This is a genomic window from Ruegeria sp. YTSC325 (assembly GCF_059609525.1).
Genome location: NZ_JBXWLY010000003.1, coordinates 226,899 through 340,242 on the forward strand (window position 1 = coordinate 226,899; position 113,344 = coordinate 340,242).

Below are 113,344 nucleotides of genomic sequence, written 5' to 3' on the forward strand. Positions count from 1 at the left end.
CGGTGATTGCGATAGTTCAGCTGAAACCGATGCTGGGGGCCGCGGCGATCACGCGGGTTGGCGATTTCGACACCTGCCTCGCGCAACTTGTCCAAATAGGCTGTCGGCAAACTGTAGCTGCCAACCGAGTCCGTCATAAAGCGAACACTGACGCCTCTTTCCGCTGCAGCGATCAACTTGGCTTGCAAACGCTGCCCCAAAGCGTCGTCGCGAACGATATAGAACTGTATAAGAACGTAGCTGCGCGCTGCGTCAATGGCCTCGAAGATCGCATCGAATGTGGCCTGTCCGTCGACCAGCAACTGTGCACCGTTGCCGCGCGACACAGGCAGATGGGCCAAAGCCTCGAACGGCTTTGGGTTTATGTTCATTGTTTTGGGGTCGGGTTTAGAAAAATCAGCGAAGGTCTTGATCCCCTCGACCACGCTTTCGCTTTGCTTGCGCGCGATGCGGTAGCCCCGAAACCGGTGATGGCCCAGAAACAAATACAGCGGGACACCAAAAACAGGGGCCGAGATCAGGAAAACCACCCAACCGACGGCCCCTTGTGGTGTTCTTGCAGTTTGGGCCGCGCGTAAAGCAAAGATGGCCGCCGTCACGTAAAGGCAAAAGACGGCGACAGAAACAAGCAGTGTCCACATCGTGTTAGCGGCCCTTCTTCAATCTAGTCGGAGCCAGTGTAGACGCGTTTCCAATCCTCGGCCATATCTACGATCACCCAACCCATATCCGGCCCCTTGTCCAACCCGTCCACCAGTTTCCCGATTGGACTTTCACGGTCATAGGCCCATTCACGCGCCGCGTCTGTATGATGGATCAACACTCCTAACCTTGGTCCGTCTCCGGCAGTTGTCCATTCAAGCATTGCGAAATCTCCGTCGGAGTTGCCCGCGGCAAAGATCGGCCGCCGCCCGATAGTGCGTTCGATGTTGATGGGCTTGCCTTCCTTGTCGTCGATGAAGGCGATGCCCGGCGATTTGACGATAGCCGGTTTGCCATCCAACGTTTCGTAGGTCGAAGCAGAATAGGTACCCAACACCTGTTCCGGCGGAATGCCATAAGCTTCTTCGGCGAAGACACGCATGAAATGCAACCCACCTCCGGACACGATATAAGTTCGAAATCCTTCATCTCTGAGGTAGCGAAGAAGCTCCACCATCGGTTGATAGGTCATCGCATCATAGTTTAGGCCGGTTTCAGGATGTTGTGCGGTGTTTAGCCATTCCTCGACCGCCACCTGGAATGCGTCGACGCTTGTGCCAGAATGCGACGCGTTGATCACTTCGATCAGCGCGTCATGCCCACCTTCCGCGATGGCTTGCACATCGTGTTTGGCGGCGGCTTCCAGAACAGGGCTGCTCAGAATGGTCGGATCTGCTTCAGCCATTTCTGACAGACGGTCCATTGCAAAAATGAGCTGAAAATAGACAGGCTGTTCCGCCCAAAGGGTGCCGTCATTGTCAAAAACGGCAATTCGGTCGGCCGGTGTTACATAGTCCATCCCCTGGGGGTCAGTGACAGAGCGTACAAAATCGATAATGCGGGCCTTGGAGTCGGCATCCTGCCAACTGGGCAGCGGATCAGCATAAGCAAAAACCGCTGAAACCGAGAGAAGCCCAGAGAGAAGAACGGCTTTCATGATCAATTCCTTATGTCTGAAAATCGCAAGGGGCCGTTGTTGTTGAAACGGCCCCCTGAAGTATTGCTGTCGACATTAGTTGTTTGTCGGAGTGGCCAATTTCTCCATCACCTGATCCAGATTGAAGCTGGCAGCTTTCTGGCGTGGAGGGAACTCTTGGAATGTTGCCAAGAAGTTACCAACATATTGCTGGGCAGGTACCAAGAAGTACGCTCGATCCAGCAGCCAGTCGTAATAGGTGTTGGACGTCCGATAGGCGCGTTCATATGGGTCGCGACGCAGGTTGATGATCAGAGGGATACGAAGCTCTGTCCACGGTTCGATCCATGCGCGCAGGGTTGCCCATGCTTTCTGCTCAAGGAAGATCAGCTTCCAATCATCAAAACGCAGTGCCGTAAGGTCGCCATCATCCGAGAAATAGAAGATTTCACGACGTGGGCTTTCAGCCGCCTCACCAGTCAACAACGGTAAGATGTTGTATCCATCCAGATGCACTTTGTAGTCACGGCCCATAGCAGCCGAGCTATATCCGGCTTTCAGCTTTTCTTTGATATCTGCGTCACCGGCGACCGCCAGATAGGTTGGCAACCAATCCATATGATGCACGATTTCGTTTGTGACGGAACCGGCTTCGATTTTGCCAGGCCACCGCACCATCGACGGCACGCGCCAGCCACCTTCCCAGTTCGTGTTCTTTTCACCCCAGAATGGCGTTGCGGCCGCGTCTGGCCACGTGTTCATATGTGGGCCGTTGTCGGTCGAGTAATGCACGATCGTGTTGTCGGCGATGCCAAGCTCATCCAGTAAATCCAGCAATTGGCCGACATGCATGTCATGCTCGATCATACCAGCAGTGTACTCGTCTGCCACACCGCCAAAGATCTCGTTCGCCTGGGCGCGCATTTCGTCTTTGACATGGGTTCGAAAGTGCATGCGAGTACCATTCCACCAAACATAGAAGGGTTGACCCTGTTCGTTCGCGCGCTTGATGAAATCAATCGCCGCAGCGACCGTTTCTTCGTCAACCGTCTCCATACGCTTTTTAGTTAGCGGGCCGGTGTCTTCGATTGTTCCATCGGCTTTGGACTTAATGACGCCTCGGGGACCGTAGGCTTCGCGGAACGTGCGACCGTCAGCAAGAACAGCATCACCGGGGTAGTCTTCATTTTCCGGTTCTTCTTCGGCGTTCAAATGATACAAGTTTCCGAAAAACTCATCAAAACCGTGGTTTGTGGGAAGATGTTCGTCCTTATCACCAAGGTGGTTTTTTCCGAACTGCCCGGTTACATAGCCGTGGTCCTTCAAAAGTCCGGCTATGGTGGGGTCTTCGACCTGCATACCCAGATCAGCACCCGGCAAGCCAACTTTTGACAATCCAGTCCGGAATACCGACTGACCCATAATGTAGGACGAGCGGCCGGCCGTACAGGATTGTTCGCCGTAATAGTCGGTGAAGATCATGCCTTCCTTGGCTACACGGTCAATATTCGGAGTTTGATACCCCATCAGTCCCATGGTGTAGGCTGAGATGTTGGACTGGCCAATGTCATCGCCCCAGATCACCAGAATATTGGGCTTTTGGTCCTGCGCCCAAGCTGGCAGCGCCAAGGCCACGGCGAAAGTCGCCACAGCAATCCGGCGAAGCCCAATTCGCCAATTCTTGGTCGTCAAACGTGGTGGTGACATGGTTTTCTCCCGATCTATATGGGTCAGAAAGACCCAAAGAGTCTTGTTGAAAAAAAAGGTTCAACATAAGGAAATTGAACCGTTTTAGAAAATTTGCTCGACCTTTTGGCAGAGTAGCTCGTGAAGGAATCGAACTCTTTTACTGTATGGTAAAAGGTGGACTTTAAATTTATCATATGATCACATTGGAAATTACTAATGTTTGATAAAGTTAATAATATGAACCTCTTGCGGGAAGCCACTTGGTTTGCCGAGCGCTCGCAATGTTTCCAGGAAGATTTATTGAGCTGCGGGATGGTGCGGGCGTTTGAAACTGGTGAAACGCTTTACCATCACGGTGATCCGGTCAATGGGCTGTACGCAGTGTTGGATGGTGGGGTTTTGTTGGCCGTTCCTGCGGATGATGGACAGGACTTAGTCTTTCACCGCCAAGGCGTTGGTTTCTGGTTTGGTGATCTGGCAATGTTCGCGAACTCATTCAGATTGATGAGTGTCGTGACAACTTGCGAGACCACAGTACTGTTTTTTCCAAGTGCGCGGATCAATAGCCTTGTACAGAAACATCCGGACTACATCCGAGATTTCTACGCATTGACCCACTACAATATGCGGACTGCTTTGAGGGTTATTGCCAACCTTCTTGTAACCGGGGCCGAGAAAAGGGTGGCTCTTCGTTTGCTTCATCTGGACGAGGGAACGTCCAAATCCGATGGCTGGATCATAGTATCTCAGGAAGAATTGGCAGAGATGGTGGCTGTTTCCCGTCCTACGCTACACAGAAGCCTTCACCGATTAGAGGATTTGGATTTAATTGAAATCGGTTACGGCCGCATCCTGATAAAAGACAGGGCGGCCCTGTTTGCAAATTGCCAAACCTGAACTCAAGGATTTAGCGGCGGAAGTGCCGTCGGTTTACGCTGTGTGCTCTTTGACAACGAGCCGATAGCCGCGATGGCACCTGACCAATCCGGCTCAGCACCCGATTTCGTCGCAGCGTATCTTGTTGCGGATATCGCAGCCAAGTGGCGTTCCATGACACTGGTATCGACCGTTTCCACCGTGCGCGACTTCCATAAATCCAATGCTGAATAGGCTTTTGACAGGTCCTGTTCATTTAGCGCAGTTCTTAGTTGCGCTAACGCGAACTCCGGCGACGCATTGTAGATTTGTGCTTGCACCTTGCGCCTGCGTCGATACCAAGGAACCATCAAACGAAATACGGCAGCCAAGACTAACGTAAAAAATATAACGTAGGGAGTGACCTGCAGAAGGTTCCGTATGTCAAATTGCTGCTTGGCTGGCCCCGTCAATTGCAGGTCTATTGCTGGTACCTCGGCTGTTTCAACGCTGTCGGATTCAAGGTTATACCAACGCAAGGTTACAGGCGGCAGCGTCGTTTTTCCTGCTGCTTGGGCAAGATAAACCACCTCGTCAACGCGCTGGCCCGAAAGGATCCCACGGTCCTCGGATTCCGAAAACCGCGGGTCTTTCGGGTAAGCCTTCAGCAGCGGATCGTCCGTATCCACCAAAAGCGGGGGTATTAGTATTGAGCTGGTTCCATAAATATTTGCCGTTAACTTGCGCGTAATGGCGTCTCCCGCATGTAGTTCGGAAGGCCCTTCAATGTCTTGGTTTAGTTCAAAGCCGTTGGCGATGATCAGCGGGTCCAACCCTTGTGCGCCTTCAGGCACTTCGACTGACAAAGAGATTTTCGGAAGCGTTACGGTGCTCTGCACGGGCTTATTCGTGTCAGGATCCGCAAAAGTGACTTCGACATCTTGCTCGCCAAAATCCAATTGGCCGGGTGTCAAAGGGTAAAGTCGATAACTGCGCTGGACCCCGGACCAAGTTTTACCATCAACTGTGTCACTTACTGGGCCCGAGGCGCGCTCGGGCAAACGAACCAGTAGATTTTCTTGTTCAAGGGACGGAAACACCGGTGGGGACGGCATGAAGGTTGGAACAAGAACTTTCACACGAACCAGGGCGGGTTGGCCGACGATAACACTTTCTTCTGGAACTTCGACAGACACGCGTGGTTCACTGGAGCTTTCCGATTGTGGTAGCGCGACTGATGGAGCGACCAAACATATGAGAAGAACCAAGTATCTCATTGTTCTTGAGCCTGATTGTCCAGAAGGAAGCGGTTGCGCAAGAAATCCTGCATGTCAGTGTCAATCGCACTGATCCATTGATCCGCTGGCAACGGAGCGGACCCGTCTATAGGCGCCTGGGCGGTCGTATCTTGGCCGCGTCCATCCTCATTATCGAAAACGGTGTCGTCCGCTCCGATACCTGATTCTTCTCCGGTGTCGGACTGCTCTCTGGTGGTTTCAACATAAGCAAGAATAGCCTGTGAAACTTCAAGGTTGTGTTGTGCCTCAGGCCAGCCTGGTCGCCTCTCCAGAGCAGTTTCGAACGCGGAAATTGCAGGCCGGTATTCTCGGTTTCGAATTCTTGCCAAGCCTTCTGCAAATGCGGCCTCTGGGGTGTTTAACTGGGTCAAAACGGTGATCGCCTCGGGGTATTTTCCCGCTTTCAACAGTGCATAACCTTGGTGGTACGGGTCTTCGAATAGGTCAGCAGCCTTTGCAAACTCTTTGTTATTCAACGCGATTTGCCCCTGTTGATCCGGTGTCCGGAACCAATCTCGCCAACCTTCGGCCTGGGCTGGACCTGACGGAGAAGCTAAAAAGCAAACCAGCAATACCCATTGTATTACCCAACCGCGCCTGAACCACAGCAAACACATCAAGGCCGCGGGCCAAGCAAAAATCCACCCCTGATCGCGCCATTTCACAAGGTCGTTGTCGTCCAGCGCGCTGGTATAGGAAGATTTGATAAGCTTTTGTAATTGCCTGATGTCTTGATCATCGTTTGAGAATTGAACAACTTGTGCACTTTCAAAATTGTCCAATTGAACGATTGTGTCACCCTCAGGAAGCATGGTCAGAAACAAAAGCTGAGTTTCGGTTGTTTTCATGTTTTGCAGCTGGGATGGTGCGATATCATCCAAGACAAAAAGGATGGCTCCTGCCGTCGTGTTGCCTTGCAGTATGTCTTCGCCAATTGCCAAAGCGTCAGTGGCTGAATCCCCGTCTTTGGGCATGACTGCCGGTTCCAAACCTTCAAGCAAGGGGCGTAGGATATTGGCGTCCTCAGTCAAAGGGGCTACGCGGTGCGGTGACCCGGCATAAGCCACGAGCGCGGTCTGAGCACCGGCGCGAGCGTTGATAAGATCGGTGATTTTGAACTTTGCGCGCTCTAATCTGGAGGGCGTTAAGTCAGAATTCTCCATACTTTCCGATACCTTCAGCGTAATTACTAAAAGAGCGGTATCAGCAATCAATGGGTTTTCCATTCGAGACCAGGTCGGGCCTGCCGCAGCCAATACAATAAACGCGCTCGCTATCATCGCGATGTCAGCTGGGTAAACTCCGCGGGTTTCTGCAGCGCCAACCCGCAACGCTTCTGCAAGGTGCGGGGCGATACTTTCCGAGAAATCCTGTTTCTGTGATTTCTTGGGGCGGGTTATCCCCCAAAGAAAGAGGACTGGGATAAGAAAAAACAGCCAATACGCTCGAATAAAATGAAATTCCGCCAGTGCCTCAATCATTGGGGCCACCTGCGGTGCTGAAAAACGCTGAGATAGGTTGAGATCGCAAGTATCACAATCACCGCGGCCAACAGCGGGTATTGACCGAGGTTTTCCCTTGGGCGGAAACTTTGCGTTTCTACGATCCTTGGGTTTTGCGCATCGATCTGCCGGTAGACATCGGTCAGGGCTTCTTCATCATCTGCAAAAAAGTACTGGCCACCCGTGCGTTCCGCGATATCCTGCAATGCCTGAAGATCGACACGGTCTTCTCCGGTCGCGCTCGGATCGCCGACGCCAATCGTGTACACGGCAACCCCTTTCTCGGCCGCAATGGCGGCTGCATTGATCGGGGTCATCCTGCTGGATGTGTCGGCTCCGTCGCTTAGGACGATCATCATACGCTGATCAACGTCGCTGGATTCGAACGTACGAATGCCCAAGCCAATAGCGTCACCAAGTGCGGTGTTGGGGCCTGCCATTCCAACCGCGGTCTGATCAAGAAAGCCGTTTAAACTTTTGGTATCCTGCGTAAATGGGGCTTGTATGAATGCTCTGGTGCCGAAGACTATCAAAGCCATTCGATCACTTTCACGTTCGGATATGAAAGTGCGCATGACATCTTTCACAGCCTCTAACCGTTGTTTCGGCGCACCGTCGGTTGACGTGAAGTCTCGCTGATCCATTGATCCTGAAATATCGAGCGCCAGAACAACGTCGCGCGCGGATTTTTCGAGTGTTATCGGGTCAGCCAGTCTTTCAGGTCGCGCAAGCGCTAGTACCAGAAGAAACCAGATTAGTATGATTGTAAGCTTGGGTAGTCTGGCGCGATTGCGTATCGACGAACCGGACCGCGGCTCTATGCCACTCGCTTTAGCCACGCGGCGGAAAAAGGGTATTCGGATCGAAGCCGCTTTTTCGCGATATGGCGGAGCGAACCAATAAACGACCGCAGGTACCGGTAAAAGAAGGAAGGCCCAAGGCGCAGCGAAGGAGATCATCAGGACACTCCTTCAACACGATGTGTTTTTATCCATTTTTTCGCAATTTCAGCGACTTCTGGATCATTCCTCGTCGCTTTGTAGGGCGCTTCGGTAAGAACATGTCCTAGGGCATCAGGAAAGACCGCAGCCGAAGATCGGTTCAGGAAATCAATCCACTCTCGACCATAGAGACCTGCAACCAGCGAGCGCGGATATACCGCCAGTGCCGTTCGGCGCAAAACGTCGGCAATTTGGGCTACATCGCCTTGAGCGTCGTCAATATTTGCTAGAGCCAATCGGCGGTATGCATTCAACTTGCGGCGTCGACGTATCAGTAGCGCCGCGCAAAGAACTGCAAAGATTAGTAAAACCGCCAAAATTAGCCACCCCACGGTTTGCGGTGTCATCGCGATCACCTGTGGCTCTGGCGCGGGTTTCAGCATGTCCAGCAGTTCGACAAGGGACTTGCCTTCGACGTCGGCACTCATCTCGGACCTCCGCCATGACCGAACAGTTTCAGAAGTTGTCCCAGCGCTGGTTCAGCAGTTGTCAACGGAACGATGGGGAACCCATATCTTAGGGACCATTTGGACAACTGGGCCAGCCGATCTTCCATAGCCTCTCGGATTCGCTTTGCCAGATCGGGGGTCGAGCCATCGATTTCGATCTGCTGTTCTCCATCCGAGACGGTCAGCCTTGCCTCGGTCGGAACTGTATGTGCGCTGGGATCAGAAATGTTAAACAGGATCAGGTCGTTTGCGTGTGACAGTCTGCGAAACAGGCTCTCCGAGTTCTGGTCCACACCGTCGAAATCAGAAAATACGCAGACTAGCGCATTGGTATGAGCGATACGCGCTGCCTGCTTCAAAACTTCGTTCAACGTAACGGACGTTTCGAACCGCAAATCTGCATTCAGATTGCAGTTCATGGCTCCGACAGAAGTTAGAAATCGCATAAGCGCCGCCGCACGTCTTTGAGGGCGGTGTTCTGCTAGACCAGTGTCACCGAAAACAATACCTCCTACGCGGTCGCCCTGCGCCAATACTCGATGCGCTGCGATTGCTGCTGCCTCTGCGGCCACAACAGATTTCATGAATTCCTTGGTTCCGAAGAACATCGAAACCCTTTGATCAACCAACAACAGGACAGGGCGGTCACGCTCTTCGGTGTAAACGCGGACGTGGGGGGCACTTGTTCTGGCTGTGACTTTCCAATCAATGGTTCGAATATCGTCGCCGGGCAGGTAGTTGCGCAGTTCTTCGAAATTAAGACCACGTCCGCGCAATCGCGAGGAATGCCGCCCGTTAAGGATCGAACGGGCTGGTTGTTTTGGCAGCAAGCTAAGCCCGGTAGACCTGCCACCAAGTTGCAGCAAGTGCTGCGCAGTCACATGGATGCGGGGATCAGAGGGATATGTGGCATTTCGGGCCACGGCGCCAGCTTAGGGCAGGGCCACAAGGCGAAGAATTTCTGCGACAACATCGTCAGCCGTTTTCGCCTCGCCTTCGGCTTCGAAACTAAGTGTAATGCGGTGTCTGAAAACGTCATGCGCGATGGCCCGGATATCAGCTGGGTCCACATAGTCGCGCCCGTTCATCCAGGCTTGCGCACGCCCGCATTTGTCAAGTGCCAGCGAAGCGCGCGGGCTTGCACCTATCTCGATCAAGTTGGCCAAGTCCTCGCTGAACTTGTCGGGTGTTCGTGTCGCTTGCACCAGATCGGCCATATACCTGTCCATTGCGTCTGACACATGTATTTGTGCAATTTCCGCCCTTGCGGTGAACACAGCGTCTTGAGGGATCGGCGCAGGAGCTTCGGTTCGGGATGAAGAAGCGGTGGCGTTGTCTTCACCGCGCACAAGCCGAATGACCTCGACCTCGTCTTCGACGGGTGGATAAGTGATCTGTACGTGCATCAGGAAGCGGTCCATCTGCGCTTCGGGCAGGGGGTAGGTCCCTTCTTGCTCGATGGGGTTCTGGGTTGCCATCACTATGAATAACGGGTCCATCGTGTGGGTCGTACCCGATACCGTGACCTGACGCTCTTCCATGGCTTCAAGCAACGCGGCCTGAACCTTTGCCGGCGCTCGGTTAATTTCGTCCGCCAGAACAATATTGGCAAAGATGGGGCCCGGCTCGAAGCGGAATGTTCCGCCGTCCGGTGTTTGTTGAAACACTTCAGTTCCGGTGACGTCAGACGGCAATAGGTCTGGAGTAAACTGAATTCGGTTGAAGTGGGCATCCAAATTACGGGCCATTGCTTTGACGGCCCGGGTTTTCGCCAAGCCTGGCAAACCTTCGATTAGCAAGTTTCCGTTCGCCAAAAGTCCAATCAACAGGCGGTCGATCACGTCGGACTGGCCGATAATCGACTGCCCCATCCGAGATTTCAGATCATTTATTTGATTGTGTGCATTCATTGCTTGTTCCAGTTGAAGCTTCATGCTGCAGGGATGCAATTGGGATAGTAACGGTTGCTCGGAATTGCGCTGTGCTAGCATCAGGTTAGCAACCCGCTACGTTTCGTTCCACTATGGAATTCTTGCCCTGATGCGAGCCAGACTAGCGGACAATTCAGAACGAACTGGTCCAAGGTGTGGCTTGTCCCGAAGCGTTTTTACCCAGTGTTTGGGCGGCTGTTTTCCCCCTCCGCGGCTCCATGTCAGGGATTTGAGGATGATCTGCGCATTTGCATCCAGAGCGTCCGGTATTTCATACCCATTTAGCGTTGCCCAAACGCCGCTCCATAGGCGGGCAACTGACCACGGGTTGTAGCCGCCGCCACCTAAAACGAGGAACCGCGGCGCCAATTTCTGCAAACTCGACACTGCCCTCCAATGCGCATTATTGGACAAGGTCAAACGCGAGAGGGGATCTTCGACCACAGCATCGGCACCGCATTGAAGAAGGATGGCTTGAGGGCGAAACGCAGCGGCGGCAGGTAGTATCAGCTCTTCCAGGATGGCAAAGAATTCGTCGTCATTCAGGCCCCGAGGGACGGGCAGGTTGAAAGCCGCTCCTCCCGCAGTGTCATCCAGTGTTCCACTGAATGGCCAGCGGCGCTCTTCGTGAATTGATATCATTCTGACCTTAGTGGAGCCGTGGAACGCAGCCTCGACTCCGTCGCAATGATGGGCGTCGATATCGACGTAGACTATCCGGCTCAATCCGTAACGGATGAGGGACTGAATCGCCAAGACAGGATCGTTGAGGTAGCAAAACCCGTTGGCTCGGTCGGATAGACCGTGATGAGTGCCGCCGGCAGGGTTAAAGACAACACCGCCATCGCGGATTAGTTCCGCGCCCAGCATCGAACCACCGGCAGCGGTGGCTGGTCGACGATACATCTCGGGGAAAACCGGGTTGGACAGGGTGCCCAGCCCGTGTTTTTGTCGGGTTTCGTCTGATACGAATTGCGACGCCTCTGCCTTTTGCAGCGCATCGATGTATGCAGGCGTATGAAACGCGTGCAGCGCCTTTGGTTTGGCGCAGGGGCTCACGCGATAATTTTCAGCCTTCAGCCAGCCCAACGCGCGACACAGATCAATAACTGTTGAAACGCGGGGAATCGCTAGCGGATGTTTCGCACCGTAGGTGGACTTCCGATAGATTTCGGCACCAATGAAAAGAGGGTGCTGCATCGCTTCAGGTTTCTGTGTTGCCCTGATCATCCCAAATCCGACCGTCCAGCGACATCAGAACCGCGATTGGGCGCAAGGCGGAAATGTGGCTGAATACGATCAGGATGCAGACCGTTAAAGGCACACTCAGGAACGCTCCTATCATGCCCCAGACTGTTGTCCAGAAAGTCAGAGCTAGGATCACGAGGAAGGTCGACATATTGAGTGACCGGCCCAGCATCGCAGGGTCCAGGAAGTTGCCGATAGCGAACTGAATCGTCCCGCAACCGAATACGATGATCAGGAAAGGGCCGATGGTTTCGAATTGAACCAATGCAATCATTGCCGGAAACACCACCGCAATAATCGACCCGATTGAAGGGATGAAGTTCAGTGCAAATGTCAACACGGCCCATGTTTCGGAATATTCTAGGCCAAGAACTCGGAACACCGAGTAACTGATCCCCGCCGTAATTAGACTGATGAAGGTTTTCACGCCCACATAGCGTTGAAGGCTGAACGAGATCGCATCCAACACCGCAGCGAACTCGGCACCGGTTTCTGGGTTCCCGGCGGCTAGCCGGATTTTCTTGCGAAAGGCCAGTCTTTCGGCCATCAAAAATGCGACGTAAAGGCTGATCAGGAAGAATTGGTTCAGCAGTGATGTGGCGCTGCCTAGCAGTACGCGCGCGACATAGGTCATGTCGATATTGATCAGATTGTCGCGTATGAAGGTTGTTACATTGTTGCCCACAAGTCCGGTGATCCGATTGACGGCTCCGTCGAACTGGCTTTCGTAGTCGCTGATCGAGCGTGCGAACTGCGTCGCCTGACTGCCCAGAATATACATGATCATGAACAACCCTGCCAAAACCACGGTAACGCCTGCAATATTGGCCAACCAGACAGGCGCGCGGGTCAGGGCGATCACACGGTCGCTAAGCGCCATGATCAGAACGTTGATCAAGAGGGCCATGGTCAACGGGATTAAAAACGCCGCCCCCGCATAAAGCGCAAGCACTGTCAGCGTCGCCACAATGGCCGCATCGCGCACGACAGCCAATTTTATACGCGGCGAGGACGCGGAGTTTTCTGGATCCAGGGTCATTTAGCTGCCTGTGACGTTGCAGGTTGGATTACCTTGATCCTGCACAGACCAGAAAATTATGCAATGCATCCAGATGTTTGGGGAAGTTAATTTGCCCATTTTGAGGTTTTGACGGTTCTGTGATCGCGTTGGGCGGGTTAGGCTTTGATCATGATTTCTCAAGTGATTCCTTCGCTGAGTCGCCCAATCCAGGCTTTGTGGCTGGCCATTGGACGGTTCGGTGGCAAAAACGGCCTTGTCATGAGTAGCCATGTCGCCATGTCGTTGATGTTGGCACTGTTCCCATTTGTTCTGTTCACAGTGGCATTGGCCGGGTCCTTGTCACAAGGTTATGTCACCGAAGAACTGATCGAATTGATCTTTGGCGCATGGCCCAAGGATGTAGCCGATCCCATCGTATCCGAACTTCGCGCAGTGCTAGAGCAGTCGGGGTCGGGCGTGATTACTTTGGGCGGCCTTTTGGCGATCTTCTTTGCCTCGAACGGGGTGGTTGCTGTCAGGGCGGCTATGAATCAGGCTTATCATGATCAAGACAGTTGGCCATTTTGGAAAACGCGGCTGCTGTGCCTTGGTCTGGTGATCATCGGTGGGGCGACAATTCTGGCCATCGCTGCAGTCGAGGTCATCTTGCCGGTTTACACCAAACTGGTTTCGGAAAAGACAGATGTAAACGTATCGCATTGGTTGTCCGTGGACCGCCTGCGCTGGACGTTTACCGTAGCCGTTCCAGCCGGAACTGTCTTTTTGGCGCATTTGATCCTGCCCACTCGGCGCCATTCCATGTCACAAATTCTGCCGGGGGTCTTGTTGACTTTGGCGCTTTGGGCCGCGGGCGGGTGGGGCTTTTCGATCTACATCAGCCAATTCGCATCCTACAGTGCCACCTATGCAGGCTTGGCCGGAGCGATGGCTGCCCTGATCTTTTTGTATCTGTGCGCGGCGATCCTGATATTGGGCGCGGAATACAATGGCGCGCTCATGGATTTGCAAGTTGGCGATGATGGGGACCAACCGTGAAAGCTCTTTGGATTATCCTTGGTCTGATGCTGCCGACCTTTGCCGCAGCCCAGGTGCCCGTCTATGTCGGTTCCGATCAATGCAAAGATTGTCACGAGGCTGAGGCCGCGGCGTGGTCGCAATCTCATCACGCCTTGGCCTGGACAGATGTGGAGGACGGTCATGTTGTTGCAGATTTCAATGGTACGCAGTTCGACCATGATGGGATGTCTGTCCATTTCTCCGATGACGGAGATCTGCGCGCCAGGGTCACGGAGAAAGACGGGGTATCAAACGATTACACGGTACACTCGGTAGTCGGTATCGAACCCCTGCAACAATATCTGTTGGAACCCCGACCGGGGCAATTGCAAAGCTTTGATGTCGTTTGGGACACTGAAGAAAACCGTTGGTTCCACTTATACCCGGATCAGGACCTGCCGCCCGATGATGGGTTGCACTGGACCGGCCCCTATAAAAACTGGAATGCGCGTTGTGCCGAGTGTCACGCCACTGGCTTTGACAAGAACTATGACGCGGGCACGCGCTCATATGCGTCTACCCAGGCGGAAATCGGGGTTGGATGTGAAGCATGCCATGGGCCAGGCTCGGCGCATATTGACTGGACGAACGGGCAGGGGGGCAGCCCCGACCTGACGGAATATGGCTTCACGATGGAATGGGGCGCGGGGCGGACTGATGCCGAGATACAGCAATGTGCCGGTTGCCATTCCCGCCGCGAGGCGCATGGGGATGGCAACCCGTTGCCGGGCACGGCGTATCACGATGCCTACAACCTGGCGGTTTTACGGCCGGGGCTCTACCACCCGGATGGCCAAATTCTGGACGAGGTCTACGTCTATGGCTCATTCCTGCAGTCGCGAATGTACGCGCAAGGGGTCGGCTGCATGGATTGCCACGAGCCACATAGCGCGATGCTTAAGGCCGAAGGAAACGGGCTGTGTACGCAATGCCATTCGGGTGCGGGGAATGACCGCTTTCCGACCCTCGCCCGCGGAGAATACGACACGTCTGCGCATCATAACCATCCCGATGGCAGCGCAGGGGCACAGTGCAAATCGTGCCACATGATTGAACGGGTTTACATGGGTGTGGATGGCCGTCGCGATCACAGTTTTCGCGTCCCGCGTCCCGATCTGGCACTGGGTCAGGATGCCTGCACCGATTGCCATACGGATCAAAACCAATCCTGGGCTGCCGCACAAATAGCCGATTGGTTTCCGGAATCGTCTCACCGTGGTCCCCATTATGGAACTGTATTCAACGCTGCAGTGACGGGGCAGGCCGAAGGACCATCGGCGCTGCTGGGTATTGCGGGTGATCAGACGCAACCGGGTATTGTCAGGGCGACAGCTGCATATCTATTGCAGAACTACGGCTCGGCGGAAGTTGCTGCACAGACTGCAGGGTTGCTGTCTGACCAAGATCCTTTGGTCCGTGCGAACGCTGTGGTGCTGCAACGTTCCGCCGAGCTCCGCGATCAGATTGAGCGGCTGGAACCTTTGTTGTCCGATCCGCTGTTGAACGTGCGTATTGCTGTCGCCAAAGAGCTTCTGACCATTCCGCAACAAGCCCTGACCGCCGGGCAACAGTCAAAGGCGGGTCAGGTGATGGCAGAATGGCAGGATGCCATTGCCAATCGGCTGGACTTTCCAGAAACCCATATGGTGCTGGGCGGGATGGCTTTGACCTTTCGGAACGCGCCAGCGGCCGAACGCGCCTTTCGCGAGGTGATACAACTGGATCCGCAGCGAGCTGAGGCATGGCCCATTCTGGTGCAACTGGTCCAACTCAACAGCGGAACTGAAGCGGCTCTGGACGTCCTAAGCCAAGGGTTGGACCGGGTACCCGATCACCCGGATCTGCTGCAACTGCAAAGGCAGTTGACCCGCTAAAACGGCACCGCTTCGCCCGGTTTCGGCCATTTTAGCGGCAAATTTCACCTGTAACAGGACGGGGCGGGTAGAAAACCCGTCGTGTTAAAAGGTGCTCCATGTCCGACAAACCGGTCCATACGTCGCAACTGCAACGGCCACTTTCCCTATCCCAACGGATCGAGGATCTGCGAACGCGCAAGCCGGAATACTTGAACCATGGTGAGGCGCTGTTGATGCAGGGGATTGCTACAGCGTCACTGCGTCAACAGGTACTGGCGGGTGATTTTATTTCGCTCGAAGATTAAGGTCAGCCACGAAAGCCTGTTGCTACAACAAATTTTTCGGAACTGTCCGACCGTGAAGCGGGCGGTTTTACGTTGGCGACCTTGTTGAACTTCTGTTTTAGCAATTTTTGCAAGTCGCCTTCTGCGCCCCCGGCAAGCACCTTGGCCACAAAGGTTCCACCTTCCTCAAGGACATCAAAGGCGAAATAGGCGGCGGCCTCGCACAACGCCATGATACGCAAATGGTCTGTCTGCTTGTGCCCAGATGAGGCTGCGGCCATGTCCGACATGACCACATCGGCCTTGCCGTCCAACCACTCTTTGACCTTGTCGTCCGCGTCGTCTTCCATGAAGTCCAAAACGTGGGCGATCGCACCTGCGACCGGTTCGACCTCTTGCAGGTCCACACCCAGAACTGTTCCGATGCGCTTACCGCTTTTCTCACCCAGCGCATTCACTCGTTTGACGGCGACCTGCAGCCAGCCGCCGGGAGCACAGCCCAAGTCAACGACACGAGCGCCGGGGACCAAAAAACGGAATTTGTCGTCCAGTTCCAATATTTTGAACGCCGCGCGCCCCCGATACCCCTCGGCCTGCGCACGCTTGACATACGGATCGTTCAACTGCCGCTCGAGCCAGCGGGTCGAGCTGAGTTTGCGTCCTCGGGCGGTTTTTACCTTAACCTTCAGATCGCGTTGTCCGCGTCCCGAGTTGCTTTTTCCAGTCGGTGTTTTGGCCATGTGTGGTCTCCTGAAGACTGGGGGCGTTTACCGGCTTGGTCTAGGGTTATCAAGTTGATCCTGTCGGTGCGTCCATCAATAGCAGATCTGGCCAAGGAGAAGAAACACCAAAGCCCAGCCAGCCCAGACAGTTTGCCCCCGTGGACAAAACGGAGGACTTCGGTACATCAGGGTGCGAAACCTCGTTCAAAAACGCCAGCGCATCCAGACCTTGGTTGTAGGGCACTGACAGCGCAATTCCCCCTATGGCCAGTGCATAATGCGGTAGGGCGTTTGCAATCTGAAAGCCGGGGCAGAACACGTCAAATCCGGCTGCTTCCAGACAACAAATCGTGGTTGCTGCGGTCGATGTGCGATAGGCTAGGGCAACGACGGTCAGCGGCATCGAAGATATGGTCCTAAAAAGGTCCGTCTTCCAACACACCGTCCGCGCTCATTTGCGCGTACAGCAGACCTTCGCGAAGTCCGCGATCGGCTACCGAAAGACGGTCGGTGGGCCAGCAGCGCAGCAACGCCTGCAAAATGGCCGAGCCCGACATGATCAAAGCCTGTCGGTCATCGCCGATCCTTGGGTCACGGCGCCGTCCCTGAGGACCAAGCTCCAGATACCCGCGTATTACCTTGTCAATCTGATCGCTGGTCATACGCAGACCGTCCACTTTGGTTCGGTCATAGCGCTTTAATCCCAGATGTGACGCGGCAACAGTTGTAACCGTTCCGCTGGTGCCAACGATCTGGAAGCCTTCTCGTGTCTGTTCGTCCTTGTAAGGGGCAAAATCTGCAAGGTTTTCCTCGAAAAACCAGCTCATAAGAGCAAAGCGGGCCGAGTCGTCTTCGACATCGTTGAACTGATCGCGCAGGGTTGCGACACCCAAGGGAACACTGATCCAGTCCACAACTTTGGCAGACGGAAAGGGGTTGTCGGCGGTTTGAAACCCGTGATGCAGTCGCATGATCGCTGCGGGCCTATCGCGGCGCAACACCGAAGAAAGGTCGATCCACACAAGCTCTGTCGAACCGCCGCCGATATCAACGACCAGCAACTGCTCGGTCTTGGTCGACACAAGTGGCGCGCATGAGATAACGGCTAGACGGGCCTCTTCTTCGGGCTTGATGATCTCAAGGGTCAGGCCGGTTTCCCGTTTGACCTGTCGGATGAAATCGCGCGAATTCTTTGCGCGGCGGCACGCTTCGGTGGCAACCAGTCGCATCCGTTTGACTTTGTTACGTTTCAGCTTCTGCTGGCAGATGCGCAATGCCTGAATGGTGCGAGCCATCGAAGACCGAGACAGCCGTCCGGTCCGTTCGAGCCCCGCGCCAAGCTGCACGGATTTCGAGAAACTGTCGACCACATGAAAGCCGCTGCCCTTGGGCTGGGCGATCAACATGCGGCAACTATTTGTACCCAGATCCAGCGCTGCGTATAGCGCATCGGGATCGGGCCTTGCCGGCGCGGGGCTTTCGACCGCTTTCGGGAACGCGCCCGCACCTTTGGGACGCTTGGGCGCCATTCGTAACGCCCTCCGATTTTCGAGTTACCCCGACCATAGGTCGCGTGTTCTGATCGCGCAAGACACTCATTATAGTGATGAGAATTTTGATATGCGTGAACGTTGAACTATTCGTTACAAACCCGCTATCCCATCGTGAGCCAAAAGGTCGTTTGAAATACGCCTTGTGTCGAAAACCGACCGACTTGTGCCCATATAGAAGTCTAGAACCGGTCCATCTGGTTAGGAGGAATCAACAGCGATGCCTGACGTCACCATCGTATACTGGCGCGATATTCCCGCCCAAGTCATCGTCGGCAAAGGCCGGCGGGGCGCAAAGCGGCAATTGGAGGAACGGTTCGAGCAAGCCATCGACCGGGCGGCCATGAAGGTGAACGCCAAGGATAGCGATGCCTACCTGGCCGAATGGCGCAAAGCCGAGCCTTTTGCGGTTGAGGGCGATCCGTCCGACATTGCCGAGGCCGAGGCAGCGCGCTTGGAAGCTGAATATGATCAGGATCGCATCAAAGCTCTGATCGCGAATGATGGTTGGGCATGAGCCCGAGATCTTTATGGGAGGCCACGATGGCTCTGTTGAACTTCAAGAAACGTGCTGCCGTCGAAAACGGCCCTGTGAACCCGACCGTCGAAGCCTTTTTGCAGGGCTACTCGATTGAAGTGATGCCCCGCACCGCCGAAAAGGTCGAAGACTTCAAAGCGCTGCTGCCCGAAGGCACCCGCGTCTACATCGCTCATATCGAGGGCACGCCCATCGAGGACATGGTCAAAACGGCCAAACGTCTGGCCGATGACGGCTATCCGGTCATGCCGCATTTTCCTGCGCGGATCATCAAGGACGCAGCCATGCTGGAAAACTGGATTTCGATGTATCAGGGCGAAGCAGGTGTTGAGCAGGCTTTGCTGCTGGCTGGCGGTGTCGAAAAACCACATGGCGATTTCGAAAGCTCAATGCAGTTGCTGGAATCTGGCCTGTTCGACAAAGCTGGTTTCAAACGCCTGCACGTGGCTGGCCACCCCGAAGGCAACAAGGACATCGACCCTGACGGCTCGACCAAAAATGTCGATGACGCGCTGCGCTGGAAACAGAAATTCAGCGAAACGACGGATGCCGAAATGGCGCTGGCCACACAGTTCGCCTTTGATGCCAAGCCGATCATTGCATGGGCGGATGGCTTAAAAGAGGCGGGCATCGACCTGCCGATCCATATCGGTATCGCGGGCCCGGCCAAGCTGCAGACTCTGATCAAATTCGCTATCGCGTGCGGCGTTGGCCCCTCGCTGAAGGTGCTGCAGAAGCGTGCCATGGACGTGTCCAAGCTGCTGTTGCCCTATGAGCCTACCGATGTTCTGACCGAGTTGGCCAACCACAAGGCGGCCAACCCCGATTTCAACATTACCAACGTACACTTCTTCCCGCTGGGTGGCATCAAGACCAACGCCACCTGGGCGATCAATAACGGTGGCGCTTCGGCAAAGCCTGCAAACTCCTAAGGAACGGATATGACCCGTACAGTCGTAGAATCAAAAACAAAAACCGCCGTTCTGGGCTTTGATGAACCGTTCTGCGTGATCGGTGAACGGATCAATCCCACCGGCCGCAAGAAACTGGCTGCGGAACTGGAAGCGGGCGATTTCTCCACTGTCGAGAAAGACGCCATCGCGCAGGTTGCAGCAGGGGCAACCGTTCTGGATATCAATGCGGGCGTCGTCTACAACTCGAACCCCAACCCGAACGAGACCGAGCCACCGCTGATGACCAAGATCGTCGAGCTGGTGCAGGGTCTGGTCGATGTGCCGCTGTGTATCGACAGCTCGGTTCCTGGTGCGCTTGAGGCGGGACTTGAGGCGGCTGAAGGCCGTCCGCTGCTGAACTCGGTCACGGGAGAGGAAGAGCGTCTGGAGCTAGTGCTGCCGCTGGTCAAGAAATACAACGTACCGGTTGTGGCGATCTCGAACGACGACACTGGGATTTCCGAAGACCCGGATGTGCGGTTTGCCGTGGCAAAAACCATTGTTGAACGGGCTGCCGATTACGGGATCCCCGCCCATGACATCGTGGTTGACCCGTTGGTCATGCCGATCGGTGCGATGGCGACCGCTGGCCAGCAGGTGTTTGCTCTGGTCCGTCGTCTGCGCGAAGAACTGGGCGTGAACACCACCTGCGGTGCGTCCAACATCTCGTTCGGTCTACCCAACCGTCATGGCATCAACAACGCGTTCCTGCCGATGGCGATGGGCGCTGGCATGACTTCGGCGATCATGAACCCGGTGGCCTTGCCGGTTGGCCCCAAGAAACTGGCTGAAAAGAAGGCCGAGGTTGAAGCCAAGGGCATAGTTCTGCCAGCGGATATGGACGATGAGACCTTCTGCCAGTTGTTCGGACTGGGCTCGACCCAACCGCGTGCGGGTAAGGAAATGGAGGCCATCCGCGCCGCCAATCTGTTGACCAACAATGACCCGCATGGCGGGGCTTGGATCAAATTCAACAAGTCGCCTGAAGAAGCCGCTGCAGCCGGTGGGGCAGGTGGCCGTCGCGGCGGTGGCCGCCGGCGCCGCGCCTGATCTGTCGGGAACGACCTTCAAGGCCGGGCCAAGTGCCCGGCCTTTTTCGTTTTGACACCGATCAAGGCTGCTTTCGGTCGTTATTGCGACACTGCCCATGATTATTACCAGATCAGGGCATTGAAATGACCATACACTTTCCTCCGAAACTGGCCGAGGCCGATCTGTCGCTGCGGTTGGGCAAGAAAGAATATTTCGAAGAGCTGGTCGATCTGCAGGCGCAGCTGGCACTGATTCAGCAGGCATTTCTGTTTCACGGGCTCAAGGGCGTGTTGGTGTTCGAAGGCTGGGACGCGGCGGGCAAGGGCGGCACGATCCGCCGTATCAGTCAGGCTTTGGACCCGCGCAGTTTCAAGGTCTGGCCCATCGGGGCACCCCGCAATTATTATCTGAACCGTCACTACCTGTTGAGGTTTTGGGAGAGGTTGCCGCCCGAGGGCGCGATCTCGGCCTTTGACCGCAGTTGGTACGGGCGGGTCTTGGTCGAGCGGTTGGAAAAGTTCACGCCGGAACACCGCTGGCGTGCCGCCTATGCCGAGATTAACGATTTCGAACGGATGCTGGTGGATGACGGAACGCGGATCGTAAAGCTGTTCTTTCACATCTCACCCGAGGAACAGATGGCGCGGTTCACTGAACGACTGCGCAATCCGATGAAACGCTGGAAACTGACCTATGAGGATTTCCGCAACCGCGAACGCTGGGCCGAGGCCGAGGTGGCGGTGGATGAGATGTTGGCGCGCACCTCAACGGAAATCGCGCCGTGGCATGTGATCCCGGCCAACAACAAGAAATACGCGCGGATCAAAGCGATGCGCGCGATTGTTGATGCGTTCTCGGACGGGATCGACCTGAACCCGCAGCATCTGGATCGGCGCACGCTGGACGCGGCCAGCGAGGCCTTGGACGTGGAACAATCGTTGATAGACAGCCTGCGTGCCCGTACGGAATAATCGCGTGTTAGTCTGCGGAATGGCGCTTGCGGTCTGGTCGCGCGGGATGTTATCCCGATCCAAGCGGCGGGTATGGTGAAAAGGTATCACACGAGCTTCCCAAGCTCTTGTTACGGGTTCGATTCCCGTTACCCGCTCCAGATCAGCCCGGCCTGCGTGCCTGAAACAGATTTATCAGGGCCGGTATTGCAACAACATCTCCAGCGACATAGGGCCTGAACTCCTCGGCCACAGCCTGCCGAATTGCAGAGACATCTTCCGGCGTTCCGTCGAAATGGGCGATCACCCGTGCGGCGGGTCCGATCCGCGTACATAGCGCTGCGCTGTCTTCAAGCGTGCCTCGAACGAGCAGGGTGAGGGGTACGGCATCGACAGTGATGTCGGTCAGGCCAGCCTCGGCCAGCAACCCGCTGACTCGATCCTGATCGTGAAATGCCAAAGGGCCGGGGGCATTGCGGTCGACCTTGGGCGGGGTGCCAAGCCGTTCGGTCGCTGCGATATGGGGCAGGCGGAACCACGGGTTGCCAGATAGCGGCCCCCAAGCGGCGAAACACATCCGACCGCCGGGTTTCAGCGCGCGCGCCATGTTGGCAAAGGCGGCTACGGTGTCCTCAAAGAACATCACCCCAAAGCGCGAGATCATGATATCGCGGTCGCCCTCCTCAAACGGATGGGTCTGCGCATCGGCGAATTGAAAGCCAATATTCGCGTGCCCGTCTGCCAGCGCGCGCTCGGCGGCGCGATCCAGAAAAGGCTGCGAGACATCGGCGGCGAGAACATGCCCATCCGGACCAACAGCCTGCGCCGCCAGAACCGTGCTGGCCCCTGTGCCGCAGCCGATATCCAGCACGCGCTGCCCCGGTTGCAGGGCGGCGCGCTCTAGCACCAGATCAAGGACCGGGGCCAGAAGCGCATCCATCTGGTCCTCATAGGTCAGCCATTTCGCACCCGAGGGGGAGTTGCCCCAGAATTCGGCCTGTTCTTCGTTTGCTATGGTCATGGTGCCTCCTTCCGGGGACTATGACCTGCGGCGACGGCGACGGCCAGATTTTTCCTCATCCCCGCCGCCAGTGTTGAACGAGGGTGAGGGCAGCGTGACCACCTGCGCCAGTTCCGGGAACGGGTCGGTCTTGTGCGGGATAGCGTTGGCGGCGACGAAATGGTCCTGAAACTTGGGCTCGATGGCGGTTTCGACCTTGGTGATCTCGCGCACAACGCGTTCGATTTCCTTGCGCGATCCGATGTTGCACAGCGCGATCCGCGCGCCGGTGCCAGCGGCGTTGCCCGCGCTTGAGACCTTGTCCAGTGGTGCGTCGGGGATCATGCCCAGCACCATCGCGTGTTTGGTCGAGATATGCGCGCCAAACGCCCCGGCCAGAACCACGCGATCCACGGCGTCGACCTTCATCTCGTCCATAAGCAGGCGCGCACCGGCATAAAGCGCCGATTTCGCCAGTTGGATGGCACGGATATCGCCTTGGGTTACGGTGATACGCGGGCCGCCTTCGGCGCTCGCATCGTGGATCAGATAGGAATGCGTGCGGCCTTCGGGGATGCAGCGCGCGGTGCCGGTTTGTTCAGCCGAGCCAATCAGGCCGCTTTCATCCAGCAGCCCGGCGATACGCATTTCGGCAACAGCCTCGATAATGCCCGAGCCACAGATGCCGGTGATCCCGGTGGTGGCGATATCAAGATCGAACCCGTCCTCATCGGACCACTTGTCCGACCCGATGATGCGGAAGCGGGGTTCCTTGGTGACGGGATTAATTTCGATGCGCTCAATCGCACCGGGGGCGGCGCGTTGGCCGGAACTGATCTGCGCGCCTTCAAACGCGGGGCCCGTGGGCGAGGAACAGGCGAGCACGCGTGTGGTGTTGCCCAGCAGAATTTCGGCATTGGTGCCCACATCGACGATCAACACGAGGTCTTCGGACTTGCCGGGTTCCTCGGAGAGCGCAACGGCGGCACAGTCGGCGCCCACATGTCCCGCAATACAGGGTAGGATATAAACCTGCGCGCGCGGGTTCATCTTAGTCAGATCCATCTCACGTGCGGGCAAGGACATGCTCTCGGATGTGGCCAACGCGAAGGGGGCCTGCCCCAGCTCGACCGGGTCCAGACCCAGCAGCAGGTGGTGCATGACCGGGTTGCAGACGAAAACCGTCTCCACGATCAGCGCGGTGTCGATCCCGGCCTCCTCGGCGATGGAGATGGTCAGATCGTTGATCGCCTCGCGCACCGCGCGGGTCATTTCCTGATCACCACCGGGGTTCATCATGGCGTAGGACACGCGGCTCATCAGGTCTTCACCAAAGCGGATTTGTGGGTTCATCAGGCCAGACGAGGCCTTGACCTCACCGGTCTCCAGATCGGTCAGGTGTGCGGCGACCGTGGTTGATCCAAGATCGATGGCCAGTCCGTACAGCCCTTGTTCATGCAGGCCGGGCCAGATTTCCACGATCCGTGCGACCTCATCCTTGTGGCCTTTGTGGACGGCTACCGTGACCTCCCATTTGCCTTTGCGCAGCACCGGTTGCAGCTTGGCCATCAGCGACAGATCGGCGGTGACGGCCTCAATGTTCCACTGCTGGCGCAGGGCGCGTTCCAGCCGCTCCAGATCTCCGGTGGGCGAGTGCATGTCGGGTTCCTCGACCACCACGAAATACAGCCGCGTCGCCGGGTCCATGGTGATGGCGCGTGCGGCAGCCGCTTTGCGGACGACCTGACGATGGACCTGAGACTCAGGCGGCACGTCGATCACGATATCGCCCTGAACCGTCGCCTGACAGCCCAGACGGCGGCCAGGCTTAAGCCCGCGTTTGTCGTCATAGCGTTGTTCGACCGCGTTCCATTCGCTCAGCGCGTCCTCAGATACGGTGACACCGTGCTTGGGAAACTCACCATAGCTGGGCGTGATCTGGCACTTCGAACAAATCCCGCGTCCGCCGCAGACCGAATCCAGATCGACACCCAACTGCCGGGCGGCGGTCAGAACCGGGGTGCCAACGGGGAAATGCCCGCGTTTGCCCGAGGGGGTAAAGACAACAAGGGGGTCGGTGGTCATGTCGGGCCTGCCTTTTGTATTCGCGCGTATGCCGGGGAAGATATGGGTTTGTGCGCAAAGGGAAAGGCCAATCAGCGGCAGGTTTTGCGCAACTTGCGTCGTTTTTCAGCGTGGCATCGGCTCGCATTGGACAACTAGTTTAGGTCAGGGGCTTTTCCTTAGCTGCAATCCATGTCATAGGGTCGCCGTCAAACGGGGTTTTGCATGGGGTTAGCAGATGCAGATTCGTGAGGCACTCACCTTTGACGACGTACTTCTGGTTCCGGGCGCATCTTCTGTGCTGCCCGCAACGGCGGATACGACCACGCGTGTGACGCGCGAGATTACCATGAACATTCCGCTGCTCAGCTCGGCGATGGACACAGTGACCGAGGCGCGAATGGCGATTGCTATGGCGCAGACCGGAGGGATCGGTGTGATCCACAAGAACCTGACGACCGAGGAACAGGCCCGCGAAGTGCGCCGGGTCAAGCGGTTCGAATCCGGTATCGTTTATAACCCCGTGACATTGCGCGCCGATCAGACGCTGGCCGACGCGCAGGCGCTAGTCGAGCGGTACAACTTCACCGGCTTCCCTGTGGTCGATCCTGATGGTCGCGTCGTGGGTATTGTGACCAACCGTGACATGCGCTTTGCGACCTCGGACGACACGCCGATCCACGCGATGATGACCACCGACAATCTGGCAATGCTTCAGGAGCCGGCTGATCTGGAAGAAGCCAAAAGTCTGATGAAGGCGCGCCGGATCGAAAAGTTGCTGGTCGTAGATGGCGCAGGCAAGCTGACCGGCCTGCTAACCCTGAAAGACACCGAACAAGCGGTGCTGAACCCCACCGCCTGCAAGGACCGTCTGGGTCGCTTGCGCGTTGCGGCGGCAACCTCGGTAGGCGATGCGGGGTTTGAGCGGTCGGAACAGCTGGTGGATTCGGGCGTCGACATCATCGTTGTGGACACCGCGCATGGCCACTCGCAAGGCGTGCTGGACGCGGTGCGGCGGGTGAAAACCCTGTCGAACGAAGTGCAGATCATCGCGGGAAATGTCGCCACGGGCGACGCGACCAAGGCGCTGATTGATGCCGGTGCAGATGCGATCAAGGTGGGGATCGGGCCGGGCTCGATCTGTACCACGCGGATGGTGGCCGGTGTGGGTGTGCCGCAGCTGACGGCGATCATGGATTGTGCCTCGGCTGCAGGAGACGTTCCGGTGATTGCCGATGGCGGCATCAAGTTCTCGGGCGATTTCGCCAAGGCGATTGCGGCGGGGGCGTCCTGCGCCATGGTCGGTTCAATGATCGCGGGCACCGATGAAAGCCCCGGTGAGGTTATTCTGTATCAGGGCCGCTCGTTCAAATCCTATCGCGGCATGGGCAGCCTGGGCGCAATGGCGCGTGGCTCGGCGGATCGCTATTTCCAGAAGGACGCCGCCAACGATAAGCTGGTGCCCGAAGGGATCGAGGGGCAGGTGCCCTATAAAGGGTCTGCCAGCGCTGTTGTGCACCAACTGGTCGGCGGTCTGCGCGCAGCCATGGGATATACCGGCTGTGCCACCGTGGAAGAGATGCGCAGGAACTGCAATTTCGTAAAGATCACTGGCGCAGGGCTGAAAGAAAGCCACGTGCATGACGTGCAGATCACTCGTGAAAGCCCGAACTATCGGGTGATGTAACCTGCTTTAAATTGCATTGCGGCGTCCCGTTCGGGCGCCGTTTTGTGTTTCTACAGACGCATGGGACGAATTTATGACCCCCGCAGCCCGCTTTCAGGCCTCTATTGAAATCCTTGACGAAATTCTCAGGGATGTTCCGGTCGAAAAGGCCCTGACAGGATGGGCGCGGCGCAGCCGTTTTGCCGGCTCCAAGGACCGGGCGGCTGTTCGGGATCACGTGTTCGGAGCGTTGCGGTGCAAGCGGTCTTTCGCGGCGTTGGGCGGGGCCGAAACTGGTCGTGGCTTAATGCTTGGGGCCCTGAGGGCGGCAAAGAGTGACCCGAGCGATCTGTTCACGGGAGTTGGGCACGCCCCTTCGCCCGTTGGTGAGGACGAAACTGGGCGCGCATTCCTGTCTGACGCCGAACAATACGACATCCCCGACTGGTTGTGGCCAGTGTTTAAAGCCTCTTTGCAGGACCAGGCAATCAACGTAGCGCAGGCCTTGCAAACCCGCGCTCCGGTGCATTTGCGTGTCAACCTGATCAAATCGGATTCGGATCGCGCGATTGCTGCGTTGGCGGCAGATGGTATCACTGCCCGCGCGCATGACGCCTGCGACACGGCGTTGGAGGTTCTGGATGGCGCGCGTAAAGTCGCCCAGAGTCAGGCATTTTTGACTGGGCTGGTCGAATTGCAGGACGCAGCCAGTCAAGCCATCGTTGCCGATCTGAATTTGCAACCAGGTCAGCGCGTTTTGGACTATTGCGCGGGCGGAGGTGGAAAATCACTCGCCATTGCGGCGCATGCCGGTGTCGAAGTTTTTGCTCATGATGTTAATCCTGCGCGAATGAGAGATTTGCCTGATCGGGCCGAACGCGCAGGGGCGAAAATCACAATCCTGACGCCTGATGCGGTGCGGTCGCAAGCACCTTTCGATGTGGTGCTTGTTGATGCTCCATGTTCGGGCAGCGGTTCCTGGAGACGCGCCCCGGCAGGAAAATGGGCTTTGACCCCGGAGCGTCTAAAGGAGTTGAGCGCGCTGCAATTAAGCATTCTCGAGGCAACATCTGGTTTTGTTTCCCCGGACGGAACGTTAGCTTATGCGACCTGTTCTATGCTGAACCCGGAAAACCAAGAAGTCGTTGAAAATTTCCTCGGTTCGCATTCCGGCTGGAACATGCCCTATCAGAAATTGTGGCTCGCAGCACACGGAACAGACGGTTTCTTCACCGCACACTTGACGCGGTAGTTTAGATAAAAATAGCAAGCATAGGTAGAGTGGCCGCGATTTCGTTAAGCGGTCTTTAACCTTATTTGGGCTTACTGGCGACAGGCCCAACGAGCTGAGTTCTTAATGACTGAAGTTTCAAGTTTTTTGTCGGATCCTTCCATAAGGAAATCTCCGATTCCACTGCGACTGATGTCCGTGTTGGTATTTGGCATCGTCATCGGACTTGCACCTCTCACAAATGTTTTGCCGACCGGCTGGAAGACTGAGTTCGCCGTCGCCGGAATTTCATTGTTCACGGCAGGAGTTCTGGTCGCGCTCAAGGGTTGGTTTGCGGATTGGTCTATCCGACGTGCCATTAAAGTTATGAATACTTTCACTGAACAGGACTTGTTTCCAGGCGTCATTGCCAATGCGGACGGGCTTGTTCTTTCGTCAAACGCAGCGGCCAGAATCCAGTTACACGCTTTCCCCGGTAACCGATTGGAAAACTGCTTGATGTCAGTTTTCGCCAATCCAGCGTCAATCCTTTTACGTCTTCAGTCTCTGGCTGAGATTCACGGAAAGTCCAGCGAAGACGTGGTGACTATCGGGTCTACTATCCCGGTGACAGTATTCTCGGTCGGGCACGATCTGTATTGCTGGCGGTTTCACCTTAGGGCTGAAGGCCGTTGGGATGATGTGGCAGTTCCAGTTTTGACACTTGGGCGAAATGGAACTGTGCTGAGGGCCAATGGAATGGCCGAGCATGTATTGGGCTACAAACCGGAAAACACAGATCAAGTCTTCAATTCCGGCCAACCTGCACCGGGTGAGATCACACAGGCCAACGCCTCAAGCGCCCCGTTGAATGTCACCGTGGCCGAGCTTTCTCGTTCGGGGTCTGCGCGTGAAATGTTGGTTCTGCCTCTCCAGGTAACCACGCCACCGGCAACAGAAACACGTTTTGCGGACTTGCCGGTCCCAATCATGTGCATTGCATCGGACGGGGTCGTTCTGGATGCAAACAGATTGGCAATCAAACTGGTTGGCGACTTTCAGACAGGCGAGACGAATGTCTCGCAAATGATGCAGGGATTAGGTTACCCGATTCAGGAGTGGTTGTCGCGCGCCGCTGTCGAGGACGCCACCCCCAAATCCGAGTTTTTGCGCCTGACACGGCAAGACAAAGACGTATTCGTTCAGGTGACGCTGAACAGAGTGGTTAATGATGGTCAGGTGTGCCTGATTGCCGTTCTCAACGATGCGACCGAGCTCAAGACACTTGAGGCTCAGTTTGTGCAGGGACAAAAGATGCAGGCTGTCGGGCAGCTTGCCGGCGGTGTCGCGCATGATTTCAACAACTTGCTGACAGCAATATCCGGTCATTGTGACCTGCTATTGCTGCGGCACGATCAGAATGACCCGAACTACGGTGATCTGGTGCAGATAAACCAGAATGCGAACAGGGCGGCTGCTCTGGTCAGTCAACTGTTGGCTTTTTCGCGCAAGCAAACACTTCAGCCAGAGGTTCTGGACCTGCGCGACACAATTTCGGATCTGATTCACTTGTTGAACCGGCTGGTCGGTGAGAAAGTGCGTTTGACACTCAGCCACGATCCAGTCCTAAAGCCCGTGCGCGCCGACAAAAGACAGCTTGAACAGGTGTTCATGAACCTCGTGGTCAATGCCCGTGACGCGATGCCCGAAGGCGGGGATGTTCGGATCGAAACCGAAGTCGTTTCGCTGACGGATTCTTTGCGCCGCGACCGCGCGACAGTTCCGCCGGGCGAGTATGTGACTGTAAAAGTCGTCGACAGTGGGGTGGGTATACCGGCAGACAAGCTGCAAAAAGTCTTTGAGCCGTTCTATACCACAAAAAGAACCGGCGAAGGTACGGGTCTGGGTCTTTCGACGGTGTATGGCATAGTCAAACAGACGGGCGGGTTTATTTTCGTCGACAGCGTGCAAGGGCAGGGCACGGAATTTACGGTGTTCTTGCCGATTTCAGCCACGCCGCAGAAGATCGAGCCCAGCCAAGAAGTACAGCCCGAAGTTCTGAATGCCCGCCAGGGCGAAGGCGTCGTCCTACTGGTTGAGGATGAAGCACCGGTTCGTGCGTTTGCTACGCGGGCTCTGCGCTTGAAAGGTTACACGGTGCTCGAGACCGACTCGGGTGAAGAAGCGTTGAGACTGCTAGAAGATGAAACATTGCATGTAGATGTGTTTGTAACCGATGTCGTGATGCCCGGACTCGATGGTCCAACCTGGGTACGAACTGCGATGGAAAAGCGCGCAGATGTGCAGGTTATCTTCATGTCCGGTTACACCGAAGGCGCGTTCGGAGATTCGGAACCTGAGATCGCAAACTCGGCCTTTTTGCCGAAACCATTCTCATTGAACCAATTGACCGAAGCAGTGTTTCGGCAAATGAACTGATACGCTACTGCGCTTTTTCGTGGCACTCAAATTCCAGCGCATGACGTTTGCGGAACTTCTGTTCAGTCTTTGCACTAAGCGCCAAGTCACGGGTTGGAGAGACGTTTTCGCGCTGCAGAGCAATCTTCATGTCCAGTCGGTTTTCCAGAAAATCCAGAATCTTGTCTTGGTTTTCGTATTTGAACACATGATCCGCACCGCGGCCATTGCTGCGGGTGCGGAAAAACTGACTCTGACTGCCGACATCTGCGTATTCGGGGCGGGGTGACTTCATATAAGCCTGAATGTAGTCATCGAAGCTCATGTCGCGGGTCGAGTGCGGATGCCCAATCCGTTCGTCACGGCTACGAAACTTGTACCAACTGCCTAACCAGTCGATTGGTTCCCGAACGACGGCCATGATCTCCATGTCAGTGTCATACATTTTTCGGAAGATATTCTGAAAAAACCTGTCATATCGCCGAACTGGAGCGTGTTTCAATGCCGGAGGACCGGTCACGACAAGGTCCGCCCGGTCTTTCAGCGCTGAGTGATATGCGGTGCTGCCGGTTTTGGGAACAGCCAGAAACGCCAGGCGTTCCTCATAGAAAACAAGCATTTATGTGTCTGCCAGAACGATTGGTTATCTTTGTACAGTGGCGTAAACGACTCTTTAACACAATTGCCCAAGAGTAAATATTGTAAGTTTTAGTTGAAATGTTCTCTTTTTGATCTCATAAGGAACAAGAGGCGAACAAAGCAGTGATTGCCGCCCGTTCAAGGGTGTGACACAAGGGAAGGCGACAGGACAATGGCGGATCTTCTGACGATGAGCGACAAGAAAAACGCAGACAAGCAAAAGGCGCTCGACAGCGCGCTGGCCCAGATTGAACGGCAGTTCGGCAAGGGTTCGATCATGAAGCTGGGTGAGGACTCCAAACAGGATATCGAGGCCAGCTCGACCGGTTCGCTGGGTCTGGATATCGCGCTGGGGATCGGCGGCTTGCCGATGGGCCGGATTGTTGAGATTTACGGGCCAGAAAGCTCGGGCAAGACGACGCTGACGCTGCATTGTATTGCAGAACAGCAAAAGCGTGGCGGTGTCTGTGCGTTCGTTGACGCGGAACACGCGTTGGACCCGCAATATGCTCGTAAGCTGGGTGTCGATCTGGATGAGTTGCTAATCTCGCAGCCCGACACCGGAGAACAGGCGCTTGAGATCACCGATACGCTGGTCCGCTCGGGCGCGGTGAACATGGTTGTGGTCGACTCGGTTGCAGCGCTGACGCCGAAATCCGAGCTTGAGGGCGACATGGGCGACAGCAATGTCGGCGTGCAGGCCCGTTTGATGAGCCAGGCAATGCGCAAGCTGACCGGTTCGATCAGCCGTTCGAACTGTATGGTGATCTTCATCAACCAGATCCGGATGAAAATCGGTGTGATGTTTGGCAGCCCGGAGACGACCACTGGTGGTAATGCGCTGAAATTCTACAGCTCGGTGCGTCTGGACATTCGTCGTATTGGCGCGATCAAGGACCGCGATGAGGTTGTCGGCAACCAGACCCGTGTCAAGGTGGTCAAGAACAAGGTGGCGCCGCCGTTCAAACAGGTGGAATTCGACATCATGTATGGCGAGGGCATCAGCAAGATGGGCGAGCTGCTGGATCTGGGCGTTAAGGCCGGTGTGGTTGAGAAGTCGGGCTCTTGGTTCAGCTACGGGGACGAGCGGATCGGGCAGGGGCGTGAGAATGCCAAACAATATCTGCGCGACAACAGCCGCTCGGCGCTGGAGATTGAGGACAAAATCCGCGCTGCGCATGGGTTGGATTTCGATATGCCGCCCGGTGCCACTGAGGACGACGATATTTTAGAAGCCTGACGGCATCCCGGAATTGTGAACGCAGGGCGGTCCATTGGGGCCGCCTTGTTTCGTTTGCGCAGCCTCACCTGTGGACTATCCGCAGGGACAGCGATAAACCCGTTTTCGAACAAGATGATTGCGCGCTGAGAGAGCCTAATGCCCACGCTGAACGATATCCGATCGACCTTTCTGAACTATTTCGCCAAACAGGGGCATGAAGTTGTGGCGTCCAGCCCGCTCGTGCCGCGCAATGACCCTACCCTGATGTTCGTGAACTCGGGCATGGTGCAGTTCAAGAACCTGTTCACCGGGCTTGAGACGCGCGATTACAGCCGGGCGACCACTGCGCAGAAGTGTGTGCGCGCAGGTGGCAAACACAACGATCTGGACAATGTGGGCTATACCGCGCGCCACCATACATTCTTTGAGATGCTGGGGAATTTCTCGTTTGGGGATTACTTCAAGCATGAGGCGATCCCCTTCGCGTGGGAGCTGATCACCAAGGAATTCGGCATCGACAAGAACCGCCTGCTGACCACGGTCTATCACACCGACGATGAAGCGTTCGAAATCTGGAAGAAGGTCGGCGTGCCCGAAGACCGGATCATCCGCATCGCCACCAACGACAATTTCTGGCAGATGGGCCCGACTGGTCCCTGTGGTCCATGCACCGAGATTTTCTATGACCACGGCGATCACATCTGGGGCGGCCCTCCGGGCTCGGCCGAGGAAGATGGCGACCGGTTCATCGAAATCTGGAACATCGTGTTCATGCAGAATGAACAGTTCGAGGATAGCTCGATGGTGGAGCTGGACATGCAGTCCATTGACACCGGCATGGGGCTGGAGCGGATCGGCGCATTGCTGCAAGGCAGCCATGACAACTATGACACCGACCTGTTCAAAACGTTGATCGAAGCGTCTGCCGATGCCACCGGTGTTGATCCTTATGGCGATCGGAACGTGCATCACCGCGTGATTGCGGATCACCTGCGGTCGACCTCGTTCCTGATTGCCGATGGCGTGATGCCCAGCAATGACGGCCGCGGTTACGTTCTGCGCCGGATCATGCGGCGCGCCATGCGCCATGCGCATTTGCTGGGTGCAAAAGATCCGGTGATGCATCGCCTCGTGCCCTCGCTGGTGCAGCTTATGGGTGCGCAATATACGGAACTGGGACAGGCGCAGGCACTGATCGAAGAAACACTGCTGCTTGAGGAAACCCGGTTCAAGCAGACCTTGGATCGCGGTCTGAAACTGCTGGATGATGAGGTCGCGGGCCTGCCCGAAGGTGAGGCTCTGCCCGGTGATGCGGCGTTCAAGCTCTATGACACCTATGGCTTCCCGCTAGATTTGACGCAGGATGCGCTGCGTGAAAAGGGCCGGACCGTGGATACCGACGGGTTCGATGCAGCCATGGCCGAACAAAAGGCCAAGGCGCGCGCTGCTTGGGCGGGCTCGGGCGAGGCGGCGGATCAGGCCGTTTGGTTTGACGTGCTGGACAGCGCCGGGGCCACGGATTTCCTTGGCTATGATACCGAAAAAGCCGAAGGGCAGGTGGCTGCTCTTGTCGTGGATGGCGCGCTGGTCGACACCATCGAGCAGGGTGGCAACGGTTGGGTTATCGTGAACCAGACCCCGTTCTATGGTGAGGCCGGTGGTCAGGTCGGGGATACCGGCGAAATCCGGCGGCTCGAGAATATGCAGGACGTGGCCAAGGTCGAAGACACGCGCAAATTTGCCGAAGGTAAGGTCTATGCGCATAAAGTGACCGTCGGCCAGGGCACGCTATCCAAAGGCGACGGGGTCGAGCTTGAGGTCGATCACACCCGCCGCAGCGCAATCCGGGCGAACCACTCGGCTACGCATCTGCTGCATGAGGCATTGCGCGAAACACTGGGCGATCACGTGGCGCAGCGAGGGTCGTTGAATGCGTCGGACCGGTTGCGGTTTGATTTTAGCCACTCCAAGGCGCTGAGCGTCGAAGAATTGCAAAAGGTCGAGCGTGAGGTGAACGCGTTCATCCGCCAGAATTCGACCGTCGAGACGCGGATCATGACGCCCGACGACGCGCGGGATCTGGGCGCGCAGGCGCTGTTTGGTGAGAAATACGGTGACGAGGTGCGGGTTGTCTCGATGGGCAAGGCGGCCACGGGTAAAGGTCAGGATGGCGAAACATGGTCGATTGAACTGTGCGGCGGCACCCATGTGCGCCAGACCGGGGACATCGGAACGTTCGTCGTGCTGGGCGACAGCGCCAGCAGCGCCGGCGTGCGTCGGATCGAAGCCCTGACCGGGGATGAGGCGTTCCGCCACCTGTCGGCGCAGGATCAACGGTTGGGCCAGATTGCGTCCGAGTTGAAGGCGCAGCCCGATGACGTGGTTGGGCGCGTGAAATCCCTGCTGGACGAACGCAAAGCGCTGCAGAACGAAGTGGCCCAACTGCGCCGTGATCTGGCGATGGCGGGCGGCTCGGGGCAGGGCAGTGCCGAGGCGAAGGACGTGAACGGTGTGCCGTTCTTGGCGCAGGCGCTGACCGGCGTTTCTGGAAAAGACCTTCCCGCGTTGATCGATGAACACAAAAGCCGTTTGGGCACGGGCGCGGTTCTGCTGATCGCGGATGCGGGTGGCAAGGCGGCTGTAGCGGCTGGAGTGACCGCGGACCTGACCGAAAAGGTCTCGGCCGTGGATCTGGTGCGCGCCGCAGTGGGCGAGCTGGGGGGCAAGGGCGGCGGTGGTCGCCCGGACATGGCGCAAGGCGGCGGCCGAGATGCGTCGAATGCGGATGCGGCCATCAAGGCCGCCGAACAGGTATTGGAGGGGTAACATGCCCGCACTTTGGATCGCACATGTCACTGTGACGGACAACGAGGCTTACGGAAAATACGCCGAGTTGGCGGGTCCGGCGATTGCCGCCCATGGGGGGCAATTCATTGCACGTGCTGCACGTTATGTGCAGCTTGAGGGAAAAGAGCGCCCGCGTAATGTAGTAGCCAGATTCCCTTCGGTCGAAGCTGCTGTCGAGTGTTACAATTCGCCCGACTACCAAAAGGCCCTTGACCACGCACGTGGTGCGAGTGAACGCGAATTGGTTGTCGTCGAAATCACCGAATAGAATCATCAAGGCCGTCTGGTGAATGCTGCCGGACGGCCTAAAGAATGCGCGGATTTCGGCCTATATGTTATCTGGCCGTTTCAGTGAATTTAGTTTTGAAATTTTTTTCTGTTTTTTAAATAATAACAATACCTTGTAACTTATATATGCACTTTTTCGCTCTCGTTGGTTGCCTCAATTGTGGCAGTAACCCGACAAATTCAGCGCGAAATGGTCATGAAAAGTGACGAATTTCTGCCTCTTTTTCCATCCACCTTAAGCCCAGATTGCGCTGCCGCGTCCGTTTACCGATAGTTTCCTAAATCGGAATACGGTCCTGTCTGACGACAATCGTTCGGAGAGACCAGGATCGAGGGACAGGCATGAATTCGTTTGTAGAGCAGGCGTTCACCGCGACAGGCAAGTTTTTGGGTGTTTGCGCGATTCTCGCGGCGGTCAGTGTCGTTGGGAAATCTGTGGAAGCCAGCGAAGGAGACTTCATCAGAAGCGTGGCATCTACACCTCCGCCTGCCGGAGCAAGACAGCTGTGTCGCCAATACTCATGGGCATGTTCCAGCACTGCTTCGGTGGCGATGACAAGCCAGCAGGAATTGCAGATTGTTAAACGCGTGAATCGTAAGATCAATCGGACCACGCGTGAAGTTACGGACCAATCTCAGTATAGAACCGTAGAGAGATGGGCGTTGCCGACCAGACGCGGTGGGGACTGCGAAGACTTTGCTCTTTTGAAAAAAAGAGATCTAATTCGCGCAGGAATTGACCCAAGTAAATTGCTGATTGCGACGGTGCTGGATACGCGAAGAAATGCGCATGCCGTTTTGGTTTACAGATCCGCAGCGGGTGATCTGGTGCTGGATAATTTGACCAACACGATCAAACCGTGGTCGGATACCCGATATCTTTTCCTACGGATGCAAGACCCACGACAGCCAGAGAATTGGGTGGGTGTCTACCGCCGTAGTTAATTTGTGACCACTCGGTCGATGGAGACTACCAAACAAACGGGGCGCCAATTTTGGCGCCCCGTTTATTTTGATCTTTGTTTGTAGTGTCCGCAATAAGAGTGTTTTACGATCCTCATTGCGTTCAACCAGAGTCAGTTAGTTGAAAATACCACCTGACCCGCGGTTGCCGCCGCCGACACCACCGACATTGCCACCATTGCCGTTGCCGTTGGTGCCGCCGCTGTTGCCGTTGTTGTTGCCGCCGTTTCCGGAACCTTGGCCTGATCCATTTGTGTTACCGCCGCCGTTGCCGGAATTGGGGCTATTCCCGTTGCCATTTCCGGGTCCGCCAAAGATGCTGCCACCGTTTCCGTTGCCGTTCCCGTTTCCGGTCCCGTTGCCACCACCATTGCCATTGCCATTGTTGCCGCCACCATTGCCGGTGCCGGGGCCGGACCCTCCGGTGTTGCCACCGCCGTTACCGGGGTTGGGGTTGTTACCATTACCATTTCCTGGGCCGCCGGTTCCACCGCCGCCGCCGCCGGTTCCACCGCCGCCGCCGCCGGTTCCGCCACCGCCGCCGCCGGTTCCGCCACCGCCGCCGCCGGTTCCGCCACCGCCGCCGCCGGTTCCACCACCGCCGCCGCCGGTTCCGCCACCGCCGCCGCCGGTTCCACCGCCGCCGCCGCCGGTTCCACCGCCGCCGCCGCCGGTTCCGCCACCACCGCCTGGGTTCGTCGGGCCACCGCCTGGATTAGTTGGGCCACCGCCTGGATTAGTTGGGCCACCGCCTGGGTTCGTTGGGCCATCGTCTGGATTAGTTGGACCACTACCACCGGTACCACCGCCAACAGTTGGGCCCTCGCCAGGATTTGCGTTTCCATCACCGGATCTTTGATTGTTTGAAATGCTGGCGGTGGGAATATCAGTCAACACCGCTGCGAAAGCCGGACAACTTTCCAATGTTCTGGCCAAGATGTCATCAAAATCAGGCCTGCGTTGCAGGTACCTCAACATTCTGGATTCAACGACCTCACACGCACAGAGCGTTTCCGTGTCAACGGACTGGCGAGCTGTTTTAATAGTGCACCTCTCGGCAGCCGTAGCTGCCGTTGTCGACACAATTGGAATAGTTGCTGACACAAAAACAATAGATAATAAACGACTTTTAACGCGCATGATTACGCCCCCTGGTACTCTTTAACCTGTGCTACCTGAGCACACCGTTGCCACAATTTAAACATAAATAGATCAATCCCTCGCCGTATTTTCAAGATGTGTGACAACAAGAAAACGGGAAAAAACTCCCGTTATGGTGGAACGATGTTGAAAAACAAAAGAAAAGCCCGCCGGGGTGGCGGGCCTTGTTTTTGTTAATTTTGCATTAATGTACGCAAAAATGTCACTAAAGGGGCAATGTTTCCAAACAGTGAACTATTTCACTGAAAGGTCTACGCAGATTTTGCCATGCGCTTGCGTTCGTGCGGATCCAAAAAGCGTTTGCGCAACCGGATGGCGTTAGGCGTCACCTCAACCAGTTCGTCATCGTCGATATAGGCGATGGCTTCCTCAAGTGAGAACTGAACATGAGGTGTCAGGCGGACGGCGTCATCCGATCCGCTGGCACGCACGTTGGTCAGTTTTTTGCCCTTAAGTGGGTTCACTTCCAGATCATTGTCCCTTGAATGCTCTCCGATGACCATACCTTGATAGACATCCGTCTGCGGACCCACAAACATGCGGCCACGTTCTTCGAGGTTCCACAGGGCGTAGGCGACGGCCTGTCCGTTCTCCATCGAGATCAAAACACCAGCGCGGCGGCCGGGAATCGGGCCTTTGTGTGCCGCCCAGCCGTGGAACACGCGGTTCAGAACACCGGTTCCGCGCGTGTCGGTCAGGAACTCTCCGTGATAGCCGATCAGTCCGCGCGAAGGCACATGCGCTATGATGCGGGTCTTTCCTGCACCGGCGGGGCGCATTTCGACCAGCTCGCCTTTACGCGCGCCTGTGATCTTTTCAATCACAGCACCGGAGTATTCATCGTCAACGTCAATCGTGACTTCCTCAATGGGCTCCAGACGCTGGCCGTCTTCTTCGCGGAACAGAACCTGCGGGCGAGAGATGCTGAGCTCGAACCCCTCGCGGCGCATGTTCTCGATCAGAACACCCATCTGCAATTCGCCGCGGCCTGCAACCTCGAAGGCTTCGCCGCCGGGAGTGTCGGTGATGCGGATGGCGACGTTCGATTCGGCCTCTTTCATCAGGCGGTCGCGGATAACACGGGACTGCACCTTTTTGCCGTCTCGACCGGCCAGAGGCGAGTCGTTGATGCCGAAAGTCACGGTGATAGTCGGCGGGTCGATCGGTTGGGCGGGCAGCGCCTCGTCCACCTGCGGCGCGACCAGCGAGTCGGCTACAGTGGCTTTGCTCATGCCCGCGATAGTGACGATGTCACCAGCTTCGGCCACGTCGATGGGTTGTTGCGCCAGGCCGCGGAACGCCAGGATTTTCGAGGCGCGGAAGTTTTCGATCAGCGTGCCGTCGCGCGACAGCGCCTTGAGGCTGTCACCCGCTTTCAGCGTACCGCTTTCCACACGGCCGGTCAGGATACGGCCGATAAACGGGTCGCTTCCCAGCGTGGTGGCCAGCATACGGAACGGCTCGTTTTTCTTTTCGGCTTGTTTGGGGGCCGGGACGTGGTCCACGACCAGATCAAACAGCGCGGTCAGGTCCTTGCGGGGGCCGTCCAGCTCCATATCGGCCCAGCCAGACCGACCCGAAGCATACATGGCTGGAAAGTCCAGCTGATCGTCATCGGCACCGAGGTTGGCGAACAGGTCAAAGCACTCATCAAGTGCGCGGTCAGGTTCGGCGTCGGGCTTGTCGACCTTGTTCAACACCACGATCGGGCGCAGGCCCAGCGCCAGCGCTTTCGAGGTCACAAACTTGGTCTGGGGCATCGGGCCTTCGGCGGCATCGACCAGCAGAACAACACCGTCGACCATCGAAAGGATACGCTCAACCTCGCCACCGAAATCGGCGTGGCCGGGGGTGTCAACGATGTTGATACGGGTGCCTTTCCACTCGACCGAAGTCGCTTTGGCAAGGATGGTGATCCCGCGCTCGCGCTCCAGATCGTTGCTGTCCATGGCGCGTTCCGCCACAGCCTGATTTTCCCGGAACGCGCCGGATTGTTTAAGCAGCTCGTCCACCAGGGTCGTTTTGCCGTGGTCAACGTGAGCGATGATTGCGATATTGCGCAGGTCCATGAGGTCAGCCTTTGAACGGGAAGTTGCCGCGCGCATAACGCGACGCGGCAAAATATGCCAGCCCTAACCGCCCGTCAGTGACCCGTAGTGTTGGAAAACAGGTGAATAACCAGAATTCCAGACAAAATCATGACCAAACCTATCACCGCGGGCCAGTCCAGCCTCTGCCCAAAAACGATAAAACCGATCACAGCAATCAGCACAATGCCCAAGCCCGACCAGATGGCATAAACGATCCCAACTGGCATGAACTTTAGAGTCAAGCCAAGCAGATAGAACGCGATTGCGTAGCCAGCCACGACCAATACAGAGGGCCAGAGCCGCGTGAATTGCTGACTGGCTTGCAACGCGGTTGTGCCAATCGTTTCTGCGACCACTGCAAAAAGCAGGAAAAGATAGGCTTTAGGCAAAATAAGTCTCGGATTGAGTGTTGTTGAGCTCGTTGAACACAGATTTCAGGCATCTGGCAAGTCGTTTCGTTTGTTACTGTGCACAAGTGAGGTGAGGTCAGGATAACCATACTGTTTTTACACGAGCTTTTTGAGATACTGTTCGACCAGTTATCAGTGTTTTTTTAATCAGTAAGCTATGACGAATTTTGCTAAATCTGTCATCGTCGTATCGGCGATTGTTGTGGCGCTTGGGTGGCTAGCTGGCGGGGGGTCCGCTGAGAGAAGCGCAGCCAAAGATGTTGAGCGGGTAAACGGTTCTCAGGTTTGAGCGTCCGCTGGTACTTGGGGGGGAAAGAGGCGACGTGCCTCTTTCTCTTTTACCGTTCAAGTGGTCATCTTTTCTGAGAAATAGTTCTTGAGCTGTGGTTCCAACCAATTCCATAGTTGCGGTGCGCCACGGGTAATCGGGGTTCCAACGCGCGACTCGATCTGCGCGAATGTCACATCGTAGTCGACCCATGATCCGCCACCGGTGGCAAGGTTGCCAACAGGCGTTTGAAAACGGTCGACGGCCTTTGCAAATTTGGCATCGGGGCTCTCGGCGGCTTCAAACTCAAGCCACAAGGCTAGGCATTCAGTTCTTTGCTGGTTCGGCAATAGCCCGAACAGCCGATCGGCCGCCGCTTGTTCCTCGGCTGCTTGCGCCGCGTGGTCGACATGACCATGAATTGGATGATCACCTGCGTCGATTTCGACGATGTCGTGTAGCAGCAACATCCTTAGAACGCGACCAATGTCGACGTCAAATTCGGCGCAGTCTGCTAAGACCCAAGCGAACAGCATGATGTGCCACGAATGCTCGGCCGAGTTTTCAAATCGATCACCAGACAAAAGCCTGGATGCGCGATAGACGGATTTCAGTTGATCGCATTCCGCAAGGAACGGCAGCCTATCAGAAAACTCTGAACGTGGAGCAGGTTGGCCGTCGAACAAAGCGTAAGCGGCCTTGAAAGCGTCAGGAAGAGCGGTCTCGAGATAGGCCGCGCGTCCACCGTTCAGATTGTCGCGGACGACCGTCAGATGCTCTGGTTTGGGTTCCGGAGCGTTTAGGACCTGAAACAGAGGTTGGCAGCGATCAAGGCATTTTGCGAATTTCGCATCGGGCGTAGAATCCGCTTCGAACTCCTGCCAAAGCGTCAGAAAAGCGTCGGATTGGTCATCGGGTAACATTCCGAACAGTTCCTGAGCGGCTTTCTGTTCAGCGCGCTCAACCGCCTTCCAGTCGGTTTTCAGATGGATGGGATGGTCACCGACGATGATTTCGACCAGATCATGCAGCAAAAGCATCCGAATGACCCGGTCAATCCGAACATTTGCGTCGGCAAGTGGGGCCATTACCAGTGCCCACAGCGCCAGATGCCAACTGTGTTCCGCCGAGTTTTCTTGCCGGGATTGATCCAGCAGCGTGTTCGCGCGTTCGACCGATTTCAGCTGGTCCGCGCGTTTCAGGAATTCTATTTGCGCGGACAGCCGATCCATCATTTCTTTTCTATCGCCTTAACTTTCTTGCGATGTTCCGCAAGGCGCTGGATCACGAATTGGCGGGCCTGACGCTCAGACAGCCGCACTCGAATTTCGGTCAGAAATGCCTCTTCCAGCGACTGTGAGGATGCCCCAAGCAGCTCGCCAACTTCGACATAAAAGCGATCCTCGCCGGTTTCATCCATCACCTTCAACGTGTCTTCGGCTAGTCTGCCGGCAAGTGTGGTGACTGTATCCGACATCAGCGTGTGTTCTCGGTCAGGCGGCGCTTCACGTAGTCACTGACATCTGTGATCAACGTGTCCATGTGGCGATCCTGGAAGAAATGGTCGGCGCCTTCCACTTCATTATGAGTGATTGTGATGCCTTTTTGCTCGTGCAGCTTGTTGACCAAGGCAGTGGTGTCTGCGGGCGGGGCCACGCGGTCCGACGACCCATTGATGATCAAGCCCGAGGACGGGCAGGGTGCGAGGAACGAGAAATCATACATGTTCGCCGGAGGAGACACGCTGATAAAGCCAGTGATCTCGGGGCGGCGCATCAGCAGTTGCATCCCGATCCACGCCCCGAAGGAAAACCCTGCTACCCAGCAGTGTTTCGAGTTGTTGTTCATCGATTGCAGGTAATCCAGTGCGGATGCCGCATCGCTGAGCTCACCCACGCCCTGATCGTACTCACCCTGGCTGCGACCCACGCCACGGAAGTTGAACCGCAGAACGGTGAACCCCATGTTGTAGAACGCGTAGTGCAGGTTGTAGACCACCTTGTTGTTCATCGTCCCGCCGAATTGTGGATGCGGGTGAAGCACGATGGCGATCGGTGCGTCTTTTTCCTTTTGCGGGTGGTAGCGGCCTTCCAGGCGGCCTTCTGGTCCGGGAAAAATCACCTCGGGCATGTGTGCGATGGTCCTGTCTTTTTCTTCTGGGTGCCCGGAAATACTTGACGATAATCGTCGGACACCTTAGAACGGTTCTAATTGTGATACTGGGCGCATGAGCGCTGCTTGTCGGAGATACGCACTGGCAGCGGCGGCGTCAATGATTTCGCGCGTAAACTGCCATGAGGGAATGCAAATGAAGCTGTCGACCAAGGGTCGTTATGCGATGGTGGCTCTTGCCGATATCGCCCTTCAGCCCTCGGACGGGCTGGTGACACTCAGCGAGATTTCAGCACGGCAAGACATTTCTCTGCCTTACCTCGAGCAGTTGTTCGTCAAGCTACGCAGGGCCGAGCTGGTGTCTTCGGTTCGGGGGCCGGGTGGTGGTTATCGCCTTGCCCGTCCAGCGTCCGAAATTCGCGTTGTTGAGATTCTGGCCGCCGTTGATGAAACAGTCGATGCTTTACAAAAAGGCGCTGGCGCAACCGGAGCTTTGTCCGGCAGCCGGGCGCAATCCCTAACCAATCGTCTATGGGAGGGCCTGAGCGCCCATGTGTATGTGTTCTTGCATCAAACGCGCCTTTCGGACGTGATCAAGAATGACCTCGCACCTTGTCCGGCCGTACCAAGCCTTTTTGCAGTTGTGGACGAATAGGATGGCATTTGCTGAAAACGAACTTCTGCGCTCCGAAAAGGTGAATCCGTGAATCGTATTTACCTGGATCACAATGCCACCACACCTCTGCGTCCAGAGGCTCGCGAGGCGATGATCTCCGCAATGGAGATTTGCGGCAATCCATCCTCGGTCCACGCTGAAGGGCGCGCAGCTAAGGCGCTTGTCGAGCGCGCAAGAGCACAGATTGCGGCTGCCTTTGGGGCCGAAGGGGCTGATGTCGTGTTTACTTCGGGTTCGACCGAAGGGGCTGCTCTGACACTAGAGGGGCGGGGCCTGCATGGGGCTGCAATCGAACATGATGCGGTCCGCGCGTGGACAGTGGAAGATTTGAGCGTGTCGAAAGAAGGTATGGTTGCGGTTTCAGCGCCGGACCAATCGACGCTGCAATACGCGAATTCCGAGACGGGTATCGTTCAATCATTGCCAGCAGGGTTGGCGGTGACCGATGCGACTCAGGCGTTTGGAAAATTACCAATCGCGTTCAACTGGCTGGATGCCCAGATGGCATTGATCTCGGCCCATAAGCTTGGCGGTCCAAAAGGCGTTGGCGCGGTTGTGATGAAGCGCGGAACCGATCTGCCCGCCCGGATCAAGGGTGGCGGTCAGGAAATGGGACGTCGCTCCGGGACAGAAAATGTTATTGGAATCGCAGGGTTCGGGGCCGCAGCTGAAGCGGCCGCGCGCGATCTGGCCAATGGTGTTTGGGAGCAGGTCAAAGAATTTAGAAATATTCTAGAAAAGGCCCTTGAGGCCGGTTCTAAATCTACTATTTTTGTCGGGAAAGATCAGGAACGCCTGCCGAACACTCTGTGCTTCGCCACGCCCGGTTGGAAGGGTGAGACGCAGGTCATGCAGATGGATCTGGCTGGATTTGCGATTAGCGCAGGTTCGGCCTGCTCCAGCGGCAAGGTACGTGCAAGTGCGGTACTGACCGCGATGGGATTTGACGAGGTAACAGCTGCCAGCGCAATTCGCGTTTCGCTGGGGCCTGCGACAACGGAAGAAGATGTGCTGCGTTTCGCGGAAACGTGGCTGGAAAAAGAGAAAAAGCATCGCGCGCGGGCCGCGTGATCAGACGGAGGGTGTCTTATGGCCGCTTTGGACCAGACCCAGGTAAAAGAGGGTGTCGATCAGGAAACCGTGGATGCGGTACGCGAGGTCGGAACCTATAAATACGGCTGGGAAACCGATATCGAGATGGAATACGCGCCCAAGGGCGTGAACCCTGATATCGTCCGCCTGATCTCGGAAAAGAACGAAGAACCAGAGTGGATGACCGAATGGCGTCTGGCCGCGTTCGAGCGCTGGACTCAGATGGATGAGCCGAACTGGGCGATGGTCAGCTATCCCAAGATCGATTTTCAGGACCAGTATTACTATGCCCGTCCCAAGTCGATGGAGGAAAAGCCCAAGTCCTTGGATGAAGTCGATCCTAAGCTGCTGGCTACTTACGAAAAGCTCGGTATCCCTCTGAAAGAACAGATGATTTTGGCGGGTGTCGAAGGTGCCGAGGATGCGCCGGCTGAGGGTCGCAAGGTTGCCGTGGACGCGGTGTTCGACTCGGTTTCTGTTGGAACCACGTTTCAGGAAGAGCTGAAGAAAGCGGGTGTGATCTTCTGCTCGATCTCTGAGGCTATCAAAGAGCACCCCGAATTGGTCAAGAAGTATCTGGGTTCGGTGGTTCCGGTCTCGGACAACTTTTACGCCACTCTGAACTCGGCCGTGTTCTCGGATGGCTCGTTTGTTTACATCCCGCCGGGCGTGCGTTGCCCGATGGAGCTGAGCACCTATTTCCGTATCAACGCGGAAAACACAGGCCAATTTGAACGCACGCTGATCATTGCCGATAAGGGCTCGTACGTGTCGTATTTGGAAGGCTGCACCGCACCCCAGCGTGATACCGCACAGCTGCACGCGGCTGTGGTCGAGATCATCATCGAAGAAGACGCTGAGGTGAAGTACTCGACCGTTCAGAACTGGTTCCCCGGTGATGAGAATGGCAAGGGTGGCATCTATAACTTTGTGACCAAACGCGCCGATTGCCGGGGCGACCGGTCCAAGGTGATGTGGACGCAGGTCGAGACCGGTTCGGCTGTAACCTGGAAATACCCGTCCTGCATCCTGCGGGGCGAGGAAAGCCAGGGCGAGTTCTATTCGATCGCCATCGCCAACAACTATCAGCAGGCCGATACCGGCACGAAGATGGTTCATCTGGGCAGGAACACCAAGTCGCGCATCGTGTCTAAGGGTATCAGCGCGGGTAAGGCGCAGAACACCTATCGCGGTCTGGTTTCGATGCATCCCAAGGCTAAGAACAGCCGCAACTATACCCAGTGCGACAGCTTGCTGATCGGCGACAAATGCGGGGCGCATACAGTGCCTTACATCGAGGTCAAGAACAACTCGTCCCGTGTGGAGCATGAGGCGACGACGTCCAAGGTGGATGACGATCAGCTGTTTTACTGCCGACAGCGCGGTATGGACGAGGAAGAGGCCGTGGCGCTGGTGGTAAACGGGTTCTGCAAGGACGTGTTGCAGGCGTTGCCGATGGAGTTTGCCATGGAAGCACAACAGCTTGTTGCGATCAGCCTTGAGGGTTCGGTCGGCTAAAGCCGCATCATTTCGAAATTCACAAAATATCGGGGCCGCGCGGTCCCTTGCGCTACGCAAAAGGGTAAAAAATGCTTGAAATCAAGAACCTGCACGTGAAGCTTGAGGAAGAAGAAAAGCAAATCCTCAAAGGTGTCGATCTGACGGTCGAGGCCGGTAAGGTGCACGCGATCATGGGGCCGAATGGCTCGGGCAAGTCGACGCTCAGCTATGTGCTTTCGGGGCGCGACGGGTATGAAGTGACCGATGGGTCGGCGACTCTGGACGGCGAAGATCTGCTGGAGATGGAACCGGAAGAGCGCGCCGCCGCTGGTGTCTTTCTGGCGTTCCAATACCCGGTCGAAATTCCTGGCGTGGGCAACATGACCTTCCTGCGCACCGCCGTGAATGCCCAGCGCAAGGCGCGCGGCGAGGATGAGCTGTCGGCGGCTGACTTCCTGAAAGAAGTCCGCGCCAAGGCCAAGTCGCTGAAGATCGACGCAGACATGCTGAAACGCCCTGTCAATGTTGGCTTCTCGGGCGGTGAGAAAAAGCGCAACGAGATCCTGCAAATGGCGATGCTCGAACCCAAGATGTGCATCTTGGACGAAACCGACTCGGGTCTGGATGTGGACGCGATGAAGCTGGTGGCCGAGGGTGTGAACGCGTTGCGCGACGAGGGACGTGGGTTCCTGGTGATCACGCACTATCAGCGTTTGTTGGATCACATCAAACCGGACGTTGTACACATCATGGCGGACGGCAAGATCGTCAAAACCGGTGGCCCCGATCTGGCGCTGGAGGTTGAAAACAACGGTTACGCAGACATTCTGGCCGAGGTGAACTGATGGCATTGCCCGAAGTGAAACAAACCGCAACCGAGGCGCGGCTGGCCAATCTGGTCATGCCCGACGCCGGTTGCACTCGAGCCGCGCGCGAAGACGCGCTGGCCCGTGTGCTGGAAATGGGTCTGCCCGGTCGCCGGGATGAGTATTGGAAATACACCCGCCCGGATACGCTGGTAGCGCCCGAGGCCCCTCGGGCCGCGCTGTTCGATCCGGATGAGGCCATGCTGTTCGCCGATCTGGACCGTTTGAAGATCGTTTTCGTTGATGGTGTTTTCAGCCCCGAACAGTCTGATGATTTGACGCTGGAAGGTGTCACTATCGATCGGATCGAGGATATCTGTTTCAAGGATATTCATTGGGCGAAAGAGCTGTACGGCGTGCTTGAAGCGCGTGGTCAATCGCCTGTGCAACGTCCTCTGGCGGCGCTGAACACGGCCTTCGCGGCGGATGGGATCGCGATCCATGTCTCGGGCAAACCGACCAAGCCGATCAGCTTTATCTATCGCCATGCCTCTGAAACCTCGGACGCGATGCTGCACCATATCATCCGTGTCGAAAGCGGTGCCGAGGTGACGATCCTTGAAAACGGCCCGGCGGCTTCGCGTTTCAACAAATGCATGGAGATCGACATTGCCGATGGTGGGGTGTTGCATCACGTGCGGGCGCAAGGCCGCGACCACGAGCGTCGTGCCGCGACCCACATGTTCACGCGTCTGGGGCAGGAATCGGTCTACAAATCCTTCACCCTGACTGTGAATGGCGTGCTTACGCGCAACGAACAGGTGGTCGAGCTGACCGGAGACGATGCGGTGGCCCATGTTGCCGGTGCCTGCGTTGGTGACGGCGATTTCCATCACGACGATACCGTCTTCATCACTCATGACGCTGTGAATTGTGAAAGCCGTCAGGTGTTCAAGAAAGTGCTGCGCAACGGCGCGACAGGTGTGTTCCAAGGCAAGATTCTTGTGAAGGAGGGCGCTCAGAAGACTGATGGTTATCAGATCAGCCAGTCTCTGCTGCTGGATGACGACAGCCAGTTCCTCGCCAAGCCCGAGCTTGAGATCTATGCGGATGACGTGGCGTGTTCGCACGGCTCGACCTCAGGTGCGATTGATGAAACGGCGCTGTTCTATCTGCGCTCGCGCGGGGTTCCGACCAAAGAGGCGACCAACATGCTGACGCTGGCGTTTCTGGCGGAGGCCGTGGACGAGATTGAGGACGATGCCCTGTCGCAGGCCATTGTCGATCGCCTTGAAGGCTGGATGTCGCGGCACAGCTAATGCCGGTAACGTCGGATATAGTGGCCACATATCGGGGGCCGGGGCGTGTTGTGCGCCGGCTTCTTGAACTGGGACAGCGCGAAGATCGGGCTTTGGTCTTTGTGATGGCGTTTTGTGTGGTCGCGTTCATCGCGCAACTACCCAGTTTGTCCCGCCGTGCGCATCTTGAAGGTCTTGAGTTGAACATGCTTATGGGCGGTGCGCTTTTGGGCACTGTAATCATCCTGCCGCTGTTTTTCTACGCATTGGCCTTTGTGTCATATGGCGCGGCACGGCTGGTCGGAGGCAAAGGATCAGCCTATGGCGCCCGGGTGGCGCTGTTCTGGGCGCTTTTGTCGTCGACACCTTTGGTGTTGCTGAATGGCCTTGTGGCAGGCTTTATCGGGCCGGGTCCGGCATTGACGGGTGTTGGATTGATCTGGTTTGTGGTCTTTCTGTGGTTCTGGCTCTCGGGCCTCAGACAGGCGCAGAGGGTGTCGCAATGACAGTTCAGTCCGTACTAAACCTAGCGGTTCTAACAGTGACCAAACCTTCTGATGCCGCGCGGCGATTACTGGCTTTGCAGCCGGGGCGAGAGGTTCTTTGGCTGGCATTTTTCCTGGCTATTGTGATGAACAGCTTGGGCCAGGTTGGTATCCAGCAGCTTGTCCCGGTGCCGCCAGGTGAAATCGCCTTACCACCCGAGCCTGTTGTCCTGGGTTTGCTGAGGTCGGCAGGGGCAATGATGTTCAGTATCGTTGCGTTTCTTGTGATCGGGCGCTTTCTTGGCGGGGTGGCCACGTTCAACGACTTCATGATCCTGATGGTCTGGTTGCAGTTCCTTCAGGTTGCGGCGCTGGTCTTAACGCTGGTGGTTTCGTTGGTGTTGCCCTTCTTGCTGGTGATGTTTGTGGTGGCGACTTTGATAATCAGCCTTTACGTCACACTCCATTTCATCAATGAAGCGCATAAGTTCGGTTCGATCTTAAAATCCTTTGGGGTCATCGTGTTGTCTGCACTGGTTGCAGTCCCATTTGTCCTCGTGTTGGTGCCCAGCGGCCCTGTCTAGGGAAGAAAATACCATGTATGATGTACATAAAATCCGTGCGGACTTTCCGATCCTGTCCCGAGAGGTAAACGGAAAGCCACTGACATATCTGGATAACGGAGCATCGGCGCAAAAGCCGCAGGTTGTGATTGATGCAGTCACACGCGCCTATGCCGAGGAGTACTCCAACGTACACCGTGGACTGCACTATCTGTCCAATCTGGCGACCGAGAAATACGAATCCGTGCGCGGCACCATTGCGCGCTTTCTGGGCGCGGCGGATGAGGATGAGATCGTTCTGAATTCGGGTACGACCGAAGGCATCAATCTGGTCGCTTATGGTTGGGCGATGCCGCGCCTGGAGGCCGGGGATGAGATCGTGCTTTCCGTGATGGAACACCACGCCAACATCGTCCCTTGGCATTTTCTTCGGGAACGGCAGGGCGTTGTCCTGAAATGGGTTGATGTGGACTCTGAAGGAGGGCTGGACCCTCAGGCTGTCATTGACGCTATTGGCCCCAAGACCAAGCTGGTCGCCGTCACTCAGTGTTCGAATGTTTTGGGCACTGTGGTTGATGTAAAGGCGATCACCCAAGGCGCGCACGCCAAAGGTGTCCCGGTTCTGGTCGATGGCAGCCAGGGTTCAGTACATATGCCGGTCAATGTTCAGGACATCGGTTGCGACTTTTACGCGATCACCGGGCACAAGCTCTATGGCCCCTCCGGGTCTGGTGCGATCTACATCAAGTCCGAACGTATGGCTGAGATGCGTCCCTTTATCGGGGGCGGCGACATGATCAAAGAGGTCAGCAAGGATCAGGTGATCTATAATGATCCACCGATGAAGTTCGAGGCCGGAACGCCGGGTATTGTGCAAACCATCGGGTTGGGCGTGGCGCTGGACTACATGATGGATTTGGGGATGGAGAACATCGCCTCCCATGAAGCGGGTATTCGTGATTACGCGATGGAGCGGCTGACGGGGCTCAACTGGTTGCAGGTTCAGGGCACCCGTGCTGACAAGGCCGCCATTTTCAGCTTTACGCTGGACGGGGCGGGGCACGCGCATGATGTTTCCACCATTCTGGACAAGAAAGGCGTCGCGGTGCGCGCTGGTCATCATTGCGCCGGTCCGTTGATGGATTTCTACGGAGTCACTGCCACCTGCCGGGCGAGCTTTGGCCTCTATAACACAAAAGAAGAGGTCGACACACTGATCGACGCGCTGGAATTGGCGCATGATCTGTTTGCGTGAAACCTGACTTATCCGGGCAGATTTGCAGTTGCACCCGGATCGGAACAAGGTTAGCTAACAGCCAAGGCACCTGTAGCTCAGCTGGATAGAGCGCTGCCCTCCGAAGGCAGAGGCCAGAGGTTCGAATCCTCTCAGGTGCGCCATTATTCCGCTAAAAACGCGTTGAAAAGATTGGGTGTTACCATTTTGGGAATTCCCATGCGTTTGATTTTTCGGAAAACTTGCAGGCTTTTGGGAAAAGCTCTTGTTCGGTCTCTATCAGGGTATCAACGGAACTCTAAGGTTCGACTGTCGATGTTGAGCGAGAAACACCCGCCACGTGTGGCGACTATTTGAAAAGGGCCCGCATGAGAGGGCCCTTTGTTGGTTTACATCTACCGGTGTTTCACTCTTCGTAGACGATCTTCCATGCGCCGTCCTCTACAACGCTCACATAGACCGAGTCTGCGCCCTGGTGATCATCGGGGCCGTAGGTGATATGGTTGCCAACCAGCTCGTCCTGATAGTCCAGAGATTCCATTGCGGCGATAAAGCTCTCATGAGTCAGGTCGGGACCGGCGGCCTCAAGCGCCTTGACCATCATTTCGGCGGCCGAATAGCCCAGCATGGAAAAGCCAACCGGGTCTTCGCCGGTCGCAGCTTTGTATTCTTCGATGAAGGCGGCCGGGGCAGGCTCATCAGCACGCGCCCATAGATCTTGCCAGGACGCGGCCGCATAGAACCCGTCTGTCACACCACCAGGTACCTGCGCCACAACGGTCAGAAAGCTGGCGGACGTTCCGAGGAACTTCATATCAGCCAAGCCCATCTTTTTGGCCGTTCCAACCACGGTGATCGCCTGCCGTACGCCCAGCGCCATGGTGACGATATTGCATCCTTCTTCCTTGAGCTTGCTTAAAGATCCAACGAAATCCGTTTCATCCGGCTTATGCGTGGTTTCCGCCGCGAAGGCGATCCCGGCCTCTTCGGCACCGGCTTTGCTGCCTTCCAGAATTTCCTCACCGAAATCGGTTGGCAGATACATGGTGCAGACCTTTTGCCCTCCGAATTGCTCGGCCAGGTATTTCACGCCCACGCGGCTTTGGTCGAAATAGGTCGAGAAGGACGTGAATTTGTTGTCCATCGGTTCCTGCAGCATCTGCCGCGCTGCGGTCAAAGGCGCAACATTGGGAATACCTTTAGGGTCTAATAGCTTGAACCCAGCAACGTTCATGGGTGTGCCCAGCGATTGCAGCATCGCAAACACTTTGTCGCGGTTCAGCAGCTTGTTATAGCCCTGCATCGCACGCGGCATCTGGTACCCGTTATCCTCGACCACGAAACGGATTTTGCGACCATGCACGCCGCCTTCTGCATTCACGCGGTCAAAAACCACATTCGCGCCCTTGGTTGCGGGAACACCCACAGCGGCGAAAATACCGCTCAGGTCGTTGACCGAGCCGATGACGATTTCATCGTCGCTCACACCCTGCGTCTCGGCATTTGCGATTGTTGCCGCAGCCGTCAAAGCGGTGGCGGCCGCCAGTCGTTTGATCACGTTCCTCATGTTTTTCCTCCCTTTGGGTAGACCCTTATCTATTTGTACATGTCTTCAATCAGATGTGCGTGTTTCTTCTCAACAAAGCTGCGTTTGAGTTTCATCGTGGCGGTCAGTTCTTCGTCATCAGCGGTCAGCAGCACGTTGATCAGGCGGAAGTCCTTGATCTGCTCGACCCGCGCGAATTCCTTGTTGACGGCATCAATCTCGGCCTTGATCTGATCCAGCACCTCGGGCGCGGCGCAGAGTGAGGCAAAGTTCGAAAACGGCACCTTGCGATCCTGCGCGAATTTTTCGACGTTTTCTTGATCGATCATGATCAGTGCCGTTAGATATTTGCGCGCATCCCCGATGATCACCGCGTCCGAGATGTAGTGGCTGAACTTCAGGCGGCTTTCAATTTCGGCCGGGGTGATATTCTTGCCGCCTGCCGTGATGATGATGTCCTTAAGGCGGCCGGTTATGGTCACAAACCCGTCGGCGTCGATCTTGCCCATATCGCCGGTGCGCAGCCAGCCATCGGCGGTGAATGTTTCAGCGGTTTTGGCATTGTTGCGCCAATAGCCCTGAAAGATGTTCAGACCCTTAACCTGGATTTCACCGTCATCCGAGATGCGCACGTCATTGCCAGGCACTGCACGGCCGATGGTGCCGACCTTGTTATCTTCGGTGGTGTTCAGCGTCGCCAGACCCGAGGTTTCGGTCATCCCGAACCCTTCGACCAGTGGCACACCAATGGCCCAGTACCATGTCAGCAGATCGGCCGAGATGGGCGCGGCCCCGCTGCCGCCGCGGCGCAGTTTGTCCATCCCCAGCATCCGCCGCAGATTGCGCAGGACCAGCCGATCCCACAGCCAAAACTGGGCGGCTACACCAGCGGGCACCGGTTTACCTGCCAGCAGGTATTCGGCCCGTGCAAACCCGGCTTTCAGTGCCATACCAAAGGCGGCGCGGCCTGTGGGGGTGGCCTCTTGCGTCAGGATTTTGACCTGCGAATAGATCTTTTCCCAAACGCGTGGCACGGCGGTGAATGTGCTGGGCGATACCTCTTGCAGGTTGGCAAAGACGGTCTCGGGGCTTTCGGCGAAGTTCACCACGCATTTCGCGGCCAGCGGGAAATACACCGACACGTCGCGTTCAAGGATGTGGCACAGCGGCAGGAAACACAGCTGCTCATCGGTTTCGAATGTGGGCAGGGAATGCGCCCCGGCCTCGATCGCGGCCAGAATATTCTCATGGCTCAGCATCGCGCCTTTGGGCGCCCCGGTGGTGCCCGAGGTGTAGACCAGCAAGGCCGTGTCCTGCGGTGAGGCCAGCGCGATCTCGGCGTCGAACCGGGTGGGGTCTTCGGCCTCGGCTTGCCGCCCGATCTCGTAGAGGTCGGCAACCATCATGCAGCGGTCGTGGTTCAGGTCGTGCAGGCCCTCATCCTCAAGGATGATGACGTTCAGCAGGCTGGGAAGCTCGGCCTCGACCTCGAAGAACTTGTCCAGATGTTCCTCGTTCTCGACGATCAGGAACCGGCTGTCGCTGTCATTCACGAGGTATTTCAACTGCTTGGCGGAATCCGTGGTATAGACGCCCGAGGCAATCCCACCAACGCATTGAATGCCCATATCGAACCACGCCCATTCCTTGCGGTCCTCTGACAGGATCGAGACGACCTCACCGCGTTGCAGACCCAGTTTGCGCAGGGCCAGTCCGATCCACTTGGCGTGTTGCCAGTAATCGGCCCAGGAATAGGATTTCCAGATGCCGAAATCCTTCTCGCGATGCGCGGTGCGGTTGCCCAGATCGGCGCAGCGTTTCTGGAACAGGTGACACAGGGTCGTGCATTCATCCACCAGCACCGGGCGTTGTCCGGGGGTGGCGTTGAGCTGGATTCCGTTGATCTTGGTCTGAGGGGGCAGGGTGCTGATATTCATGCCGGTCACCTCCATGTCTTTTTGCGCTTCCAGCGGCGGTTTTCCCGCGCGCCTTCTTCCTGCACGCCCAGATAAAAGTTCTGGACGTCCTCGGATTGCATCAACACATCCGCCGCGCCGTCCATGACGATGCGCCCGACCTCCATCACATAGCCATGATGGGCCAATTCCAGCGCCGCATTGGCGTTCTGTTCGACCAGCATCATGGTCATGTTCTGTTCGTCATTCAGGCGTTTGAGGATGCTGAAAATCTCCTGCACCAGCAGCGGCGACAGACCCAGCGAGGGTTCGTCCAGCAGCATGATCTTGGGGTTCGCCATCAACCCGCGCCCGATTGCCAGCATCTGTTGCTGTCCGCCCGAAAGGGTTCCGGCCTCTTGATTTCGGCGTTCCTTCAGGATCGGGAAGTAAGAGAATACCAACTCGCGGTCATGGTCGATCTGCCCCTTGTCGGTCGCCGTATAGGCCCCGAGGCTGAGGTTTTCGTCCACGGTCATCAGGGGGAACACCTCGCGCCCTTCGGGGACATGGACGATGCCTTTTTGCACGACCTTATGCGGCTCGGACCCTTGGATTTCGTCGCCATCAAAGGTGATCTTGCCCTTTTCGGGGTCCATCACGCCGGACACGGTCTTCATCAGCGTCGTCTTGCCCGCGCCGTTCGCACCCAGGATCGACACGATCTGCCCCGGATGCACGTCCAGCGACACGCCGCGAATGGCCATGATCGGGCCGTAGAAGCTTTCGACATTGCGGATGATCAGGATCGGCGCGCTCATGAGGCTTTCCCCAGATAGGCTTCGACCACCGCCGGGTGGGATTGCACCTGAGCCGGTGTTCCCAGCGCCAGCATCGCGCCATCAGCCATCGCCAGCACCCTGTCGGACACGCCCGAGACCAGCCCCATATCGTGTTCCACCATCAGCACCGTGATCCCCATCTGCCGTCGGATGTCGTCGATCCACCAGCGCATATCCTTCGTCTCCTCGACCGACAGGCCCGAGGCCGGTTCGTCCAGCAACAGCAACTTGGGATCGGTGGCCAGAGCACGGGCGACCTCGACCACTTTGCGCACACCGTAAGGCAGGCCCGAGATCATCTTGTCGCGATAGGCCTGCAGGTCGAGGAAATCGATGATCTCTTCAACCTTTTCGCGGTTTTCCAGCTCTTGCCGCCGGGCCGAGGGCAGGAACAGAACCTCTGAGACCAGGTTGGTTTTGCGGTGCCGGTGCCGCCCGACCAGCAGGTTCTGCAACACGGTGGCATGTTCGAACAGTTCAATATTCTGGAACGTGCGCGCCACTCCATAAGTCGCCACGCCCGAGGGTTTGACCTGCAGCAGATCATGCCCGTCAAATCGGATCGACCCGGCAAACGGGTCGTAGAAGCGCGAGATCAGGTTGAACACGGTCGATTTGCCCGCACCATTGGGGCCGACGATGGCAAAGACCTCGCCTTCCTCGACCGAAAAGGACAGGTCATTCACCGCCGTCAGGCCGCCGAATTTCAGGGTGACGTTTTCGAACGCGAGCAGGCTCATCTCAGGCGCTCCGTCTTGAGGTAGGATTTCTGACGCTTGAACATGTCCTTGCGGTAGAAGGGGAACAGCTCGAACCAGGTGCGGATTTTCAGCCAGCGGCCATACATGCCCATCGGTTCAAACAGGATGAAACCGATCAGGATCATGCCGAAAATGCCGAATTCCAGCCCCGGAATTGCGACGGTACTGCCGCCGAACAAGGCACCCACATATTCCTTTGAGATCGACAGGAATTGTGGAAGGAACCCGATTACGATGGCGCCCAGAAACGCGCCGTGAATCGAGCCCAGCCCACCGATCACGATCATCATCAGCAGCTGGATCGAGATCAGGACGCTGAACGTTTCGTTGTTGATCGCACCCGCATACATGCCCATCAACGCACCCGCCCAACCGGTGACGGCGCAGGACAGCGCGAATGAAATCATCTTGGTGCGCGCGATATCTACGCCCATCGCCTGTGCCGAAACCTCGGAATCCCGCACCGCGATAAAGCTGCGGCCCAAGGGCGCGCGCAGCAGGTTGATGTAGCCCAGCGTCACCAGAAATGCGACCGCCAGCACCAGCCAGAAAAACGGGGCGGGGGTGCCCCAGCGGTCGATCGTCAGGCCAAATATATCGACGCCGCCTATGAACTTGCCACCAACGCCGCCGGTGATCGGCTCGGCCAGGACGATGACATCATCCATCAGGATCGACAGCGCCATGGTGAAAATCGCCAGATAGATGCCGTGCAGTCGCAGAGCAGGGATGGCCACCGTCACACCTGCGATGCCGGTCAGGATACCGGCCAGCGGAAAGGCGATCAGGAAGGGCACACCGGCCTCAAGCAGGATAACATTGGCATAGCAGCCAAAGGCTAGAAACGCCGCGTGACCCAGACTGACTTGCCCCGTGTGGCCCGTCAGAACCATCAGGCCCAGACCGGCGATGGCCCAGATCAGGACGTTGGTCAGCTCACCCAAATAGAAATCGTCCAGCAACCATGGGGCTGCGGCCACTACGACCAGAAGGATCAAGTAGAGGGTCAATTGATAGCCGTCTTTCCACGGCCGGATATCCTGCATGTAGTTGGTTTTGAATACAATCCGCATCTGCCTAGACCTTCTTGATCCGTACCTGGCTGAACAGCCCGTTGGGGCGGAAGATCAGCACTGCCAGCAACAGCGCATAAGGTGCGATCTGGCTGTATCCGGCCGCGATATAGCGGCTGGCAAAGGGCTCAATAACGCCGACGATCAACCCTCCAGCCAGTGCGCCGGGCAGGCTGCCGAACCCGCCGATCACAGCGGCGGCAAACGCCTTGATACCCAGCAGACCCGTGGTCGGATCGACCGAACCCTTGGCGGCAAACAGGATACCCGCAATCCCAGCAACCACGCCCGCCAGCCCCCAGATAAAGCCCTGCACACGCTTGACGGGAACGCCCATGTAGTAGGCGGCCAGCTGGTTCTGCGAGGCGCCCTGCATTGCCAGTCCCAGCTTGGTCCGGCTGAAAAACAAATACAGTCCCCACGTCAGCAGGATGGTGACGATGATGACGGCCACATCCTCCATACCCAACACAAGCCCGCCGAACCGCACCTCTTTCCCGGCCAGCGGGTTCTGCAGCGTCTGCGGCTCGTGCCCCCAGATCAGCCCGGCGACAAATCGGATCACGAAGCCAAGGGCGATTGTCAGGATCACCACTGCCGTCTGGCTTTCGCCGAACAGCCGCCGAATGATCAGCCGATCCACCAGATACCCCAACGCCCCCATGATCCCCAATGAGATCGGCAGCGCGAGCCAGAAGGGCAGCCCCATATATTCGGTATTGGTCAGCCCGATGGTGACAAAGGCCCCCAGCATCATGAAATCGCCTTGCGCGAAATTCACCGCTTCGGTCGCCTTGTAGATCAGAACAAAACCGAGCGCGATCAGGCCGTAGACACAACCATTCGCCAGCCCGCTGATCAGCAGCTGTGCGTTATCCAAATTCACCTCCCAATGCCGGTTTGTCCGGCTTTTTAGTGCCTCTGACCATCCTCCTTGGTCCGACGCGTTATTCTACTATGGCGTGATGATCACCTTTCCGTCACCCTTTTTTAGAGCATTAGCCAGATTTTTAATCACATCCTTCAACGCAACCCTCTGGGAAACGTCGGTTTTCCAGCGCCCATCGGCGAACCGCGCCTGTACCTCGGCTACCACACGCATCTGATCGGTGGGTGGTGTGGTGGTCATCCACTGCGTCAGCCAGAACCCCTCGATCTGCTTGCCCATAAAGATCAGTTGACCCATCTGTGTCAGCTTGGGCAGGTCAGAGCTGAGCTTGCCATAACACACCCAGCGCGCGCCGTTGGGCATGGCGCAAAAGACCTGTTCTGATATCTGATCGGCCACGGCATCCAGAAACACACGAGGCTTCAGGGCGTGGCCAAGCGCGACCAGTTTCGTTCGCATCTCGGGGTCGGACGTGACCAGAACCTCATGTGCGCCCAGCTCTTTCATGGGTGCAATCGCATTGTCGCGGCGGACAAGCGCGATGGGCTTCAACCCCAGGTCTCGGCCCAGACTGCACATCAGTTTGCCCAACTGGCTGGTCGCGGCGGAAACGATAAAGGCATCTCCTGCATTTCGCGCGATATCTATCATCGCCATTGCGGTCATGGGGTTCACGATCTGCGCTGAGCCGTCCTCGTCCGAGATGTCGGGGCGCAGTGGTATACACATCATCGCTGGTGTCGTGATGTACTCGGCCCATGCCCCCGCCTGCGCGGCCACAAAAGCCACACGCTGTCCTTGCAGGGCTTCAGCCCCTGCTCCGGTTGCAACTACGTCGCCGCAGCCCTCGAACCCGGCGGCTGTGCCTTGAACGCGGGGCTGGCCGTATTCACCCTTGATGAAGTGAATATCCGACGGATTAACGGAAGCCGCGCGCAATTTGATAAGAACCTCTCCAGGACCTGGCACAGGAACTTGCATCTCGGCTGCTGCCAGCCAGTCAGCGGCGTCATTAATGGTCGGACCGGTAGCCGTTTCGGAATAGCCATCATGGGTTTGAACAACCGCATACATGGTCGAGGGAAGGGTGGTCATGATCTATCCTGTACTTGTATAGGGCCACCCCTTGTACTCGGCAGATTGCATCGAAAAGGGGCGGCACCAAGTTTGAGTAGCCAAGCAAACGGTTATCGAAACGTCAACTTTGCTGCTTGGTGACGTTACAGGAGGTCTGCCTGAAACTCTGATTTGCATGCAAACTCTGCGCCTCCGCCGGTCGTGATCACTGTTGGGTAAGAAGTGCCCTCAGTTCCTCGAGCTTGGCGGCAAACACTTCGGGAGAAGCCTTGATTTCGTCCAGAATGGCTATCGCGCGAGTTTTCAGATCATTGGTCAGTGCGCTGTCCTTCACCGATGCGACCATTTTGTCATAGTCAAAGTTTTGAACGGCTAACGTGCCGTCCTCGATCCAGCTGTTCAAAAGATCCTGACCTTGGATGGCCAAGGCGGCGACATCTTCGGACGCCTGATTTGCCAAGTCGGTCGCGGATTGCTCGACCTGGTCGGACGCGTTTGCAGCCTGTTCTGCAACGGATTCAACAGCGTCGCTGACCGCATCACCTGCGTCCTGAGCCGCGGATTGCAACTGTTCGGCCGGCGTGGGCTCGGGTTGTGTGAGATAATAGTAGATACCGGCGCCAATACCGGCAACGAGAACGCCGAGAACAAGAGTACGTGACATAGTAGTCTCCTGATTTATGAATAAGAATGAGATGTGAAAACGCTAAGAGGAATTTAAGGGGAAAACCTTAAGCACGGCAGCAATTTAGAAAAATGAGCCATGCTACGCCCATTGCTTGTCAGCGCGTGGCAAGAAAGTGCCGCAAATTTGCCTCGCGTCCAAGCCATTGTACGAAGCATGGCGGACAGATGGCGGCTGTAACCGTGTTGGGACTTGCACACACGACGGTTTTCGAGACCCTTTTCGAAATCAAATCAGACGTTCTTGCATCAAAAAAACGGTTTTAGTGGCGGTAAAACAGGCAGGTTGGGCTCAGGAAACTGCGTCACGCTATTTTCTAATGTCCGTAGTGGCGAAGGTTTAATGCACTGGAAACCAAATTGCTTGAAACTTTTATTGACAATATCTTTCCGTAAAATAATTTTAGTAACTAAAATAAAATATGGGTGGTTTGAAAATGTATCTCGGTCTGGACTTGGGAACATCCGGTCTTAGGGGAATTCTTGTCAACGACGCGGGTATCGTTGAAGGTAGTGCCGGGTCTAGAATTCTCACGTCTTGCCCAAAGCCTGGTTGGTCCGAACAGTCGCCTTCGGACTGGATAGAGGCTTGCAAAGAAGTTGTCCTTCAGCTTCGTGAAGCACACGGAACGTCGTTTTCCGCGCTGCGTGGCATTGGTTTGAGCGGACACATGCATGGTGCGACCCTTCTGGATGCCAATGGCAACGTGTTGCGGCCGTGCATTCTTTGGAACGACACAAGGGCTTCGAGAGAAGCAGAGATTCTTGATCAATCACCCGGTATGCGTGCCAGTTCAGGCAATATCGTTTTTCCGGGTTTTACGGCGCCCAAGTTGGAATGGGTTCGTGCAAATGAACCTGACCTGTTCGTCAAAATTGCCAAAGTTCTGCTACCTAAAGACTACTTGCGGCTCTGGCTGACAGGGGATTACGTCAGTGACATGTCTGACAGTGCGGGGACTTCATGGCTGGACGTAGGTGCACGGCGATGGTCGGAAACTGCCCTGGAACAAAGCCACATGAACATCAAACAAATGCCCCGATTGGTCGAAGGCAGTGATCCGGGAGGAGAGTTGCGGTCCGAGTTGCAGAAAGAATGGGGGGTGTCTGGACAAGTCGTGATTGCTGGCGGAGCAGGGGACAATGCCGCTGCTGCCTGTGGGATAGGCAGTATCAGCGACGGAACTGGCTTTTTGTCTCTCGGAACCTCGGGTGTGCTGCTGGTGTCCAGGGACAAGTATGCTCCAGCGCCAGAAACAGCTGTACACTGTTTTTGCCATTCTGTCCCTGACAGGTGGATTCAGATGGGTGTTATCCTGTCTGCGACAAATAGTTTGAACTGGCTCTCCCGCAACCTTGGCCAGCCCGTTAGCGACTTGGTCGCTGCGCTGCCTGCTGATCTGGATGGCCCATCAGAGATCACGTTTCTACCTTATCTTTCAGGTGAGCGGACGCCGCACAATGACAGTGCAATCCGTGGTGCGTTTCTGGGTGTGGATATTTCCTCGGAGGCCACCGATTTGACGCGGGCAGTCATGGAAGGCGTCGCCTTTGCAATGCGGGACTGCCTAGAGGCCCTCAAGAGTACCGGAACAAAACCAACGAGCCTTTTGGCCGTTGGCGGCGGTGCGCGATCTCATTATTGGTTGAAAAGTCTGGCCACTGTGCTCAATACGCCCCTGGCCTTGCCGCAGGGCAGTGAGTTCGGAGCCGCCATCGGTGCCGCCCGTCTGGCAATGTGCTCGGTCACTGGTGCACTCCCGGGCACAATAATGACGTCTCCCAAAATCGACAGGGTCATCGAACCTCGTCAGGACTTGGTCGATGCTTTCGAAACCGAGTACCAACGCTACCTGCAATACTATTCGGCGTTAGCATCTTTTGCCAAACGATGAACACAAGACGGGACATATCTCCTCAGATCGACAGGGCCGTTCTGAGTGATGGCGATATGCGAGTGTCGCTGCTCAGCTACGGAGCCACAACTCAAAGCTGGTGGTACAAGGGTTTGCCAATGATCCTTGGATACGAGAACCCGCAGGACTATGTCGCCGACAAAAATTATCTGGGCGCAATCGTCGGGCGTGTCGCCAATCGGATCGGACAAGCGCATTTTGACATGGGAAACGTTCGTTATGAGCTTGACGCGAACGACGGTCAAAATTCTTTGCATGGTGGGCGCGCAGGGCTATCGCATCAGAATTGGGCTCTTGAGAGGATAACAGTAAACGAGGCCATATTGCGCCTCACTTCCCCAGAGGGTTCCGGCGGGTTTCCGGGAGAAATCAAATTTGAAGTGCGGGTAAGGCTGGACTACCCGCGTTTGACCTATTCCATTTCGGCGCAACCGGATCGGCCGACACCCATAAGTATAGCGCAGCACAACTATTACTGCCTCGGTGGAGCGGCGGGCATTTCCGAGCATTGTCTGCGGCTGACCTCAAGCCGCTATCTTCAAGTTGACAATCGGGGAATTCCCTCTGGCAAATTTGAGGATGCAAGTGAGGGTGAGATGCAATTCACTGTGCCGAAAGCGATCGGTGCCGCTTTGACGGACTTGGACAACTATTTCGTTTTTGACTGCACACGAGATAATGGGTTTCCGGTCGCTGACCTTACTGCACCCAACGGTTTGAAGTTGTCTGTCTGGTCAGACCAGGCAGGGGCGCAGGTTTACTCTGGCGCTCACCTGACGAAACCCTTTCACAAAAGCGCCGGTGTGTGCATCGAGCCGTCAGGTTATCCCAATGCGCCTAACATCCCCGAATTCCCGTCGATCATTTACACGCCCGAAACCCCTTACGAGCAGACCTTGATTTTGGAAATTTCCGAGGGTGGCTCATGAGGTTTGCTGCTCCGATTATTGCTTTCGGCGTGGTGATTGCGTCCATCACGTCCGCAACGTCTCAGAACCTCGGTCCGAACCCAGAATTTGTTGAATCTGATCCGGCTAGTGTCCAACTTGGACGGCTGCTTTTCTATGACCCGATCTTGTCCGGAAACAGGAACATCAGCTGCGCAACTTGTCACCACCCCAAGCTTGGCACGTCAGATGGGCTCTCGCTTGGGATCGGAGAAGGGGGTTCGGGTTTGGGGGCAGGGCGCAAGATTGACACGGACAACCCGCCGGAGCAACGCATTCCGCGCAATTCGCCGGGGCTTTGGAACCTTGGTGCAACCGAATTCACAACCTTCTTTCATGACGGGCGCCTTGAAACTGATCCGACGCGCGAGAACGGTATCAGGACGCCGCTGGGCACGCACATGCGGTCAGGTTTCAATTCAGCTTTGGCAGCTCAGGCAATGTTTCCAGTGCTTTCGCCCGATGAGATGGCAGGCCACTATTCCGAGAATGATGTCAGTCAGGCTGTACGTCTAGGGATGCTTACTCAGGAAGGGGGGGCATGGGATCTGATTGCAGCTCGCGTCGCGGCCATCCCAGAATATGAACACCGTTTTTCCTTAACCGCTCCTGGGGACGCGATAACGTTCTCGGCTATTGCGAATGTAATTGCAGATTTCATTGCGTTCGAATGGCGCGCCGACAACAGCCCGTTTGACCTTGCGATGCGGGGGGAAGCAGCATTGCCCGAAGAGGCACAGCGCGGCATGCAGTTGTTTTACGGGAAAGCAGGGTGCAGTACCTGTCATTCGGGCTGGTTCCAAACAGACCATAAATTTCACTCGATTGCGCTGCCGCAGATCGGACCGGGAAAAGCAGCGCGATTTGAAAGCCATACCCGAGATGATGGACGCCTGCGCGTGACTGGTGACGCAGAGGACGCGTTTGCGTTTCGCACGCCCTCGTTGCGCAATGTAACGCTGACGGCACCATATGGGCACAACGGCGCCTATGCACGGCTTGAAGATATCGTGCGCCATCATCTCAACCCAGAGGCTTCACTGCGGTCGTACACGTTGGAAATGGCGAAACTACCTTATTTTCCTGGTGCGCAGGATCAACGGTCATTGTTGAACCCAGAGAATTTGGATGCGATTGCCAGAAGCAGCGATCTGCCGAGGATAAGTTTGACGGATCAGGAGATCAGCGCACTTCTGAGCTTTTTGGGCAGCTTGGAAGATCCCGCAGAGCGCCTTGGAGTTCCGGATCATGTTCCAAGTGGACTGCCAGTCGATCAATGATCAGCGCTCAATGCGAATGATCTGGTTCGATTGGTATTCCTTCCATGCTCCTTTTTCACCATCTGGCCAAATTACGCGAACTTCTATTGCTTCCGCATCCCCCAGCCCAAAATGATGCAGCCCTGCAATGCCGCTTGCATGCCCTCCACCGATTGTGATTTCTCGGGTTTCCATACCTGACGCGGTTTTGGCCTCGATAAAGCTACCGACCGCGAAGCGATTTGACTTGTTTTGAGAAATGTCCAGCATCACCCAATTCTCGGTGTCAGGCTGGTTTTGGTAGACCTCAAGTTCCGAGCCTCGGTTAACCACCACCAGATCCAGCCAACCGTCATTATTGAGGTCAGCCAAAGCCGCACCGCGAGACTTGGCCATAGAGGCAATGCCAGCCTCGACGGAAGCTTCTAGAAATTGACCATTTTCCTTTTGTAAAAGCAGGTTGTTGGGGTCATCCAAAGCCGCATCTGGCATCTGCTCGACATTTCCCTTGGCGACGAAGATATCGTCCAGACCGTCGTTGTTGACGTCCCCAAATTGTGCATGCCATCCGGTCGATGGGCGGCCGTCGCCTCCCGTATGTGGCCTGTGAGCGGTTGTGCCTTTGCCGAAGGTGGCGTCGCGCCAGGTCGGACCACCGGCTTTGGGATCGAAAATCTGCAACTTCTGATCGCCCATCGAAGTCAGGTAAACTTCGGGAAAGCCATCTCCTGTCAGATCCCGCGAAGCGATGCCCATCCCCCAGATCGAGTATGGCAACCATCCGTCTTCTTTAGAATAAAGGCTTGGTGTTTCCTCCATTGCCCATAACTGCTCTTGGCCGCCGCGCACATAGTAATGGCGATCGTTGCTGACGCGCAGATCCGCTTGCCCGGTGCGCGACCAGTCAGAAAACAGAATAGAAAGCGCGCAATAGCCTGGTTCAAGGTGTTCCGGTGGCCGGTAGCTGTCACCAGTTGGCCGGAATAGGACCGTGGGTCCGCAAGTTTCAAATGGGCCGTCGGGATTGCGACGATCAACATAAGTTCCGAAGGCCAGTGTTGGCAGGGTCTGATTGGTTTCCCATGTGGCAGAGAATCCGGTTGTCCAATGATCCTCCGATTGGAAGCCCAGGGTGCTGAAGCGGCGGAACTTGCAATCAGGCTCACCCTTCAAAAGCAAATCGGGGCCCACGCGCAAAACGGCCAGATCCAGAATTCCATCACTGTCGATATCCAGCGGGTAAGCCCCAGTTACGCCGGTTATGGCAAGCGGCTCGGGGGTGTCGGCGCGAAACGATAATCCTTCGCGCGATGTGTTTCTGAACAGTTTGGATGTGTTGGTGCCGCCCGCGGCAAAGAGTTCGGGCAGCTCATCGCCGTCGCAATCGAAAACGGCGACCCCGCCGCCCACAAAATGTTCCCAGCCGCCGTCATAGATATGAGAACCTATGTCATTCTTTTTGAACTGAGGAGCGCGACTTTCTGCACTGGCCGCAGATGCAAAAGCGAGCAGGATAAAAAGCTCAGGGCGCATTTTTTGCCAGCTCTTTTACCTTAAGGATCGAGACCTGCTCAATCCCGTACGCCGCAGCACCCTTAGCCCACATAAGATCGCCCCAGTGATGCGCTTTGATTTCCGGCAAGAGGGTGTCGACATTCACGACGCCACTGCGGATTCGGGCCATCACCTCGTCCGAATACAGGTGCTCCAAATCCATTTGAGTCCCGGACAGGATAATGCATTCAGGGTCAAACAGGTTGATCAGGTTGGATATCCCCAGACCAAACATCTGGCCCGCGCGGGTCAGAACGGACTTCGCTCTTTCGTCTCCGGATCGCGCGTTTTTGTGGATCTCTGCAACCGTTTCCGTTCCAGTGCCTTGATCGGCAACGGTTGCTTCCCGGATCAATGCATAGTCGCCGACATAGGCTTCAAGGCACCCTCGCTGGCCGCATTGGCAAAGCGCGCCGTCCAGTTGAACTTTGGTGTGGCCAAACTCTGCTCCGCAGCCTCTTTCCCCGCGATACAGCTTGCCGTCCAGCACAATTCCAAGCCCTACGCCGTGTTCGATCGTCACGACCAAAAAATTCTTAAGACCCTTGCCTAATCCGAAAAGTTGTTCCGCCTTTGCCACCAGGTTGGCATCGTTTTCTATAAAGGCAGGGCAGGGCAATTCTGTTTCCAGAAACTGGCTGAAGTCGACGTTTCTCTCGGTAAGGGATGAGGACCAGTGTACAAAGTTCCGTTCAGCGTCTACGAGACCGGCAATCCCGATTGACACTCCGGACAGGGAGCCCAGGGTCGCGTTTATCTGTGCACAGGCTAGATCTATGGCCGTGCGAATGGTTGCTACGAATGCGCCTGGCGTCATCCGGACGTCATCCAGCGGATATTTGTATGACGTAACTTCGTTTCCTTCGAAATCTGCAAGGATGACCGAGATCATGTGGCGCGCGACTTTAAGGCCCGCAATAAGATAAGATCCGCCATCCAACTGAAGTAAAACTCTGGGTCGACCCCTTTTGGCAGACTTGGATTGGTGTTCGGTTTCGATCTCTTTGATCAATCCTGCCGAAATGAGATCGGCTGTCGCTGCAGTAACTGTCGCCGGGCTGGTTTGCAAAGCGCTGGCGATATCTATCCGGGAAATCGAGCCTTCTGTCCGGATATGTTCCAGCACCCGAAGTCGGGTGATGTTCCGCTGGTCCGCGGCATTTTGAGAAGCTTTGCTTTTCAGCATCTTGGTCTCGCGAATCTGGTTCTTAACTCAGTCTATTTGGATTCCGCCCGCCCTAACAGAGTAAATATTTTACCCGCTGAATTAAATATGGTATTCAATTTCGTGAGAGCCGCGAATCGAAACACGATGGCTCGGCAAATGGGAGGAAAACATGAAAAGAATTCTCAGCTTCTCTGCTGTGGCCACGCTGTTGGCTTCGACCGCATTCGCAGAGCCAGTGGTCGGTGTGAGTTGGTCGAACTTTCAGGAAGAACGCTGGAAGACGGATGAAGCGGCCATCAAGTCTGCGCTTGAAGCAGGCGGCGCCGAGTACATTTCGGCAGACGCGCAATCGTCTTCCGCAAAGCAGTTGTCAGATATTGAAAGTCTGATTGCGCAAGGCGTGGACGCGCTTATCATTTTGGCGCAGGACGCGCAGGCAATCGGACCGGCTGTTCAAGCTGCGGCCGACGAAGGTATCCCGGTCATTGCCTATGACCGCCTGATTGAAGACGACCGTGCATTCTATCTTACCTTCGACAACGTGGAAGTCGGCAGAATGCAGGCCCGAGCTGTTTTTGAAGCCATGCCCAAGGGTAATTACGTGATGATCAAGGGCTCTCCTACTGATCCCAACGCTGATTTCCTCAGGGGTGGTCAGCAAGAAATCATCGGGGCTGCCGTTGACAGTGGCGACATCGTTATCGTTGGTGAAGCCTACACGGACGGCTGGTTGCCCGCGAACGCACAGCGAAATATGGAACAGATCCTAACCGCCAATGAAAACAATGTGGATGCAGTCGTGGCATCAAATGATGGCACTGCAGGTGGCGTTGTGGCAGCTTTGACTGCACAAGGTATGGAAGGCATCCCGGTGTCCGGTCAGGACGGCGATCATGCAGCATTGAATCGTGTCGCGCTGGGAACTCAGACCGTTTCGGTTTGGAAGGATGCCCGCGAACTTGGTAAGGCAGCAGGTGAAATCGCAGTCGCGCTGAGTGGGGGAACAAGCCCCGCCGACGTGGAGGGCGCGGCCAGTTGGACGTCGCCTGGCGGTACCCAGATGAACTCGGTCTTCCTTGCACCTGTACCGATCACGAAGGACAACCTGTCTGTTGTTGTGGACGCCGGATGGATCCCATTGGAGGACTTGTGCCAGGGTGTCGAAAACGGACCTGCCCCTTGTAACTAAACTTCAAAGTCCCTGGCCCTGTCTGGGCCGGGGACCATTGCTGAATATGAAAGATCGGAAATGACCGAAACTTCGTCTCAGCCGATACCGGAAAAAGCAAAACCCAGCCTGTTCCAGCAGTTGGAACTGGATATGCGGCTTTTGGGAATGATCGGCGCGTTTGTCATCCTGTGTATAGGGTTCAACATCTTTACGGATGGACGATTCCTTACGCCTCGGAACCTGTTCAATCTGTCCATTCAGACGGTTTCGGTGGCCATAATGGCGTGCGGGATGGTGTTCATCATTGTCACGCGACACATCGACTTGTCCGTTGGAGCGCTGCTTGCAACGACGTCAGCCGTGATGGCAATGACGCAAACCGAGCTTTTGCCGCAGGTACTTGGGATGGGTTTGAACAACCCTGCAACCTGGGCGATCACCATTGTCGTCGGGCTGTTTGTCGGCACGCTGATTGGTGCGTTTCATGGCTGGATGGTTGGGTATCTGACGATACCAGCCTTCATCGTTACGCTTGGCGGGTTTCTGGTTTGGCGAAACGTGGCGTGGTATTTGACCAGCGGCCAGACGATTGGCCCTCTGGATAGTACGTTCCTGATGTTTGGCGGGACGAACGGCACTTTAGGCACGACGACAAGCTGGCTGTTCGGCTTGTTCGCCACCGCAATCGCGATCTGGGCTTTGTGGAGCAGTCGTCGTGCAAAGGCGGCACATGGTTTTCCTGTCAAACCCGTTTGGGCAGAGGCCACTCTGGCCGGGATAATCGCAATTGCCATCCTTGGGTACGTTTACATCGTAAACAGCTACGCTATTCCGACGCGTCGGTTGCAACGTATGTTCGAAGCGCGCGGAGAGACAATGCCAGAGCGGCTGGTCGTCGGATACGGTATACCGATTTCTGTCCTCATATTGATCATCGTAGCCGTAACCCTGACAATTGTGGCGCGGAAAACCCGGTTTGGACGCTACATCTTTGCCACCGGTGGAAACCCGGATGCGGCAGAGCTTTCCGGCATCAATACGCGGCTGCTGACCGTGAAGATTTTTGCACTGATGGGTTTCCTATGCGCCGTTTCTGCGGTGGTTGCTTCTGCACGCCTCGCGAACCATTCAAACGACATTGGCACGCTGGATGAATTACGGGTTATTGCTGCCGCTGTAATTGGTGGTACCGCGTTGTCCGGTGGCATCGGGACGATCTACGGCGCCATCCTTGGTGCATTGATCATGCAAGCGCTCCAATCTGGTATGGCCATGGTTGGCGTGGACGCGCCGTTTCAGAATATTGTAGTCGGCAGCGTTCTTGTGTTGGCCGTCTATATCGACATCGTCTATCGCAAACGATTGGGGGCCAAGTGATGCAAGATCAAGGCACGCAGAAAACACCCTCAAAATCTGGGCGCGGCTCCGGCGCAGCGCCATTGGTCGAAATGCGAGACATTTCGATCTCGTTCGGTGGGATCAAGGCTGTCGACCACGTGTCAGTCGATCTCTACCCGGGCGAAGTGGTCGGTCTGCTTGGGCACAACGGGGCTGGAAAATCGACGTTGATCAAGGTTCTGTCCGGCGCATATCAAATGGATCACGGCGAGATTCTGATCGATGGCAAGCCAGTCGAGATTGGCAATCCCCGTGACGCCCGGGCGAACAATGTTGAGACGATCTACCAGACGCTTGCCCTGGCGGACAATCTGGACGCGACATCAAACCTTTTCCTGGGACGCGAGATGACGACGCCATTGGGGTTGGTCAACGATGCCGCCATGGAGGCCGAATGCCGAAAGATTATGGCGCAGCTCAATCCGAACTTTCAGAAGTTCAATGACCCTGTCTCTGCGCTGTCGGGTGGTCAAAGACAGTCGGTCGCGATTGCCCGGGCCGTCTATTTCAACGCTCGTATTCTGATTATGGACGAGCCGACAGCGGCGCTGGGGCCGCATGAGACACAAATGGTGGCCGACCTGATTCACCAGTTGAAGGCGCAAGGTATCGGCATCTTCCTGATTGATCACGACGTGCATGCTGTAATGGAGCTATGCGATCGCGCTTCGGTCATGAAGAACGGAAAATTGGTTGGGACCGTCGATATTGCAGACGTAACAGATGACGATTTGTTGTCGATGATCATTCTCGGCAAGCAGCCAGAACAAAAAGCAGAATAGGGGGCAGATATGCCAAGCGGATTTTTTGAAGGGATCGAAGAGATCCGGTTTGAAGGCGTAGACAGCGACAACCCCATGGCCTTCCGCCACTACAATCCCGACGAAGTTGTCATGGGAAAGCGCTTGGAAGACCATCTACGGTTCGCGGTCGCTTGGTGGCACTCCTTCGCGTGGGAGGGTGGAGACCCCTTTGGCGGACCTACATTCGAACGCCCATGGCATCCTCAGGACGACATGGGACGGGCCCGATTAAAGGCGGATATTGCTTTTGAACTGTTCGAGCTGCTGGGTCAGCCCTTTTTCTGCTGGCACGACGCTGACATTCGGCCCGAGCAGGGCAATTTTGCCGATAACTTGAAAACTCTGGAAGAAATCACCGATTACATCGGTGAAAAAATGCAAACGTCCAGCACCAAGCTCCTTTGGGGTACCGCCAACATGTTTAGCCACCGTCGGTGGATGTCAGGCGCAAGCACCAACCCCGATCCGGATGTTTTTGCTTTTGCGGCAGCAACGGTAAAGTCGTGCTTGGATGCGACCCACAAGCTTGGTGGCGAAAACTATGTTCTGTGGGGCGGGCGTGAAGGCTACGAAACTCTGCTAAACACGGACCTGAATACTGAACTGGATCATATGGGCCGGTTCTTGAACATGGTCGTAGAGTACAAACACAAAATCGGCTTCAAAGGCACCATCCTTGTAGAGCCCAAACCACAGGAGCCGTCCAAGCACCAATACGACTACGACGCCGCGACCTGTATTGGATTCCTCAGAAAATACGGTTTGGAAAGCGAAGTGAAGTTGAACCTTGAGCAGGGACACGCGATCCTCGCCGGCCATAGTTTCGAGCATGAAATAGCAGTTGCTGCTGCCGAGGGGATGCTGGGTTCGATTGATATGAACCGAAACGACTATCAGTCAGGGTGGGACACAGATCAATTTCCTAACAACACGCCAGAGGTTGCTTTGGCATATTACTACATTCTGAAAGCCGGAGGTTTTACAACTGGTGGCACCAACTTTGACGCTAAAGTACGTCGCCAGTCGCTTGATGCAAAAGATCTTGTTGCAGCACACATCGGCGGAATGGACATCTGTGCAAGAGGCTTGAAAGCCGCGGCTGCCATGATTGAAGATGGCGGTCTGGAGGATGCGCTGTCTGAACGGTATTCCGGTTGGAACGCTCCGGAAGCGGCGTCTATGCTGAACAGTAGTCTCGAGGACATCTCTGCGCGAGTTTTACAGGACAATATCAACCCGGAACCACGATCTGGGCGTCAGGAAATTCTGGAAAACTATGTGAACAGGTTTGTTTGACCGAGGAAAAATATCAGCTGAAGTATTGTCAAAAGAACTTGGGGTGAACTGAGCAGAGGCTTTTGTAGTCATCACGCATGACTAAGTGATTGCAATCAGATCACTTTAAGCCGGAAGGATCACGTGCTGTTATAGTGCGCTTAAGTGGATCAGCGCTAATGGCCTGCCTAACGCAGGACGGAGGTTTTAAAGCTGCACTGGACGGCGCAGATGGCCAGTACCCGCCAACCTAAGCAGTAGTTTATTTGTCAACGCAACAGGCTGCACAGGTTTTACTATTCGTTTTCGTCCAGACGCAGCGACCTGCTGGCTTGATGCGTCGAAAAACACGCGTGTTTTAAAAAGTAGGCGGCGGGACCAAGTTGCAATAGTTGCCTCACGCCCATTCCGGCAGTCAAGAAATGCAGGTTGGTAAGGGCAGTGCCCTCGCTGTTCATGGCTGAGCCGACTGATCGCGCTCAGGAGCCACGATCGATAGGCGGGAATTCCTCAGTCTCGACTGTGTTTTGGCATCTTTCTCAATTGATTTAGTCTGACATGTTCCTGCGGAATTTCAGCAAGGGTGCTTAACATAGAGTGCTGTTTCCTGCCTTGCCTCACACTTGTGTAAATCGCCCGGGTGCAAGCTGATGGCGACAATGAGTCTGTTGAAGTCGACAAAAACCGCAAAACTCAAAAGTTGTCTTGCGGACGCAGGGTATCTTTTGGTTGTCCGACTAAGTGTGAGAATAGAGCAAAATCGCCGTAGTAGGCTTCAAAAGGAAAACAGTTGGCTTTAACAAAGTTCAAAAGCCTATCAGTATGACGGCTTTGATCCAAACTATCGCAACAACGGAAATCTCATCACGCTCGGAAATGCGTTTTTTTCCGCTTTTTGCGTTAGGATAGTGGCGGAGAGACAGGGATTCGAACCCTGGGTGGGCTTGCACCCACAACGGTTTTCGAGACCGCCCCGTTCGACCACTCCGGCACCTCTCCGCGGGGGTCTGTGAGGGGGGGATTTAGTGAGGAACGGGCAGGGGTGCAAGCAGAAAATTCCCGAAATTCACTAAGAAGGGATTTTCCATTGCCTGACGGCGTAAAACACCTAGGCTCTGTGTCATGACATATATCTATCGCACCGCCTTTCTGCCCCTTTGTATGTTGGTCGCAACGCTATTCGCCCTTCCGGTTTCATCGCTCGCTGCCGAGCGGGACAGGATCGAGGCATTTCTGGCAACCACCGGCTTTGACGTCGCGTTGGAAAGTATCGCGCTGGCCTCGGCATCAGCACCGGAAATGCTGGGGATTGACCCAGACGGATTCGGTTCGGATTGGGCACGGTTGACCGAAGATGTGTTTGACGTCCAAGAGATGCATGAAACCGCCGTTTCAATTCTAGAGCAGACACTTAGTGATGACGCTCTGAATCATGCAGTCGAGTTTTATGCGTCCGATCTGGGTCAAAGACTGGTCGAGGCCGAAAACGCGTCGCATCTGATTGAAGATGAAGACGCCAAACAGCTTGAGGGTCAGCAGATCGTGTCAGACCTGATCCGTGAGGGCTCGATGCGGGTGGAAGAGCTGAAGCGGATGAACGCAGCCGTTGATTCCAGTGGAACAGCCCTGCGTGCCATTCAAGAAATCCAGCTGCGGTTCCTTCTCGCAGCAAGCGCTTCGGGTGTTATTGACCTACAGATGGGAGCAGACGACCTAAGACTGTTGATGCGCCAGAACGAAGCCGGGATGCGTCAGTCGCTGCAATTGTCTGCTCTGGCAGGCGCGGCTTATACGTACCAGGATTTCTCGGATGCGGATATCATCGCGTACTCAGACGCGCTTGAGGAACCCCTGATGCAGGAGGTTTATGAACTTCTGAACGCCATTCAGTATGAAATCATGGCCATGAAATTCGAAGATCTTGCAGCACGTATGGCGGATCTGCATCCGGCTCAGGATATCTGATGCGAGTGGGTGTCCTTTTTTTGGTGATCACGCTGTGGGCGACAATTGGGTCGGCCTCGGAAAAAGTGGATCGTCTGATGGATGCCATACGCCTTGAACAGGTAATCGACATTCTTCGAAGCGAAGGGCGCGAACAGGCCAAGGAGTTAAACGAAACGCTTCTGGGCAATTCCGGTGGGTCATATTTTTCGGCACAGCTGGACGTCATTTACGATGCGGAATGGATGCATGATCAGATCAGCGATGTTTTCCAAGAGGCGCTGACTGAAGGTCAACTGGATCGCGCAATCGTTTTCTATGAAAGTGACCTTGGCCAGACGCTTGTTTCCCTTGAGAATTCGGCGCGCGAGGCGATTGGCGACGAGACCATCCTAGAGATGGCCAAGGACAGCTTTTTGACGGGCAATCACGATTTGTCTCTTTACCGCCTTATTGACGAATACATCGAGGTTAACGATCTGATCGCCAAAAACGTCCACAGCGCCATCAGTGCAGATTTCCAATTCTTTCGAGGGCTGAACGAAGATGTCGGCGCGGATGATCAGGAAATATTGGCCCAGCTGCTGACCGAAAAGGACGCCATCACTCAAGATACGGAAACATGGCTTTATTCGTTTTTGTTGATGGCCTATCAGCCGTTAGAGGATGGGCAGATGCGCGAAAACATCGCCTTTTCGCGTACCGAGACGGGGCGCGCCGTGAACAAAGCCTTTTTTGACAGCTTTGACCAAATGTATGACGACATCTATTACCGACTTGGTCAGGCGGTTTCACATGCGTTGACGGCTTCGGAGCTGTAAGCGGGCTTTTGCTGTTGACTTTCACCAGCATTCCGGGAATAAGCGCGCATCCCGGCCGGTTCCTCCGCGCCGGGTCTCGTTATTATTGACCCATCGGGCCTGTCCCAAGGGTCGTCACATAGCCCGAAAAGGGCGCGCTGTTCGAGGTGGCGAAAGCCGGCAACACCCGTAAGGGGACCACAGAACGCGGGTTTGAAAAGGAAAGACGCATGTTTGCGGTCCTCAAGACTGGCGGCAAGCAGTACAAGGTTCAGGCGGGCGATGTGCTCCGCGTTGAAAAGCTGGCTGCCGACGCAGGTGAAAAAGTTCAATTCAACGATGTTCTGATGCTGGGCGGCGACGCTCCGGTTGTTGGTGCACCTTTCGTTGAAGGCGCAGGCGTACAGGCCGAAGTGATCGAACAGATCAAAGGTGACAAGGTCATCAAATTCGTCAAGCGCCGTCGTAAGCACAGCTCGAAGCGTACCGTTGGCCACCGTCAGAAGCTGACTCTGGTCAAAATCACCGACATCCTGGCGTCGGGCGCTGACAAGTCGGGCATCAAAGCGGCAACCGGTTCTGCACCTGCTGGCGAAGCGGCACCTGTTGCAAAGCCTGCCAAGAAAGCTGCCGCCAAGGCAGAAGCACCCGCCGCCGCTGCAGCTGCTGCTGACGATCTGACCAAGCTGAACGGTGTCGGCCCCGCCGCTGCCAAAAAGCTGAACGACGCAGGTATCGAGAGCTTTGCCGCTCTGGCAGCCTTGTCGGACGAGCAGATTGCTGCTATCGACACCATCAAAGTGAAGCCCGAATGGGTTGAGCAAGCCAAAGAGCTGGCTCAAGGCTAAGGAGAGAGAGAATGGCACATAAAAAAGCTGGCGGTTCCTCCCGTAACGGTCGCGACTCAGCTGGTCGCCGCCTTGGCGTGAAACTCTATGGTGGCCAGGCGGCCATCGCAGGCAACATCATCGTACGTCAGCGCGGCACCAAGTTCTGGCCGGGCGAAGGCGTGGGCATGGGCAAAGATCACACGATCTTTGCGACTGTTGATGGCGCCGTGAAGTTCCACAAGGGACTCAAGAACCGCACCTTTATTTCGGTCCTGCCAGTGGCGGAGGCCGCAGAGTAAGCCGAAACCCTAAAGGTTTAGAAATAAATGGGGGACCGGCAGAAAATGCCGGTCCCCTTTCTCGTTTTTAACACAGTTTTGACCTATGAGCCCGATGACACACGCAGCAAGCACAATACCGCCCCTGTTTCAGGGACGCATTGCCCATGCGGTTGAAGATCGTCTGGGCCGCAAATATCTGATGTGGACGTTAATTGGTTTCACTTTTGCGTCCGTAATTTACGTGTTGTTCGGAGGAGGACCGCACTCATGAAGTTTGAGACAATAATAAACCAGCCGGTGATCGAAACCGAGCGGTTCGATCTACGCCCCTTGCGTCGTTCGGATATGGGTCTCATTGAACACTATGCAGGCGATGAACGTGTGGCGCGGATGACCACGGCTATTCCACATCCATTGCCGCCTGGCTCGACCGAAGCGTTCGTTACCCGCGCCATGTCCGAGGAGCGGGACGAAGACGTTTGGGCCTTGGATGCCACCAAAGATGACGGACCAGAGCTGATTGGCCTGATTTCGTTGACTCGGCTGGATCGCAATCAGTCCGAGGTTGGGTATTGGGTCGCGCCGATCTACTGGAACACCGGTGTGGCATCGCTGGCGGTTGAGGCGTTGGTCAATGCAAACCCGTTGGAGAACGCCAATATGTTCGCCAGCGTGTTCCAGGACAATCCGGCCTCGGCCCGGGTATTGACCCATTGCGGGTTTGAATATCTTGGTGATGCCGAAAACTATTCGGTGGCGCGCGATGCGAATGTGCCCACCTGGACATATACAAAGAAACTGTGACTTGTGGCCGATGGGGCCTTTGCAGTAGGGGACAGCTATGAAATTTCTCGATCTTGCAAAGGTCTACATCCGGTCCGGGGCCGGTGGGGGCGGCTGCGTCAGCTTCCGGCGCGAAAAATACATCGAATATGGCGGCCCTGACGGCGGGGACGGCGGCAAAGGCGGCTCGGTCTGGGTTGAGGTTGTGGACAGCCTAAACACCCTGATCGACTTCCGCTATCAGCAGCATTTCTTTGCCAAAAACGGTCAGCCCGGTCGTGGGCAGCAGCGTACCGGCAAGGATGGCGATGACATTGTCCTCCGCGTGCCTGTTGGGACCGAAATTCTGGACGAGGACGAAGAGACCGTCATCTGCGATCTGACAGAGGTCGGGCAGCGCGTGCTGCTAGCGAAGGGTGGCAATGGCGGTTTTGGCAACCTTCATTTCAAGTCAGCTACCAACCAGGCTCCGCGCCGGGCCAATCCGGGGCAGGCGGGGATCGACCGCACCATTTGGCTGCGGCTGAAGCTGATCGCCGATGTGGGTCTGCTGGGCATGCCCAATGCGGGCAAATCGACCTTTCTGGCGGCCACTTCGAATGCACGGCCCAAAATTGCGGACTATCCGTTTACGACCCTGCACCCCAATCTGGGCGTTGTGGGAGTAGATAACGTTGAGTTCGTTGTTGCCGACATTCCTGGCCTGATCGAGGGCGCGCATGAGGGCCGCGGCATTGGCGACCGTTTTCTGGGCCATGTCGAACGCTGCGCCGTACTGCTGCATCTGGTCGATGGCACCTCGGAAACCGTGGCCGAGGATTACCGCACCATCATTCACGAGCTTGAGGCTTACGGTGGTGAGTTGGCCGAGAAACCCCGGATCACCGTGCTGAACAAGGTCGATGCTCTGGATGATGAGGAACGCGAACTGGCCAAGTCTGAGTTGGAAGACGCCGTGGGCGGCCCCGTCATGACCATGTCCGGCGTCGCGCATTTGGGCGTGACCGAGGTTCTACGCGCCCTGCGTTCAGAAATCGACGACAATCGCCTTCGTCACAAACCCGCCGAGGAGGCCGCGCCTTGGCAACCCTGACTTCAGCCAAACGTCTGGTTGTGAAGATCGGGTCTGCCTTGCTGGTGGATCGGGATACAGGGTTGTTGCGGTCTGACTGGCTGAAGTCGCTGGCGCAGGATGTGGCGTGGCTTAAAGGGCAGGGGACGGACGTCATTTTGGTGTCCTCCGGCTCGATTGCTCTGGGGCGTGGGGTTCTTAGCCTACCTATGGCGACATTGCCGCTGGAACAGTCTCAGGCGGCTGCGGCCGTTGGGCAAATCCGTCTCGCCCGCGCCTATGAAGAGGTTCTGGCCCCGCATAACATCACCACCGCGCAGGTTCTGGTCACGCTTGAAGACAGTGCCGATCGCCGTCGTTACCTGAACTCACGCGCGACGCTTGAGACGCTGCTTGGCCTGGGCGTCGTCCCGATTGTCAACGAAAACGATACAGTTGCCACGGATGAGATCCGATATGGCGACAATGATCGTCTGGCTGCTCAGATCGCTGTCACCGTAGGCGCAGACCAGTTGATCCTGTTGTCTGATGTGGATGGGTTCTATACCGGGAACCCGACCGAGGACAGCTCGGCGACCCGTTATGATGTGATCGAACAGATAACGCCCGAGATTGAGGAAATGGCCGGTGACGCCGGTTCGGGTCTTTCGAAGGGCGGGATGAAGACCAAATTGCTGGCGGCCAAGATGGCGACAGCTGCAGGTTGCGACATGGCGATTACTGAAGGGTCGACCTTAAACCCGCTGAAAATGCTCGAAAATGGCGCAAACTGCACGTGGTTCACGGCCACCGTCGATCCGCACGCGGCGCGCAAACGTTGGATATCAGCCATGAAACCCCGTGGTGAGATCGTGGTGGATGCCGGCGCGGCCAAAGCACTTGGCAATGGCAAAAGCCTTCTACCTGCGGGTATTGTCGAAGTGACCGGCGATTTCGGGCGCGGCGATCCGGTGGCGATCATAGATCCGCAGGCGAGGCGTTTGGCCCAAGGTCTCAGCCGCTATACCGCGCAGGAGGCAGACGCGATCAAAGGGCGCAAATCATCCGAGATCGAGGCGACGCTAGGCTATCCGGGCCGCGCCGTGTTGATCCACCGGGACGATCTGGCGCTGTAGTTAAAGAAAGGCATGTAAGATGAAGGATTTCGACAGCATTCCCGCCCTGATGACTGATTTGGGTGTGCGCGCCAAAGCGGCCTCGGCCGAACTGGGCTTTGCCAGTGCCGAGCGTAAACACGCGGCCCTGATTGCCGCTGCCGATGCGGTCTGGACGCGACGCGCCGAGATCATTGAGGCCAACGCGAAAGACCTGGAGTTTGGGCGCAACAAGGGTCTGAGCCCGGCGATGATGGATCGCCTGATGCTGGACGAAGCCCGAATTCAGGGCATGGTCGACGGTCTGCGCACCGTTGCCGATCAGGCTGATCCGGTGGGCGAGGTTCTGACCGAATGGGACATGCCGTCAGGTCTGCATATCCAGCGCGTACGGACGCCTCTGGGCGTGATCGGCGTCATTTATGAAAGCCGCCCGAATGTGACAGCGGATGCGGGTGCGCTTTGCTTGAAATCGGGCAATGCGGTGATCCTGCGTGGCGGTTCGGAAAGCTTCCATTCCTCAAGCGCGATCCATGCCTGTCTGGTCGAGGGTCTGAAGGCTGCCAACCTGCCCGAAGACGCGATCCAGTTGGTGCCCACACGCGACCGAGCAGCCGTTCAGGAACTGCTGACGATGACCGACTATGTCGACGTGATCGTCCCGCGCGGTGGTAAAGGGTTGGTGGGCCTTGTCCAGCGTGAGGCGCGAGTGCCCGTGTTCGCGCATCTGGAAGGCATCGTGCATATTTATATCGACAAAGCTGCCGACCCCGCCAAAACAATCGAGGTCGTTCTGAACGCCAAAACCCGCAGGACGGGGATCTGTGGAGCAGCCGAATGCCTGCTGATCCATCAGGACGTTGCTGAAACTTTGGGCCGGGATGTCATCCAAGCTTTGTTGAGTTCAGGTGTCGAAGTCCATGCCGAGAGTGGTTTGGAGATGAACGGAACGATTGCAGCGTCGGCCGACGATTGGGGAAAAGAGTTTCTCGACGGTATCATCGCCGCCAAACCTGTTGCCGATATTGACGCGGCTATTGCGCATATCCGGCAGTACGGCTCTGACCATACAGATTGTATCATGACCGAAGATGCAGAGGCCGCTGCGCGGTTCTTCGAACGTCTCGACAGTGCAATTCTGATGCACAACGCCTCGACGCAATTTGCCGATGGTGGAGAGTTTGGCATGGGCGCCGAGATAGGTATCGCCACCGGCAAGATGCATGCCCGCGGACCTGTGGGCGCTGCTCAGTTGACCAGTTTTCAGTATCTGGTCCGCGGAAACGGGACTATTCGGACCTAGAACCGTATCTCAACGCGGGTTGAGGTTGTATCCACCGCAACCCGCCGTCCCATATAAGTCGCGGTATCGGGGAGCAGGGCGAACTGAACGTGGGCAGGCGTGACCTTGTTGGCAAACCGCCCGCGGGGCAGGTTATTCCATAAGTCGTTGTCGATGTTCAATTTGTCCGCGATACCCGTGACGGACCAGCGGTCTACATCATTGCGAATGAAGACTTCGCCGCCGAACGGCATTGCGCTTTCGCAGCACATCAATACCAGAAACGCCAATTTGACCTGATTGCGCGGCACAGCTTCGGTGAGGTTCCAGTTCACCCGCACACGTCCGGCTCGTTCTACATCTTTCAGCAAATCGCTGACTTCAGTCCGCCCCAAGGGTTGATCCCCAGCGGACCCAAATGCCACGCGAAAGAATCTGATCCGCGCGCCAGCGCTGCCGACACTGCCCGAGATCAGCTCCATCTCGGGGCCTCGGGTGCCGCCAACCATTTCCAGCAGTTCAAGCCCGTTGGTGATCGCGCCAATAGGGCTGGTCAGGTCGTGACAGATGCGCGAGCCGATCAGCTCGGCCAGGTTGACGTCTGTAGCGCTCATGCGTACCTCCTGCTGTATCTGCCGCCGGACCTGGAGCCCAGTCATGTCAGACCTCAATGCCATTCTTGCACCGGGCATGTTTGTCCGCCACCCCGATTTCCCCGATTGGGGCATTGGACAAGTGCAGTCCAATATCGGTGGCAAAATCACCGTGAACTTCCGTGAGCAGGGGAAAGTGGTGATTGACGGATCGCGCATCGCCCTGATGCCCGTCTTTGATCCGTGAAACTGGTTTAGGAAAGGTTAACGCGCGGTCGGTTGCGGCCCATGTTGCCATTCCCCCGATACCTGCGGTATCAGCCCTGAAACCACAGGGACGTTCTGATGTCGGGTACAGGCCCATCCTTCACCGTCAAACTCGCCGAGACCGAGGCCGAACTACGTGCCGCGCAGCGGCTGCGCTATGACGTCTTCGTTCGCGAACTGGGTGGTGGCGGAGAGATGGTTGATCACGACGCAGGGCTGGAACAGGACCGGTTTGATCCGTATTTCGACCATATGCTCGCCATCGACGACCAGACGGGCGAAACTGTTGGTGTTTACAGACTGTTACCGGGTGAACGTGCAGCAGATCTGGGTCAGTTTTATTCCGAAGACGAATATGATGTCAGCGTCCTTAAAGACAGCGGTCGCAAGCTGTTGGAATTGGGGCGATCCTGCCTCCACCCTGACTATCGCGGCGGCACGGCAATGTATCATCTGTGGAACGGTCTGGCCGCCTATGTGAACGCGCGCCAGATTGAAGTTCTGTTCGGCGTCGCCAGCTTTCATGGCACTGATGTTCAGGCGCTGGAGCAGCCTCTGTCGATGTTGCATCACAACCACCTCGCGCCGCCAGACCTGAGGGTGCGGGCGCAACCCGATGTGTTTCAGCCGATGGACTTGGTGGACGTGGATGCGCTGGATCGCCGTGCAGCCATGGTGCAGGTTCCAGCGCTGATCAAAGCCTATCTTCGGCTGGGCGGGTTCGTGGGCGAGGGCGCTTTTATCGACCATGCTTTCAACACAACGGACGTGTGCCTGATCCTGGACACAGCGCGTATGAACGAGCGCCAACGGCGCATCTATACCGGAGCATAACACTTGAGCGACGCATCCTGGCACAGCGAAGACGCGCCTGATCCCATTGAGTTGGGCCTTATCGGCTGGATTCTGGTCATCTTGCGTAGTCTGCCTCTGGCGGTGTTAGTCTTCGGCGGTCTGATTGTTCTACTGACCCTGCGCCTGATCGAACGACCGATTTACGGTGTCCGCCGCCCCATCACGCCCTTCATCACACAGTTTGTCTGTCGCAACGCTTTTCGCATTCTAGGAATGGGGTTCCGCAGTTCCGGAGAGTTGATGACTCAACGTGGGGCAGTGGTGGCCAATCACTCCTCGTGGTTGGATATTTTCGCGCTAAACGCCCGCAAAAGGGTCTATTTCGTCTCAAAAGCCGAAGTGGCGAAATGGCCTGGTATCGGCTGGCTTGCCCGCGCCACGGGTACCGTCTTCATCGAACGCAACCGTAAAAAGGCGCGCGAGCAAACCTTATTGTTTCAGGAACGCTTGTCCGCAGGTCATAAGTTGGTGTTCTTCCCGGAAGGCACCTCGACCGATGGAATCAGGGTTTTGCCCTTTAAAACAACACTCTTTGCAGCGTTCTTTACCGACGAACTGCGCGAATTCTTGTATGTGCAGCCCGTTTCCGTGATCTATCATGCGCCCGTTGGGCAACCCAACAGGTTCTATGGCTGGTGGGGAGATATGGATTTTGGCCCGCATCTGCTGAAAACGCTGGGCGCCCGTCGACAAGGTTGGGTCGAGTTGATCTACCACATACCCGCCAAGGTCAGCGATTTTGAAAACCGCAAAGCGTTGGCTGCTCATTGCGAGGAAGCCGTCCGTCATGCCCATAGCTTGGCGCGGCTTGAAAAATAGGGGCGAAAGCCTCTTGCGTTGCACCAAAACCTGCCGTATACGCGCGCCATTCAAACCCGCAGGCGGGGTTTGGGCCTTTTGGAGGGAGACATCCTCATCAGGCCCGCCGGTTGGAGCATCCGCTTCTTTCACCCCCGCCAAGGCGTAAACCGGAAAAGGAAAATAGCATGGCTCTTCCCGAGTTCACCATGCGTCAGCTGCTGGAAGCTGGCGTTCACTTTGGTCACCAGACACAGCGTTGGAATCCCCGCATGGGCCCGTTCATCTACGGCTCGCGCAATGGCATCCACATCATGGACCTGACCCAGACCGTTCCGATGCTGGATCAGGCGCTGCAGGCCGTTCGTGACACCGTTGCAAAAGGTGGCCGCGTTCTGTTCGTTGGTACCAAGCGTCAGGCCGCTGGCCCGATCGCCGAAGCAGCTGAAAAGTCAGCTCAGTACTACATGAACCACCGCTGGCTGGGCGGTACGCTGACCAACTGGAAAACCGTTTCTCAGTCGATCAACCGTCTGAACCAGATCGACGAAGCAATGGAAGCCGGCGCAGAAGGCCTGACCAAGAAAGAGCGTCTGGGCATGGAGCGTGACCAGCAGAAGCTGCAGGCTTCGCTGGGCGGTATCCGCGAGATGGGCGGCGTTCCTGACCTGCTGTTCGTCATCGACGTCAAAAAAGAAGCACTGGCCATCGCCGAAGCCAACAAGCTGGGTATCCCGGTTGTGGCTGTTGTCGACACCAACTGCTCGCCCGACGGTGTTGACTACATCATCCCCGGCAACGACGACGCAGCCCGCGCCATCGGTCTGTACTGCGACCTGGCCGCACGCGCGGCTCTGGACGGCATGACCGCTCAGATGGGTGCTGCTGGCGTGGACCTGGGTGCATTCGAAGAAGCACCGGTTGAAGAAGTAGTCGCCGAAGAAGCCCCCGCGGAAGCAGAAACACCTGCCGAAGCGTAAGCTGCCCGTCACGTAAATGACATATGGGGCAGGGTAGACCTGCCCCAATTCCGTTTGATTTGAGGAGAGCCGAAAGATGGCAATCACAGCAGCAATGGTTAAAGAACTGCGCGACAGCACAGGCGCAGGCATGATGGACGCGAAAAAAGCGCTGACCGAAACCGGCGGCAACATGGACGAGGCCGTTGACTGGCTGCGTACCAAAGGTCTGGCCAAGGCGGCCAAGAAATCCGGTCGTACTGCCGCCGAAGGTCTGGTTGCTGTTCACGTCAACGGTGGCAACGGTGTTGCTGTCGAGGTGAACTCGGAAACCGACTTCGTTGCGAAAAACGCTGAGTTCCAGGAAATGGTCGGCAAGATCGCATTTGCAGCCGAAGGCGTTGCAGATGTTGACGCTCTGCTGGCGGCTGACCTGGGTGGCAAATCCGTTGCCGACACTCTGACCGACAAGATCGCCACCATTGGTGAGAACATGTCGGTGCGCCGCATGGCGAAACTGTCGGGTGACACTGTTGTGTCTTACGTCCACAACGCAGCCACCAACGGCATGGGCAAAATCGGCGTTCTGGTCGCTCTGACCGGTGGCGACGAAGCGATCGGCAAGCAGGTTGCGATGCACATCGCAGCTGTGAACCCGGCAGCTCTGTCCGAGGCGGACATGGATCCAGCTGTTGTCGAGAAAGAAAAACAGGTTCAGATGGACATCGCCCGCGAATCCGGCAAACCGGAGCAGGTGATCGAGAAGATGATCGAAGGCCGTATGAAGAAATTCGTCGCGGAATCGACCCTTCTGAACCAGTCGTTCGTTGTGAACCCTGACCTGACCGTTGAAGCAGCCGCCAAAGAAGCAGGCGCAACCATCACCGGCTTTATCCGTCTGGAAGTTGGCGAAGGCATCGTGGTCGAGAAAGAAGACTTCGCAGCCGAAGTTGCTAAAGCCGCGCAAGGCTAAGATGTTTTGTCGGAACCCTTACGGGGGTTCGGCACCTTATCGGAACCGGTCACGCATAGCGTGGCCGGTTTTTTCGTTTGGCAATAAAAAAGACGCCGCAGCGCCTGGAATTTAAGGATAGGGTTGGGGGGCCCCGCATGATGGGGATGGTCGAGGCCCCCCAGTGTTTCCGGCAAAGGTACGTGGACGAATAGACGCCCCTGTGCCAGAGCGGTTGGAGAGCCCTGAAATTACAAAGATCCAACCAAATGTTCCCAGGCTAAAGCCACCACTCACGGAACGATCTCATTTTGCAACTGTAGACCCGGATTCGGAAAGTCATGTTTTCCTTACCTAAGGTAAGTTGATGCAAATTAGCGTCAAATTCCTGGTGTTATGCCTCTATTTTGAACATCTGATTCTGCAATGACGCCTTCAGTACAGCCTGAGCGGTGGTTTCAACCGACAGCGATTCTCGGGCTAGCCTCAAATGCTTTTCGACTGTCGCTGCGGTTAGGCCCATCAACAGGGCGATATCTTGCGTGGTCTTACCATCCCCAACCCATTCCAGCGCTTCACGTTGGCGATTGGTCAACGCTCGATTCGGAGCATTGTAGGGCAGCGTAAGAATTTTCAGATGCGCCACGTTATTCATGAGAAGAATGTCATCGCCATGTTCAGCCCAGATCGCATCGACTTCTTGTTGTGACCGGCCGCCAGAGGCAGAAAGCGAGATCGCACCTTTCGATCTAAAAGAAACCGAGTTGAAGCTGACCGTATAGCCGGCAACGACCCCCAACGACCGATTGAACTCGACCACTTTCCGTTCTTGCGGCGATAGGGTGCCATCCAAAAGCATGTCCTGCGTCATTTGCCAGCTTGCAGCGCCTTCGTTCTCAAGCGCCCATTTCAACATAGGGGCATTGAAATAAAGCCCATCTCGCAGGAACCCATCCAAGTAGTCCTTGCCATGGTTCGTCAGGATCGTGAAGTCCTCGGGGTCACCCAGGGAAGTTTCCGTTTTGTAGCGCGTAAAGCCGTATAGCAGGCGATCAAACCCATATCCGGCCATCTGACGGCAATGGGCATCCCAAAGCTCCTCAAGCGATTTGACATAGCTGAGAAAGTGCAAATAGGCGTCCAGCTTCATGCGCCAACCTCGCCGTCCAGATAGCCCACCAGTGCGTCCAGTGCCAATACGTAGCTTCGCGTTCCAAAGCCGCAAATCTGACCCAACGCAACCTTCGAGATATAGGATTTGTGTCGGAATTGCTCTCGCGCATGAATGTTTGACAGATGAACCTCAACCACCGGCAGGTCGACAGAAGAAATCGCGTCCATCAGAGCAATAGAAGTATGCGTATAAGCTCCAGCGTTCAGAATAATTCCGTTCTGGACACCTTTCGCTGCATGGATCGCGTCGATCAATTCGCCCTCATGATTTGACTGCAAGGTTGAAACGTCAATTCCTATTTTTTTTCCATGGTTAAAGCACAATTCCTCAACCATTTTTAAAGTGGCGCTACCATAAACCTCGGGCTGGCGCGTCCCCAGCAAATTCAAGTTTGGGCCGTTCAAAATCAGAGCTTTGTGCATCGTCTCACTGTTCCCATTTATGAGTTTCTTAAACACGAAGGGGTGCCCGAGTCTACTGCCCGCGCACTTATCGCGCGAGCAGGTGTGTTTCTAAACAACGTAGACCGCCTCTGATGTGGAAGTTTCAGGGCATCGACACGACGACTTTACCCAGCACGGACCGATCTGCCAGCTTCACCAGCGCGTCTTGCGCTTGTTCTAGTGGGAAAGTGGCGCTGATTTGCGGTTTGATCTTGCCTTCGCCATACAACCTGAACAAATCGTTGATGTTTTGCGTGTGACCCGCTGGATCCCGGAACACGGATGCTCCCCAGAAAACACCGACAATTTGGCACCCTTTGAGAAGCGGTAGGTTGAGGGGTATCTTGGGAATTCCGGCGGGAAACCCGACTACAAGGTATCGACCATTCCACGCCATACTGCGCAGTGCAGGTTCGGCATAGTCGCCTCCGACCGCGTCATAGACCACGTCCACACCCAAAGGTCCGGCCATTGCCTTGATTTCACCCGAAAAGGCTTTCTGCGCATCGCGGTCCATCTGATGGTCGTAGACGATCACCTCATCTGCACCAATCTTACGGCAGAATTCGGCTTTTTCTTGCGAAGATACAGCCGCAATCACCCGCGCACCCTGTGCCTTTGACAATTCAATCGCAGCTGTCCCAACGCCGCCCGCTGCGCCCAAGACCAAAACAGTTTCGTCTGCCCGCAGGTGCGCCCGGTCTTTCAATGCATGGTAAGAGGTGCCGTAGGTAAATATGAAACAAGCCGCATCCTCGAACGGCATCGATCGCGGAAACTTAACCGCTGTCGACGCCTTGATCGTCATATGAGTTGCGAATCCCCCATGGCCGGTCAAAGCAAGAACACGGTCCCCGACCTCGTAACCCGCGACATCCTCACCAATGGCCAGAACTTCGCCCGCAATCTCACCACCGGGTGCAAAGGGTCTGGGGGGCTTGATCTGGTACAGGTCTCGGATCATCAGAGTGTCGGGGTAATTGACCCCAGCGGCCTTAACACCAATCAGCAACTCGCCTTTTCCCGGTTCCGGATCGGGCAGGGTGGTGAGTTCCAAAGTTTCCGGTCCACCCGGGGCGACGCTGAGTAAAGCTTGCATGTTGGCCCTATTGTCCTTGTTATTGATTCAGGAGGAAGTTTGGCGCAGCAGCGGGTGTTGTCAAGAAACCGACGAGGTGCAACCCTCGGTCGATCAACAGCATGCGATTGCGCCAAATAAATGATCGAGGAGCACACTATGACGCCCGAAGCCCTATTTTCCTTGCATGGAAAGACAGCATTTGTGACCGGGGGCGCCACCGGAATTGGACGCATGGCTGCAGAGGCATTGGTTCGGGCCGGTGCGCGGGTTCTGATTGCGTCGCGCAAGGCTGACGCGTGTGAAGCCGTCGCCGCGGAACTAAACGCTCTGGACGCGCCGGGAACCGCCGAAGGGTTCGGTGGAGACGTTGGGACAAAGGAGGGCATCGAAGCGTTGGCGTCCGAGGTTCAAAAGCGGACGGACCGACTTGATATCCTTATGAATAATGCCGGTGTATCTTGGGGTGCGCCGATGGGACAATTTCCCTATGAGGCATGGGACAAAGTCATGTCGGTCAACGTTGCGGGTATCTTTGATCTGACCCAAAAACTGTTGCCAATTTTGATGAAGTCCGGAACCCCCGAGGACCCGGCCCGCGTGGTCAATGTGGGCTCGGTGATGGGTGAGGTACCAATGGGCGATGGCGCATACAGCTATTCGGCTTCGAAAGCGGCTGTATTGCATCTGACCAAGATCATGGCAAAGGAACTGTCTCCGTATCACGTGACCGTCAACGCGCTGGCTCCTGGTCCTTTTGTGTCGCGGATGACCGCCTTTGCAACGGCCGACACAGATACACGGGACAGGGTGGGTAAATCGGTTCCACTGGGCCGCGTCGGCAGCGAAGACGATATCGCAGGATGCATGCTGTTCCTGTGCGGCCGGGGCGGGAGTTATGTAACGGGCGCGGTCATTCCTGTCTCTGGTGGGATCAATGTTGTGACCGCCGGAAACATTTTCGCCGAAGCGCTTTAAGATCGCATTGGAGGGAGCTGAAATGGCGAATAGTTCGACATTGGACCTTGATGCCGTTGACCGGTATCTCAGCGCACATTTGGAAGGGTATCAAGGCCCTCTGCAAGCCACCAAGTTCGATGTCGGGCAATCCAATCCCACCTTCGAATTGCGCACGCCTGCGAAGACTTATGTGCTGCGCCATAAACCGCCCGGTACGTTGCTGAAATCCGCGCATGCTGTCGATCGCGAGTTTCGTGTTCAACGCGCGTTGGCAAACACCAACGTCCCGGTTCCCGAGATGTACCTGCTGTGCGAAGACGACGGCGTTATTGGTTCAGAATTCTACGTGATGGAACGTCTTCAGGGGCGGGGTTTTCTCGAGCCCACCATGGACGGCGAAAGCAATGAAACCCGAACAGGGGTTTTCGCCGAAATGAACCGTGTGCTGGCCGAACTGCACATGGTCGATATCGACGCGGTCGGCCTGTCTGACTACGGGCCTCCTGGAAACTACTTTGAACGGCAGATAGCGCGGTGGACCAAGCAGTACCGAGCCTCGGAAACCGACCGGATCGATGAGATGGACAGGCTGATTGCCTCTCTTGAAACGTCGTTGCCTGCGGATGACGGGCAACGGACATTGGTTCATGGCGACTACAGGATCGACAACATGTTGTTCGAGCGTGACGGAACGCGTTGTATAGGTGTTCTTGATTGGGAGCTATCGACAATCGGACATCCTTACGCAGACCTGGCCGCTGTCATCATGCAGTGGCAAATGCCGCCCGGAAAAGAAGGCCGCGGATTGGCAGGATTAGATCGAGAAAGCCTTGGTATCCCTTCGGACCATCAGTTTATCGCAGAGTACTGTGAGCGCCGAGGGCTTCCGGCCATCGACAATTTTGGGTTTTATCTTGCTTTCAACTTCTTCCGCATGGCCGGTATTTTGCAGGGCGTTTACAAACGTGCTCTAGACGGTAATGCCTCTGATCCAAAACGTGCTATGAAATTAGGATCTTATGTTCCGATGTTCGCGCAATATGGATTGATGGCGATGAAGGCATCCTAACGATTTTCAAATGCTGGCCCTATGCAAGTTCCAGTTCGAGGTTCCCCAAACTGTTCTTGCCGAAAAACATCTCGGGCCCGCTGAAGAGGGTCGGCACCCCGAACACTCCGCGCCTGACAGCAGCTTTGGTTTGATCCTTCAGCTGCTGTTTCACATCCGGACTGCTGATGGCTTCGCGTAGTTTGCGGACAGGCAAGTCGTTCTCTTGCAGGATTTCGGTTAGTACATTGATCTCATCAACTTTTTGCCCATGCACCCAAATTGCATCAAAAACAGATTTTATGTATCTGTCTTCCCACGATTTTCCAGAGGCATAGATCGCGCCGCGCATGGCGAATTTTGTATTGATTGGAAAATGTGGACTCATGTGAAAGCTCAGGCCGCGGCGCCTGGCAAAACGATGCAGGTCATGCGTCAGATATGCTGTTTTTTGTCTGTTTTCGGAATAAGCTTGAAACGGGCCCTGATTGTTGGTGGCCTTGAATATTGTGCTTAGCAAAACCGGGACGTTGGTCACTGAAACATCGTGGCGGTTCGCCAGTTCAGGAAGAACCTTGTGTGCCAGATAGGCATTTGGACTGCAAAAGTCGTAAACGAATTCTATGGTTTGTGTCACTTTTCTCACTCCCGACCGGTAATCGTTGAAAAAGCACTCACCACAAAAACGAATCTGTTGTGTGACGAGCTTACCATCTCGCCGCAGTATTCAGCCCAGTCTAAATGGGTTTGCTTGAATTTCTCTGTTCATTTTGGGCGTCCTTGCGCAGTGTAAGGCACGTGTATTTCAGGAGACCTAGCCCCCTATGATTTGTGCGCCTAGCTTTGACGCTGATCGATTGGATCGTATCCGGATCTGGATGCAGCGCTACGTTGATGACCGGAAATATGCCGGTAGCTCGTTTCTCTTGCGCCAAGGGCAAGACGAGGTTCTGTTCCGTGCTGCCGGACACCGCAGCAAAGAACATAACCTGCCATTCGAAAGAGATACGATCGCTCGCATTTATTCGATGACAAAACCCGTTACATCGGTCGCTGTTATGATGTTGGTTGAACAAGGGTTGATCCACTTAGATGCGCAAGTATCAGACTTTATTACCGAATTTCGGAATGTTCAGGCGCTGATCCCCGGTGCCGAACGTCTGGATCAAACCGAGGATACGCAACCCCCGACACTGCACCATCTTTTGACCCATACCAGCGGTCTAAGCTATCCGTTCAACCCTGGTGTCCTTCCCGCAGCGATGAACGAGATGGATCTCATCTTTTCAGCCGACCAAGGCCTCATTAAGGACCGGGTACGTGAATTGGCGACGCTGCCGCTCGCGTTTCACCCGGGCTCCCGTTGGGAATATTCAGTCGGGATAGACGTTTTGGGCCGCGTCGTCGAAATCGTATCTGGCCAACCGCTGGACAAGTTCTTCCAGGCTCAAATATTCGACCCGTTGGGAATGACCGAGACGGGATTCAAGGTTCCCAAAGGGGCAGGGGACAGGTTTGCGTCGCTCTACACACCTCTTTCCGGCGACGCCATGGCGCTGAACGCCGCCAAAGAAAGCACGGATACTCTGCGACTGGTGGACGAACCGGGCGCATCGCCGTTTGAACGAACCACCACCTTCTCGGGCGGAGGAGGTCTGGTCGGAACGATTGACGATTACGCAAAATTTGCGGACATGCTCAGAAACCGAGGCAGCCTGAACGGGCAGCGTCTGCTGGGGCCAAAAACTGTAGACTTCATGATGGTCAATCACTTACCGGGTGACATTGCATCGATGGGTCCACAGAGTTTCGCCGAACAGCCGATGGAGGGAACCGGGTTCGGTCTGGGCGGAGCAGTAGTTATGAACCCTGGCCGCACACGCACTCCGGGCTCGGTCGGAGATTTCAGTTGGGGTGGTATGGCCTCGACATTCTTCTGGTTGGATCGGCGCAATGACCTCACTGCCGTGTTCTTTACTCAGCTTTCGCCATCCAGCTCTTATCCGTCACGCGCTGAGCTCAAGGCGCTTGTCCTAGGGGCAATGATTGATTGATCGGAACAGCGCTGATACCTGTCTCACACGACCCTAACGGAGAGCTGTCATGACCGAAGCCGAACGCGTTCTGCTGGACCTGTTGAATGTCGAAAGGCTGGAGGTTGACTTGTATCGCGGCACCGGTTCCGGCGGTGAAACGCCTAAACGGATCTTTGGCGGGCAGGTCGTATCGCAGGCCCTTGCCGCAGCGTACAGGACCGTCGATGATCGGCTATGCCATTCGCTTCATGCCTATTTCATAAGACCGGGCGATCCAAGCATTCCCGTGATTTATCAAGTGGATCGCGCCCGAGATGGAGGTTCGTTCACAACCCGCCGCGTGGTTGCCATACAGCATGGCAAACAGATTCTGAACATGTCTGCTTCGTTCCATATTGTTGATGAAGGTTGGGATCATCACCACCCAATGCCCACGATGGAGGCGCCTGAAAGTTATCCAGCGCGCACTGATCTGAGGAACAAGTATGTCGATCTTGTTCCTGAAAAACTGCAGGGTGAGTTATTGCGAGAGCGTCCGATCGAAGTTCGTGAGGCAAGCCATTTAAATCCTTTTGCGCCGGAAAAGTCCGACGATCGAAATCAGGTATGGTTTCGGATGAATGCCGCAGCACAAGCAGATCAAATCACTCAACAACTCCTTCTGACTTATGCGTCGGATATGTATCTGATGAGCTCGGGGATGCGCCCCCATGGGTTAAGCTGGTTCACCGGCGAAGTGAATGGTGCCAGTCTGGACCACGCGCTTTGGTTCCATGCACCTGTTCATTTTGAGAACTGGCATCTCTATGCGATGGATTCGCCTTGGACCGGGCGAGGGCGCAACTTCAACCGCGGATCAATCTATTCTCTAGATGGCACACTGGTCGCTTCGGTTGCGCAAGAAGGTTTGATGCGCAAAGCCAAGAGGACAGTTTAGTTATTCTCGATAAATACTTGGTTTAACTTCCGCATTCCGCCAAGCCAGCGCTCATAGTCCCCGGCTTTGTGTCGGATGTAGTCCAACACCTGAGGATGCGGAAGGATCAGAAATTGCTCGGCCTCTATGCCTTTGACGCACGCATCAGCAACGTCCTCCGGCTCAAGCATGCCATCGATTGAGGCTACCGAGGTCTCATGACCTTTGGTCATATCGGATCGGACGGCCTGAGGACATAAGACAGACACGCGGATTCCTTTGTGACCATATGTCAAAGACAGCCATTCGGCGAAACCAACGGCGGCGTGTTTGGTGACGCCGTATGGTGCTGCGCCGGGCTGATTCAACAATCCGGCTGCAGACGCAGTCGTAAGGATGTAGCCGCCGCCACGCAACACCATGCGCGGCACCAGATGGCGCGCGGTCCAAACATGAGACATGACATTGATCTTCCAGATCCTGTCCCAGTCCTCGTCGGGGACATCCAGACCTCCTAACGTCAAAATACCGGCATTCGCGCAGAAAAGATCAATGGGTCCAATGTCTTCTTCGACGGTATTGATTAAGTCTCTGACGCTGGCTTCACTGGATACGTCGCAGTGAAATGCGTGGCCACCAATCTCATTTGCAATGTCCGCAGCACCGGCGTGATCGAGATCCGAGCAAACAACTGTCGCACCTTCGGCAGCAAATCGACGGGCGAGACCTTCGCCGATACCTCCGGCTGCACCTGTTATAACGACGGTTTTGTCATTCAATTTCATAAATCACTCCAGAGCCACGGGTTCAATTCGTGATCCTATGGTATTGGTAAAGAATGGAAAGTTGCATTTCATTCCATGCTCTAAATTACCATAATACCAATTACGCGACAATTAGTAGAAGGCTTGTAGGCCCGTTTGTGCGCGCCCAAGGATCAACGCGTGGACGTCATGGGTGCCTTCATAAGTGTTTACGGTTTCGAGGTTCACCATATGCCGGATCACTTGGAATTCGAGCGATATTCCGTTGCCGCCATGCATGTCCCGCGCCAACCGTGCGATGTCCAAAGCTTTACCGCAGTTGTTGCGCTTGACGAGCGAGATCATTTCAGGCGCAGCTTCGGCTTGGTCCATAAGACGCCCGACCCGCAGACTGCCTTGAAGCCCAAGCGCAATTTCAGTTTGCATGTCGGCCAGTTTGCGCTGGAACAATTGTGTCTGGGCCAAAGGTTTGTCGAATTGCTTGCGATCCAACCCATATTGACGCGCAGCGTGCCAGCAGCATTCAGCAGCCCCCATCACACCCCAGCTGATGCCATAGCGTGCGCGATTCAGGCAACCAAACGGACCTTTTAGGCCCTGAACATGCGGCAACAGTGCTGTCTCATCCACCTCAACGCCGTCCAGAACGATTTCTCCGGTGATCGAGGCGCGTAGACTTAGTTTGTTCTGTATCTTCGGCGCGCTCAGACCCTTCAGCCCCTTGTCCAGGACAAATCCACGGATTTTCCCATCATGGGCGTCGGACTTGGCCCAGACTACGAAAACATCCGCAATGGGCGCGTTCGATATCCACATTTTGCTGCCGGTCAAACGGTAGCCACCATCAATTTTCTCGGCGCGGGTCTTCATACCGGCCGGATCCGAACCCGCATCAGGTTCGGTCAGGCCAAAACAGCCGATCCATTCGCCGCTGGCCAGTTTCGGAAGGTATTTGCGGCGCTGCTCTTCGCTGCCATAGGCATAGATCGGGTACATAACCAGCGAGCTTTGGACAGACATCATGGAACGATAACCCGAGTCGACACGCTCGACCTCGCGCGCAACAAGGCCGTATGAGACGTACCCGCCCCCTAGCCCGCCGTATTCCTCGGGGATCGTCGTTCCCAGCAGGCCCATCTGGCCCATTTCGCGGAAGATTTCAGGGTCTGTTTCTTCATTCTGAAACGCCTCGGTGACGCGTGGTTGCAGCTTTTCCTGCGCGTAGGCCCGCGCGCTGGCCTCGATCATGCGTTCATCTTCTGTAAGCTGATCTGTCAGCCGGAACGGATCGTCCCAAGCAAACCGGCCCATGTCCGGAGCATCCTTGGCGCGCAGGGTCGGTTTGGTATCGGGGGCATTCATGGTCCATCTCCGCTCTGTCAGGTTTGACGCAACCTAGCTTTACCGACAGGTAAAAGACAGAAAGAGTTTGGCAATACCTTATGAGAAAAACTCATAAGGTAACATGCGCCCTACCCCAACGCGTAACCTGCGCCGCGAACAGTTCTGACCGGGTCTGCACCGCCATGCTGAGTCAAAGCCTTTCGCAGGCGACCGATATGCACGTCCACGGTGCGTGTATCGACATAGATGTCGCGTCCCCACACCCGGTCGAGCAGTTGTTCGCGGCTCCAGACACGGCCGGGTTTTTCCATGAACGTGCTCAGTAGCCGGAACTCGGTTGGGCCAAGTTTCAGCGGCTTGCTGTTGCGACTGACTTTATGCGTTTCCGAGTCCAGGATGATATCGTCAAACTCTAGCCGAATGCCAACAGTCGCCGGGCGCACACGGCGTAATTGCGTGCGCACACGGGCCATCAGTTCGACCACCGAGTACGGCTTGACCACATAGTCATCCGCACCGGTTTCCAGGCCACGAACCTTGTCGACCTCTTCCGTGCGGGCCGACAACATGATGATCGGAATTGAACGCGTGTCAGGGCGCGATTTGAGGCGGCGGCAGACTTCGATCCCGCTCAGGTTGGGCATCATCCAGTCCAACACGATGATATCCGGGCTGTCTTCATCCACCAGCAGCATGGCTTCGTCACCGCTGGCGGCCTTGGAGACGCGGAACCCTTCTGCCTCGAGGTTATAGGCCAGCACTTCACGCTGTGCCGGCTCATCCTCAACGACCAGAACTGTAGGCTGATCTGCAGACATGGATCAGATCTCCTGCGGGATTTGGGACGTCGTGTCCGCCTTTGGGCGGGCCTCGGTCGGGCGTTCGCCGGTCACCAGATAGACAACCTGCTCCGCGATCGCGGTGACATGGTCACCCATGCGTTCGATGTTCTTTGCGATGAAATGCAGGTGCATACAGGACGAGATGTTGCGCGGGTCTTCCGCCATGAATGTCAGAAATTCCCGGAATAACCCGTTATACATCTGGTCCACTTCTTCGTCGCGGTTAATGACGTCGGTCGCCAGTTCCGCGTCGCGCTGGATATAAGCGTCCAAAGCGTCGCGAAGCATCCGCTCGACTTCGCGCGCCATGCGGCGCAGGGCGGCGGCGCTGCCGTTGATCTCGCCCGCATTGACCAGAACCGTCGTCCGTTTGGCGATATTCTTGGAATAATCACCGATGCGCTCAAGGTTACCGGACACTTTCAAGACAGAAAGGACCAAACGCAAGTCGCTCGCAGTCGGCGCTCGCAGCGCGATCAGACGCGCGGTTTCCTCGTCAATCAACTCTTCCAACGCGTCGATAGCCTTGTCGCCCTGCCGGACTTCTTGGGCCAATTCTTCGTCTCTGGTCTCCAGTGATCTCGCGGCGCTCATGATGGCGGCCTCGACCAGCCCGCCCATCTTCATGATATGAGCCTGAATCGCCTCGAGGTCGCGGTCGAATGCGGATGCAATATGTTGTTCGCTCATGGTCTGATACCTGTCCTCAGCCGATCCGGCCGGTGATATAGCTTTCGGTGCGGGGATCTTCGGGGTTGGTGAAGATTTGCCCCGTCTCGCCGAACTCGACGAGGTTGCCGAGGTGGAAGAATGCGGTTTTCTGGCTGACCCGCGCGGCCTGCTGCATCGAGTGGGTCACGATCACCACCGAATAGCGCGAACGCAGTTCGTCGATCAGTTCTTCGACTTGCGCGGTTGCAATCGGGTCCAGGGCCGAGCACGGCTCGTCCATCAGCAGAACCTCAGGCTCGGTCGCGACGGCGCGGGCAATACATAGGCGCTGCTGCTGACCGCCTGACAGGCCGGTTCCGGGGGCGTCTAGACGATCCTTGACCTCATCCCAGATCGCACCACGACGCAGGGATTTCTCAACGATCTCATCCAGTTCCGCCTTGTTCTTGGCAAGGCCGTGGATGCGGGGGCCATAGGCCACGTTGTCATAGATCGACTTGGGGAACGGGTTCGGCTTCTGGAACACCATGCCCACCTTGGCGCGCAGCTGCACCGGGTCGACGCGCTTGTCATAGATATCCTCGCCATCCAGCAGGATATCGCCTTCGACCCGGCAGATGTCGATCGTGTCGTTCATCCGGTTCAGACAGCGCAGGAAGGTGGACTTGCCGCAACCCGACGGACCGATAAAGGCGGTCACGGTCTTGTCTTCGATCTGAACATCCACGTCCTTGATGGCGTGGGTGTCGCCGTAATAGACCTGAACCTTGTTCGCGGCGATTTTAATGGCTTTGGAGTCCACGGCTCTCTCCACTCGTGTCATGTCGTTCATAATAAGCCCCTTACCAGCGGCGTTCAAAGCGGCGGCGCAGAATGACCGCGATGGTGTTCATTGTCACAAGGAAGATCAACAGGATGATGATGCCCCCCCATGCGCGTTCGTAAAAGGCCGGGTCGGCGCGTTTGGACCATTCGTAGATCTGCGCCGGCATGGCCGAGTTCGGAGACAGGAAGCCCGCCACCAGCCCGTCGGGCGGGTTCGAGGCGATAAAGCCCACCATCCCGATCAGAAGCAGCGGCGCGGTTTCGCCAAGCGCCTGCGCCAGACCGATAATGGTCCCGGTCAGGATACCGGGCGCGGCCAGTGGCAGAACATGGTGGAACACCGCCTGCATTTTCGAGGCCCCTACCCCAAGCGCTGCATCCCGGATAGACGGCGGAACCGCCTTGAGCGACGCACGGGTCGAGATGATGATCGTTGGCAACGTCATCAGCGTCAGCACCAAACCGCCAACCAGCGGCGCCGAGGTCGGCAGGTGCATGTAGTTGATGAAGACAGCCAGACCCAGAATACCGAACACGATCGAAGGCACAGCGGCCAGGTTCGAGATGTTGACCTCGATGATATCTGTCAGCCGGTTCTGCGGCGCAAACTCCTCAAGATAGATCGAGGCGGCCACCCCAATCGGCAAAGCCAGCGCCAACACAACGAACATCATGAACAGCGATCCCAGCATCGACACACCGATCCCCGCGGCCTCGGGCCGTTGGTCAGAGGCATCAGAGCCGAAGATGAAATCTGGATTGAACGCTTTGTACAAAACACCCGCGTCCCGCAGTTGATCGACGAAATCCAGCTGGGCCACCGTGATACTCTTGTCATTGGCGATGGACTCGCGGGTCACACGGCCCTTCATGTAGCCATCGACGCGGCTGTTGACCAGAAAGCGGAAGCTGACGGTTTTGCCGATCTCATCAGGGTTTGCGATCACATAGTTCCGCAGCTCGGCCTGCGCTGCTTTGGACAAGATGCCGCCCATTTCTTTGGGGGTCAGGTCGGTCTGGATGCCCAGGTTTTGCACCTCAGCTTCCACAGCAGCCGCGATCAGCGGCGCGTAACCAAAGGTCGAGACCTTCTTGATATCCTCGATATTGCGGTTGCCCTTCTTGTCCAGCTTGTCTTCTTTCAGCTCGACATTCAGCTCAAGGAAAGACTGCTGGAACGCTCCGGTGCCCGCGGTCACAATGTTTGTAACCAGCACGATCAGCATCAGCAGGCCGATACCGATGGCAGCAATCCCATACATCTTAAACCGGGATTCAGCCGCATTGCGTTTTTTGGTACGGGCATCCTTTTCGAACAGCGATCCATGTTTGGAAGGTGCCGCAGGTGCTGAGCCGGGGGTTTGGGAAATATCGGTCATTCGTACTGCTCCCGGTATTTGCGCACGATGTAGAGGGCGAAGATGTTCAGCCCAAGCGTGATGATGAACAAGGTCAGACCCAGCGCGAACGCCACCAACGTTTCGGGGCTGGCAAAGTCGGTATCGCCGGTCAGCTGGCTGACGATCCGGGTTGTGATCGTGGTCATCGCCTCGAACGGGTTGCCCGAGAATTTGGCGATTGCACCGGCGGCCATCACAACGATCATCGTCTCACCGATAGCGCGGCTGGCGGCCAGCAGGATCGCACCCACGATCCCCGGCAGTGCGGCCGGCAGAACCACCTGACGGACGGTTTCAGAATGCGTCGCGCCAAGGCCTAACGAACCGTCGCGCATCGACTGGGGTACAGCGTTGATAATGTCATCGGACAGCGATGACACGAACGGGATCAGCATGATGCCCATCACCAGACCCGCCGTCAGAACCGCGTTGGAACTGGCCATCCAGCCCACTCCGAATGCACCGCCTTCGCCGAACATTGACACTAACGCGGGGCCAACCGTCAGCAGGGCAAACAGACCGTAAACGATGGTTGGAATACCGGCGAGGATCTCCAGTAGCGGTTTGGCAATCGAGCGGGTTGCTCCCGATGCATATTCGGACAGGTAGATCGCTGCGAACAGGCCGATTGGCACAGCCACCAGAAGCGCAATCAATGAGATATAAAGCGTGCCCCACAACAGCGGTAGGATTGATAGTTCCGAGCCCCCTCGGAAGTTCGGGGCCCAGGTACTGCCGAAGAAGAAATCCTTCCACGAATGCAGCTGGAAGAAGTTCATCGTCTCGAACAGCATCGACAGAACGATGCCCACGGTCGTCAGGATCGCGATGGATGCAGCCAACAGCAGCAGCGCCAGAACACCCTGTTCTACCACGTTACGCGCGCGGAATTCCTTGTGGGTACGGATATAGGCAAAGGCCGCGCCCAACAGTGCGACCGCGAGCACGATCACCTGCATTGCCACCGAACCGGTTCCGGTCATGCTGCGATAGGTTTGTGCAGCAACCAGAATGGGTTGCGTGATATCCTGCGTCAGCACCTGCCCTGCGTCTTTCAGCGTCTGGGTCAGCTGCGCGATGTCTGCATTTGCGTCTTGAGCCTGCGCCTGCGTCAAGGCACCGGCGGCCACCGCGCCCTCAAGACCATCCGCCACCCTGCGGACTTCGCTCATGATCAGGCCCCGGTCGGACCCTTCGGGGATCGCGCTGTCGGGGATCATGCCCGTCACTGTGCTGTTCACGAAAACAGGTTGCGCCAGCAACCAGACAATCAGTACCCCGATGGCAGGGACCAGCGCCGTCAGCGCGACATTATAGCCATAGTAGGACGGCAGTGAGTGCAGATCACGCGCATCCCCTCCGGCACTTGCCAAAGCACGGGACCGGCCCGTGAAAAATCCGATCACTGCCAGTGCAAGCAGGATGATCAACAGCCAGGATAATGCCATGGGAACTCCGTGGGGATGGCAGTGGTGGAGTCAAAAAGAACCGGGGCGCGCGAAACGCCCCGGTTCTACAGTGTTAAAGGCTTAGGAGCCGCCGCCCAGAACTGTTTCGTTCGCAACAGCTTCCTGAACTTTTACCAGCTCGGGATCCGAAACCAGACCGTATTCGGCCAGCGGGCCGTCGGGGCCAGCGATCTCGTCTGCGACGAAGAACTCAGCATACTCTTTCAGGCCAGGGATCACGCCGATATGGGCTTTCTTGACGTAGAAGAACAGCGGACGCGACACAGGGTATTCGCCGGTTGCGATCGACTCGGTCGAAGGCACGATGCCGGACATGGTCGCAACCTGAAGCTTGTCGGTATTGTTCTCGTAGAACGCCAGACCAAAGACGCCGATGCCGTCTTTGTTGCTGTCGATACGTGCCAGAGTTTCAGTGTAGTCGCCGTCAATGTCGACCGACACGCCGTCGGTGCGGATCGCGATGCACTGTTTTTCGGCTGCTTTCTTGTCGTCGCCGGCTGCTGCCTTGAACACTTCGAAATCGCCCAGGTGCTCACAACCTGCCAGGATGACCTTGTCTTCGAACACTTCACGGGTGCCGTGCTTGGTGCCCGGGATGAAGGTTGCGATCGGCTGCGCCGGGAAGTCCGGGTTCACGTCGGCCCAGGTCTTGTTGGGGTTGTCGACAACTTCACCATCTACGACGATTTTGGCTGCCAGCGCTTTGTACCAGTCTTCCGGCGTGAACTCGAAAGAGTTGCCGTTGATGTCGGATGCGAAAACGATGCCGTCATAACCGATCTGAACTTCGATGATGTCGGTTACGCCGTTTTCGGCGCAGGCTTTGATCTCTTTTTCGCGGATGGCGCGTGATGCGTTGGCCACGTCGATGGTGTTTTCGCCAACACCTTCGCAGAAGCGCTTGAGGCCAGCCGAGGAACCGCCCGATTCAACAACCGGTGTCGGGAAATCAAAGTTTTCACCGAAGGCTTCGGCAACGATCGAGGCGTAAGGCAGAACGGTCGAGGAACCGGCAACCTGAACTTGATCACGTGCAGCAGCAGTAGTGGCCGAAACGGCAGCAATCGCCAGAGCAGAAGCCGACAGTTTTACAAAGGACATCTCAGTCTCCTTGAGAAAGATAACAAATGATCACCCCCATGATGATCTTGGGCGAACCCCTAGAAGCCGCGCGTAAGCCTTTTGTGACAAGTTTGTAACGGTTTTATGACAACTGAATTTGTTTCAACGTGACCCAGCGTAAATGTAAAGAAAGCAGACAACCTGGTCAGACTTTCAGGGGTATCATGACCTTGATGTCATCGGGGCAGAATGACTGTAAAAACAGAGCCTTTACCCAAGTCGCTTTCGACCCTAAGCCGCCCGCGGTGGCGATTCACGATGTGTTTCACAATCGCCAGCCCCAGCCCTGTTCCACCAAGTTGCCGCGACCTGTGACTGTCCGCGCGATAGAATCGTTCTGTCAGGCGCGGCAGGTGAACGGGATCAATGCCCGGCCCTTTGTCTATCACCTGAACCCGCACCGCGGGTCCCCGCATCGCCGTATCCCGGTCCGAGGCCGTTGCATGAACGTCTACACGCCCACCACTGCCGCCATACTTTATTCCGTTTTCAATCAGGTTGGTAAAAACCTGCCGTAATTGATCGCTGTCACCAACTATCGACACAGGCCCGTGCGTTTCGCTGAGAACCAGCTCGACGCCCGCGTCCTCTGCTAGGGGGCGCAAGGAATTGATAATGGATTGCAACAGCCCGATCAGTTCCAACTGCTCTTTCGGGCGCACCCGTTCTTCACTTTCCACGCGGTTCAGTGAAAGTAAGTCGTCGACCAGACGGTTCATACGGCTGGCCTCGTCGGTCATGATCTGCAGAAACCTGTCCCGGGCGGCGACATCATCGCGTGCGGGTCCGCGTAGCGTTTCGATGAACCCCATCAAAGCCGTTAGCGGCGTGCGCAGCTCGTGGCTGACATTGGCGACAAAGTCTCGTCGCATCTGGCTGGCCTGTTCCAGATGTGTCACGTCCTGAAACGTCGCCAGAACCGCCCCGCCCGAGACGGCCCCCACCCCGTTCATATACCGGCATTCAACTTCGAAGGTTGTATCCTGCGCCCCGTCATTTGCCAGATGTCGGGTTCTGGTGGTGCCTTTCGAACGCAAGCTCTGTTCCATCGCGTCGATGACCTGCGGTTGCCTCAAGATCGTCGCGAAGTGGCGCGTCTCGATGTTTTTGCCCAACATCGTAGTGGCGTCCGTGTTCGCAGCAATGATCCGCTTGGTCTGATCAACCAGCAAAGCAGGCATGGGAATGGCCGACACGAATTCGGCAAGAAGGTTTTCGGACATGGACGTCAACTCTTGCAGGCACTCAGACCGGTTTCATGGTGTCCCGGAATTTGCGCATATTGCTTTGGTAGTGCAACGCACTGAGCGTCAGTTTCTGCGCGGCCGCGTCATCCAACTGACGAATGACCTTACCCGGCGATCCCATGACTAACGAGTTGTCGGGGATTTCCTTACCTTCAGTGATCAGGGCTCCGGCTCCGATCAGGCAGTTCTTGCCGATTTTGGCCCCGTTCAAAACAATGGCTCCCATTCCGATCAAGGAGTTTTCGCCAATCGAACAGCCGTGCAGCATGACCTTGTGACCAATCGTACAGTTCTTGCCAATGGTCAGCGGAAAACCCGGGTCGACATGCATGACGCAGTTTTCCTGAACGTTACTGCCCTCGCCTACACGGATTTCCTCGTGATCGGCACGCAGTGTGCTGCAAAACCAAACCGAGGCCCCCTCTTCCAACACCACTTTCCCGATCAGATTTGCGTCAGGTGCGACCCACGTATCCTGATGAAGCTGCGGTGCGTGATCCCCCAAGGCGTAGATGGTCATGATTGTTCCTCAAATTCATTTTGCAGGTTGCGAACGTGGTTCTGAAGGCTGGGTTGCTGGATGCGGCGCATCCGCTCGGCGCTGACGATGGTTTTCAGCTTTTCCTCAGTTGAGTCTAAATCATCATTTACCAATACGTAGTCGTAATAGCCCCAGTGGCTGATCTCGTCCCAGCTTTTCAACATCCGTTTTGAAATCACGTCGTCGCTGTCCTGCCCGCGCGTCTCAAGTCGGCGGCGCAGTTCCGGGATCGAGGGCGGAAGAATGAATATTGAAAGCGCGTGCTTGCCCAAATCCGAGTTTCGGATCTGTACTTCGCCCTGCCAGTCTACGTCGAACAGAACATCCTTGCCGGATTCGATCGACTCACGCACCGGACCGGCGGGTGATCCATAGAAATTGCCAAAGACATGCGCGTGTTCCAGCATTTGTCCGTCGGCAACCTGCTGTTTGAACGCATCCTCCGAAAGGAAATAATACTCGCGGCCGTGTTCCTCGCCGGGTCGTGGTGCGCGAGTGGTGGCCGATACCGAGAATTTCAGGTCCGAATCCCATTGCATCAACCTTTTGGCCAGCGTCGATTTCCCTGCCCCTGAAGGCGAGGACAGAATGATGAGAAGGCCGCGTCGATCCGCCATTTGGGGCTCCTGTCGTTATTCCACGTTCTGCACTTGCTCGCGCATCTGATCTATTACGGCCTTCAACTCAAGCCCCACCGACGTCAGATCAGCGCTTTGCGCTTTAGAACACAATGTATTGGCCTCACGGTTGAACTCTTGCATCAGGAAATCCAGCTTGCGCCCGACCGCGACATCCTGCGCCAATAGGTCCCGAGCTGCACTTACATGGGCCTTCAGGCGGTCGATCTCTTCGGTGATGTCGGCTTTGACAGCGAGTAACGCCAGTTCTTGCGCAACCCGGTCAGGTTCGACCCCCTGCGCGTTGTCCAGAACCCGCGAAAGGTTTTCGCGCAGGGCCTCTGCCATTTTGTCTTTGCGCTGTTCGGCAAGATCTGCGGCCTGGTCGGTCAAACTGGCAACTTGGTCCAGCTGTCCACCCAAGACCCGAAACAATGCCTGACCTTCGCTTTCCCGCATTTGGATGAAATCGCTCAGGACGTCCTTAAACTCGACCACCAGGTGCGCGACAAGAGGCGCGGGGTCGTCAATATCACTGCCTGCATCCAACATACCTTTGAGCGATAACAACTCGGCCGCTGAAGATGGGGCAAGTGTCACACCACGTGCCGACGCCAATTGCTGAGTTCGCATTAAAGCATCCAGCACCGCAGACATTGCGGTTTCGTTCAGCATTAGATCAGGTGCGGTTTCGTCTTTAGACAGTCGCAGAGAAAGGGTTACGTTTCCCCGGCTCAACGATTTTGACAGCTCTGCCCGTAAGGCGGCTTCAAGTCCGCTTAGCCAGTCCGGCATCCGCAATCGCAGATCAAGACCCTTGCCGTTGACGCTGCGCAGTTCCCACGTCCAGCTATGCGGGCCCAACGCGCCTTTACCCGATGCAAATGCGGTCATGGATCTGATCATGCCGGTTCCTTCTGTTTACGCCTGCGTTTGCCTGCCTGGCGCACCTAATGGCATTGGCCGCTTCAGAGCAAGAGTTTGCTGAGTTTGACGGCAAAGCCGACAAGTTAACCATTCATTAAAGAATTAGTCCAAAATTGACTCAACCCGTGTCAATTTGATCACCGTCAGGACTGGTCAGTCAGTGATGCCCCCGGTATCTGGCATTTTATGAAAATCGTGGTCGATTGATGCTAGGGTGATGAAATGCAAACCTTTTTCGGGAACGGATCCGGGTCAAGTTTTGGAAGGATCGTCGCTATGGATCGATTCGACAGTGGGCGCAGCCTGTCGCCCATCCGGCAGGCCGAGGCATATTGGACAGCGCTGCTGACCGGCGACAGTGTTCCTATGCGCGCGCAAATCGACCCGCGTGGGCTTGAGAGCATACTGGAATATACCTTTATCCTTGAACGCATCGCGCCCGGCTTGGCACGTTTCCGACTGGCGGGCAGTCATCTGAACAAACTTGCGGGTATGGAGGTGCGTGGAATGCCTCTGACTGCGTTCTTCGAAGCAGAAGCGCGTGAACAGGTCACCGATACACTGGAACAGGTGTTTGGCGGCCCTGCGATTGCCGAGCTGGGTCTGATGTCGACCGGAGCGCTGGGTCGTCTTCGGCTGGAGGCGCGGATGATACTCTTGCCGCTGAGAAGCGATCTCGGCGACATCAGCCGGGTGTTAGGCGTTATGGTCAGCGACGGCCCAACAGGCCCCACACCACGTCGGTTTGGCGTGCGCGATCGCAAGCTCCGCCCTGTGTCCGAAGTTCAGGCCCCCAGCAAGCGTCCAGCGCCGGAACCGGCAGGTTTTGCGGAAGACACCGCAGAATTCAGCCGTCCCGGTTCGCATTTACGATTGGTCGTTTCGCGTGACGACTAACGGAGTTGGCGTCTGGTCCGAGTTGGCGCCTTCGGAAAAAGGAAGTTGGAGGATCTGACCGGTTTTCCAGTAGCGCCCGACCTTGCGTTGGGGCGCTCTGTCCATACGCAACAGCGTGCGAGGATCGGATATTGGTTCAAGGTTCTGCAAATAATGCGTCAAACAACAAAAGTCATTTGACGCCTTGCTTTCATTCGTTTGGAATATCCGCGCCCCGTTAACCGGCTTCGCGTTTGGTCCGATTGCGCCGCAATGACGTAAGCTCTTCCGCGACAAGGAATGCCAGTTCAAGCGACTGCGACGCATTCAGGCGTGGATCGCAAGCAGTATGGTAACGATCCGAGAGATCCTCTTCCGTAACGGCGCGAATACCTCCGGTACATTCGGTGACGTCCAGACCAGTCATCTCGAAATGCACGCCACCGGGGATCGTGCCTTCCGCCTGATGGACGCCAAAGAAGTCGCGCACCTCGCGAAGGACCGAATCGAACGGACGGGTCTTGTATCCCGTGGCCGACTTGATCGTGTTGCCATGCATCGGGTCGCAGACCCAAGTGACCTGGGCGCCCTCTTCCTTGACCGCTTTGACCAGACGCGGCAGATGCTCACCCGCTTTACCGGCACCGAAGCGTGCGATCAGGGTCAGGCGGCCCTCTTCATTTTCGGGGTTCAGTTTGGCCATCAAAACCTTGAGGTCTTCGGCGGTCGTGGTCGGACCGCATTTCAGACCGATCGGGTTCTGTACGCCCCTGCAGAATTCCACATGCGCACCGTCGGGCTGACGGGTACGGTCGCCAATCCAGATCATGTGACCCGAGCCGGCCAGCCAGTTGCCGGATGTCGAATCCAGACGGGTCAGCGCCTCTTCGTATTCCAGCAGCAGCCCTTCGTGGCTGGTGTAGAACTCGACAGTCGAGAATTCATGCGTGGTATCGGCATTGATCCCGGCAGCATCCATGAAGTCGATGGAATCCTGAATGCGGTCTGCGATTTCCGAGTATTTCTGAACGTCCTGATCGTCGGTAAAGCCCAGCGTCCAGGAATGGACGCGGCTCATATCGGCGAAACCACCGGTCGAAAATGCCCGTAACAGGTTCAACGTGGCCGCCGCCTGAGTGTAGGCTTGCAGCATTTTGGATGGATTCGGAATACGGGCTTCGGGCGTAAAGGCCAACTCGTTGATGATGTCACCACGGTAGCTGGGCAGCTCCACGCCATCAATCACCTCGGTCGGCGCGCTGCGCGGTTTGGCGAATTGACCCGCCATGCGGCCCACTTTGACCACTGGCACCTTGGCGCCATAGGTCAGAACCATGGCCATCTGCAGCATTACTTTGAAGGTGTCACGGATCGCATCCGCGCTGAATTGTTCAAAGCTTTCAGCACAATCCCCGCCCTGCAGCAGGAATGCCTCGCCGCGGCCAGCGGCACCCAGTTGCTGTTTTAGACGTCGCGCCTCGCCCGCAAAAACCAGCGGGGGATACTGTGCAAGCTGGGCCTCGACCTTGGCCAGCGCGGCCGCGTCGGTATAGTCTGGCATCTGAACCCGGGGCTTGTTGCGCCAGTTCGATTTTTGCCACTCGGTCATAGCTTTGATCTCCGCTGAAGTATTCAGGTCGTCTCTATACAAAATGCATTGCAGAGTGACCATATCCGATTTGCGCCCCTTGACGACCTAAACAACCTTTGATCATGGTGGCTGTCACATCTGTCGCCAGACGCAACGTCATCAGGCGCCGAATCAAGGACACCTCGCCATGCAAGAGCAACGCCAAGTTGTCACGGTGCAAGACACTGCGGCCAACCCCCGGAATTTCGTGTTTGTCCTGCTGGACAAGTTTTCGCTTTTGTCATTCGCTTCGGCGTTGGACAGTTTGCGTATCGCGAACCGGATGGCTGACAAAGATCTGTATTCCTGGACCTTCGCGGGCGAAGGAGGCGAGACTGTCAAATGCTCGGCCGGGACCGAGTTTAAGTTGGACACCGACCTGAATGAGTTGCAGCGCGATGACGTTGTGATGATTTGCGGTGGCGTCGACGTGCAGGCCGCGACAACCAAAAAGGTTCTGAACTGGGTGCGGCGTGAAGCACGGCGTGGCCTCAAGATCGGGGGGTTGTGCACAGCTGCCTACACGCTGGCCAAAGCTGGTTTGCTGGACGGTAAACGCGCAACCATTCACTGGGAAAACGCAGACAGCTTTGTTGAAGAATTCGATGAGGTCGAGCTGACCAAGTCTGTTTTCCAAATTGACGGCAACCGGATGACAACGGCGGGCGGGACGTCGTCGATTGATCTGATGCTGAAGATTATTGCCGATGACTACGGTGAAGATCTTGCCAATGCCGTCGCCGATCAAATGATCTATTCCTCGATCCGTACCGATCAGGACACTCAGCGTCTGTCCACACCTACCCGGATCGGCGTTCGGCATCCAAAGCTTAGCCAAGTTATCCTGATGATGGAAAAGAACATCGAAGAGCCGATCTCGCCCTCGATTCTGGCCAAAGACGTGGGTATGTCGACCCGTCAGTTGGAACGCCTGTTCCGCCGCTATCTAAGCAGGTCGCCCAAACGGTATTACATGGAGCTGCGCCTGCACAAGGCGCGCAACTTGCTGATGCAAACGGATATGAGTGTGATCAACGTGGCCCTGGCCTGTGGCTTTGCCTCACCCAGCCATTTCTCGAAATGCTATCGTGCGCATTACAACACTACGCCTTACCGCGAACGCGGAGCCCAAGCCGGGCGGCTTTCCGTCTGACCGGGCTTACAGGGTCTTAGCAAAGTAGTGTAGATGCGGCCTCAGCATGGGCTGATCCAGATAGGTGGTCGTCTCGATGGGTTCGGAAAGCTCTAAAAATCCCAATTTCGGATAGAGGTTCCGCATCTCGATATTCGGTGTAAGCGTGTCGGCCACCAGGCGCTTTAGTCCCAAGGAACGCGCCGCGTCCTCTCGCGCTTCAATCAAGGCTCGCCCTGCACCTGTGCCGCGTGCAGTTTCGGTCACGAACACCCGTTTCAATTCACCAGTTTCCTGATCCAGACGTTTCATCATGCCGCATCCTATGATCTGACCCGTGCGGTCTCTCGCCAGAACCAGGCACCCGTTCGGCGGTAGATAGTCATCCGACCGCGCCCAAAACTCTGCCAATGCGCTTTTCGGAGCAGCCGGGTCTATTTCAAACCCCATGGCCGTCATGCGTTGAACGATCAACGCATAGTACTGAGACAGGATTCCGTTCAGCTCCTCGTGATCTGGCAGGTCGTCACACATTTCTATCGAGAAGTCGCGCAATGGACAGCACCCTGATATGACCCTGATGCCCCAAAACAAGCCTGGTTCAGGGTCAACAGTCAAGGATAGAGGCCAGCACCTTATGTGTCAGGTGAAAGCCGGAAAACCGCTCCTTGTCCCACGGAAATGAACCAGATCGTTCCGTCCGGTGCTTCGACGATATCCCGAACGCGTTCCGTTTCGGGGCCTTTGATCTGTTCGACTTCTTTCAGGGGGGCACCCGTTAGTCGGGCGATGTAGTTGAATTTGAGCGATCCAACGAAAATATCCCCTGCCCATTGCGGCCACAGTTTTCCCGAATAGACCAACAAGCCGGACGGAGCGATGGACGGATCCCAATAGTGACGCGGCTGCTCCATTCCGTCCTTGGCGGTACCTTCGCCAATACTTTGTCCGGAATAGTGCTTTCCGTATGAAATCACGGGCCATCCATAGTTTAAGCCGGGGCGGATCAAGTTCACTTCGTCGCCTCCGCGCGCACCATGTTCCGATGTCCAAAGCTGGCCTTGGGCGTCCAGCCCCGCACCTTGTGGATTTCGGTGCCCATAGGACCAAATCTCGGGCCGAATATCGGCTTGGCCCACGAACGGGTTATCCGCGGGGACAGAGCCGTCGCGATTGATGCGGACCACCGTACCAATATGGTTCGTCCTGTCTTGCGCCTGAGGACGATCACCGCGATCTCCGATTGTGACGAACAGTGTCCCGTCCGTCGCTTCGACCACCCGCGAGCCGAAATGGCGACCGCCCGAGCCTCCGGGCAGCGCCTCAAAAATCACCCGTAGGTTCGTCAAACGATCTCCACTTTGCGACAAACGCGCCACGGCAAGTGCAGTGCCAGCACCACCCCGCTGTGATTTTGAAAATGTCAGGAAAATTTCACGGCTCTGGTCAAAATCCTTTGGTACCGTGACATCCAGCAACCCACCTTGCCCGTTCGCAACCACTTTCGGAACACCGCTCACAGGGTTGGCTGTTCCTTCTGCGACATACAACAACTCACCATCCCGTTCGGTCACGAGAAATGCGCCGTTGGGCAGAATACCGATGGCCCATGGCGTATCCAGGTCCTCGACCATCGTGTCGACCTGAACATTCCCGGCGGAGGTTTTCAGCGTATCCGCCAAAGCGGAACCCGTGCCGAAGATAAAAACAAGAATCGCAAATACCCGAACCGTCATGTTTTTCACCTTGGAACCGCTGTGTTAGCACTAAGAAAACAAATAGGTTTCCTCTCGACAAAAACACGTTTTCGTTAGGACTTTTCTTTTCCGAACAGCTTGCCTAGGGTCGTGACCAGAACGAATACGTTCACAATAGGGAGTAACCATATGAAAAAGCTGCTTACTGCAACTGCAGCATCCGCTCTGCTGGCTGGTCCGGCACTGGCCGAAGACATTTCGCTGGGTGTTCTGTTTGGCTTCACCGGACCGATTGAATCGCTGGCCCCGGCCATGGGTTCGGGTGCCGAGATGGCGATGGCCGAGGTCACCGAATCCGGCAAGCTGCTGGATGGCACCAAAGTGACCGCGTCGCGTGCAGACACTGGCTGTATCGACAATGGTTTGGCCACCTCGAACGGGGAACGCATGATCGCGGATGGTGTTGCTGGCATCATTGGCGGCGATTGCTCGGGCGTGACCGGCGCGATCCTACAGAACGTCGCGATCCCGAACGGCATGGTGATGATTTCGCCGTCGGCGACCTCGCCCGGCCTGTCGACCATGGAAGATAACGGCCTGTTCTTCCGCACCGCCCCGTCGGACGCGCGTGAAGGTCAGGTGATGGCGGACATCCTGAATGACCGTGGCATCAGCTCGATTGCTTTGACCTACACCAACAACGACTACGGCAAGGGTTTGGCAGACGCGATCCAGTCCTCGTTTGAGGCGTCAGGTGGCGAAGTGACCATCGTTGCCGCGCACGAAGACGGCAAGGCCGACTACTCGGCCGAAGTGGGCGCACTGGCCTCGGCCGGTGGCGACATTCTGGTTGTTGCAGGCTATCTGGATCAGGGCGGTTTGGGCATCATCCAATCTGCGCTGGACAGCGGTGCGTTTGACACGTTCGGTCTGCCCGGCGGCATGATCGGTGACTCGCTGCCCAACAATGTTGGCCCCGACCTGAACGGCTCGTTCGGTCAGATCGCAGGCTCGGGTGGTGAAGGTGCCGAGAAGTATTTCGCCATGGCCGAAGCCGCAGGTTTCGACGGATCGTCGCCCTACTCGCCGGAAAGCTATGACGCGGCTGCGCTGTTCATGCTGGCGATGCAGGCGGCTGGATCCACCAACCCTGCCGATTACGGCGGCAAGATCATGGACGTTGCCAATGCTCCGGGCGAGAAAATCTATCCCGGTGAGCTGGCCAAAGGTCTGGAGCTGCTGGCTGCCGGTCAGGACATCGACTATGTCGGCGCATCAGGCGTTGAGCTGATCGGCCCCGGTGAAAGCGCGGGTTCGTATCGCGAGATCGAAGTGACCGACGGCGAGAACAAGACCGTCAACTTCCGTTGATCCAAGGTTAACAGTCATAAAAACAAGCAGCCCGGGCCTTGTGTCCGGGCTGTTTCAATGACAAAAGCCCGCACCATTCGTACAGGGATGTGGCAACAACGCCGGAAAACGGCGGCTAGGGGAAAAGATGATCGTCGTCGAAGACGTGCACAAGCATTTCGGCGGGTTTCATGCGGTGGACGGGGCATCGCTGGAAATCCAAAAGGGCTCGATCACCGGCCTGATCGGGCCGAACGGGGCCGGAAAAACCACTCTGTTCAATGTCATCGCGGGCGTTCTGCCGCCGACCAGCGGGAAGGTCCATATGGATGGTGAGGATATCACCGGCCTGCCCCCGCATGAGCTGTTTCACAAGGGCCTGCTGCGCACCTTCCAGATTGCGCATGAATTCTCTTCGATGTCCTGCCGCGAGAATCTGATGATGGTTCCGGGGGCGCAATCGGGTGAATCGCTTTGGAACGCGTGGTTCGGCCGAAAGCGTATCGCCGATGAAGAACGCGCTTTGAAGGCCAAGGCCGATGAGGTGCTGGAATTCCTGACCATCGAACATCTGGCCGATCACAAGGCCGGTCAGGTCTCGGGCGGGCAGAAGAAACTGCTGGAACTGGGCCGCACCATGATGGTCGACGCCAAGATCGTGTTTCTGGACGAAGTTGGCGCGGGCGTTAACCGCACCCTGCTGATGACCATCGCCGACACGATCCTGCGCCTGAACAAGGAACGCGGCTATACCTTCGTGGTCATCGAGCATGACATGGATTTCATCGGCAAGATCTGCGACCCGGTCATCTGTATGGCCGAGGGCAAGGTGCTGGCCGAAGGCACTCTGGATCAGATCAAGGCCAATGAGCAGGTGATCGAAGCTTATCTGGGCACCGGCCTCAAGAACAAAGACAAGCTGGAGGCGGGCGCATGAGCGACAACCCCTACCAGGACGACAAGGGCAACAAGGACGCCTCGATCACCAATACGCATGGTGTCGGCACCATGACCCCCGCCCATCGCACAAGCGGTGAGACGCACAAGGTCGAAGGCGGCCCCTTCCTGATCGGCGACACCATGACTGGCGGGTATGGCAAGGGTCCAGACATCCTGCACGACTGCACCATCGCCGTGGAAAAGGGTGAGATTGCGGTAATCGTCGGCCCCAATGGCGCGGGCAAATCCACCGCGATGAAAGCCGTGTTCGGCATGCTGGACGTGCGCTCGGGCGCGGTGCGGCTGGACGGTGAGGACATCACCAACCTCAGCCCGCAAGACCGGGTGATGCGCGGGATGGGCTTTGTGCCGCAGACCTCGAACATCTTCACGTCGATGACGGTGGAAGAAAACCTTGAGATGGGCGCTTTCATCCGCCGCGACGATATTTCGGGAACGATGGAGCAGGTCTATGACCTCTTCCCCATCCTGCGCGACAAGCGCAACCAAGCGGCGGGAGAGCTGTCGGGCGGTCAACGCCAACAGGTCGCCGTGGGCCGCGCGCTGATGACACAACCTAAGGTGCTGATGCTGGACGAACCGACCGCTGGTGTCTCGCCCATCGTTATGGATGAGCTGTTCGACCGGATCATCGAGGTCTCGCGCACCGGGCTGCCGATCCTGATGGTCGAACAGAACGCCCGTCAAGCGCTGGAGATCGCGGATAAGGGATATGTGCTGGTTCAGGGGCGGAACGCCTATACCGGCACGGGCAAAGAACTGCTGGCCGATCCTGAAGTACGTAAGAGTTTCTTGGGGGGGTGAGGTGAGAACCGTATTGATTGTCGTATTTACCTCTTTTTGCAGTTCAGCATGGGCAGCCCCCTGCATACTGCAAGAAATCTGCACAAACGTGGAGAACTGTGAGGGCGATGAGTTCACGCTTGAACTATTGGGCACACCTCCCGAGCGAATAAAAAGTAGCTTCGGAGATTTTTCAGTCGATAGGATCGCCAGAGCAGGCGAGATCACCTCGAAAATTCGCTTGTCCGATGGGCAAGAGTGGACCGCCACTTCACAAAACGATTTGCTGACAGCGTTCCGGGTCGAAGGTGATAAACACGAGTATATGTATGTGACAAAGACTTCGACCACCGAACTATCAGTGACGTTTCTAACCCAACCGCTGCGCTATGCCGACTATACGAAAGCTAACAACGGACGACGCGCATTCTCAGGCAAATGCGAGCAGGAGTTTTAATGGACTTCCTCAACGCCCTTGTGGCGCTCTCCAACTTCGTTCTAGTTCCCGCAATCGCCTATGGCAGCCAGTTGGCGTTGGGCGCTCTTGGGGTGACGCTGATCTATGGAATTCTGCGGTTCTCGAACTTTGCCCATGGCGACACGATGGCCTTTGGCGCGATGATTGCGGTTCTGGTCACGTGGGGCCTGCAGGCCGCTGGGGTCAGTTTCGGACCGCTGCCGACCGCTCTGCTGGCCCTGCCCTTTGCCATTCTGGGATGCATCGTGCTGGTGCTGGTCACCGACCGGTTGGTTTACCGCTTTTACCGCGAACAAAAGGCCAAACCGGTCATTCTGGTGATCGTGTCGATGGGGGTGATGTTCATCATGAACGGCGTTGTGCGCTTCATCATCGGCCCGGATGATCAACGCTTTTCGGACGGCGCGCGGTTCATCGTCTCGGCGCGTGACTTCAAAGCGATGACCGGCCTGCGTGAAGGGCTGGCGATCAAGACCTCTCAGGGTATTACCGTGGTCGTGGCCGTTGTCGCCGTGGTGCTGCTGTTCTGGTTTCTGAACAAAACGCGCACCGGCAAGTCGATGCGGGCATATTCGGACAACGAGGACTTGGCGTTGCTGTCTGGCATCAACCCGGAACGCGTGGTGATGATCACATGGATCATCGTTGCCGCGCTGGCGACCACTGCAGGTGTGCTCTATGGCCTCGACAAAAGCTTCAAGCCCTTCGTCTATTTCCAGCTTCTGCTGCCGATCTTTGCCTCGGCCATCGTGGGTGGCTTGGGCAACCCACTAGGCGCCATCGCGGGTGGCTTCATCATCGCGTTTTCCGAAGTGACCATCACCTATGCGTGGAAAAAGGTACTGACCTATCTGGCCCCTGAAAGTCTGGAGCCTTCTGGATTGGTCCAGTTCCTGTCCACCGATTACAAATTCGCCGTCAGCTTTGCCATCCTGCTGATCGTGCTTCTGTTTAAGCCCACGGGCCTGTTCAAGGGGAAAGCGGTATGACCGAGCCCGTCAAAAACACACTGCTTTTTGTGGTCGTTGCCAGCCTGATCCTGCTGTCCGGTTTCACGCAAAGCTGGAACTCGGCCATATTGATCCTGAACATGGGGCTGATCTCGGCCATCATGGCGATCGGGGTAAACCTGCAATGGGGATTTGCCGGTCTTTTCAACGTCGGCGTCATGGGGTTTGTGGCCTTGGGCGGGTTGGCGGTTGTTCTGGTCTCGACACCACCGACACCCGGTGCGTGGGTCGCAGGTGGGTATGGGGTCATACTGTCGCTGGTGCTGGGTGCCGCGACCGTGGTTGCGGCCGTCGTGACCGCCCGGAAATTACCAAAAGGTCGGGTTCAGACACTGACGATTGTGGCCATACTCATTGTGGGGTTTTTTATCTACCGCGCGGTATTTGACCCCAATGTCGCAGCGATCGAGGCGATCGACCCGGCCGTAGCGGGTAACATCGGCGGCTTGAACCTGCCGGTCCTGATCGCGTGGCCTGCTGGCGGTCTTCTGGCAGCCGGGGCAGCCTGGTTGATCGGAAAAACTGCACTGGGGTTGCGATCCGATTATCTTGCCATCGCGACCTTGGGGATTGCCGAAATCGTCATCGCCGTCATGAAAAACGAGGATTGGCTGGCCCGCGGCGTCAAGAATGTCTACGGCATTCCGCGCCCGGCACCTGTGGTGGGATATGAGGTCGAATTGCAAGCAGATCCCGGTTTCATCGCTCGCGCCGAATGGCTGGGTCTTGATCCCGTTACTGCCTCGACGCTTTCGGTCAAGCTGGGCTATTCGCTGCTGTTCACCATAGTGCTGCTAGTGCTGCTATGGATGGCGCAGATGGCGCTGAAAAGCCCATGGGGCCGCATGATGCGCGCCATTCGCGACAATGAAGTCGCGGCCGAAGCGATGGGCAAGGACGTCACGCGCCGGCACCTGCAAATCTTTGTTCTTGGCTCTGCAATCTGTGGCATCGCTGGCGCAATGATGACCACCCTGGACGGGCAGCTGACACCGGGCACCTACAACCCGCTGCGTTTTACCTTCCTTGTGTGGGTCATGGTGATCGTCGGCGGTTCGGGTAACAATTTCGGAGCGGTTTTGGGTGCGTTCTTGATCTGGTTCCTGTGGGTTCAGGTGGAACCCATTGGTCTTTGGCTGATGAACCTGATCACGTCCGGAATGCCCGAAGGAAGTGCGCTGAAAGACCACTTGATCGAAAGTGCCGCGCATATGCGCCTGTTCACTATGGGGCTGATATTGCTGATCGTTCTCAGGTTCAGCCCCCGTGGCCTCATTCCGGAAAAATGATCACTTCATCTTGAGAGGCACTACAATCACGCCTGATTTCGGGCGTGATTTCTTGATTTACCCGCCTCTCCCGTCTAGAGCACGTTACACACCATGCGGCCCCAGGAAAATTTCCGGTGTTTACCGGAATTTAGACAAACCGCTTGAGACTGCGACCAAACACTCACAATAAAGAGTTCACATGATTATGACACTAGCCAAACCAATCCTTTTTCTGACGCTGATCGCTGGGCTGACAGGGTGTGTTCCAAGCCCAGAAGATTTTGAAACCACCCCGGTGAAAATCCAGACGCCCGAAGGTGAAATCACCTGTCAGCTTTATCGCCAGGATCGCGTGAACTGGGACCGGGCCATTGATTTCCCCGCGACCAAGCTGACGGT

The 113,344-nt window shown here is 56.2% G+C and carries 109 protein-coding genes and 3 tRNA genes (2 of these 112 only partly in view); 58 read left to right on the forward strand and 54 right to left on the reverse strand.

The window, feature by feature from the left end; all coding sequences use genetic code 11:
- The 3 genes from cls to AC2FF7_RS06275 all read right to left on the reverse strand — a co-directional run.
- Positions 1 to 641, reverse strand: the beginning of a protein-coding gene (cls, locus tag AC2FF7_RS06265; RefSeq protein ID WP_480865603.1) for a cardiolipin synthase. The gene continues 772 nt to the left of window position 1, outside the view; only the first 641 of its 1,413 coding nucleotides appear in the window; it begins with the start codon at positions 639 to 641; its stop codon lies off the left edge, out of view.
- Positions 642 to 664: 23 nt separating this feature from the next.
- Positions 665 to 1,639, reverse strand: a complete 975-nt coding sequence (locus tag AC2FF7_RS06270) for an HAD family hydrolase (RefSeq protein WP_496905378.1) — start codon at positions 1,637 to 1,639, stop codon at positions 665 to 667.
- A gap of 75 nt (positions 1,640 to 1,714) precedes the next feature.
- On the reverse strand, positions 1,715 to 3,325 hold the full coding sequence (locus tag AC2FF7_RS06275) for an arylsulfatase (protein WP_174821779.1): 1,611 nt from the start codon (positions 3,323 to 3,325) through the stop codon (positions 1,715 to 1,717).
- Positions 3,326 to 3,523: 198 nt separating this feature from the next.
- Here AC2FF7_RS06275 and AC2FF7_RS06280 point away from each other — a divergent pair, with 198 nt between their 5' ends.
- The gene (locus AC2FF7_RS06280) at positions 3,524 to 4,204 is read left to right on the forward strand and encodes a Crp/Fnr family transcriptional regulator (protein ID WP_170751334.1); all 681 of its coding nucleotides are present in this window, start codon (positions 3,524 to 3,526) and stop codon (positions 4,202 to 4,204) included.
- A 2-nt stretch (positions 4,205 to 4,206) separates the two neighbouring features.
- Here AC2FF7_RS06280 and AC2FF7_RS06285 read toward each other — a convergent pair whose 3' ends face one another.
- From AC2FF7_RS06285 to AC2FF7_RS06320, 8 genes are all read right to left on the reverse strand, one after another.
- Positions 4,207 to 5,358, reverse strand: a complete 1,152-nt coding sequence (locus tag AC2FF7_RS06285) for a hypothetical protein (RefSeq protein ID WP_496905379.1) — start codon at positions 5,356 to 5,358, stop codon at positions 4,207 to 4,209.
- 77 nt (positions 5,359 to 5,435) lie between these two features.
- The gene (locus tag AC2FF7_RS06290) at positions 5,436 to 6,941 is read right to left on the reverse strand and encodes a VWA domain-containing protein (protein ID WP_496905380.1); all 1,506 of its coding nucleotides are present in this window, start codon (positions 6,939 to 6,941) and stop codon (positions 5,436 to 5,438) included.
- Positions 6,938 to 7,921: a vWA domain-containing protein gene (locus AC2FF7_RS06295; RefSeq protein WP_496905381.1), complete on the reverse strand. Its 984-nt coding sequence runs from the start codon at positions 7,919 to 7,921 to the stop codon at positions 6,938 to 6,940. The genes AC2FF7_RS06290 and AC2FF7_RS06295 overlap by 4 nt, the downstream gene beginning before the upstream one ends.
- Entirely contained in the window at positions 7,921 to 8,391 is a 471-nt protein-coding gene (locus AC2FF7_RS06300) for a DUF4381 domain-containing protein (protein ID WP_480865599.1), read from the reverse strand. Before AC2FF7_RS06300 ends, AC2FF7_RS06295 begins: the two co-directional genes overlap by 1 nt.
- Positions 8,388 to 9,335, reverse strand: a complete 948-nt coding sequence (locus AC2FF7_RS06305; RefSeq protein WP_496905382.1) for a DUF58 domain-containing protein — start codon at positions 9,333 to 9,335, stop codon at positions 8,388 to 8,390. Before AC2FF7_RS06305 ends, AC2FF7_RS06300 begins: the two co-directional genes overlap by 4 nt.
- A gap of 9 nt (positions 9,336 to 9,344) precedes the next feature.
- Positions 9,345 to 10,322, reverse strand: a complete 978-nt coding sequence (locus AC2FF7_RS06310) for an AAA family ATPase (RefSeq protein WP_496905383.1) — start codon at positions 10,320 to 10,322, stop codon at positions 9,345 to 9,347.
- A gap of 111 nt (positions 10,323 to 10,433) precedes the next feature.
- Positions 10,434 to 11,573: an acetoin utilization protein AcuC gene (locus AC2FF7_RS06315; RefSeq protein ID WP_480865596.1), complete on the reverse strand. Its 1,140-nt coding sequence runs from the start codon at positions 11,571 to 11,573 to the stop codon at positions 10,434 to 10,436.
- Positions 11,548 to 12,630 carry an AI-2E family transporter gene (locus AC2FF7_RS06320; protein WP_480865595.1) on the reverse strand — a complete coding sequence of 361 codons (1,083 nt, stop codon included), beginning with the start codon at positions 12,628 to 12,630 and terminating at the stop codon, positions 11,548 to 11,550. The genes AC2FF7_RS06315 and AC2FF7_RS06320 overlap by 26 nt, the downstream gene beginning before the upstream one ends.
- Before the next feature lie 150 nt (positions 12,631 to 12,780).
- Between AC2FF7_RS06320 and AC2FF7_RS06325 the strand changes: the two genes are divergently transcribed.
- The 3 genes from AC2FF7_RS06325 to AC2FF7_RS06335 all read left to right on the forward strand — a co-directional run bounded on the left by AC2FF7_RS06325 (position 12,781) and on the right by AC2FF7_RS06335 (position 15,829).
- The gene (locus AC2FF7_RS06325) at positions 12,781 to 13,647 is read left to right on the forward strand and encodes a YihY/virulence factor BrkB family protein (RefSeq protein ID WP_480865594.1); all 867 of its coding nucleotides are present in this window, start codon (positions 12,781 to 12,783) and stop codon (positions 13,645 to 13,647) included.
- Positions 13,644 to 15,542, forward strand: a complete 1,899-nt coding sequence (locus tag AC2FF7_RS06330; RefSeq protein ID WP_496905384.1) for a cytochrome c3 family protein — start codon at positions 13,644 to 13,646, stop codon at positions 15,540 to 15,542. The genes AC2FF7_RS06325 and AC2FF7_RS06330 overlap by 4 nt, the downstream gene beginning before the upstream one ends.
- A 98-nt stretch (positions 15,543 to 15,640) precedes the next feature.
- Positions 15,641 to 15,829, forward strand: a complete 189-nt coding sequence (locus AC2FF7_RS06335) for a hypothetical protein (protein ID WP_170751314.1) — start codon at positions 15,641 to 15,643, stop codon at positions 15,827 to 15,829.
- Between the two features lie 2 nt (positions 15,830 to 15,831).
- Here AC2FF7_RS06335 and AC2FF7_RS06340 read toward each other — a convergent pair whose 3' ends face one another.
- From AC2FF7_RS06340 to AC2FF7_RS06350, 3 genes are read right to left on the reverse strand one after another with little or no spacing between them, the layout of a single operon-like run.
- Complete coding sequence (locus AC2FF7_RS06340) at positions 15,832 to 16,548, reverse strand: RlmE family RNA methyltransferase (protein ID WP_353389861.1); 717 nt, start codon at positions 16,546 to 16,548, stop codon at positions 15,832 to 15,834.
- Between the two features lie 49 nt (positions 16,549 to 16,597).
- Positions 16,598 to 16,933, reverse strand: a complete 336-nt coding sequence (locus tag AC2FF7_RS06345) for a hypothetical protein (protein WP_480865592.1) — start codon at positions 16,931 to 16,933, stop codon at positions 16,598 to 16,600.
- Positions 16,934 to 16,946: 13 nt separating this feature from the next.
- Entirely contained in the window at positions 16,947 to 18,059 is a 1,113-nt protein-coding gene (locus AC2FF7_RS06350; RefSeq protein ID WP_170354241.1) for a Ppx/GppA phosphatase family protein, read from the reverse strand.
- Positions 18,060 to 18,300: 241 nt separating this feature from the next.
- Here AC2FF7_RS06350 and AC2FF7_RS06355 point away from each other — a divergent pair, with 241 nt between their 5' ends.
- The 5 genes from AC2FF7_RS06355 (at position 18,301) to AC2FF7_RS06375 (ending at position 21,714) form a co-directional block, all read left to right on the forward strand.
- Entirely contained in the window at positions 18,301 to 18,597 is a 297-nt protein-coding gene (locus AC2FF7_RS06355) for a virulence factor (RefSeq protein ID WP_170354240.1), read from the forward strand.
- 26 nt (positions 18,598 to 18,623) lie between these two features.
- Positions 18,624 to 19,550 (forward strand): methylenetetrahydrofolate reductase, encoded by a 927-nt coding sequence (locus AC2FF7_RS06360; RefSeq protein ID WP_480865590.1) that lies wholly within the window; start codon positions 18,624 to 18,626, stop codon positions 19,548 to 19,550.
- A gap of 9 nt (positions 19,551 to 19,559) precedes the next feature.
- Entirely contained in the window at positions 19,560 to 20,621 is a 1,062-nt protein-coding gene (locus AC2FF7_RS06365; protein WP_170354238.1) for a methyltetrahydrofolate cobalamin methyltransferase, read from the forward strand.
- Positions 20,622 to 20,746: 125 nt separating this feature from the next.
- On the forward strand, positions 20,747 to 21,574 hold the full coding sequence (locus AC2FF7_RS06370; protein WP_480865589.1) for a polyphosphate kinase 2 family protein: 828 nt from the start codon (positions 20,747 to 20,749) through the stop codon (positions 21,572 to 21,574).
- Between the two features lie 66 nt (positions 21,575 to 21,640).
- Positions 21,641 to 21,714 (forward strand) — tRNA-Gly (locus tag AC2FF7_RS06375).
- A 2-nt stretch (positions 21,715 to 21,716) separates the two neighbouring features.
- Here the strand turns inward: AC2FF7_RS06375 and AC2FF7_RS06380 are convergent.
- The gene (locus AC2FF7_RS06380; RefSeq protein WP_480865588.1) at positions 21,717 to 22,574 is read right to left on the reverse strand and encodes a class I SAM-dependent methyltransferase; all 858 of its coding nucleotides are present in this window, start codon (positions 22,572 to 22,574) and stop codon (positions 21,717 to 21,719) included.
- Between the two features lie 18 nt (positions 22,575 to 22,592).
- Positions 22,593 to 24,638 (reverse strand): ASKHA domain-containing protein, encoded by a 2,046-nt coding sequence (locus AC2FF7_RS06385; RefSeq protein ID WP_480865587.1) that lies wholly within the window; start codon positions 24,636 to 24,638, stop codon positions 22,593 to 22,595.
- A 217-nt stretch (positions 24,639 to 24,855) separates the two neighbouring features.
- Between AC2FF7_RS06385 and guaB the strand changes: the two genes are divergently transcribed.
- The 3 genes from guaB (at position 24,856) to AC2FF7_RS06400 (ending at position 29,932) form a co-directional block, all read left to right on the forward strand.
- Entirely contained in the window at positions 24,856 to 26,304 is a 1,449-nt protein-coding gene (guaB, locus tag AC2FF7_RS06390) for an IMP dehydrogenase (RefSeq protein WP_480865586.1), read from the forward strand.
- 73 nt (positions 26,305 to 26,377) lie between these two features.
- Complete coding sequence (locus AC2FF7_RS06395) at positions 26,378 to 27,535, forward strand: RsmB/NOP family class I SAM-dependent RNA methyltransferase (protein ID WP_496905385.1); 1,158 nt, start codon at positions 26,378 to 26,380, stop codon at positions 27,533 to 27,535.
- Positions 27,536 to 27,706: 171 nt separating this feature from the next.
- Positions 27,707 to 29,932 (forward strand): ATP-binding protein, encoded by a 2,226-nt coding sequence (locus AC2FF7_RS06400; protein ID WP_496905386.1) that lies wholly within the window; start codon positions 27,707 to 27,709, stop codon positions 29,930 to 29,932.
- Between the two features lie 4 nt (positions 29,933 to 29,936).
- Here AC2FF7_RS06400 and AC2FF7_RS06405 read toward each other — a convergent pair whose 3' ends face one another.
- Complete coding sequence (locus AC2FF7_RS06405) at positions 29,937 to 30,530, reverse strand: gamma-glutamyl kinase (RefSeq protein WP_480865583.1); 594 nt, start codon at positions 30,528 to 30,530, stop codon at positions 29,937 to 29,939.
- Between the two features lie 192 nt (positions 30,531 to 30,722).
- Between AC2FF7_RS06405 and recA the strand changes: the two genes are divergently transcribed.
- From recA to AC2FF7_RS06425, 4 genes are all read left to right on the forward strand, one after another.
- Complete coding sequence (recA, locus tag AC2FF7_RS06410; protein WP_170354230.1) at positions 30,723 to 31,790, forward strand: recombinase RecA; 1,068 nt, start codon at positions 30,723 to 30,725, stop codon at positions 31,788 to 31,790.
- A 138-nt stretch (positions 31,791 to 31,928) separates the two neighbouring features.
- On the forward strand, positions 31,929 to 34,598 hold the full coding sequence (gene alaS, locus AC2FF7_RS06415; protein WP_496905387.1) for an alanine--tRNA ligase: 2,670 nt from the start codon (positions 31,929 to 31,931) through the stop codon (positions 34,596 to 34,598).
- A gap of 1 nt (position 34,599) precedes the next feature.
- Positions 34,600 to 34,887 (forward strand): DUF1330 domain-containing protein, encoded by a 288-nt coding sequence (locus tag AC2FF7_RS06420; protein WP_209194592.1) that lies wholly within the window; start codon positions 34,600 to 34,602, stop codon positions 34,885 to 34,887.
- Positions 34,888 to 35,249: 362 nt separating this feature from the next.
- Positions 35,250 to 35,852: a transglutaminase-like cysteine peptidase gene (locus AC2FF7_RS06425; RefSeq protein ID WP_480865581.1), complete on the forward strand. Its 603-nt coding sequence runs from the start codon at positions 35,250 to 35,252 to the stop codon at positions 35,850 to 35,852.
- 135 nt (positions 35,853 to 35,987) lie between these two features.
- Here the strand turns inward: AC2FF7_RS06425 and AC2FF7_RS06430 are convergent, their stop codons facing one another.
- The 6 genes from AC2FF7_RS06430 to AC2FF7_RS06455 all read right to left on the reverse strand — a co-directional run bounded on the left by AC2FF7_RS06430 (position 35,988) and on the right by AC2FF7_RS06455 (position 41,929).
- Positions 35,988 to 36,764 carry a hypothetical protein gene (locus AC2FF7_RS06430; protein ID WP_496905388.1) on the reverse strand — a complete coding sequence of 259 codons (777 nt, stop codon included), beginning with the start codon at positions 36,762 to 36,764 and terminating at the stop codon, positions 35,988 to 35,990.
- A 518-nt stretch (positions 36,765 to 37,282) separates the two neighbouring features.
- On the reverse strand, positions 37,283 to 39,100 hold the full coding sequence (gene typA / locus AC2FF7_RS06435) for a translational GTPase TypA (RefSeq protein WP_480865579.1): 1,818 nt from the start codon (positions 39,098 to 39,100) through the stop codon (positions 37,283 to 37,285).
- 74 nt (positions 39,101 to 39,174) lie between these two features.
- Positions 39,175 to 39,510, reverse strand: a complete 336-nt coding sequence (locus AC2FF7_RS06440) for a DMT family transporter (RefSeq protein ID WP_496905389.1) — start codon at positions 39,508 to 39,510, stop codon at positions 39,175 to 39,177.
- 366 nt (positions 39,511 to 39,876) lie between these two features.
- Positions 39,877 to 41,034, reverse strand: a complete 1,158-nt coding sequence (locus AC2FF7_RS06445; protein WP_480865578.1) for an HD domain-containing protein — start codon at positions 41,032 to 41,034, stop codon at positions 39,877 to 39,879.
- Positions 41,031 to 41,276, reverse strand: coding sequence for a hypothetical protein (locus AC2FF7_RS06450; protein ID WP_170751284.1), 246 nt, complete (start codon positions 41,274 to 41,276; stop codon positions 41,031 to 41,033). Before AC2FF7_RS06450 ends, AC2FF7_RS06445 begins: the two co-directional genes overlap by 4 nt.
- Positions 41,276 to 41,929, reverse strand: coding sequence for an alpha/beta hydrolase (locus tag AC2FF7_RS06455; RefSeq protein ID WP_142633729.1), 654 nt, complete (start codon positions 41,927 to 41,929; stop codon positions 41,276 to 41,278). The genes AC2FF7_RS06450 and AC2FF7_RS06455 overlap by 1 nt, the downstream gene beginning before the upstream one ends.
- A 178-nt stretch (positions 41,930 to 42,107) precedes the next feature.
- Between AC2FF7_RS06455 and iscR the strand changes: the two genes are divergently transcribed.
- From iscR to AC2FF7_RS06500, 9 genes are all read left to right on the forward strand, one after another.
- Positions 42,108 to 42,566, forward strand: a complete 459-nt coding sequence (iscR, locus tag AC2FF7_RS06460) for a Fe-S cluster assembly transcriptional regulator IscR (protein ID WP_170354223.1) — start codon at positions 42,108 to 42,110, stop codon at positions 42,564 to 42,566.
- A 48-nt stretch (positions 42,567 to 42,614) separates the two neighbouring features.
- Positions 42,615 to 43,658, forward strand: coding sequence for a cysteine desulfurase family protein (locus AC2FF7_RS06465; RefSeq protein ID WP_496905390.1), 1,044 nt, complete (start codon positions 42,615 to 42,617; stop codon positions 43,656 to 43,658).
- 18 nt (positions 43,659 to 43,676) lie between these two features.
- Positions 43,677 to 45,197: a Fe-S cluster assembly protein SufB gene (sufB, locus tag AC2FF7_RS06470; protein WP_480865576.1), complete on the forward strand. Its 1,521-nt coding sequence runs from the start codon at positions 43,677 to 43,679 to the stop codon at positions 45,195 to 45,197.
- Between the two features lie 71 nt (positions 45,198 to 45,268).
- Positions 45,269 to 46,024, forward strand: a complete 756-nt coding sequence (sufC, locus tag AC2FF7_RS06475; RefSeq protein WP_170553354.1) for a Fe-S cluster assembly ATPase SufC — start codon at positions 45,269 to 45,271, stop codon at positions 46,022 to 46,024.
- On the forward strand, positions 46,024 to 47,304 hold the full coding sequence (locus tag AC2FF7_RS06480) for a SufB/SufD family protein (RefSeq protein WP_480865574.1): 1,281 nt from the start codon (positions 46,024 to 46,026) through the stop codon (positions 47,302 to 47,304). The genes sufC and AC2FF7_RS06480 overlap by 1 nt, the downstream gene beginning before the upstream one ends.
- Positions 47,304 to 47,789 carry a YIP1 family protein gene (locus AC2FF7_RS06485; RefSeq protein ID WP_170751278.1) on the forward strand — a complete coding sequence of 162 codons (486 nt, stop codon included), beginning with the start codon at positions 47,304 to 47,306 and terminating at the stop codon, positions 47,787 to 47,789. Before AC2FF7_RS06480 ends, AC2FF7_RS06485 begins: the two co-directional genes overlap by 1 nt.
- Positions 47,786 to 48,352, forward strand: coding sequence for a YIP1 family protein (locus AC2FF7_RS06490; protein WP_480865572.1), 567 nt, complete (start codon positions 47,786 to 47,788; stop codon positions 48,350 to 48,352). Before AC2FF7_RS06485 ends, AC2FF7_RS06490 begins: the two co-directional genes overlap by 4 nt.
- A 13-nt stretch (positions 48,353 to 48,365) precedes the next feature.
- Entirely contained in the window at positions 48,366 to 49,586 is a 1,221-nt protein-coding gene (locus tag AC2FF7_RS06495; protein WP_353389804.1) for a cysteine desulfurase, read from the forward strand.
- 66 nt (positions 49,587 to 49,652) lie between these two features.
- Positions 49,653 to 49,729: transfer RNA gene (locus AC2FF7_RS06500), tRNA-Arg, on the forward strand.
- Positions 49,730 to 49,971: 242 nt separating this feature from the next.
- On the opposite strand, the gene AC2FF7_RS06505 is transcribed toward AC2FF7_RS06500, so the two are convergent.
- From AC2FF7_RS06505 to AC2FF7_RS06540, 8 genes are all read right to left on the reverse strand, one after another.
- Positions 49,972 to 51,132 carry an ABC transporter substrate-binding protein gene (locus tag AC2FF7_RS06505; protein ID WP_209197246.1) on the reverse strand — a complete coding sequence of 387 codons (1,161 nt, stop codon included), beginning with the start codon at positions 51,130 to 51,132 and terminating at the stop codon, positions 49,972 to 49,974.
- Between the two features lie 29 nt (positions 51,133 to 51,161).
- Positions 51,162 to 53,048: an AMP-dependent synthetase/ligase gene (locus AC2FF7_RS06510; protein WP_480865570.1), complete on the reverse strand. Its 1,887-nt coding sequence runs from the start codon at positions 53,046 to 53,048 to the stop codon at positions 51,162 to 51,164.
- Positions 53,049 to 53,053: 5 nt separating this feature from the next.
- A complete protein-coding gene (locus AC2FF7_RS06515; protein WP_496905391.1) occupies positions 53,054 to 53,827 on the reverse strand; it encodes an ABC transporter ATP-binding protein in 774 nt (257 codons plus the stop codon).
- A complete protein-coding gene (locus AC2FF7_RS06520) occupies positions 53,824 to 54,588 on the reverse strand; it encodes an ABC transporter ATP-binding protein (RefSeq protein WP_496905392.1) in 765 nt (254 codons plus the stop codon). Before AC2FF7_RS06520 ends, AC2FF7_RS06515 begins: the two co-directional genes overlap by 4 nt.
- Positions 54,585 to 55,682: a branched-chain amino acid ABC transporter permease gene (locus tag AC2FF7_RS06525; protein ID WP_480865565.1), complete on the reverse strand. Its 1,098-nt coding sequence runs from the start codon at positions 55,680 to 55,682 to the stop codon at positions 54,585 to 54,587. The genes AC2FF7_RS06520 and AC2FF7_RS06525 overlap by 4 nt, the downstream gene beginning before the upstream one ends.
- Positions 55,683 to 55,686: 4 nt before the next feature.
- Positions 55,687 to 56,562, reverse strand: coding sequence for a branched-chain amino acid ABC transporter permease (locus AC2FF7_RS06530; RefSeq protein WP_170751263.1), 876 nt, complete (start codon positions 56,560 to 56,562; stop codon positions 55,687 to 55,689).
- 75 nt (positions 56,563 to 56,637) lie between these two features.
- Positions 56,638 to 57,666 (reverse strand): alcohol dehydrogenase catalytic domain-containing protein, encoded by a 1,029-nt coding sequence (locus AC2FF7_RS06535; RefSeq protein WP_496905393.1) that lies wholly within the window; start codon positions 57,664 to 57,666, stop codon positions 56,638 to 56,640.
- A gap of 187 nt (positions 57,667 to 57,853) precedes the next feature.
- Positions 57,854 to 58,312 carry a hypothetical protein gene (locus AC2FF7_RS06540; protein ID WP_496905394.1) on the reverse strand — a complete coding sequence of 153 codons (459 nt, stop codon included), beginning with the start codon at positions 58,310 to 58,312 and terminating at the stop codon, positions 57,854 to 57,856.
- Positions 58,313 to 58,769: 457 nt separating this feature from the next.
- Between AC2FF7_RS06540 and xylB the strand changes: the two genes are divergently transcribed.
- From xylB to AC2FF7_RS06555, 3 genes are read left to right on the forward strand one after another with little or no spacing between them, the layout of a single operon-like run.
- Entirely contained in the window at positions 58,770 to 60,227 is a 1,458-nt protein-coding gene (xylB, locus tag AC2FF7_RS06545; protein ID WP_480865561.1) for a xylulokinase, read from the forward strand.
- Positions 60,224 to 61,177, forward strand: coding sequence for an aldose epimerase family protein (locus AC2FF7_RS06550; protein WP_496905395.1), 954 nt, complete (start codon positions 60,224 to 60,226; stop codon positions 61,175 to 61,177). The genes xylB and AC2FF7_RS06550 overlap by 4 nt, the downstream gene beginning before the upstream one ends.
- Positions 61,174 to 62,475: a cytochrome-c peroxidase gene (locus AC2FF7_RS06555; protein ID WP_480865559.1), complete on the forward strand. Its 1,302-nt coding sequence runs from the start codon at positions 61,174 to 61,176 to the stop codon at positions 62,473 to 62,475. Before AC2FF7_RS06550 ends, AC2FF7_RS06555 begins: the two co-directional genes overlap by 4 nt.
- Here AC2FF7_RS06555 and AC2FF7_RS06560 read toward each other — a convergent pair whose 3' ends face one another.
- Both AC2FF7_RS06560 and AC2FF7_RS06565 read right to left on the reverse strand, forming a co-directional pair.
- Entirely contained in the window at positions 62,476 to 63,987 is a 1,512-nt protein-coding gene (locus AC2FF7_RS06560; RefSeq protein WP_496905396.1) for a CRTAC1 family protein, read from the reverse strand. It abuts the gene before it with no gap.
- Entirely contained in the window at positions 63,977 to 65,194 is a 1,218-nt protein-coding gene (locus AC2FF7_RS06565; protein WP_496905397.1) for an ROK family transcriptional regulator, read from the reverse strand. The genes AC2FF7_RS06560 and AC2FF7_RS06565 overlap by 11 nt, the downstream gene beginning before the upstream one ends.
- A gap of 151 nt (positions 65,195 to 65,345) precedes the next feature.
- Here AC2FF7_RS06565 and xylF point away from each other — a divergent pair, with 151 nt between their 5' ends.
- Genes xylF through xylA form a run of 4 tightly spaced genes read left to right on the forward strand, consistent with a single transcriptional unit; the run spans position 65,346 to position 69,844 of the window.
- A complete protein-coding gene (xylF, locus tag AC2FF7_RS06570) occupies positions 65,346 to 66,365 on the forward strand; it encodes a D-xylose ABC transporter substrate-binding protein (protein WP_170354203.1) in 1,020 nt (339 codons plus the stop codon).
- A 60-nt stretch (positions 66,366 to 66,425) separates the two neighbouring features.
- Positions 66,426 to 67,724 (forward strand): sugar ABC transporter permease, encoded by a 1,299-nt coding sequence (locus tag AC2FF7_RS06575; protein WP_496905398.1) that lies wholly within the window; start codon positions 66,426 to 66,428, stop codon positions 67,722 to 67,724.
- Complete coding sequence (locus AC2FF7_RS06580) at positions 67,724 to 68,527, forward strand: ATP-binding cassette domain-containing protein (protein ID WP_480865554.1); 804 nt, start codon at positions 67,724 to 67,726, stop codon at positions 68,525 to 68,527. The genes AC2FF7_RS06575 and AC2FF7_RS06580 overlap by 1 nt, the downstream gene beginning before the upstream one ends.
- Before the next feature lie 9 nt (positions 68,528 to 68,536).
- Entirely contained in the window at positions 68,537 to 69,844 is a 1,308-nt protein-coding gene (xylA, locus tag AC2FF7_RS06585; protein ID WP_480865553.1) for a xylose isomerase, read from the forward strand.
- Between the two features lie 888 nt (positions 69,845 to 70,732).
- Here the strand turns inward: xylA and AC2FF7_RS06590 are convergent.
- Positions 70,733 to 70,822, reverse strand: a tRNA-Ser gene (locus AC2FF7_RS06590).
- A gap of 123 nt (positions 70,823 to 70,945) precedes the next feature.
- On the opposite strand from AC2FF7_RS06590, the gene AC2FF7_RS06595 reads away from it, so the two are divergent.
- The 8 genes from AC2FF7_RS06595 to AC2FF7_RS06630 all read left to right on the forward strand — a co-directional run bounded on the left by AC2FF7_RS06595 (position 70,946) and on the right by AC2FF7_RS06630 (position 77,930).
- Positions 70,946 to 71,788: a DUF2059 domain-containing protein gene (locus AC2FF7_RS06595; protein WP_496849175.1), complete on the forward strand. Its 843-nt coding sequence runs from the start codon at positions 70,946 to 70,948 to the stop codon at positions 71,786 to 71,788.
- Positions 71,788 to 72,588: a DUF2059 domain-containing protein gene (locus AC2FF7_RS06600; protein WP_496905399.1), complete on the forward strand. Its 801-nt coding sequence runs from the start codon at positions 71,788 to 71,790 to the stop codon at positions 72,586 to 72,588. Before AC2FF7_RS06595 ends, AC2FF7_RS06600 begins: the two co-directional genes overlap by 1 nt.
- 209 nt (positions 72,589 to 72,797) lie before the next feature.
- On the forward strand, positions 72,798 to 73,415 hold the full coding sequence (locus AC2FF7_RS06605) for a 50S ribosomal protein L21 (protein ID WP_480865549.1): 618 nt from the start codon (positions 72,798 to 72,800) through the stop codon (positions 73,413 to 73,415).
- 11 nt (positions 73,416 to 73,426) lie between these two features.
- Positions 73,427 to 73,696, forward strand: a complete 270-nt coding sequence (rpmA, locus tag AC2FF7_RS06610) for a 50S ribosomal protein L27 (protein WP_010440093.1) — start codon at positions 73,427 to 73,429, stop codon at positions 73,694 to 73,696.
- A 249-nt stretch (positions 73,697 to 73,945) separates the two neighbouring features.
- Complete coding sequence (locus tag AC2FF7_RS06615; RefSeq protein ID WP_170751240.1) at positions 73,946 to 74,482, forward strand: GNAT family N-acetyltransferase; 537 nt, start codon at positions 73,946 to 73,948, stop codon at positions 74,480 to 74,482.
- A gap of 37 nt (positions 74,483 to 74,519) precedes the next feature.
- Positions 74,520 to 75,554, forward strand: coding sequence for a GTPase ObgE (gene obgE / locus AC2FF7_RS06620; RefSeq protein ID WP_170751238.1), 1,035 nt, complete (start codon positions 74,520 to 74,522; stop codon positions 75,552 to 75,554).
- Positions 75,542 to 76,648 (forward strand): glutamate 5-kinase, encoded by a 1,107-nt coding sequence (proB, locus tag AC2FF7_RS06625; protein WP_480865548.1) that lies wholly within the window; start codon positions 75,542 to 75,544, stop codon positions 76,646 to 76,648. The genes obgE and proB overlap by 13 nt, the downstream gene beginning before the upstream one ends.
- A 19-nt stretch (positions 76,649 to 76,667) precedes the next feature.
- Entirely contained in the window at positions 76,668 to 77,930 is a 1,263-nt protein-coding gene (locus AC2FF7_RS06630) for a glutamate-5-semialdehyde dehydrogenase (protein WP_480865547.1), read from the forward strand.
- Here AC2FF7_RS06630 and AC2FF7_RS06635 read toward each other — a convergent pair.
- Entirely contained in the window at positions 77,927 to 78,523 is a 597-nt protein-coding gene (locus AC2FF7_RS06635) for a histidine phosphotransferase family protein (protein WP_496905400.1), read from the reverse strand. The genes AC2FF7_RS06630 and AC2FF7_RS06635 overlap by 4 nt on opposite strands.
- 43 nt (positions 78,524 to 78,566) lie before the next feature.
- Between AC2FF7_RS06635 and AC2FF7_RS06640 the strand changes: the two genes are divergently transcribed.
- From AC2FF7_RS06640 to tsf, 5 genes are all read left to right on the forward strand, one after another.
- Positions 78,567 to 78,749 carry a DUF3553 domain-containing protein gene (locus tag AC2FF7_RS06640; RefSeq protein ID WP_170769740.1) on the forward strand — a complete coding sequence of 61 codons (183 nt, stop codon included), beginning with the start codon at positions 78,567 to 78,569 and terminating at the stop codon, positions 78,747 to 78,749.
- Positions 78,750 to 78,847: 98 nt separating this feature from the next.
- Positions 78,848 to 79,603, forward strand: coding sequence for an L-ornithine N(alpha)-acyltransferase (olsB, locus tag AC2FF7_RS06645; RefSeq protein WP_170354189.1), 756 nt, complete (start codon positions 78,848 to 78,850; stop codon positions 79,601 to 79,603).
- Positions 79,604 to 79,606: 3 nt separating this feature from the next.
- On the forward strand, positions 79,607 to 80,443 hold the full coding sequence (olsA, locus tag AC2FF7_RS06650) for a lyso-ornithine lipid O-acyltransferase (protein WP_496905401.1): 837 nt from the start codon (positions 79,607 to 79,609) through the stop codon (positions 80,441 to 80,443).
- 167 nt (positions 80,444 to 80,610) lie between these two features.
- Positions 80,611 to 81,402, forward strand: coding sequence for a 30S ribosomal protein S2 (gene rpsB, locus AC2FF7_RS06655; protein WP_170751223.1), 792 nt, complete (start codon positions 80,611 to 80,613; stop codon positions 81,400 to 81,402).
- Between the two features lie 76 nt (positions 81,403 to 81,478).
- Positions 81,479 to 82,354, forward strand: coding sequence for a translation elongation factor Ts (gene tsf, locus AC2FF7_RS06660; RefSeq protein ID WP_170354186.1), 876 nt, complete (start codon positions 81,479 to 81,481; stop codon positions 82,352 to 82,354).
- A 373-nt stretch (positions 82,355 to 82,727) separates the two neighbouring features.
- Here the strand turns inward: tsf and AC2FF7_RS06665 are convergent, their stop codons facing one another.
- The 3 genes from AC2FF7_RS06665 to AC2FF7_RS06675 all read right to left on the reverse strand — a co-directional run bounded on the left by AC2FF7_RS06665 (position 82,728) and on the right by AC2FF7_RS06675 (position 85,049).
- Complete coding sequence (locus AC2FF7_RS06665; protein WP_170751221.1) at positions 82,728 to 83,483, reverse strand: helix-turn-helix transcriptional regulator; 756 nt, start codon at positions 83,481 to 83,483, stop codon at positions 82,728 to 82,730.
- Complete coding sequence (aroQ, locus tag AC2FF7_RS06670; protein ID WP_480865538.1) at positions 83,480 to 83,929, reverse strand: type II 3-dehydroquinate dehydratase; 450 nt, start codon at positions 83,927 to 83,929, stop codon at positions 83,480 to 83,482. Before aroQ ends, AC2FF7_RS06665 begins: the two co-directional genes overlap by 4 nt.
- A 124-nt stretch (positions 83,930 to 84,053) precedes the next feature.
- Complete coding sequence (locus AC2FF7_RS06675) at positions 84,054 to 85,049, reverse strand: NADPH:quinone oxidoreductase family protein (RefSeq protein WP_480865537.1); 996 nt, start codon at positions 85,047 to 85,049, stop codon at positions 84,054 to 84,056.
- Positions 85,050 to 85,187: 138 nt separating this feature from the next.
- Here AC2FF7_RS06675 and AC2FF7_RS06680 point away from each other — a divergent pair, with 138 nt between their 5' ends.
- A complete protein-coding gene (locus AC2FF7_RS06680) occupies positions 85,188 to 86,006 on the forward strand; it encodes an SDR family oxidoreductase (protein ID WP_480865535.1) in 819 nt (272 codons plus the stop codon).
- Between the two features lie 22 nt (positions 86,007 to 86,028).
- Complete coding sequence (locus AC2FF7_RS06685; protein ID WP_480865534.1) at positions 86,029 to 87,057, forward strand: phosphotransferase; 1,029 nt, start codon at positions 86,029 to 86,031, stop codon at positions 87,055 to 87,057.
- Between the two features lie 19 nt (positions 87,058 to 87,076).
- On the opposite strand, the gene AC2FF7_RS06690 is transcribed toward AC2FF7_RS06685, so the two are convergent.
- Positions 87,077 to 87,682, reverse strand: a complete 606-nt coding sequence (locus AC2FF7_RS06690) for a 2-hydroxychromene-2-carboxylate isomerase (protein WP_480865532.1) — start codon at positions 87,680 to 87,682, stop codon at positions 87,077 to 87,079.
- A gap of 178 nt (positions 87,683 to 87,860) precedes the next feature.
- Between AC2FF7_RS06690 and AC2FF7_RS06695 the strand changes: the two genes are divergently transcribed.
- Together AC2FF7_RS06695 and AC2FF7_RS06700 are read left to right on the forward strand one after the other, a co-directional pair.
- Positions 87,861 to 89,090 carry a serine hydrolase domain-containing protein gene (locus AC2FF7_RS06695; RefSeq protein WP_496905402.1) on the forward strand — a complete coding sequence of 410 codons (1,230 nt, stop codon included), beginning with the start codon at positions 87,861 to 87,863 and terminating at the stop codon, positions 89,088 to 89,090.
- A 49-nt stretch (positions 89,091 to 89,139) separates the two neighbouring features.
- Positions 89,140 to 90,009, forward strand: a complete 870-nt coding sequence (locus AC2FF7_RS06700) for an acyl-CoA thioesterase (RefSeq protein ID WP_480865529.1) — start codon at positions 89,140 to 89,142, stop codon at positions 90,007 to 90,009.
- Here AC2FF7_RS06700 and AC2FF7_RS06705 read toward each other — a convergent pair.
- The 12 genes from AC2FF7_RS06705 to AC2FF7_RS06760 all read right to left on the reverse strand — a co-directional run bounded on the left by AC2FF7_RS06705 (position 90,006) and on the right by AC2FF7_RS06760 (position 101,725).
- A complete protein-coding gene (locus tag AC2FF7_RS06705; protein WP_496905403.1) occupies positions 90,006 to 90,773 on the reverse strand; it encodes an SDR family oxidoreductase in 768 nt (255 codons plus the stop codon). The two genes, AC2FF7_RS06700 and AC2FF7_RS06705, sit on opposite strands and share 4 nt — an antisense overlap.
- Positions 90,774 to 90,884: 111 nt before the next feature.
- Positions 90,885 to 92,114 carry an acyl-CoA dehydrogenase gene (locus AC2FF7_RS06710; protein ID WP_480865527.1) on the reverse strand — a complete coding sequence of 410 codons (1,230 nt, stop codon included), beginning with the start codon at positions 92,112 to 92,114 and terminating at the stop codon, positions 90,885 to 90,887.
- Positions 92,115 to 92,224: 110 nt separating this feature from the next.
- Positions 92,225 to 92,914 (reverse strand): phosphate regulon transcriptional regulator PhoB, encoded by a 690-nt coding sequence (gene phoB, locus AC2FF7_RS06715; RefSeq protein WP_170354175.1) that lies wholly within the window; start codon positions 92,912 to 92,914, stop codon positions 92,225 to 92,227.
- 3 nt (positions 92,915 to 92,917) lie between these two features.
- Positions 92,918 to 93,628 (reverse strand): phosphate signaling complex protein PhoU, encoded by a 711-nt coding sequence (gene phoU / locus AC2FF7_RS06720; RefSeq protein ID WP_170354174.1) that lies wholly within the window; start codon positions 93,626 to 93,628, stop codon positions 92,918 to 92,920.
- A 16-nt stretch (positions 93,629 to 93,644) separates the two neighbouring features.
- Positions 93,645 to 94,442 carry a phosphate ABC transporter ATP-binding protein PstB gene (gene pstB, locus AC2FF7_RS06725; protein WP_170354173.1) on the reverse strand — a complete coding sequence of 266 codons (798 nt, stop codon included), beginning with the start codon at positions 94,440 to 94,442 and terminating at the stop codon, positions 93,645 to 93,647.
- 10 nt (positions 94,443 to 94,452) lie between these two features.
- A complete protein-coding gene (gene pstA / locus AC2FF7_RS06730) occupies positions 94,453 to 95,814 on the reverse strand; it encodes a phosphate ABC transporter permease PstA (RefSeq protein WP_480865525.1) in 1,362 nt (453 codons plus the stop codon).
- The gene (pstC, locus tag AC2FF7_RS06735; RefSeq protein ID WP_170751198.1) at positions 95,811 to 97,283 is read right to left on the reverse strand and encodes a phosphate ABC transporter permease subunit PstC; all 1,473 of its coding nucleotides are present in this window, start codon (positions 97,281 to 97,283) and stop codon (positions 95,811 to 95,813) included. Before pstC ends, pstA begins: the two co-directional genes overlap by 4 nt.
- An 81-nt stretch (positions 97,284 to 97,364) precedes the next feature.
- Entirely contained in the window at positions 97,365 to 98,405 is a 1,041-nt protein-coding gene (locus tag AC2FF7_RS06740) for a substrate-binding domain-containing protein (protein ID WP_170354170.1), read from the reverse strand.
- A 197-nt stretch (positions 98,406 to 98,602) separates the two neighbouring features.
- On the reverse strand, positions 98,603 to 99,649 hold the full coding sequence (locus tag AC2FF7_RS06745) for a PAS domain-containing sensor histidine kinase (protein ID WP_496905404.1): 1,047 nt from the start codon (positions 99,647 to 99,649) through the stop codon (positions 98,603 to 98,605).
- Positions 99,650 to 99,671: 22 nt separating this feature from the next.
- Complete coding sequence (locus tag AC2FF7_RS06750) at positions 99,672 to 100,193, reverse strand: gamma carbonic anhydrase family protein (protein ID WP_209197112.1); 522 nt, start codon at positions 100,191 to 100,193, stop codon at positions 99,672 to 99,674.
- Positions 100,190 to 100,831: a guanylate kinase gene (gene gmk / locus AC2FF7_RS06755; protein ID WP_170354167.1), complete on the reverse strand. Its 642-nt coding sequence runs from the start codon at positions 100,829 to 100,831 to the stop codon at positions 100,190 to 100,192. The genes AC2FF7_RS06750 and gmk overlap by 4 nt, the downstream gene beginning before the upstream one ends.
- Before the next feature lie 15 nt (positions 100,832 to 100,846).
- Positions 100,847 to 101,725, reverse strand: a complete 879-nt coding sequence (locus tag AC2FF7_RS06760) for a YicC/YloC family endoribonuclease (RefSeq protein WP_480865519.1) — start codon at positions 101,723 to 101,725, stop codon at positions 100,847 to 100,849.
- A gap of 309 nt (positions 101,726 to 102,034) precedes the next feature.
- Between AC2FF7_RS06760 and AC2FF7_RS06765 the strand changes: the two genes are divergently transcribed.
- On the forward strand, positions 102,035 to 102,655 hold the full coding sequence (locus tag AC2FF7_RS06765; RefSeq protein ID WP_496905405.1) for a PAS domain-containing protein: 621 nt from the start codon (positions 102,035 to 102,037) through the stop codon (positions 102,653 to 102,655).
- Positions 102,656 to 102,872: 217 nt separating this feature from the next.
- Here AC2FF7_RS06765 and AC2FF7_RS06770 read toward each other — a convergent pair whose 3' ends face one another.
- Complete coding sequence (locus tag AC2FF7_RS06770) at positions 102,873 to 104,243, reverse strand: class II 3-deoxy-7-phosphoheptulonate synthase (RefSeq protein ID WP_353389721.1); 1,371 nt, start codon at positions 104,241 to 104,243, stop codon at positions 102,873 to 102,875.
- Between the two features lie 169 nt (positions 104,244 to 104,412).
- On the opposite strand from AC2FF7_RS06770, the gene AC2FF7_RS06775 reads away from it, so the two are divergent.
- Complete coding sequence (locus AC2FF7_RS06775) at positions 104,413 to 105,417, forward strand: GlxA family transcriptional regulator (RefSeq protein WP_170354163.1); 1,005 nt, start codon at positions 104,413 to 104,415, stop codon at positions 105,415 to 105,417.
- A gap of 6 nt (positions 105,418 to 105,423) precedes the next feature.
- On the opposite strand, the gene AC2FF7_RS06780 is transcribed toward AC2FF7_RS06775, so the two are convergent.
- Both AC2FF7_RS06780 and AC2FF7_RS06785 read right to left on the reverse strand, forming a co-directional pair.
- Positions 105,424 to 105,951 carry a GNAT family N-acetyltransferase gene (locus tag AC2FF7_RS06780; RefSeq protein WP_480865517.1) on the reverse strand — a complete coding sequence of 176 codons (528 nt, stop codon included), beginning with the start codon at positions 105,949 to 105,951 and terminating at the stop codon, positions 105,424 to 105,426.
- Between the two features lie 80 nt (positions 105,952 to 106,031).
- Positions 106,032 to 107,132 (reverse strand): PQQ-dependent sugar dehydrogenase, encoded by a 1,101-nt coding sequence (locus AC2FF7_RS06785; RefSeq protein ID WP_496905406.1) that lies wholly within the window; start codon positions 107,130 to 107,132, stop codon positions 106,032 to 106,034.
- Positions 107,133 to 107,282: 150 nt separating this feature from the next.
- On the opposite strand from AC2FF7_RS06785, the gene AC2FF7_RS06790 reads away from it, so the two are divergent.
- From AC2FF7_RS06790 to AC2FF7_RS06820, 7 genes are all read left to right on the forward strand, one after another.
- Complete coding sequence (locus AC2FF7_RS06790) at positions 107,283 to 108,464, forward strand: ABC transporter substrate-binding protein (protein ID WP_480865514.1); 1,182 nt, start codon at positions 107,283 to 107,285, stop codon at positions 108,462 to 108,464.
- 127 nt (positions 108,465 to 108,591) lie between these two features.
- Positions 108,592 to 109,380, forward strand: coding sequence for an ABC transporter ATP-binding protein (locus AC2FF7_RS06795; RefSeq protein WP_496905407.1), 789 nt, complete (start codon positions 108,592 to 108,594; stop codon positions 109,378 to 109,380).
- Positions 109,377 to 110,207, forward strand: coding sequence for an ABC transporter ATP-binding protein (locus AC2FF7_RS06800; protein ID WP_170751180.1), 831 nt, complete (start codon positions 109,377 to 109,379; stop codon positions 110,205 to 110,207). Before AC2FF7_RS06795 ends, AC2FF7_RS06800 begins: the two co-directional genes overlap by 4 nt.
- A 1-nt stretch (position 110,208) precedes the next feature.
- On the forward strand, positions 110,209 to 110,643 hold the full coding sequence (locus AC2FF7_RS06805; RefSeq protein WP_480865513.1) for a hypothetical protein: 435 nt from the start codon (positions 110,209 to 110,211) through the stop codon (positions 110,641 to 110,643).
- Positions 110,643 to 111,653 (forward strand): branched-chain amino acid ABC transporter permease, encoded by a 1,011-nt coding sequence (locus AC2FF7_RS06810; protein WP_480865512.1) that lies wholly within the window; start codon positions 110,643 to 110,645, stop codon positions 111,651 to 111,653. Before AC2FF7_RS06805 ends, AC2FF7_RS06810 begins: the two co-directional genes overlap by 1 nt.
- On the forward strand, positions 111,650 to 112,963 hold the full coding sequence (locus tag AC2FF7_RS06815) for a branched-chain amino acid ABC transporter permease (protein WP_480865511.1): 1,314 nt from the start codon (positions 111,650 to 111,652) through the stop codon (positions 112,961 to 112,963). The genes AC2FF7_RS06810 and AC2FF7_RS06815 overlap by 4 nt, the downstream gene beginning before the upstream one ends.
- Positions 112,964 to 113,144: 181 nt before the next feature.
- On the forward strand, positions 113,145 to 113,344 hold the 5' portion of the coding sequence (locus AC2FF7_RS06820) for a hypothetical protein (protein ID WP_247742620.1). The gene runs 55 nt beyond the window's last position; the window shows 200 of its 255 coding nt (coding positions 1–200); its start codon is at positions 113,145 to 113,147; its stop codon lies beyond the right edge, outside the window.

Coding starts and splice junctions, on each gene's coding strand:
- AC2FF7_RS06565 (WP_496905397.1), bottom strand. CDS start 65,194: ATGCTGAAAAGCAAAGCTTCTCAAAATGCCGCGGACCAGCGGAACATC.
- phoB (WP_170354175.1), bottom strand. CDS start 92,914: ATGTCTGCAGATCAGCCTACAGTTCTGGTCGTTGAGGATGAGCCGGCA.
- AC2FF7_RS06600 (WP_496905399.1), top strand. CDS start 71,788: ATGCGAGTGGGTGTCCTTTTTTTGGTGATCACGCTGTGGGCGACAATT.
- AC2FF7_RS06575 (WP_496905398.1), top strand. CDS start 66,426: ATGACCGAAACTTCGTCTCAGCCGATACCGGAAAAAGCAAAACCCAGC.
- AC2FF7_RS06640 (WP_170769740.1), top strand. CDS start 78,567: ATGTCAGACCTCAATGCCATTCTTGCACCGGGCATGTTTGTCCGCCAC.
- AC2FF7_RS06810 (WP_480865512.1), top strand. CDS start 110,643: ATGGACTTCCTCAACGCCCTTGTGGCGCTCTCCAACTTCGTTCTAGTT.
- AC2FF7_RS06795 (WP_496905407.1), top strand. CDS start 108,592: ATGATCGTCGTCGAAGACGTGCACAAGCATTTCGGCGGGTTTCATGCG.
- olsB (WP_170354189.1), top strand. CDS start 78,848: ATGTCGGGTACAGGCCCATCCTTCACCGTCAAACTCGCCGAGACCGAG.
- AC2FF7_RS06700 (WP_480865529.1), top strand. CDS start 89,140: ATGACCGAAGCCGAACGCGTTCTGCTGGACCTGTTGAATGTCGAAAGG.
- aroQ (WP_480865538.1), bottom strand. CDS start 83,929: ATGCACAAAGCTCTGATTTTGAACGGCCCAAACTTGAATTTGCTGGGG.
- AC2FF7_RS06385 (WP_480865587.1), bottom strand. CDS start 24,638: ATGACCACCGACCCCCTTGTTGTCTTTACCCCCTCGGGCAAACGCGGG.
- AC2FF7_RS06450 (WP_170751284.1), bottom strand. CDS start 41,276: ATGTCGGATACAGTCACCACACTTGCCGGCAGACTAGCCGAAGACACG.
- pstC (WP_170751198.1), bottom strand. CDS start 97,283: ATGGCATTATCCTGGCTGTTGATCATCCTGCTTGCACTGGCAGTGATC.
- pstB (WP_170354173.1), bottom strand. CDS start 94,442: ATGAACGACATGACACGAGTGGAGAGAGCCGTGGACTCCAAAGCCATT.
- AC2FF7_RS06425 (WP_480865581.1), top strand. CDS start 35,250: ATGAATTCGTTTGTAGAGCAGGCGTTCACCGCGACAGGCAAGTTTTTG.
- recA (WP_170354230.1), top strand. CDS start 30,723: ATGGCGGATCTTCTGACGATGAGCGACAAGAAAAACGCAGACAAGCAA.
- AC2FF7_RS06290 (WP_496905380.1), bottom strand. CDS start 6,941: ATGATTGAGGCACTGGCGGAATTTCATTTTATTCGAGCGTATTGGCTG.
- AC2FF7_RS06420 (WP_209194592.1), top strand. CDS start 34,600: ATGCCCGCACTTTGGATCGCACATGTCACTGTGACGGACAACGAGGCT.
- AC2FF7_RS06815 (WP_480865511.1), top strand. CDS start 111,650: ATGACCGAGCCCGTCAAAAACACACTGCTTTTTGTGGTCGTTGCCAGC.
- AC2FF7_RS06340 (WP_353389861.1), bottom strand. CDS start 16,548: ATGGCCAAAACACCGACTGGAAAAAGCAACTCGGGACGCGGACAACGC.
- AC2FF7_RS06310 (WP_496905383.1), bottom strand. CDS start 10,322: ATGAATGCACACAATCAAATAAATGATCTGAAATCTCGGATGGGGCAG.
- gmk (WP_170354167.1), bottom strand. CDS start 100,831: ATGGCGGATCGACGCGGCCTTCTCATCATTCTGTCCTCGCCTTCAGGG.
- AC2FF7_RS06495 (WP_353389804.1), top strand. CDS start 48,366: ATGTATGATGTACATAAAATCCGTGCGGACTTTCCGATCCTGTCCCGA.
- sufB (WP_480865576.1), top strand. CDS start 43,677: ATGGCCGCTTTGGACCAGACCCAGGTAAAAGAGGGTGTCGATCAGGAA.
- AC2FF7_RS06270 (WP_496905378.1), bottom strand. CDS start 1,639: ATGAAAGCCGTTCTTCTCTCTGGGCTTCTCTCGGTTTCAGCGGTTTTT.
- AC2FF7_RS06360 (WP_480865590.1), top strand. CDS start 18,624: ATGGCTCTGTTGAACTTCAAGAAACGTGCTGCCGTCGAAAACGGCCCT.
- AC2FF7_RS06315 (WP_480865596.1), bottom strand. CDS start 11,573: ATGATCAGGGCAACACAGAAACCTGAAGCGATGCAGCACCCTCTTTTC.
- tsf (WP_170354186.1), top strand. CDS start 81,479: ATGGCAATCACAGCAGCAATGGTTAAAGAACTGCGCGACAGCACAGGC.
- guaB (WP_480865586.1), top strand. CDS start 24,856: ATGCAGATTCGTGAGGCACTCACCTTTGACGACGTACTTCTGGTTCCG.
- AC2FF7_RS06560 (WP_496905396.1), bottom strand. CDS start 63,987: ATGCGCCCTGAGCTTTTTATCCTGCTCGCTTTTGCATCTGCGGCCAGT.
- AC2FF7_RS06405 (WP_480865583.1), bottom strand. CDS start 30,530: ATGCTTGTTTTCTATGAGGAACGCCTGGCGTTTCTGGCTGTTCCCAAA.
- obgE (WP_170751238.1), top strand. CDS start 74,520: ATGAAATTTCTCGATCTTGCAAAGGTCTACATCCGGTCCGGGGCCGGT.
- AC2FF7_RS06350 (WP_170354241.1), bottom strand. CDS start 18,059: ATGGCGCCCAAGCGTCCCAAAGGTGCGGGCGCGTTCCCGAAAGCGGTC.
- AC2FF7_RS06520 (WP_496905392.1), bottom strand. CDS start 54,588: ATGAGCCTGCTCGCGTTCGAAAACGTCACCCTGAAATTCGGCGGCCTG.
- AC2FF7_RS06665 (WP_170751221.1), bottom strand. CDS start 83,483: ATGAAGCTGGACGCCTATTTGCACTTTCTCAGCTATGTCAAATCGCTT.
- AC2FF7_RS06595 (WP_496849175.1), top strand. CDS start 70,946: ATGACATATATCTATCGCACCGCCTTTCTGCCCCTTTGTATGTTGGTC.
- AC2FF7_RS06505 (WP_209197246.1), bottom strand. CDS start 51,132: ATGAGGAACGTGATCAAACGACTGGCGGCCGCCACCGCTTTGACGGCT.
- AC2FF7_RS06710 (WP_480865527.1), bottom strand. CDS start 92,114: ATGAATGCCCCCGATACCAAACCGACCCTGCGCGCCAAGGATGCTCCG.
- typA (WP_480865579.1), bottom strand. CDS start 39,100: ATGGACCTGCGCAATATCGCAATCATCGCTCACGTTGACCACGGCAAA.
- AC2FF7_RS06395 (WP_496905385.1), top strand. CDS start 26,378: ATGACCCCCGCAGCCCGCTTTCAGGCCTCTATTGAAATCCTTGACGAA.
- AC2FF7_RS06555 (WP_480865559.1), top strand. CDS start 61,174: ATGAGGTTTGCTGCTCCGATTATTGCTTTCGGCGTGGTGATTGCGTCC.
- pstA (WP_480865525.1), bottom strand. CDS start 95,814: ATGACCGATATTTCCCAAACCCCCGGCTCAGCACCTGCGGCACCTTCC.
- AC2FF7_RS06675 (WP_480865537.1), bottom strand. CDS start 85,049: ATGCAAGCTTTACTCAGCGTCGCCCCGGGTGGACCGGAAACTTTGGAA.
- AC2FF7_RS06380 (WP_480865588.1), bottom strand. CDS start 22,574: ATGACCATAGCAAACGAAGAACAGGCCGAATTCTGGGGCAACTCCCCC.
- sufC (WP_170553354.1), top strand. CDS start 45,269: ATGCTTGAAATCAAGAACCTGCACGTGAAGCTTGAGGAAGAAGAAAAG.
- AC2FF7_RS06515 (WP_496905391.1), bottom strand. CDS start 53,827: ATGAGCGCGCCGATCCTGATCATCCGCAATGTCGAAAGCTTCTACGGC.
- AC2FF7_RS06300 (WP_480865599.1), bottom strand. CDS start 8,391: ATGAGTGCCGACGTCGAAGGCAAGTCCCTTGTCGAACTGCTGGACATG.
- AC2FF7_RS06535 (WP_496905393.1), bottom strand. CDS start 57,666: ATGACCACCCTTCCCTCGACCATGTATGCGGTTGTTCAAACCCATGAT.
- AC2FF7_RS06605 (WP_480865549.1), top strand. CDS start 72,798: ATGTTTGCGGTCCTCAAGACTGGCGGCAAGCAGTACAAGGTTCAGGCG.
- AC2FF7_RS06680 (WP_480865535.1), top strand. CDS start 85,188: ATGACGCCCGAAGCCCTATTTTCCTTGCATGGAAAGACAGCATTTGTG.
- AC2FF7_RS06540 (WP_496905394.1), bottom strand. CDS start 58,312: ATGTCACGTACTCTTGTTCTCGGCGTTCTCGTTGCCGGTATTGGCGCC.
- xylA (WP_480865553.1), top strand. CDS start 68,537: ATGCCAAGCGGATTTTTTGAAGGGATCGAAGAGATCCGGTTTGAAGGC.
- AC2FF7_RS06750 (WP_209197112.1), bottom strand. CDS start 100,193: ATGACCATCTACGCCTTGGGGGATCACGCACCGCAGCTTCATCAGGAT.
- AC2FF7_RS06480 (WP_480865574.1), top strand. CDS start 46,024: ATGGCATTGCCCGAAGTGAAACAAACCGCAACCGAGGCGCGGCTGGCC.
- AC2FF7_RS06580 (WP_480865554.1), top strand. CDS start 67,724: ATGCAAGATCAAGGCACGCAGAAAACACCCTCAAAATCTGGGCGCGGC.
- AC2FF7_RS06445 (WP_480865578.1), bottom strand. CDS start 41,034: ATGATGGATCGGCTGTCCGCGCAAATAGAATTCCTGAAACGCGCGGAC.
- AC2FF7_RS06490 (WP_480865572.1), top strand. CDS start 47,786: ATGACAGTTCAGTCCGTACTAAACCTAGCGGTTCTAACAGTGACCAAA.
- iscR (WP_170354223.1), top strand. CDS start 42,108: ATGAAGCTGTCGACCAAGGGTCGTTATGCGATGGTGGCTCTTGCCGAT.
- AC2FF7_RS06775 (WP_170354163.1), top strand. CDS start 104,413: ATGCAAGAGCAACGCCAAGTTGTCACGGTGCAAGACACTGCGGCCAAC.
- AC2FF7_RS06770 (WP_353389721.1), bottom strand. CDS start 104,243: ATGACCGAGTGGCAAAAATCGAACTGGCGCAACAAGCCCCGGGTTCAG.
- AC2FF7_RS06345 (WP_480865592.1), bottom strand. CDS start 16,933: ATGCCGCTGACCGTCGTTGCCCTAGCCTATCGCACATCGACCGCAGCA.
- AC2FF7_RS06320 (WP_480865595.1), bottom strand. CDS start 12,630: ATGACCCTGGATCCAGAAAACTCCGCGTCCTCGCCGCGTATAAAATTG.
- AC2FF7_RS06400 (WP_496905386.1), top strand. CDS start 27,707: ATGTCCGTGTTGGTATTTGGCATCGTCATCGGACTTGCACCTCTCACA.
- rpsB (WP_170751223.1), top strand. CDS start 80,611: ATGGCTCTTCCCGAGTTCACCATGCGTCAGCTGCTGGAAGCTGGCGTT.
- AC2FF7_RS06790 (WP_480865514.1), top strand. CDS start 107,283: ATGAAAAAGCTGCTTACTGCAACTGCAGCATCCGCTCTGCTGGCTGGT.
- AC2FF7_RS06785 (WP_496905406.1), bottom strand. CDS start 107,132: ATGACGGTTCGGGTATTTGCGATTCTTGTTTTTATCTTCGGCACGGGT.
- rpmA (WP_010440093.1), top strand. CDS start 73,427: ATGGCACATAAAAAAGCTGGCGGTTCCTCCCGTAACGGTCGCGACTCA.
- xylF (WP_170354203.1), top strand. CDS start 65,346: ATGAAAAGAATTCTCAGCTTCTCTGCTGTGGCCACGCTGTTGGCTTCG.
- AC2FF7_RS06745 (WP_496905404.1), bottom strand. CDS start 99,649: ATGTCCGAAAACCTTCTTGCCGAATTCGTGTCGGCCATTCCCATGCCT.
- AC2FF7_RS06765 (WP_496905405.1), top strand. CDS start 102,035: ATGGATCGATTCGACAGTGGGCGCAGCCTGTCGCCCATCCGGCAGGCC.
- AC2FF7_RS06685 (WP_480865534.1), top strand. CDS start 86,029: ATGGCGAATAGTTCGACATTGGACCTTGATGCCGTTGACCGGTATCTC.
- AC2FF7_RS06760 (WP_480865519.1), bottom strand. CDS start 101,725: ATGACCGCATTTGCATCGGGTAAAGGCGCGTTGGGCCCGCATAGCTGG.
- AC2FF7_RS06630 (WP_480865547.1), top strand. CDS start 76,668: ATGAAGGATTTCGACAGCATTCCCGCCCTGATGACTGATTTGGGTGTG.
- AC2FF7_RS06365 (WP_170354238.1), top strand. CDS start 19,560: ATGACCCGTACAGTCGTAGAATCAAAAACAAAAACCGCCGTTCTGGGC.
- xylB (WP_480865561.1), top strand. CDS start 58,770: ATGTATCTCGGTCTGGACTTGGGAACATCCGGTCTTAGGGGAATTCTT.
- AC2FF7_RS06275 (WP_174821779.1), bottom strand. CDS start 3,325: ATGTCACCACCACGTTTGACGACCAAGAATTGGCGAATTGGGCTTCGC.
- AC2FF7_RS06550 (WP_496905395.1), top strand. CDS start 60,224: ATGAACACAAGACGGGACATATCTCCTCAGATCGACAGGGCCGTTCTG.
- alaS (WP_496905387.1), top strand. CDS start 31,929: ATGCCCACGCTGAACGATATCCGATCGACCTTTCTGAACTATTTCGCC.
- AC2FF7_RS06485 (WP_170751278.1), top strand. CDS start 47,304: ATGCCGGTAACGTCGGATATAGTGGCCACATATCGGGGGCCGGGGCGT.
- phoU (WP_170354174.1), bottom strand. CDS start 93,628: ATGAGCGAACAACATATTGCATCCGCATTCGACCGCGACCTCGAGGCG.
- AC2FF7_RS06800 (WP_170751180.1), top strand. CDS start 109,377: ATGAGCGACAACCCCTACCAGGACGACAAGGGCAACAAGGACGCCTCG.
- AC2FF7_RS06695 (WP_496905402.1), top strand. CDS start 87,861: ATGATTTGTGCGCCTAGCTTTGACGCTGATCGATTGGATCGTATCCGG.
- AC2FF7_RS06370 (WP_480865589.1), top strand. CDS start 20,747: ATGACCATACACTTTCCTCCGAAACTGGCCGAGGCCGATCTGTCGCTG.
- AC2FF7_RS06295 (WP_496905381.1), bottom strand. CDS start 7,921: ATGATCTCCTTCGCTGCGCCTTGGGCCTTCCTTCTTTTACCGGTACCT.
- AC2FF7_RS06325 (WP_480865594.1), top strand. CDS start 12,781: ATGATTTCTCAAGTGATTCCTTCGCTGAGTCGCCCAATCCAGGCTTTG.
- AC2FF7_RS06525 (WP_480865565.1), bottom strand. CDS start 55,682: ATGCGGATTGTATTCAAAACCAACTACATGCAGGATATCCGGCCGTGG.
- AC2FF7_RS06335 (WP_170751314.1), top strand. CDS start 15,641: ATGTCCGACAAACCGGTCCATACGTCGCAACTGCAACGGCCACTTTCC.
- AC2FF7_RS06635 (WP_496905400.1), bottom strand. CDS start 78,523: ATGAGCGCTACAGACGTCAACCTGGCCGAGCTGATCGGCTCGCGCATC.
- AC2FF7_RS06280 (WP_170751334.1), top strand. CDS start 3,524: ATGTTTGATAAAGTTAATAATATGAACCTCTTGCGGGAAGCCACTTGG.
- AC2FF7_RS06510 (WP_480865570.1), bottom strand. CDS start 53,048: ATGAATATCAGCACCCTGCCCCCTCAGACCAAGATCAACGGAATCCAG.
- AC2FF7_RS06455 (WP_142633729.1), bottom strand. CDS start 41,929: ATGCCCGAGGTGATTTTTCCCGGACCAGAAGGCCGCCTGGAAGGCCGC.
- AC2FF7_RS06740 (WP_170354170.1), bottom strand. CDS start 98,405: ATGTCCTTTGTAAAACTGTCGGCTTCTGCTCTGGCGATTGCTGCCGTT.
- AC2FF7_RS06355 (WP_170354240.1), top strand. CDS start 18,301: ATGCCTGACGTCACCATCGTATACTGGCGCGATATTCCCGCCCAAGTC.
- AC2FF7_RS06615 (WP_170751240.1), top strand. CDS start 73,946: ATGAAGTTTGAGACAATAATAAACCAGCCGGTGATCGAAACCGAGCGG.
- AC2FF7_RS06705 (WP_496905403.1), bottom strand. CDS start 90,773: ATGAAATTGAATGACAAAACCGTCGTTATAACAGGTGCAGCCGGAGGT.